The sequence below is a fragment of the Brachybacterium sp. sponge genome, assembly GCF_001613775.1.
Classification (GTDB): Bacteria; Actinomycetota; Actinomycetes; order Actinomycetales; family Dermabacteraceae; genus Brachybacterium; species Brachybacterium conglomeratum.
In genome coordinates this window covers 109043-224385 of the sequence record NZ_LRMP01000001.1, presented here as the reverse complement: position 1 = coordinate 224385, position 115343 = coordinate 109043, and the positions used below count along the sequence as shown (strand labels likewise).

General features: G+C 73.1%; 99 protein-coding genes (2 of these 99 running past the window's edge). 59 read left to right on the top strand and 40 right to left on the bottom strand.

Annotated elements, in window-relative coordinates:
• The 3 genes from A4A78_RS01025 to A4A78_RS01015 form a co-directional block, all read left to right on the top strand.
• On the top strand, positions 1-138 hold the 3' end of the coding sequence (locus tag A4A78_RS01025) for a hypothetical protein (protein WP_156488510.1). It extends 843 nt beyond the left edge of the window; 138 of the gene's 981 nt are visible here — the last part of the coding sequence; its start codon lies beyond the left edge, outside the window; the stop codon is at positions 136-138.
• 333 nt (positions 139-471) lie between these two features.
• Entirely contained in the window at positions 472-1851 is a 1380-nt protein-coding gene (locus A4A78_RS01020) for a sugar transferase (RefSeq protein WP_231880790.1), read from the top strand.
• Between the two features lie 2 nt (positions 1852-1853).
• Complete coding sequence (locus A4A78_RS01015; protein WP_062946585.1) at positions 1854-2429, top strand: VanZ family protein; 576 nt, start codon at positions 1854-1856, stop codon at positions 2427-2429.
• Here A4A78_RS01015 and A4A78_RS01010 read toward each other — a convergent pair.
• The gene (locus A4A78_RS01010; RefSeq protein WP_062946584.1) at positions 2329-3078 is read right to left on the bottom strand and encodes a nucleotidyltransferase family protein; all 750 of its coding nucleotides are present in this window, start codon (positions 3076-3078) and stop codon (positions 2329-2331) included. The genes A4A78_RS01015 and A4A78_RS01010 overlap by 101 nt on opposite strands.
• 205 nt (positions 3079-3283) lie before the next feature.
• On the opposite strand from A4A78_RS01010, the gene manA reads away from it, so the two are divergent.
• The 3 genes from manA to A4A78_RS00995 are packed head-to-tail and all read left to right on the top strand — an operon-like array spanning position 3284 to position 5924.
• A complete protein-coding gene (manA, locus tag A4A78_RS01005; protein ID WP_062946583.1) occupies positions 3284-4498 on the top strand; it encodes a mannose-6-phosphate isomerase, class I in 1215 nt (404 codons plus the stop codon).
• The gene (locus A4A78_RS01000; protein WP_062946582.1) at positions 4495-4782 is read left to right on the top strand and encodes a PqqD family peptide modification chaperone; all 288 of its coding nucleotides are present in this window, start codon (positions 4495-4497) and stop codon (positions 4780-4782) included. The genes manA and A4A78_RS01000 overlap by 4 nt, the downstream gene beginning before the upstream one ends.
• On the top strand, positions 4779-5924 hold the full coding sequence (locus tag A4A78_RS00995) for a hypothetical protein (RefSeq protein ID WP_062946581.1): 1146 nt from the start codon (positions 4779-4781) through the stop codon (positions 5922-5924). The genes A4A78_RS01000 and A4A78_RS00995 overlap by 4 nt, the downstream gene beginning before the upstream one ends.
• On the opposite strand, the gene A4A78_RS00990 is transcribed toward A4A78_RS00995, so the two are convergent.
• Complete coding sequence (locus tag A4A78_RS00990; protein WP_082835113.1) at positions 5925-6488, bottom strand: hypothetical protein; 564 nt, start codon at positions 6486-6488, stop codon at positions 5925-5927.
• 316 nt (positions 6489-6804) lie between these two features.
• Here A4A78_RS00990 and A4A78_RS00985 point away from each other — a divergent pair, with 316 nt between their 5' ends.
• Positions 6805-8490 carry a choice-of-anchor G family protein gene (locus A4A78_RS00985; protein WP_062946579.1) on the top strand — a complete coding sequence of 562 codons (1686 nt, stop codon included), beginning with the start codon at positions 6805-6807 and terminating at the stop codon, positions 8488-8490.
• A 229-nt stretch (positions 8491-8719) separates the two neighbouring features.
• On the opposite strand, the gene A4A78_RS17655 is transcribed toward A4A78_RS00985, so the two are convergent.
• The 3 genes from A4A78_RS17655 to A4A78_RS17650 all read right to left on the bottom strand — a co-directional run bounded on the left by A4A78_RS17655 (position 8720) and on the right by A4A78_RS17650 (position 11466).
• Positions 8720-9817 carry a hypothetical protein gene (locus A4A78_RS17655; RefSeq protein WP_156488509.1) on the bottom strand — a complete coding sequence of 366 codons (1098 nt, stop codon included), beginning with the start codon at positions 9815-9817 and terminating at the stop codon, positions 8720-8722.
• A 47-nt stretch (positions 9818-9864) separates the two neighbouring features.
• Entirely contained in the window at positions 9865-10902 is a 1038-nt protein-coding gene (locus A4A78_RS00975; protein WP_062946577.1) for a MauE/DoxX family redox-associated membrane protein, read from the bottom strand.
• Between the two features lie 87 nt (positions 10903-10989).
• Positions 10990-11466 carry a hypothetical protein gene (locus A4A78_RS17650; protein WP_156488508.1) on the bottom strand — a complete coding sequence of 159 codons (477 nt, stop codon included), beginning with the start codon at positions 11464-11466 and terminating at the stop codon, positions 10990-10992.
• 322 nt (positions 11467-11788) lie between these two features.
• Here A4A78_RS17650 and A4A78_RS00965 point away from each other — a divergent pair, with 322 nt between their 5' ends.
• The 7 genes from A4A78_RS00965 to A4A78_RS00930 all read left to right on the top strand — a co-directional run bounded on the left by A4A78_RS00965 (position 11789) and on the right by A4A78_RS00930 (position 20973).
• A complete protein-coding gene (locus tag A4A78_RS00965; protein WP_062946575.1) occupies positions 11789-13219 on the top strand; it encodes an aldehyde dehydrogenase family protein in 1431 nt (476 codons plus the stop codon).
• A 348-nt stretch (positions 13220-13567) separates the two neighbouring features.
• The gene (locus A4A78_RS00960) at positions 13568-14041 is read left to right on the top strand and encodes a hypothetical protein (protein WP_062946574.1); all 474 of its coding nucleotides are present in this window, start codon (positions 13568-13570) and stop codon (positions 14039-14041) included.
• A 580-nt stretch (positions 14042-14621) separates the two neighbouring features.
• The gene (locus tag A4A78_RS17645) at positions 14622-14963 is read left to right on the top strand and encodes a hypothetical protein (RefSeq protein ID WP_156488507.1); all 342 of its coding nucleotides are present in this window, start codon (positions 14622-14624) and stop codon (positions 14961-14963) included.
• Between the two features lie 413 nt (positions 14964-15376).
• A complete protein-coding gene (locus tag A4A78_RS00945) occupies positions 15377-16690 on the top strand; it encodes a M48 family metallopeptidase (protein ID WP_062946571.1) in 1314 nt (437 codons plus the stop codon).
• Positions 16691-16799: 109 nt separating this feature from the next.
• A complete protein-coding gene (locus A4A78_RS00940; protein ID WP_062946570.1) occupies positions 16800-18230 on the top strand; it encodes an MFS transporter in 1431 nt (476 codons plus the stop codon).
• Between the two features lie 191 nt (positions 18231-18421).
• Positions 18422-19585: a hypothetical protein gene (locus tag A4A78_RS00935; protein ID WP_062946569.1), complete on the top strand. Its 1164-nt coding sequence runs from the start codon at positions 18422-18424 to the stop codon at positions 19583-19585.
• A 434-nt stretch (positions 19586-20019) separates the two neighbouring features.
• The gene (locus A4A78_RS00930; RefSeq protein WP_062946568.1) at positions 20020-20973 is read left to right on the top strand and encodes a hypothetical protein; all 954 of its coding nucleotides are present in this window, start codon (positions 20020-20022) and stop codon (positions 20971-20973) included.
• A gap of 67 nt (positions 20974-21040) precedes the next feature.
• Here A4A78_RS00930 and A4A78_RS00925 read toward each other — a convergent pair whose 3' ends face one another.
• On the bottom strand, positions 21041-21739 hold the full coding sequence (locus A4A78_RS00925; RefSeq protein ID WP_156488506.1) for a hypothetical protein: 699 nt from the start codon (positions 21737-21739) through the stop codon (positions 21041-21043).
• Positions 21740-22016: 277 nt separating this feature from the next.
• Complete coding sequence (locus A4A78_RS00920) at positions 22017-23531, bottom strand: MDR family MFS transporter (RefSeq protein ID WP_062946566.1); 1515 nt, start codon at positions 23529-23531, stop codon at positions 22017-22019.
• 370 nt (positions 23532-23901) lie between these two features.
• Between A4A78_RS00920 and A4A78_RS18285 the strand changes: the two genes are divergently transcribed.
• The 10 genes from A4A78_RS18285 (at position 23902) to A4A78_RS00870 (ending at position 36969) form a co-directional block, all read left to right on the top strand.
• Positions 23902-24639, top strand: coding sequence for a transglycosylase family protein (locus A4A78_RS18285; protein WP_062946565.1), 738 nt, complete (start codon positions 23902-23904; stop codon positions 24637-24639).
• Between the two features lie 317 nt (positions 24640-24956).
• On the top strand, positions 24957-26054 hold the full coding sequence (locus A4A78_RS00910) for a GNAT family N-acetyltransferase (RefSeq protein ID WP_062946564.1): 1098 nt from the start codon (positions 24957-24959) through the stop codon (positions 26052-26054).
• Between the two features lie 246 nt (positions 26055-26300).
• Complete coding sequence (locus A4A78_RS00905) at positions 26301-28271, top strand: nucleoside-diphosphate sugar epimerase/dehydratase (protein WP_062946563.1); 1971 nt, start codon at positions 26301-26303, stop codon at positions 28269-28271.
• Positions 28272-28274: 3 nt separating this feature from the next.
• Positions 28275-29438 carry a DegT/DnrJ/EryC1/StrS aminotransferase family protein gene (locus A4A78_RS00900; RefSeq protein WP_062946562.1) on the top strand — a complete coding sequence of 388 codons (1164 nt, stop codon included), beginning with the start codon at positions 28275-28277 and terminating at the stop codon, positions 29436-29438.
• Positions 29435-30580, top strand: a complete 1146-nt coding sequence (locus A4A78_RS17880; RefSeq protein ID WP_197466603.1) for a sugar transferase — start codon at positions 29435-29437, stop codon at positions 30578-30580. The genes A4A78_RS00900 and A4A78_RS17880 overlap by 4 nt, the downstream gene beginning before the upstream one ends.
• Positions 30577-31806 (top strand): GNAT family N-acetyltransferase, encoded by a 1230-nt coding sequence (locus A4A78_RS00890; protein ID WP_062946561.1) that lies wholly within the window; start codon positions 30577-30579, stop codon positions 31804-31806. The genes A4A78_RS17880 and A4A78_RS00890 overlap by 4 nt, the downstream gene beginning before the upstream one ends.
• Complete coding sequence (locus tag A4A78_RS00885; RefSeq protein WP_062946560.1) at positions 31803-33014, top strand: peptidoglycan bridge formation glycyltransferase FemA/FemB family protein; 1212 nt, start codon at positions 31803-31805, stop codon at positions 33012-33014. Before A4A78_RS00890 ends, A4A78_RS00885 begins: the two co-directional genes overlap by 4 nt.
• Positions 33011-34276, top strand: a complete 1266-nt coding sequence (locus A4A78_RS00880) for a peptidoglycan bridge formation glycyltransferase FemA/FemB family protein (RefSeq protein ID WP_197466602.1) — start codon at positions 33011-33013, stop codon at positions 34274-34276. The genes A4A78_RS00885 and A4A78_RS00880 overlap by 4 nt, the downstream gene beginning before the upstream one ends.
• A 226-nt stretch (positions 34277-34502) precedes the next feature.
• On the top strand, positions 34503-35621 hold the full coding sequence (locus A4A78_RS00875) for a glycosyltransferase (RefSeq protein WP_010550847.1): 1119 nt from the start codon (positions 34503-34505) through the stop codon (positions 35619-35621).
• 55 nt (positions 35622-35676) lie between these two features.
• Positions 35677-36969: an EpsG family protein gene (locus tag A4A78_RS00870; RefSeq protein WP_062946558.1), complete on the top strand. Its 1293-nt coding sequence runs from the start codon at positions 35677-35679 to the stop codon at positions 36967-36969.
• 523 nt (positions 36970-37492) lie between these two features.
• On the opposite strand, the gene A4A78_RS00865 is transcribed toward A4A78_RS00870, so the two are convergent.
• The 6 genes from A4A78_RS00865 to A4A78_RS00840 form a co-directional block, all read right to left on the bottom strand.
• Positions 37493-38068 (bottom strand): hypothetical protein, encoded by a 576-nt coding sequence (locus A4A78_RS00865; RefSeq protein WP_082835111.1) that lies wholly within the window; start codon positions 38066-38068, stop codon positions 37493-37495.
• Positions 38065-39819, bottom strand: a complete 1755-nt coding sequence (locus A4A78_RS00860; protein WP_062946556.1) for a polysaccharide biosynthesis tyrosine autokinase — start codon at positions 39817-39819, stop codon at positions 38065-38067. Before A4A78_RS00860 ends, A4A78_RS00865 begins: the two co-directional genes overlap by 4 nt.
• 196 nt (positions 39820-40015) lie before the next feature.
• Positions 40016-40906 (bottom strand): glycosyltransferase family 2 protein, encoded by an 891-nt coding sequence (locus A4A78_RS00855; RefSeq protein WP_062946555.1) that lies wholly within the window; start codon positions 40904-40906, stop codon positions 40016-40018.
• On the bottom strand, positions 40893-42167 hold the full coding sequence (locus A4A78_RS00850) for a lipopolysaccharide biosynthesis protein (RefSeq protein ID WP_062946554.1): 1275 nt from the start codon (positions 42165-42167) through the stop codon (positions 40893-40895). Before A4A78_RS00850 ends, A4A78_RS00855 begins: the two co-directional genes overlap by 14 nt.
• Positions 42160-43227 (bottom strand): polysaccharide pyruvyl transferase family protein, encoded by a 1068-nt coding sequence (locus A4A78_RS00845; protein WP_062946553.1) that lies wholly within the window; start codon positions 43225-43227, stop codon positions 42160-42162. The genes A4A78_RS00850 and A4A78_RS00845 overlap by 8 nt, the downstream gene beginning before the upstream one ends.
• Positions 43224-44717 (bottom strand): polysaccharide biosynthesis tyrosine autokinase, encoded by a 1494-nt coding sequence (locus A4A78_RS00840; protein WP_062946552.1) that lies wholly within the window; start codon positions 44715-44717, stop codon positions 43224-43226. Before A4A78_RS00840 ends, A4A78_RS00845 begins: the two co-directional genes overlap by 4 nt.
• A 195-nt stretch (positions 44718-44912) precedes the next feature.
• Between A4A78_RS00840 and A4A78_RS00835 the strand changes: the two genes are divergently transcribed.
• Entirely contained in the window at positions 44913-46037 is a 1125-nt protein-coding gene (locus A4A78_RS00835; RefSeq protein ID WP_062946551.1) for an O-antigen ligase, read from the top strand.
• A gap of 31 nt (positions 46038-46068) precedes the next feature.
• Positions 46069-47040, top strand: coding sequence for a PHP domain-containing protein (locus A4A78_RS00830; protein WP_062946550.1), 972 nt, complete (start codon positions 46069-46071; stop codon positions 47038-47040).
• A 22-nt stretch (positions 47041-47062) separates the two neighbouring features.
• Here the strand turns inward: A4A78_RS00830 and A4A78_RS00825 are convergent, their stop codons facing one another.
• On the bottom strand, positions 47063-47674 hold the full coding sequence (locus A4A78_RS00825) for a short chain dehydrogenase (protein ID WP_062946549.1): 612 nt from the start codon (positions 47672-47674) through the stop codon (positions 47063-47065).
• Positions 47675-47998: 324 nt separating this feature from the next.
• Between A4A78_RS00825 and tdh the strand changes: the two genes are divergently transcribed.
• Both tdh and A4A78_RS00815 read left to right on the top strand, forming a co-directional pair.
• Complete coding sequence (gene tdh, locus A4A78_RS00820) at positions 47999-49066, top strand: L-threonine 3-dehydrogenase (RefSeq protein WP_062946548.1); 1068 nt, start codon at positions 47999-48001, stop codon at positions 49064-49066.
• 105 nt (positions 49067-49171) lie between these two features.
• Positions 49172-50389, top strand: coding sequence for a glycine C-acetyltransferase (locus tag A4A78_RS00815; RefSeq protein WP_062946547.1), 1218 nt, complete (start codon positions 49172-49174; stop codon positions 50387-50389).
• Between the two features lie 297 nt (positions 50390-50686).
• Here the strand turns inward: A4A78_RS00815 and A4A78_RS00810 are convergent, their stop codons facing one another.
• A complete protein-coding gene (locus A4A78_RS00810) occupies positions 50687-52138 on the bottom strand; it encodes an MATE family efflux transporter (RefSeq protein WP_231880775.1) in 1452 nt (483 codons plus the stop codon).
• 169 nt (positions 52139-52307) lie between these two features.
• Here A4A78_RS00810 and A4A78_RS00805 point away from each other — a divergent pair, with 169 nt between their 5' ends.
• The 4 genes from A4A78_RS00805 to A4A78_RS00790 all read left to right on the top strand — a co-directional run bounded on the left by A4A78_RS00805 (position 52308) and on the right by A4A78_RS00790 (position 59419).
• Positions 52308-55892, top strand: coding sequence for an efflux RND transporter permease subunit (locus tag A4A78_RS00805; protein ID WP_062946546.1), 3585 nt, complete (start codon positions 52308-52310; stop codon positions 55890-55892).
• A gap of 272 nt (positions 55893-56164) precedes the next feature.
• Positions 56165-57880: a cell wall metabolism sensor histidine kinase WalK gene (locus tag A4A78_RS00800; protein WP_231880773.1), complete on the top strand. Its 1716-nt coding sequence runs from the start codon at positions 56165-56167 to the stop codon at positions 57878-57880.
• Positions 57877-58566: a response regulator transcription factor gene (locus tag A4A78_RS00795; RefSeq protein ID WP_062946545.1), complete on the top strand. Its 690-nt coding sequence runs from the start codon at positions 57877-57879 to the stop codon at positions 58564-58566. Before A4A78_RS00800 ends, A4A78_RS00795 begins: the two co-directional genes overlap by 4 nt.
• A gap of 235 nt (positions 58567-58801) precedes the next feature.
• Entirely contained in the window at positions 58802-59419 is a 618-nt protein-coding gene (locus A4A78_RS00790) for a hypothetical protein (RefSeq protein ID WP_062946544.1), read from the top strand.
• Between the two features lie 151 nt (positions 59420-59570).
• On the opposite strand, the gene A4A78_RS00785 is transcribed toward A4A78_RS00790, so the two are convergent.
• The 4 genes from A4A78_RS00785 to A4A78_RS00770 form a co-directional block, all read right to left on the bottom strand.
• On the bottom strand, positions 59571-61298 hold the full coding sequence (locus A4A78_RS00785; RefSeq protein ID WP_062947900.1) for an ABC transporter ATP-binding protein: 1728 nt from the start codon (positions 61296-61298) through the stop codon (positions 59571-59573).
• A 31-nt stretch (positions 61299-61329) separates the two neighbouring features.
• Positions 61330-62487: a hypothetical protein gene (locus A4A78_RS00780; protein WP_062946543.1), complete on the bottom strand. Its 1158-nt coding sequence runs from the start codon at positions 62485-62487 to the stop codon at positions 61330-61332.
• A 199-nt stretch (positions 62488-62686) separates the two neighbouring features.
• Positions 62687-63475: a ferritin-like domain-containing protein gene (locus tag A4A78_RS00775; RefSeq protein ID WP_062946542.1), complete on the bottom strand. Its 789-nt coding sequence runs from the start codon at positions 63473-63475 to the stop codon at positions 62687-62689.
• Between the two features lies 1 nt (position 63476).
• A complete protein-coding gene (locus tag A4A78_RS00770; RefSeq protein ID WP_231880772.1) occupies positions 63477-64337 on the bottom strand; it encodes a hypothetical protein in 861 nt (286 codons plus the stop codon).
• A 296-nt stretch (positions 64338-64633) separates the two neighbouring features.
• Here A4A78_RS00770 and A4A78_RS00765 point away from each other — a divergent pair, with 296 nt between their 5' ends.
• A complete protein-coding gene (locus A4A78_RS00765) occupies positions 64634-66529 on the top strand; it encodes a hypothetical protein (RefSeq protein WP_062946540.1) in 1896 nt (631 codons plus the stop codon).
• 4 nt (positions 66530-66533) lie between these two features.
• Here the strand turns inward: A4A78_RS00765 and A4A78_RS00760 are convergent, their stop codons facing one another.
• The gene (locus A4A78_RS00760; protein ID WP_082835233.1) at positions 66534-68024 is read right to left on the bottom strand and encodes an aminotransferase class V-fold PLP-dependent enzyme; all 1491 of its coding nucleotides are present in this window, start codon (positions 68022-68024) and stop codon (positions 66534-66536) included.
• Positions 68025-68116: 92 nt separating this feature from the next.
• Between A4A78_RS00760 and A4A78_RS00755 the strand changes: the two genes are divergently transcribed.
• The 4 genes from A4A78_RS00755 to A4A78_RS00740 all read left to right on the top strand — a co-directional run bounded on the left by A4A78_RS00755 (position 68117) and on the right by A4A78_RS00740 (position 71246).
• Positions 68117-68728 carry a hypothetical protein gene (locus A4A78_RS00755; RefSeq protein ID WP_062946539.1) on the top strand — a complete coding sequence of 204 codons (612 nt, stop codon included), beginning with the start codon at positions 68117-68119 and terminating at the stop codon, positions 68726-68728.
• Between the two features lie 17 nt (positions 68729-68745).
• Positions 68746-69807 (top strand): hypothetical protein, encoded by a 1062-nt coding sequence (locus A4A78_RS00750; RefSeq protein WP_062946538.1) that lies wholly within the window; start codon positions 68746-68748, stop codon positions 69805-69807.
• Positions 69808-69984: 177 nt separating this feature from the next.
• Positions 69985-70323 (top strand): GNAT family N-acetyltransferase, encoded by a 339-nt coding sequence (locus A4A78_RS00745; protein WP_082835110.1) that lies wholly within the window; start codon positions 69985-69987, stop codon positions 70321-70323.
• Between the two features lie 413 nt (positions 70324-70736).
• Positions 70737-71246: a DinB family protein gene (locus tag A4A78_RS00740; protein WP_062946537.1), complete on the top strand. Its 510-nt coding sequence runs from the start codon at positions 70737-70739 to the stop codon at positions 71244-71246.
• A 99-nt stretch (positions 71247-71345) separates the two neighbouring features.
• On the opposite strand, the gene A4A78_RS00735 is transcribed toward A4A78_RS00740, so the two are convergent.
• Complete coding sequence (locus tag A4A78_RS00735; protein ID WP_062946536.1) at positions 71346-71807, bottom strand: DoxX family protein; 462 nt, start codon at positions 71805-71807, stop codon at positions 71346-71348.
• A gap of 305 nt (positions 71808-72112) precedes the next feature.
• Here A4A78_RS00735 and dnaB point away from each other — a divergent pair, with 305 nt between their 5' ends.
• The 5 genes from dnaB (at position 72113) to A4A78_RS00710 (ending at position 77949) form a co-directional block, all read left to right on the top strand.
• Positions 72113-73489: a replicative DNA helicase gene (gene dnaB / locus A4A78_RS00730; RefSeq protein ID WP_010550821.1), complete on the top strand. Its 1377-nt coding sequence runs from the start codon at positions 72113-72115 to the stop codon at positions 73487-73489.
• Between the two features lie 189 nt (positions 73490-73678).
• Positions 73679-74218, top strand: a complete 540-nt coding sequence (locus A4A78_RS00725; protein WP_062946535.1) for a (2Fe-2S)-binding protein — start codon at positions 73679-73681, stop codon at positions 74216-74218.
• Entirely contained in the window at positions 74215-75246 is a 1032-nt protein-coding gene (locus A4A78_RS00720) for a xanthine dehydrogenase family protein subunit M (protein ID WP_062946534.1), read from the top strand. The genes A4A78_RS00725 and A4A78_RS00720 overlap by 4 nt, the downstream gene beginning before the upstream one ends.
• Positions 75239-77311 (top strand): xanthine dehydrogenase family protein molybdopterin-binding subunit, encoded by a 2073-nt coding sequence (locus tag A4A78_RS00715; protein ID WP_062946533.1) that lies wholly within the window; start codon positions 75239-75241, stop codon positions 77309-77311. Before A4A78_RS00720 ends, A4A78_RS00715 begins: the two co-directional genes overlap by 8 nt.
• On the top strand, positions 77308-77949 hold the full coding sequence (locus A4A78_RS00710; protein ID WP_062946532.1) for an NTP transferase domain-containing protein: 642 nt from the start codon (positions 77308-77310) through the stop codon (positions 77947-77949). The genes A4A78_RS00715 and A4A78_RS00710 overlap by 4 nt, the downstream gene beginning before the upstream one ends.
• Positions 77950-77953: 4 nt before the next feature.
• On the opposite strand, the gene A4A78_RS00705 is transcribed toward A4A78_RS00710, so the two are convergent.
• Positions 77954-79159, bottom strand: a complete 1206-nt coding sequence (locus tag A4A78_RS00705; RefSeq protein ID WP_062946531.1) for an XdhC family protein — start codon at positions 79157-79159, stop codon at positions 77954-77956.
• A gap of 171 nt (positions 79160-79330) precedes the next feature.
• Between A4A78_RS00705 and A4A78_RS00700 the strand changes: the two genes are divergently transcribed.
• The gene (locus A4A78_RS00700) at positions 79331-79738 is read left to right on the top strand and encodes a DUF485 domain-containing protein (protein ID WP_062947893.1); all 408 of its coding nucleotides are present in this window, start codon (positions 79331-79333) and stop codon (positions 79736-79738) included.
• Complete coding sequence (locus A4A78_RS00695) at positions 79738-81324, top strand: cation acetate symporter (protein WP_062946530.1); 1587 nt, start codon at positions 79738-79740, stop codon at positions 81322-81324. The genes A4A78_RS00700 and A4A78_RS00695 overlap by 1 nt, the downstream gene beginning before the upstream one ends.
• Positions 81325-81459: 135 nt before the next feature.
• On the opposite strand, the gene A4A78_RS00690 is transcribed toward A4A78_RS00695, so the two are convergent.
• The 4 genes from A4A78_RS00690 to A4A78_RS00675 all read right to left on the bottom strand — a co-directional run bounded on the left by A4A78_RS00690 (position 81460) and on the right by A4A78_RS00675 (position 85492).
• The gene (locus A4A78_RS00690; RefSeq protein WP_062946529.1) at positions 81460-82428 is read right to left on the bottom strand and encodes a hypothetical protein; all 969 of its coding nucleotides are present in this window, start codon (positions 82426-82428) and stop codon (positions 81460-81462) included.
• A 43-nt stretch (positions 82429-82471) separates the two neighbouring features.
• Entirely contained in the window at positions 82472-82909 is a 438-nt protein-coding gene (locus A4A78_RS00685; protein ID WP_053918116.1) for an OsmC family peroxiredoxin, read from the bottom strand.
• Between the two features lie 151 nt (positions 82910-83060).
• A complete protein-coding gene (locus A4A78_RS00680; RefSeq protein ID WP_062946528.1) occupies positions 83061-83360 on the bottom strand; it encodes a hypothetical protein in 300 nt (99 codons plus the stop codon).
• A gap of 188 nt (positions 83361-83548) precedes the next feature.
• On the bottom strand, positions 83549-85492 hold the full coding sequence (locus A4A78_RS00675; protein ID WP_062946527.1) for a solute carrier family 23 protein: 1944 nt from the start codon (positions 85490-85492) through the stop codon (positions 83549-83551).
• 238 nt (positions 85493-85730) lie between these two features.
• Here A4A78_RS00675 and A4A78_RS00670 point away from each other — a divergent pair, with 238 nt between their 5' ends.
• The 3 genes from A4A78_RS00670 (at position 85731) to A4A78_RS00660 (ending at position 88746) form a co-directional block, all read left to right on the top strand.
• Positions 85731-87155 (top strand): MFS transporter, encoded by a 1425-nt coding sequence (locus A4A78_RS00670; protein ID WP_062946526.1) that lies wholly within the window; start codon positions 85731-85733, stop codon positions 87153-87155.
• Between the two features lie 91 nt (positions 87156-87246).
• Positions 87247-88065 (top strand): alpha/beta hydrolase, encoded by an 819-nt coding sequence (locus A4A78_RS00665; protein WP_062946525.1) that lies wholly within the window; start codon positions 87247-87249, stop codon positions 88063-88065.
• 111 nt (positions 88066-88176) lie between these two features.
• On the top strand, positions 88177-88746 hold the full coding sequence (locus A4A78_RS00660) for a hypothetical protein (protein ID WP_156488504.1): 570 nt from the start codon (positions 88177-88179) through the stop codon (positions 88744-88746).
• Positions 88747-88837: 91 nt separating this feature from the next.
• On the opposite strand, the gene A4A78_RS00655 is transcribed toward A4A78_RS00660, so the two are convergent.
• Together A4A78_RS00655 and A4A78_RS00650 are read right to left on the bottom strand one after the other, a co-directional pair.
• Positions 88838-90145 carry an alkaline phosphatase family protein gene (locus A4A78_RS00655; protein ID WP_231880768.1) on the bottom strand — a complete coding sequence of 436 codons (1308 nt, stop codon included), beginning with the start codon at positions 90143-90145 and terminating at the stop codon, positions 88838-88840.
• 184 nt (positions 90146-90329) lie between these two features.
• Positions 90330-90608 carry a hypothetical protein gene (locus tag A4A78_RS00650; protein WP_062946522.1) on the bottom strand — a complete coding sequence of 93 codons (279 nt, stop codon included), beginning with the start codon at positions 90606-90608 and terminating at the stop codon, positions 90330-90332.
• Positions 90609-90714: 106 nt separating this feature from the next.
• On the opposite strand from A4A78_RS00650, the gene A4A78_RS00645 reads away from it, so the two are divergent.
• Positions 90715-92127, top strand: coding sequence for a serine/threonine-protein kinase (locus tag A4A78_RS00645; RefSeq protein ID WP_062946521.1), 1413 nt, complete (start codon positions 90715-90717; stop codon positions 92125-92127).
• 96 nt (positions 92128-92223) lie between these two features.
• Here A4A78_RS00645 and A4A78_RS00640 read toward each other — a convergent pair whose 3' ends face one another.
• The 4 genes from A4A78_RS00640 to A4A78_RS00625 form a co-directional block, all read right to left on the bottom strand.
• Positions 92224-93873: a serine hydrolase gene (locus A4A78_RS00640; RefSeq protein ID WP_062946520.1), complete on the bottom strand. Its 1650-nt coding sequence runs from the start codon at positions 93871-93873 to the stop codon at positions 92224-92226.
• A gap of 88 nt (positions 93874-93961) precedes the next feature.
• Positions 93962-94741: a hypothetical protein gene (locus A4A78_RS00635; protein ID WP_062946519.1), complete on the bottom strand. Its 780-nt coding sequence runs from the start codon at positions 94739-94741 to the stop codon at positions 93962-93964.
• The gene (locus A4A78_RS00630; RefSeq protein ID WP_062946518.1) at positions 94738-97899 is read right to left on the bottom strand and encodes a DEAD/DEAH box helicase; all 3162 of its coding nucleotides are present in this window, start codon (positions 97897-97899) and stop codon (positions 94738-94740) included. Before A4A78_RS00630 ends, A4A78_RS00635 begins: the two co-directional genes overlap by 4 nt.
• Before the next feature lie 177 nt (positions 97900-98076).
• Positions 98077-99873: a hypothetical protein gene (locus tag A4A78_RS00625; protein ID WP_062946517.1), complete on the bottom strand. Its 1797-nt coding sequence runs from the start codon at positions 99871-99873 to the stop codon at positions 98077-98079.
• Between the two features lie 104 nt (positions 99874-99977).
• On the opposite strand from A4A78_RS00625, the gene A4A78_RS00620 reads away from it, so the two are divergent.
• Positions 99978-100769: a protein phosphatase 2C domain-containing protein gene (locus tag A4A78_RS00620; RefSeq protein WP_062946516.1), complete on the top strand. Its 792-nt coding sequence runs from the start codon at positions 99978-99980 to the stop codon at positions 100767-100769.
• Between the two features lie 755 nt (positions 100770-101524).
• Here A4A78_RS00620 and A4A78_RS00615 read toward each other — a convergent pair.
• The 3 genes from A4A78_RS00615 to upp form a co-directional block, all read right to left on the bottom strand.
• Positions 101525-102295: a winged helix-turn-helix domain-containing protein gene (locus A4A78_RS00615; protein WP_062946515.1), complete on the bottom strand. Its 771-nt coding sequence runs from the start codon at positions 102293-102295 to the stop codon at positions 101525-101527.
• A 514-nt stretch (positions 102296-102809) separates the two neighbouring features.
• Positions 102810-103097, bottom strand: a complete 288-nt coding sequence (locus A4A78_RS00610) for a hypothetical protein (protein WP_062946514.1) — start codon at positions 103095-103097, stop codon at positions 102810-102812.
• 140 nt (positions 103098-103237) lie between these two features.
• On the bottom strand, positions 103238-103876 hold the full coding sequence (gene upp / locus A4A78_RS00605; RefSeq protein WP_062946513.1) for a uracil phosphoribosyltransferase: 639 nt from the start codon (positions 103874-103876) through the stop codon (positions 103238-103240).
• Positions 103877-103989: 113 nt separating this feature from the next.
• On the opposite strand from upp, the gene A4A78_RS00600 reads away from it, so the two are divergent.
• Together A4A78_RS00600 and tadA are read left to right on the top strand one after the other, a co-directional pair.
• The gene (locus A4A78_RS00600) at positions 103990-104529 is read left to right on the top strand and encodes a dihydrofolate reductase family protein (protein ID WP_062946512.1); all 540 of its coding nucleotides are present in this window, start codon (positions 103990-103992) and stop codon (positions 104527-104529) included.
• A 25-nt stretch (positions 104530-104554) separates the two neighbouring features.
• On the top strand, positions 104555-105043 hold the full coding sequence (tadA, locus tag A4A78_RS00595) for a tRNA adenosine(34) deaminase TadA (RefSeq protein ID WP_062946511.1): 489 nt from the start codon (positions 104555-104557) through the stop codon (positions 105041-105043).
• Positions 105044-105082: 39 nt separating this feature from the next.
• Here tadA and A4A78_RS17875 read toward each other — a convergent pair whose 3' ends face one another.
• Positions 105083-106135 (bottom strand): SRPBCC domain-containing protein, encoded by a 1053-nt coding sequence (locus A4A78_RS17875; RefSeq protein ID WP_197466601.1) that lies wholly within the window; start codon positions 106133-106135, stop codon positions 105083-105085.
• Entirely contained in the window at positions 106132-106524 is a 393-nt protein-coding gene (locus A4A78_RS00585) for a helix-turn-helix transcriptional regulator (protein WP_062946510.1), read from the bottom strand. The genes A4A78_RS17875 and A4A78_RS00585 overlap by 4 nt, the downstream gene beginning before the upstream one ends.
• 233 nt (positions 106525-106757) lie before the next feature.
• Here A4A78_RS00585 and A4A78_RS00580 point away from each other — a divergent pair, with 233 nt between their 5' ends.
• The 5 genes from A4A78_RS00580 to A4A78_RS00560 all read left to right on the top strand — a co-directional run bounded on the left by A4A78_RS00580 (position 106758) and on the right by A4A78_RS00560 (position 110234).
• Positions 106758-107555: an ABC transporter ATP-binding protein gene (locus A4A78_RS00580; RefSeq protein WP_062946509.1), complete on the top strand. Its 798-nt coding sequence runs from the start codon at positions 106758-106760 to the stop codon at positions 107553-107555.
• A complete protein-coding gene (locus A4A78_RS00575) occupies positions 107552-108409 on the top strand; it encodes an ABC transporter permease (RefSeq protein ID WP_062946508.1) in 858 nt (285 codons plus the stop codon). The genes A4A78_RS00580 and A4A78_RS00575 overlap by 4 nt, the downstream gene beginning before the upstream one ends.
• Positions 108410-108449: 40 nt before the next feature.
• A complete protein-coding gene (locus A4A78_RS00570; RefSeq protein ID WP_062946507.1) occupies positions 108450-109484 on the top strand; it encodes an ABC transporter substrate-binding protein in 1035 nt (344 codons plus the stop codon).
• An 88-nt stretch (positions 109485-109572) separates the two neighbouring features.
• Complete coding sequence (locus A4A78_RS00565) at positions 109573-109845, top strand: type II toxin-antitoxin system Phd/YefM family antitoxin (RefSeq protein ID WP_062946506.1); 273 nt, start codon at positions 109573-109575, stop codon at positions 109843-109845.
• Entirely contained in the window at positions 109842-110234 is a 393-nt protein-coding gene (locus A4A78_RS00560) for a type II toxin-antitoxin system VapC family toxin (RefSeq protein WP_062946505.1), read from the top strand. Before A4A78_RS00565 ends, A4A78_RS00560 begins: the two co-directional genes overlap by 4 nt.
• A gap of 30 nt (positions 110235-110264) precedes the next feature.
• Here A4A78_RS00560 and A4A78_RS00555 read toward each other — a convergent pair whose 3' ends face one another.
• Genes A4A78_RS00555 through A4A78_RS00545 form a run of 3 tightly spaced genes read right to left on the bottom strand, consistent with a single transcriptional unit; the run spans position 110265 to position 112623 of the window.
• Entirely contained in the window at positions 110265-110891 is a 627-nt protein-coding gene (locus tag A4A78_RS00555; protein WP_062946504.1) for a response regulator transcription factor, read from the bottom strand.
• Complete coding sequence (locus A4A78_RS00550) at positions 110888-112057, bottom strand: sensor histidine kinase (RefSeq protein ID WP_062946503.1); 1170 nt, start codon at positions 112055-112057, stop codon at positions 110888-110890. Before A4A78_RS00550 ends, A4A78_RS00555 begins: the two co-directional genes overlap by 4 nt.
• A 56-nt stretch (positions 112058-112113) precedes the next feature.
• Complete coding sequence (locus A4A78_RS00545) at positions 112114-112623, bottom strand: hypothetical protein (RefSeq protein WP_062946502.1); 510 nt, start codon at positions 112621-112623, stop codon at positions 112114-112116.
• Positions 112624-112850: 227 nt separating this feature from the next.
• On the opposite strand from A4A78_RS00545, the gene A4A78_RS00540 reads away from it, so the two are divergent.
• The 3 genes in view from A4A78_RS00540 to A4A78_RS00530 are tightly spaced (at most 37 nt apart) and all read left to right on the top strand, a layout consistent with a single transcriptional unit that may run on beyond the window.
• Positions 112851-113867 carry a methionine ABC transporter ATP-binding protein gene (locus A4A78_RS00540; protein WP_062946501.1) on the top strand — a complete coding sequence of 339 codons (1017 nt, stop codon included), beginning with the start codon at positions 112851-112853 and terminating at the stop codon, positions 113865-113867.
• Positions 113864-114559, top strand: a complete 696-nt coding sequence (locus tag A4A78_RS00535; protein WP_062946500.1) for a methionine ABC transporter permease — start codon at positions 113864-113866, stop codon at positions 114557-114559. The genes A4A78_RS00540 and A4A78_RS00535 overlap by 4 nt, the downstream gene beginning before the upstream one ends.
• Before the next feature lie 37 nt (positions 114560-114596).
• Positions 114597-115343 carry the 5' portion of a MetQ/NlpA family ABC transporter substrate-binding protein gene (locus A4A78_RS00530; protein WP_062946499.1) on the top strand. 99 nt of this gene lie beyond the right edge of the window, so only the first 747 of its 846 coding nucleotides appear in the window; it begins with the start codon at positions 114597-114599; its stop codon lies beyond the right edge, outside the window.

Sequence of the window (115343 nt, the reverse complement as noted above, 5' to 3'; positions counted from 1 at the left end):
GGCCTGCTGGGCTTCCAGATCGCCGCCGACATCACCGGCACGCTCACGCGGAGCACCACGCAGCGGTCGGTCCAGCTCTCTCGTGCCCTCGCGCAGCGGACCTACCTCTCGCTCTCGGGTGCGTGGCCGCCCGGGTGAGCTCAGCGGCTCTGATCACAGTTTCTGCACAACTGTGCTCGACTGTCGCCACCGACCATTAAAGTCGCAATCAAACGTCGCTTCGCCCGTTATCTCCCTAGGGCGCTCGAGGGGGCGGGGCGTCGGGCCGAACGGTCCGGCGCAGGGGTGTGAGACGGTGGCCGTGGTCGCCGATGAGCCGTGGAGGGGCTGTTGAACGCTGTTCCCGGGGACCTGGGAGTGGGGACCTTGACCGATCTGGACGCCGAGCGGGCTGCGCCGGCACGCCGCCGATCCTCGACGCGGACCCGGCGCACGCCGGAGGCACGGCTGCGCCTGCTGACGCTGCCGGCCATGATCGTCGCGGACGTGCTCGCGCTCGCCCTCGCGGTGGGCATCGCGTTCGCCGTGCGCCAGCTCGTCCTGCCGCCGGCCGGCGATCTCCGCGAGAACGTCGCCAGCGCCTCCCTAGTCATGGCGCTGGGCTGGTTGGCCGCGATCGCGGTGCTCGGCGGGTACGACCGTCGCCAGCTCACCTCCGGCCCGCAGCTCTACCGCAACGTGCTCCACGCCTCCGGCGCCGCCTTCGGGGTGATCGGAGCGTTGGTCTACCTGCTGGATCTCGAGCTCTCCCGCGCCTTCTTCCTCGCGTTCTTCGTGGCGGGCCCGCCACTGTTGCTGCTGAACCGGCTGCTGCTGCGGCGCGGCCTCGCCACGGCCCGCGTGCGCGGGGTCTTCCGGCAATCGGTGATCGCCGTGGGCTCCCTCGGCCACGTCGACGGGATCGCCGCGACCCTGCACCGCGAGCGGTGGCTCGGCTACGACATCGTGGGCGCCGTGACCCCGGGCGGCCTCGCCGACTCCTCGCGGCTCGGCATCCCCGTGCTCGGCGCGGAGCGGGATCTGCTGGCCATCGCGGAGTCCGCCGCGCCGGACATGCTGCTGTTCACCGCCGGGTCCACCTCGAGCGCCGAGGAGTTCCGCCGCACCGCCTGGAAGCTCGAGCACGAGAAGATCGGCGTGATCGTGGTCCCCGCCCTCACCGAGATCTCCGCTGACCGCGTGACGATGCGCCCCGTTGCGGGCCTGCCGCTGGTGCACATGGACCTGCCGCGCGCCCGTCAGGCACTGCGCTGGACCAAGCGCCTGTTCGACGTGGTCGTCGCCGCGGCCCTGCTGGCGGTGATCTCCCCGCTGCTGGCCGTGATCGCGCTGCGGATCCGAGCCCACGACGGAGGACCGGTGATCTTCCGCCAGCAGCGTGTGGGCCGCGACGGGAAGCACTTCGAGTTCCTGAAGTTCCGCACGATGGTCACCGATGCGGAGGCCGTGAAGCTCGAGATGGTCGAGCGCACCGTCCAGGACCGCGGCAACACGGTCATGTTCAAGATGCAGAATGATCCCCGCATCACCGCCCCCGGACGCTTCCTGCGCCGCTTCTCCCTCGACGAGCTGCCGCAGCTGTGGAACGTGCTGCGCGGCGACATGAGCCTCGTCGGCCCCCGCCCCGCCCTCCCCCGCGAGGTCGACAGCTACGACGACGACGCCCGTCGGCGCCTGCACGTGCGCCCCGGCATCACCGGTCTGTGGCAGGTCTCCGGCCGCAGCGACCTCTCCTGGGAGGACACGGTGCGGCTGGACACCTACTACGTCGACAACTGGTCGTTCACCCAGGACCTCCAGATCCTCATCCGCACGGTCAAGGCCGTGCTCGCCTCCTCGGGCGCCTACTGACGATGGCCCGGCCCGCCCCGGGCGGAGCGCCCGCTGCGCGCCCCCACAGCGCACTGCCCCGCCCCTTCCGCCTCCTCGCCGCGCTCGTCCTGCTGCTCTACCCGCTCGCGGCCGGTGCCCTGCTGCTGACCTCGGACGGCTGGGCGGTGAACCGGCTGAACGTGCGGATCTGGTTCGCCGTCACCGGTGCCGTCGGTCTGCGTGAGCAGATCACGCCGGAGATGTTCGCGGCGCTGGCAAACGTGGCGCTGTTCGTGCCGTTCTTCGCGGCGCTCGCCGTGCTGGTGCCCACCTGGTGGTGGGTGGCGGCCGGCGCGGGGCTCTCGATCGCGGTCGAGCTCTACCAGGGCGAGATCGGCACGCGGGAGCAGGATGTGGTCGACATTCTCGCCAACACCGCCGGGGCCGCGCTCGGCGTCGGCCTGGGGCTCCTCGTGCGCAGGGTCGCCGTGCGCAGGTCGGCCCGTCGGCCGGGACTCAGCGGCGCAGGAAGCGCCCCCAACGCGCCCACCACTCCCGGCGCACCTCCTGCCGCGACGGGGCACGGCCCAGGCGGAGGCCCAGATGATCGCGATTGACCTGCAGCGCCTCGACCAGCAGACGCGCCTTCACGAGCGGTCCCTCGGCGTCCCGCAGCCGCGCCCGCCATACCTCGGAGGGGGCGGCGCCGTCGTGCACCGCCTGCCACACCCGCGCACCGGGCAGGCCCTCGACCGCCTCCGGGCGACCGGTCGCGAGCGCGAGCGGCACCTGGGCGCCGAGCTCGGCGGCGAGGTCCTCGATCCGCGCCCTCTCCGCCTTGTCCACCTCGGTCCAGGCCACGCGCACGTCGTGACGGGACCGGCCGCTCGCATCGCGGGCGGCGTGCACCAGCAGCACCAGACGCTGCGCGGTGAGATCCGGGACCGAGCACGGGGCGCCGCCCAGGTCCACGGTCTCGCGCTGCGCCCACAGGCGCTCGAAGGTCGCCGCCGCATCCCGGTCCAGGCCCGGGAAGGCGCGGTGCAGATCGGCCGTGCCCCACACGCGGTGGTGGAACGTCGCGGCATGCGCGAAGACGCTCCCGTGCTCGAAGGTGGTCACCTGCTCCCAGCCGTCGGCCTCGAGCGCGGCCACCAGCGGCGCGACCTGCGCCGGGTCCACCAGCACGTCGCAGTCCGAGGAGCCGGCGCGGCCCTCGGCCAGCAGCGGATGCAACGCCTCGCCCTTGAGATGCAGGATTCTCACACCCGCACCTCGGGCAATATGGTCGAGGCAGCCATGGGCCATGCGCAGACGCACGGGCACGGGCACCTGCACGGGGGATGTCATGGGGGGAAGTGTAGGAGCCGCAGGCCCCAGACCGCAGGATCGACAGCGGCGCCGACGGGCGAAAGAACGCTCGTCATGAGCGCAGCAGGACGCAGGGACGAGAAGGGAAGGGGGAGCGGACGTGTGGGAGCTCGATAGCCGCATCCAGCACTACGACTGGGGATCGACCACCGCGATCCCCGAGTTCCTGGGCCGTCCCGCCGACGGCGCTCCCTGGGCCGAGGCCTGGTACGGCGCGCACCCGCTGGCACCCTCCACCCTCGCCACCGGACCGGACGCCGGCGCCGGGCTCGACGCCGCGATCGCCGCGGACCCGCGCCGCATGCTCGGCGACGGCGTGGAGCGCGCCTTCGGCGCCCGCCTGCCCTATCTGCTGAAGGTCATCGCGCCGAAGAAACCGCTGTCCCTGCAGGTCCACCCCGATCGCGAGCACGCCCAGGAGTCCTTCGCCGCGGAGACCGCCGCCGGGCTCCCGCTCGAGTCGCCGCTGCGCAACTACCGCGACGACAACCACAAGCCCGAAATGCTCATCGCGCTGACCCGCTTCACCGCGCTGTGCGGATTCCGCACCCCGCGCCGCGCCGCCGCGCTCCTGGAGGGGCTCGGCACCGACCTCACCGACCGCCTCCACACCCTCCTCACCCGCAGCCCCACCGCCCACGGCATGCGCGCCGCGTTCCGCACCCTGGTCTCCTCGGCGATGCGCCCGGACCCCGAGGCGGTCCAGCAGGTCGTCGAGGCATGCCGGGCACGCGCCGAGTCCGGCCACTCGCCCTCCCCCCGCATCGACCAGACCGTCGCGCTGCTCGCGGAGCACCACCCGGGGGACCCCGGCGTGGTCGCCGCGCTGCTGCTGAACCCCGTCACCCTCCGCCCGGGCGAGGCGATGTTCGTGCCCGCCGGGACCCTGCACGCCTACCTGCACGGTGTGGGCCTGGAGATCATGGCCGCCAGCGACAACGTGCTGCGCGCGGGACTGACCCCCAAGAAGGTCGACGCCGACGAGATGCTGCAGTGCGTGAGCGTGCAGGCCGCACCGCCGCTGCGCGTCGCGCCGGAGCGGCAGAACGCGACGTCGGTCGCCTACTACGCGCCCGTCGACGACTTCGAGCTGTCGCTGACCACGCTCACCGACCCGCCCGGCACCTTCCGCACCCGCCACCGCGTCCCCGGCGGTGGACCCCGCACCCTCCTCGGCCTCGAGGGAGAGGTGCTGCTGCAGAGCGACCTGGGCCGCCACGTGCTCACGGCCGGCAAGGCCCTGTTCGTGCCCGCCGCCGCCGGGCAGCTCCACGCCGGCGGCTCCGGCCGCTTCGTCCAGGCGAGCGTCCCGTGACCCGCTACCGGCTGCGCCCCCTGGTCAGCGACTGGGACGGGGAGGACCTGTGGGTGGGGGCGCTGCCCCACGGCCCCATCACCCGCATCCAGGGCGTGGGCGCCCTCGTGCTCGAGCTGCTCGCCGAGACGCCGGACCGCGCGGCGAGTCCCGCCGAGCTCGCCGACCGTCTGAGGCAGGAGGTCGAGGACGTGCCCGGGAACGCCGAGCAGATCATCACCGGCTTCCTCGCCGAGCTCGACGCGGGCGGGATCCTCGAGACGATCGAGGAGGACGCCGCATGACCGCCGCACCCACCACCGTCGCCGCGACCCGGCTCGAGGTCGCCGGCCACAGCGTGCTGCTCACCTTCGGGCCCGGCCTCGAGACCGTGGCCGAGGAGATCGACGCCCTGTGGTCCCACCTGCGCGCGGCCGACGACGACGGCGCGACGCCGCAGATCCGCCTCGACTACGCGCTCGCCGGCGGCGACCTCCCCGCCGGGACCGTCCCGCTGCCCGCGCGGCCCGAGGCGAGCTACACCGTCTCCGGCCACCTCACCCGCGAGGTGATCCGCCGCCTGATCGGCACCCGACTCCTGCTCCACGCCGGCTCCGTCGCCCACCCCGAGCTCGGCACCCTCGTGCTGGTCGGCGCGTCCGGGGCGGGGAAGTCCACCGCCTCCTCCCTGCTGGGACGGGCCGGCGCCTATCTCACCGACGAGCTGACGATCATCACCCCCGGCAGCTTCGCGCTCACGCCGTATCCCAAGCCCGTCTCCAAGCACGACCCGGAGCTCGGCGCGAAGCGGGATCTCGCCTTGCCGGGCCTGGGCCTGCGCGCCGCCGATGAGGCGGCCGTCGCGGCGCCGGCGATGGTGCTGCTGCTCAAGCGGATCCAGGACGAGGACGAGCCGGGGGAGGGGCCCTCGGTGACGCGGGTGCCGCTATCCGAGGCGCTGACCCGGATCGTGCCGCAGACCTCCTCGCTGTGGGAGGTGCCCGGCGGCCTCGCCGCGCTCGCCGGCCTGCTGGACTCCGTGGGCGGGGCGCTCGAGGTGCGCTACCGGGAGGCCGCCGAGCTCGAGGAGCTGCTGCGCCACCTGCCGCCGCCCGAGCACGTCGAGACGGTCGAGATCGCGCCGCGGCCCAGCGATGCTGCCGCCGGCGAGGACACGGCGCCGGCGCCCGGCACGATCGCCGCCGCGCCGTTCCGCCAGGCGCTCGCCGTCGAGTCCGGGCTGTTCGTGCTCGGCCAGCACGGCGCGATCCACCTGCCGGGCCTCGCGGGTCTGGTCTGGGACCTGCTCGCCGACGCAGGCCCCCTGGCCTTCGACCAGCTCGAGCAGCTGGTGATCGAGGAGATCGGGGAGCACCCCGAGAGCGCGGCCCTCGTCCGCGGCACGGTCGCGGATCTCGTGCACCACGGCTGGGCCCGCCAGAGCTGATCAGGGAGCGACGACGCCCCGGCGCAGCACCGGCACCAGCTGCTCCACCCGCTCGGCCAGCAGCGCGGCCGTCCGCGCCGCCTGCGCCGCATCCTTGCCGTAGGGATCGGGGACGTCGAGGCCCGCGGGAATCGCGCGACGCGTCCACGCGGAGATGATTTCCTTCAGCGGAGCGGCCGGATTCTCCGACGCCATCCGAGCGAGTTCTGGAATATGCCCCATATGTCCGATGTGCCGGGCAGCGGCAGGGAATTCATCTAGGAGATAGGCGCGCTGCCGACGCGACATCGTCAGGATCAGATCCGCCCCGATATCTGCGGCGGATACCTGGCGGGCGCGGAAGCCCTGCGGGTCGACGCTGCGCGCGGCCAGCTCGGCCACCATCTGCGACTCCATCGCACTGCCCTCCAGGGCGAAGGTCCCCCTGCTCAGGGCATGGGTGCCGGGCAGTCGATCGCGCAGCAGATGCTCGGCGAAAGGAGAGCGGCAGACGTTGCCTGTGCACACGAACAGGACCGAGGGCAACCGTGGCTCCGGGCGGTGCACGGGGGCGGGAGGGCTCATGCGCACAGACTAGACGCCGCAGGAGACTTGTCGGAAATGTCCAGATAAAAGGGGCGATGTGGAAAACTTACTGGGCGGTAAGGTCACGGAAAGGTGTCGGAGGCGAAGAATCGTGACCGCACTCCTTTCTATTCGCCGAGGGCATGTCAATATCGGGGGCGTGACGGTCCGCCGTCGCACCTGTCCGCCTGAGAGCGCCTCCCTCGGAGGGCGCCAGATGGTGCGCCCGGAGCGAAGCGTCCCCGTCGTCCACTCGACGCGACCCGGCCACTCGTGAGGTGAGGCGCCGGGCCGCCTGCGCCCGAAAGAGGTTCCCGTGACCGCACCCTCCCGTGTCCGCCCTGCCGAGACCGGACACTCTGCCTTCACCCGCCGCACCCTCGTGAAGGGCGCGGCGTGGGCGACCCCCGTCGCCGCGTTCTCGCTCAGCGCGCCGGCGATGGCGGCGTCTCCGCTCTGTGCGGACCTGACGTACAACTCGACCTCGACGGGGCGTCTACTCAGCGGCAACCTCCTCGGCACTGATCTGGACAACGTCGTCGCCGTCCAGGGGGTGACCGCGTTGGCTACGGATCCGGCGGCGGAAGGATCGACGGGAGGGTCCGAATATGACCAGCGCGCGAACCCTCTGAATGCCGGTGTCCTGAACGCGATCGATCTGGAGCTCGGCGGAGTCGCAGGGCTCGTCTCGTTCCTGGCGGCCATCCTCACCGATCAGAATGTCGGGACGCTCAACCAGTTCGCCTTCGCGCACGAACTGGCAGGTGACGCCGAGGTCGCCGAGGTCGGGGCGTCCGGCGCCGTGGCCGACAACGGAGTCATCAACTTCGACCAGGGCGCCGGAGCGCCACCGGCTCTCGGGAGCCTCGATCTCAAGTCGGTGCTAGAGCAGCTCACAGGCAACGAAGGCGCTGCCACGCTCGTCGCGTCCGTCACGGATCTCCAGCTTGAGGTCGGAGCTGTCGCGGGCCGGGCATCTTCGGACAGGGTCTGCGAACCCGCGGAACTCACGACGCGAATGGCGGCACCGGAAGAAGTCATTACGCGTGAGCATCTGCTCGCCTCGCTGAGGCTCATCGTTGAATCCGACACGGTGGGAGGTGTGCTCACCGCCCTCGAGGAGACTGTCGAGGCTGTTCCGATCAGCACTGAAGCAATCATTAGTCTGCTCTCTGCACTTCTCGGCCCGCTCGGTCCGGTTGCCGACGCACTGCTCGGGTTGATCACCGGCGTCACCGGGCTGGATGTCGAGATCGGTCTCGATCTCTCGCAGGTGACGGATCCGCTGCCTGCTGACGCTGGATCTGCCATTCATGCCGAGCTTGGCGCCGGGCGGCTGACCGTGGACGTCGCGAGCCTTCTCGGTGGCGCATACCCCGGTGGCACCTCGGAATGGCTGAACTCTCTCACGGCAAACTCGAGGCTTTTCATCGACTACCCGGTTCCGGGTGATGCGGTGTCGAACTTCCTCCACGACCTGACTGCCGAGCTGATCGCGAAGGTCAAGGAGCTCGTCACCATTCGCATCTCGGCGGGCTCTGTCACCGGTATCGGCGCCACGGGATTGCTCATTGAAGGCTCCCTGGCCGACTTCCTGGAGGGCCGCGGGACCGTTCGACTGGTCGCTCTCGGCATTGACCTTGTGGGTCGGCTTGCCCAGGCGGCGGTCAGCGGACTCCTGGTCAGCATTGGCGAGCTGGTGGAAGGGGCGATCGACGGACTGCTGAACCAGGACGGCCTCGTTCCCGGCCTGCTCGATGGAGTCAACTCACTGCTGGCTTCGCTGTTCACGGTCCTCGAGGACGTCCTCCAGCTGACGGTCAACGCACAGAACGCGCCCGAGAACGGCAGCAACCCTCCCGCGTACTACCAGGATCCGGACAATGTGGAGGCGGGGCAGTACGACGTCGCGGCCCTTCACCTGCAGGCCGTCGGGGCGCTGAACGTGCTCGACCTCTCCATTGCACGAGGATCGGTCGGGCCGAACGCCCTCAGGGCTTGAGCGACACCGACCGGGCGGGGCTTCGGTGCTGGTGACGCCGGAGCTCCGTCGGTCGGAGCGTCTCGAATCGATGGCTCGAGACCGATCGCATGCTGTTTGCGTATTCGGAGAGGTCGCGGAGTCTGTCGTCTACACCAACCGTCGCCATCTCCTGGTCGCACGCTTGGTGCTCGCGGCTCGTCGTAGGTGAGGCGCGCGGGCCCCGGCTTCTCGATATCTCGACCCAGTGTCAACGGGTTCCAGAGCCTGCACGTCGCGCCGTCCTGTCGGATACAGCGTCCCTGAGACGCCGCGGAGCGAGCACGTCCTGCACCTCGCGAATCAGCCCCTCGAGCGGGCCGCGTATCCAGCGCCGGGCTCGTGGGGCGCGGCGTGCGAGCGCGATGAACACTGTCTGCCACACCATCGCGAAGCCCACGCCGAGCACGACGAGCAGAGCGAGCATCCACCAGCGGTCGTCACGGACCAGCGGATGGTTGACCTGGTAGACGTGGAGCACGAGGATCTGCAGGGCGTACAGCGTGAGCGCTGCCTGCCCTGGCGCGGCGAGCAGCTGCGCGACGCGTGCCGGCAGCGCGCGGCCGAGGGGGCTCCTCTCCAGGGCCCACATCATCAGCAAGACTCCGAGTGCCCCGCTCGCCACGCCGATCTGCTCTGAGGGGGTGCCGTCGTACGCGTGTACTTCGTATAGGCCCAGCAGGTTCGGGGCGACCAGTAGGGCCAGCATGACCGCGAACGCGCCGATGCTCGCGACGGTTCCCTGCCACCACGGTGCCTCGGCTGCCTTCTGCAGGGCCCGGACCGCAAGCATCCCGAGCACCGCGCACAGCAGCAACCCGGTCAGGCGGTAGGCGCCGGCGCCTCCGACCAGACCGAGCACTGTGGTGAGCGCGTGGTGAGCCGGGGGAGACCAGTCGAGGTCGAGCCCTGAAGGCAGCATGCGATAGATCCCTGGTACCGCGACGGCGAGCACGAGCGAGAATCCCCCAGCGACCATCAGTGCCCGTGTGCGCAGCCGCACCAGCGGCAGGCACAGCAGCATCAGCATTCCGAGATGCACGAGTACGATCAGAACGCTCGCCGCGGACTGTGCAAGCAGCAGTCCGAGCCCTATGACCAGCGCCGCTCGCACTGCCTCCCGCAGCACGTACCGCCACCCGTGTTGCCCTGAGGCGGACCAGCTCAGCTGCGCGCCCACTCCGATCAGCAGTGCGAACAGGGGAGCGGTGAGGAACTCGCTGACCAGCAGGATCCGAGCGGGGCCGTCGCCGGGTGCGACATGGGCAACCACCATCAGGACATAGGCGGCGCCGCGCGCCCAGTCCACGAAGAGCAGGCGAGAACCGCCGGACCGCTTGGCGGGAGTCCCGCCACTCACTCGGTCGAGTCCTGCTCGCCGCCGACGCCCGCCTCCGCCAGCTGCTCCCGGATCTCCTGCACGAACTCGATCACCGCGCTGCCGCCGTTGACGGGGCCGCCGGCGAGCTGACCGTCGGCCCCCAACAGCACTGCGCTCGGCGCGCTCGTGCCGCCGAGGGCGGTGCGGGCGGTGAACTGCAGGTCGTGGAGGGCGTGGCCCTCGACGCGGTCCGTCGTCCGTTCGCGCAGCTGGTCCAGCGGGCGGGAGAACACGAACCGCACCTGCAGCGTCTGCTCCAGCTCGCCGACCCACTCCTCGGCATGGTCCAGCACCCGCTCGCACGGCCCGCAGCCCTCGGTGACGAACACCAGCAGTGCCGCGCGCTGTGCGGTGAGCTGAGTGAGGGTGATCAGGCGGCCGTCGGGCTGCTGCAGCACCGCCGCCGGGATCGGGGAGCGCTCGTAGTCCAACAGCTCGTCCTCGTCCGCATCGGCCGCGGCAGTGGCGGGAGCGGTCGAGGCGTCGGCATCGGGCTCGGCGACGCTTCCGCCGATCGTCGCGGCGGTCAGCGCGATCGTGACCAGCAGCGCCATCCCGAGGCCGATCAGTCCCAGCGGCGCCTGCACCAGGAGGGTGGTCATCGCACCGCTCGCGGCGGCGACCACGGCCAGAACGCCCAGGACGCTGAGGATCACGTTCCGCACCAGCGTGGTGCGGGAGACCGTGGGGGAGGCGAGGGTGCCGAAGCAGGAGCAGTGCACCTGCTCCTCGAAGGTCAGCGCCCGCGCGATGATCACCAGATAGGTGAACATCAGAGCTGTCACCAGGCCTGTCAGCAGCACCTGCAGGGGAGGCACCGGGATCCACAGCGCGAGCGCCAGGAAGATCTCCATCGCCGGCAGCACCGAGGCGACCGAGGCGTGCATCGTCGGCAGCGGGAGGCGCAGCGAGCGCATCGCGTCCTGGGTCCCCTCGCGCGCGCCGAGCTTCGCGAGCCCGGAGATCAGCAGGGTGATCGACAGCAGGATCGGTGCCGACAGCAGCACAGCCATTCGGGGAGCCTCCTCGCATCGCCCCGGCCTTCGGGACGGCGTCACCGTCCATTGTCCGGTATCGGGGGCCCGTGGGGTCGGGACGGGTCAGGAGCGGGCAGAAGGGGTGAAGGTGACCGGAGAGACCCAGATCGTCGGGTAGGCCCCGAGGTGTGCCTGGACACCTTGGCGATACCCGATCCGAATCGACCTGACCGGGCCCTTCCAGGTCAAGGAGACTGCATAGTCGGGCCCGCTGAAGTCGCCGAGTACGTCGTCAGCGGCTCTGAAGGGGGCGCCGGGCGTGCCTGATCCGATCACTTTCCTGCCGGCGGAGAATGCAGAGAAGGCTGTGGCCCCTGAAGGTATGTACACCTCGTCCTGATGGTCGGGGCTGCGACCTCGATCGAGGTCTTCGATGGTCAGTGAGACGTTTGTGACTGGGTTGGCGAAGTCCAGGGCTACGATCTGTTCCGCAGTGCCTGTCGTGACCCTGTTGCTGGCCATCTCAAGGCGCCCGTCGCTGGTCGGCGTCCAGTTGTTGTTGGCATGGGCGAGAGCGGACCTCGTCAGACTGGCCCTCACGGCGACTCCGCCGACCGACTGAGTCGCTGGGGTCGCCAGTCTGCTGGAGAGGGATGCGCGGGGAAACCCGGACCAGAGCATCGTGACCGGCGTCGGACTCGCCGCGATGGCAGGCGCTGCCGAGCTCACGGCCATCACAGGCAAGGACCACATCGCGCCTTTCGCGAGCAATCGACGAGTGAATGCGGGGCTTGACACGTGACCTCCGGGCTCTGACCTTGATAAATAGGCGATTGCGTTGAATCTACCCCGTTGCTACCAGCTGGTCACCGATAGCCGAGCAAGGTGTTGAAGGTCATGGCCGCGGCCCTATCCTGGAGCCATGTCGACTGACGCTCAGCAGGCCTCCACCGTCCTCGACGCCGTCCGGCGAGGCGAGATCCTCGCCGACGTCGCCGCGCTGCGGGACTCCTTCGACGCCGGCACCACCCGGCCGCTCGCAGCGCGGATCGCCCAGCTCGACGCCCTCGCCCGCGGCCTCCGCGCCGAACGCCCCCGGCTGCTGAAGGCCCTCGAGCTGGACCTCGGCAAGTCCCGCACCGAATCCCTGATCACCGAGCTGGGCGTCGTCACCCAGGAGATCGCGCACCTGCGGAAGAACCTCCGCGCCTGGATGCGACCGGAGCGCTTCGGGCCCGGGCTGCTGCTCGCTCCCTCCAGCGGGCAGATCCGCCGTGAGCCTCTCGGGACCACGCTGATCATCTCCCCGTGGAACTACCCCGTGAACCTTGCGCTCGCTCCGCTGATCGGCGCGATCGCCGGCGGCAACACCACGATCCTCAAGCCCAGCGAGGTCGCCCCCGCCACCTCCGCCGCGCTCGCGCACCTCGTGCGCAACCACCTCGACCCTGCCTGGGTGAGAGTCGTCGAAGGCGCGGTCGATGAGACCACGCTCCTGCTCGAGCAGCGCTTCGACCTGATCTTCTACACCGGCAACGGAACTGTCGGCCGGATCGTCGCCCGCGCCGCCGCGGAGCACCTCACCCCCACCGTGCTCGAGCTCGGCGGGAAGTCCCCGGTCTTCGTCGATGCGGGCACCGACCTCGCCACCACCGCCCGCCGCATCGTGTGGGGGAAGTTCACCAATGCCGGGCAGACCTGCGTCGCCCCGGACTACCTCATGGCCGAACGCTCTACCCTCGACGCCCTCGTGCCCCATCTGAAGGACGCCGTCACCGCGATGTACGGGCGCACTCCCCAGCGCAGCCGCGACTACGGCCGCATGGTGAACCAGAAGCACTTCGACCGCGTGCTCGCCCTGATCGACGACGACAAGGCCGTGCTCGGCGGCACCTCCGCAGCCGATCGCGCCAACCGCTACCTCCCGCCGACGATCCTCGACGGCGTGGACTGGGACGATCCGGTGATGGGGGAGGAGATCTTCGGCCCCGTCCTCCCGCTGCTCGCCGTGGACGGGCCCGACGAGGCGATCGCCCGCATCAACCAGAGTGAGAAGCCGCTGACCGCCTACGTGTTCAGCCCCAGCCCCGAGATCGAGGAGCGGTTCATCGCCGAGACCTCCTCGGGATCCCTCGCGCTCGGCCACACCCTCGCCCACCTCGGCTCCCAGACCATGCCCTTCGGTGGCGTGGGGGAGTCCGGCATGGGCAAGTACCACGGCCGCGCGAGCCTGGAGGTGTTCACCCACGCCAAGCCCGTGGTGAAGAAGCCGCTGCGCCCCGACACGCTGCGACTGGTCACCCCGCCGTATCGCGGGGCGAAGCGGGCGCTGCTGGGGCGACTGTTTCGCTGACTGCCTGGGAAAACGCCCAAAACGACTGAACCCGGGCGTAGTGCGTCGTGCGGCGTGCCACATCGGTCGAACATAGCCGCGAGACCGTTGCGCCGGCGCGAGGTTGAACCGTAGCGTGGCTACCGTTCAGATTGTCCTAGGGTCCGACCGGGCATGGGACGTGCCCGCAAGCCGCGCCCTCGGGGTGCCGCCACCATCAGGAAGGCGCCAATGACCGGCCCCGATCCCATCCCCACCCGTCGGCACGTCCTGAGGGGTGCGGCCTGGGCTGCTCCTGCGGCCGCAGTGTCTGTTGCAGCGCCCGCAGTCGCTGCCTCGTCAGTGCCTCTCTTGGGAGGCATCCTCACCGTGTCGTCGAGCACGGGTGCTATCGGCACCCCGGGCCGTACGCAGACCATCACCATCAACGGCAGTGCCGTTTACCCGACGGCGGGCATCTGGATGGAGAACGTCCCGACCACCCCGAATCCCACCGCGGCGCGCTACACGCTCTACCTCCCCTCTGCGTCGTATTCGAGTCTCACATGGACTCGGATCGGCAACGACCAGACGTGGACGGTCCCCACGGCGGACAGCGGTGTGACCGCCATCAGCGGATACACCGCGTACACCACCACCTATTCGTCCCCGACCACGGCATCGCGGTGGGACCGTGACACCAGCCTGCGGCGCATCTACGCCACGGGTCGACCGCACTTCCAGGCCGTTCGATCGATCGCGTCCAACGTCACGGTGCCCGCCCCGACGGTCTACAGCCTCCGTCGCGTCACGTACAACTCCCTCCCGTACACCCTGCAGCGTGGCCCGTCCACGCTGGCGTAGATGCCCTGAGGCATGTGAACACGGACGCCTCGGGGCTCGCGTCTCCGGGCCCGCCCGGCGCCGTTCTCCGGAAAGCGTTGAACGTCCGAGGATCCGGAACGTAGGTTGGCGGATGTCCAGATCGCCCTGAGGCTCGCCCCACAGCGGACGACATCCCCACGGCGCCTCAGAGCATCGCCGCCCGGTGGAAGGCATCCATGACGACCCCCGGTTCGCCCCCAGAGCGAACCGTCACGGCGACCGTCCCTCGAGCACGAGCGCGAGCTCCGAGGAGACCCTGTGGACCGTGCCCGATGGCGTCACCCAGATCCACGTCGAGGTGGTCGGTGCCGGCGGCGGAGGCAGCGGATCGTCCGGGGGCGGGTCCGGCGCCCTGATCACCGGTCAGCTCGCCGTGACGCCGGGACAGAGCGTGCGCATGCTCGTCGGGGCCGGCGGATCGCGCCAGCCGAGCAGCGATGAGCGGGTCGCCGGAGGACAGGGGCACGGCGACGGCGGGAGCAGCCCCGCCTTCACAGGGAGCATCCTCGAGCTCGCGCGAGGACGCGGCGGAACCGGCGGCGGAGGATCCTCCCTCAGCGTGGACGGCACCGTGCTGGTCGTCACCGACGGGGGTGGAGGCGGCGGCGGACGCCGCGTCAGCGCCGAGTTCGCCGCGGTCGGGGCGCGCGGCGGGGATGCGGCGGCCGCCGGCGGGAACAACACGGCCAAGGTCATCCAGACGGGCACCGAGGTCCTGGCGCGCGGCGGACAGCCCGGTTCGAACAGCGGTCCGGGCCTCGGCGGGGCGCAAGGCAGCGTCGCCCTCGCGGACGGCACGGATTCCGAGACGACGCAGATCAGGCGGAGTCCAACGCCCACATCTCCGGCGCCGGCGGCGGTGGTGTCAGAGGCGGGGGCGGCGGCGGATGCTCCTCGCTGACTGCGTTCCGCGAGGGCGATGAGCGATGGGCTTCCGTCGGCGGGGGCGGCGGAGGCGGTGGCAGCTACATCAGCACCGCGGTCGCAGGGAGCACGACCGGGCTCGCCTGGAACGGCTCTGCTGTCGAGCGCCAGCGCAACGCCGGCTCGATCACGATCATGTACTGAGCACGCGGGCTCGGCTCGATGTCGCCCGTCCCTCCACGGGGATCGGGCGGACAGCCGGCCCCCGTCGGCCGTGCGGACGACCCCACCGCGACGAACGTCGACAGCACCTCCTCCCAGCGTCCATGATCGAGCCTGACCAGCGTGATCGGTGATGCGCGGCGGGGCTCGCGGGTCTACCGTCGGACCATGGCCCGCACGGGTCTGCTGTTCCGACCCCTATGAGCCGATGCGCTCGAGGAGCTCCTCATGACCTTCCCGCCCACCGCGTCGCCGGCGGCCCCCGCGCCGCCGCAGAAGCCGTCCCTGTTCAACGGCGCCACCACTCACGGCGTCCGCGGCCAGCGCCGGATCCGCCACCCCTGGGAGCTGCCGCTGCTGTGGGTGGGCGTGGCCGCGACCGTGCTCGGCTATCTCTCCTGGGGAGGGGCGCTCGGCGGCACGATCTGGCTGTATGCCGAGCAGGGCGAGGATGCGGTCTCCAAGGCGTGGGAGTACGCCTCGATGCTCCCGCTGGTGATCCAGCTGGTGTTCCTGCTGCCGCTGCTGCCCCTGATCATCTGGTGGGTGCGCGCGATCATGTACGCCCAGATGCGGGCCACCTCCGTGCGGATGAGCCCCACCCAGTTCCCCGAGGGCTACCGGATGGTGGCCGAGGCCGCCGCCCAGTTCGGGATGCGCAACGTCCCGGACGCCTACGTGACCATGGGCAACGGCGTGATCAACGCCTTCGCTTCCGGCCACGGATTCCGGCGCTTCGTGGTGGTGCACTCGGACCTGTTCGAGGTCGGCGGCCAGGGCCGTGACCGCGACGCGCTGAAGTTCGTGATCGGCCACGAGGTGGGCCACCTCGCCGCCGGCCACGTCTCCTACTTCCGTCTGCTGTTCACCAACCTGCTCTCCCTGATCCCGATCCTGGGCCCGGCCCTGTCCCGCTCCCAGGAATACACCGCCGACAACTTCGGCTTTAGCTTCGCGCCCGAGGGCTCCGCCGGCGTGATGGGGCTCCTCTCCGGCGGGAAGTACCTCAACACCGAGGTCAACGTCCACGAGCTCGCCGACCGCGCCGCAACTGACCCGAGCTTCTTCGTGCACTGGGTGAACTGGGGCTCCTCCCACCCGATCACCACCTGGCGCGCCCACGCCCTGCGCGACCGCTCCAAGCCTGGCGCGCTGTGGATCCGCCCCAAGGGGCACCTCTTCGACTCGCCGCTGCCGGCCGGGCACCGCTGGTCCTCCCAGTACCCGAGCCCCGGCGAGGCGATCGCGCTGCTGGACCAGGCCGGCCGGATCCGTCCCGACGGCTACGGCGAGCAGTTCGGCCGCTTCACGGGCGTGCCGACACCCCACCGCCCGACCGCGCGAGCCGTGCAGACCGCCGCGCCACTGCTCAGCGGACGCTCCGGCTACGTCATCCCGCCCGGCCCCTACAGCGACGACGCCCGCGGTCCGCGTGCAGGAGCGCAGGCGAACTCCTTCCCGCCGCCAGCTCCGAACGCGCAGCAGGGACCGCAGGGCCCCAACAGCTCCGGACCGGGTCAGGGCCCCTCGCAGTCGTCCTGATCTCGAGCGGCCGGGCGTCCTCCCCTCGGCGGGAGGCGCCCGGCCGCTGCGGTGTCCCTCCGGTCACCACACCCTCCACAAAAATGCACTCACTGCATAAGGTGGCCGGGTGATCCCCCACTACAGCGCGCCGACCCCTGCGGTGCGTCGCAAGCCCCTGCTCGCCGTCCTCCTCGCACCCCTGTTCATGGCCCTGATCGCCGTGAGCGTCATCAACGTCGCCCTCACCGCGATCGGCGAGGGCCTCGAGGCGGACACCGGCTCGCTGCAGTGGGTCATCTCCGGCTACGCCCTCTCCTTCGCGATCCTGCTGGTCCCCGCCGGGCGTGCGGGGGACGCGACCGGGCGTCGGCGCATGTTCGTGATCGGCGTCGGCATCTTCACGCTCGGCTCGCTGATGTCGGGCCTGGCCCCGAACGTCGAGATGCTGAACCTCGCCCGCATCCTGCAGGGCATCGGCTCGGGGCTGCTGAACCCGCAGACCGTCGCCCTGATCCAGCAGCACTTCCGCGGCCAGGACCGGGCGCGGGCCTTCGCGCTGCTGGCCACCACCGTCGCCGTCGCCACCGCCATCGGCCCCGTCATCGGCGGCCTGCTGATCCAGGCGCTCGGCCCGAACTGGGGCTGGCGCTGGATGTTCCTCATGAACGTCCCCATCGGCATCGGCGCGATGATCGGCACCTTCCGATTCATCCCCGACGACCGCGCACGCGGCAAGGCACGCCCCGACCTCGACCCCGTCGGCACCGTGCTGCTGTGCCTGGCGATCCTCGGGATCATGCTGCCCTTCCTCGAGCGGGGCGCCGGCGTCCTGGTGTGGCTGTCCTTCCCCGCGGGGCTGCTGGTGCTGGGGCTGTGGTGGACCTGGGAGCGGCGCTACAAGAGCCGCGGCAGCTCGCCCATGGTCGACACCGCGATCTTCGCCAACAAGGCATTCCGCAACGGCATCCTCATCGTCTCGGTGTACTTCCTCGGCGCGACCAGCGTGTGGATCATCGTGCCGCTGTTCCTGCAAATGCACCTCCACCACACCGCCTTCGAGGCGTCGCTGCTGGGCCTGCCCTCCTCGATCGCCGCCGCGATCAGCTCCCAGATCGCCGGCCGCTACGTGCTCACCCTGGGCAGGCGCATGGTGATCGCCGGATTCGGCGTGGCCTTCCTGGGCCTGTTGGGAACCACGCTGCTGGCCGGCTTCGTGGAGTCCGGCGCGGTCGCGTTCTGGTGGCTCGCCGCGCCGCTGATGCTGATGGGCCTGAGCCAGGGCATGACCATCTCCCCGAACCAGACCCTCACCCTGAACTCCGTGGACCCGCGCTTCGGCGGCGTCGCCGGCGGCATCCTCCAGCTCGGCCAGCGCCTCGGCGCCGCGATCGGCACCGCGATGATCCCCGGCATCATCTTCTCCCTCACCGTCGGCGGCACCGCCTGGCTCGAGGCGTTCACGATCGCGCTGGTGATCATCATGGCGCTCACCCTCGCCGCGATGGGCGTCAGCTTCGCCGACCGCGCCCGCGAGAAGGAGGCGCCCGGGGCGCTGTGAGCCCCGGCGTGGCCGCCCCGTCGGCCGACGGGCCGCGCCCGCCGACCCGGCCCCTGGCCGAATTCGCAACCGGGGCCCAGGTCGTGCTCACGGCCCCTGGCCGTCGCCGGCGGGCGGGCGTAGCCTGAGCCGCACCGCCGACGGCCGACGGACCCATCCGAGTCCGGGGCGCGCCGGGGACCGGAGCCACGGTGCACCGCTCGCAGCAGGCACGAGCAGGGCGCGCTCTCACGACCGGATGGGGAGAGGGCGCCCAGGACCCCGATGCGCCAGGACCCGCCTTCCAGCTGACAGCTACCGGCGGAAACCTTGCGTCGACCGCGGCGCCCGACGGGACGGGACCCGAGGACCTCCCACCCGGCCGACGGGACCCGCACCGCCCCGGCCGCGGCGTCGCCGCCGAGATCGCGCTGCTGCTGGTGCTGGTCCTCGCGCTGCCGCCGCTGCTCCTCGGCGGCACCCCCGCCGAGACCGTGGCTCGACGCTTCCTCCAGGCCCTCGTCGACGGGGACATGGCCACCGTCCAGGAGAACCTCACCCCGCCCGGCGCCGCCCTCGACTTGGCCCTCGCGCCCGCCGTGGTCGAGGCGACGGACGCCCGCATCGAGGGCTTCACCCTGCTGTCCACCCGCTACGAGGACGGCCGCGCCGAGGTCCGCACCCGCCTGCGAGTGGGCGCGCGCTCCCTGACCACCACCCTCCACCTCGAACGACGCCAGGACGGAGCCTGGCCGCGACCCGTCTGGACGCTCGTGCCCCTCACCCTGCCCACCGTGATGGTCGCGATCCCCGTCGGCACCGCCGAGCTCACCGTCAACGGGCAGAGAGTCACCGTCCCGGCGGAGAGCCGTCCCCGCGGCGCCGAAGGGCTCGGCATCATCACCCTCCGCATGCTGCCCGGGCTCTACGAGATCGAGGCGCCGCCCCGCGACGGACGCCTGGACCCGGTGCCCGCCCGGATCAACGTGCCGCCCATGCTGAGCCCCTGGACCTCCGTGCCGCTCCAGGCCGGCTACGCCCTCACCGACACCGGGGAGCAGCAGCTCGCCGGCGCACTGCACGACTCTCTGCTCGAGTGCCTGCGCAGCACTTCTCCGGCTCCGCCCGGCTGCCCGCTCGCGGCGCCCGGCGCCCGCGGCCTCTCGGGGAGCTGGCGGCTGATCTCGCCGCCGGAGATCAGCGTCTCCGCAGGCTGGATGGGAGTCTTCACCCTCTACGCCCGCGGCGGCCTCGCCGAGTTCACCGTCCCCGCCGCCGACGGGCAGACGCCGCGCACCCACCGCGTCCTCCTCGATGCCCGGGCCATGGGCGCCCTGGACCGCGAAGGCGAGTTCGTGACCTCGTGGAACGAGTGACGGGGCAGGGGCCGCGGCTCCCGACAGGCGGCGCCGGGATACCCTCTTCCGAGGCATCGACGCGAACAGGGGGCGCAGTGGGGCGCAGCAGTCGGCGGGGGAGCAGCCGGGATCAGCGTGCGACAGGCCGCGTCATCGTCCGGGGATGGGGCGGGACCGAGGCCGAGGAGGCACCGCACGGCACCTTCCATGGTTCCACGGCAGGCACGCCCTCGCCAGGAGAAGACCTGCCCGCCGGAGCCCGATCAGCCCGTGGCCGGACAACGGGCGACGGCTCGGCCGGGGCCGCACCGATCGGGGGATCGACTGCCAGGGACTCGTCGGCCGAAATCCCGTCGGCCCCTGCGGCAGTCGATGACCGCGTCTCCGCCACCGCGCCGCTCCGCCGCCGGGGCTGGTGGCTGCTCGGCGGGATCGCCGCGCTGCTCGCCCTCGTGCTGGTGCTGCCGCAGGTGCTGGTGGGGGAGCGCTCGCCGGAGACCGAGGCGCGCAGCTTCCTCCAGGCGATCGTCGACGCCGACACCGACGCCGTGCGCGAGCACATGGTCGAGCCCGAGGACGGGGTGCTCGACGTCGCCCTGACCGACCCGGTGACGCTGGCCGCCGAGGAGCGCGTGGACCGCTTCACGATCGAGGAGACGAGCGTCGACGGCGACACCGCTCAGGTCACGGCCACGCTCAGCCTCGGCCGACGCACCCAGGAGACCACCCTCCACCTCACCCGGCACCGCGAGGGGGTGCTGCGCCGCCCCGTATGGGAGCTGGAGCCCGTGGAGCTGCCGGTGATGCGGGTCGCCGTGCCCGTCAGCGCCCCCGCGGTGATGATCAACGGGGTCGAGGTCCCGCTGTCGGACGAGGCCAAGGCCCACCAGGCCTTCGGGCTCGTCGACGTGCACCTGGTGGTGCTGCCCGGCGTGTACCAGCTCAGCGCCCCCGAGGGCGGGGAGGTGGTCACCCCCACCACGGTCCGCTCGACCATCCCGCCCGTGCTCGGGCCGTGGCTGAACTCGCTCATCGAGATCGGCTACGAGCTCACCGACACCGGCGAGGAGCAGCTCAGCACCTATCTGATCGACACGGCGCTCGCCGAATGCGCGCGCAGCACCCAGCCGCGGCCCGAGAACTGCCCCCTCAGCGCCCCGGAGGAGGTCGCCGGCGAGGGCACCTGGCAGATCATCACCCCGCCGCAGATCCACGTCGCCGGCGGGGCGGCGGGCTACTACGACGCCTACGGCTACGGCGGCCTGGCCGAGTTCACCGTCACCGCCGAGGACGGGTCCACCACCGCGCACCGCGTCCCGATCGAGGAGACCGCGATCGGGATGATGAGCAGGGACGGAGACTTCTCCGGCACCTGGTTCGGGAACCAGGAGACCACCTACTACTGAGGTCCTGTGAGGCACGACAGCCGACCGGGTGGGGGTTCTCCCGGTCGGCCGCCGTGCGGCAGGACGGTCAGCAGACGGTCGGCTGCAGGGGGATCTCGTCCTCCTCCGTCGGCTCGCCGGACGGACTCGTGCTTCGCGCCTGGGCAGGCCGCGGTGCGGCACGCCGCGCCGAAGCGTTGTAGGCGCCGTCGGTGCCCTCGCGTCGCTGGAAGGTCTGGGTGTCGCCGTCGATGGTGATCGTCCGCTCCGTCCAGTAGTTCAGGGTGCTGCGATAGTCGCTGTCCTGAGTGAAGTAGTTGGTCCGGACGTGGAAGTCGTCCAGGAAGACGCGGTAGACGCCATCACGCCCCTGCGTCCGCTTCCCCAGCTGGATCTCGCCCCTGTAGGTCCACCGATATCCGGTGTAGACCATCCCGTCGGGCTTTACCTGCGTGCCGATCATCGACGGTCCGGACCAGTTCTGGGAGTGCCCCGGAGAAGAACTCCACGTGATCTGGTCGCTCTTCCGATGGTCTCCGAGAATCCACACGGTGATGCTGGCGTCGGTCGCGGCCTTCGCGTCCTCCGTGTCGTAGAGGTAGAGCCCGAACGGAGCGCCGTCAGGCGTGCTGCGCCCGCCGGTCCCTGTGGAGTCGATCTCAAGCCGATACGTCCACCGCCATCTGGATAGGTCGAACTGCGAGTCCGGCCTCACGAGCACCCACCCGTTGATGCCGGGATCCTTTCGGATGGAGGCGGCGATGGCCGGGGCGGCGGCCGCGACCATGGCGGTGGGGAGTGCCCACGCGGCACCGCGGACGAGCGAGCGGCGAGAGATATGATTGAAAGTCGAACTAGTCATGCGTCGCAAGTTACTGATGAGTCACCTTTTATGTCCGGTTCCGTGCGCATTCGTGGTCTATGTCATGAACTGCGTGTTTCGTCCGTCACGATCCGGAGCTGTGCAGTCGGTCGGGGCGCGCTCGGCGCGAGAGCGCGCAACGAGAAGCGACCGCACCCGGAGGGGTGCGGTCGCTTCTGAGCGGGGCGGGGCGGTCGGGCTCTCAGGCCGGGGCGACCGTCTCCTCGGGCTCCGTCGGCCCTGCGTCGACGGGGCGCTCGCCGGCGTCGGCCGGATTGCGGCGGATGAACAGCGCGATCGCCACGGTGACCAGGCCCAGCGCCGCCGAGATCGTGAACGCCGCCGAGGTGCCCGCGGAGATCCCCGCGAGCTCGGAGGCGCCGCCCGCGGTGGTGCCCGCCGCGACCCGCGCCATCACCGAGACCATCAGCGCGGCGCCGGCCGCGCCCGCGACCTGCTGCACCGTGCCCACGATCGCCGAGCCGTGCGGGTACAGCCGCCGCGGCAGCGAGCCCATCGCCGTGGTCATCAGCGGCGTGAACACGAACGCCAGGCCCAGTGACATCACCACATGGCCCACCACGATCAGCCACGCCTGCTCCGGCACGCGGGACATGATCCCGATGCCCACCACCACGGCGGCGAGGCCCGGCACCAGCAGCGGCCGCGGCCCGACCCGGTCGAACAGCCGCCCGACGAACGGGGCGAGCAGGCCCATCGCCAGACCGCCCGGCAGCATCATCAGCCCCACCGACAGCGTGGACAGCTCCAGCACCCGCTGCAGGAAGATCGGCAGCAGCACCACCACCCCGAACATCGAGCCCATCATCACCACCATCAGCCCAACGGCGACGGCGAAGTTGCGGCTGGCGAAGGTGCGCAGATCCAGCAGCGCCCGCTCGCGGCGCTGCAGCCGCAGCTGGCGCAGCACGAACAGCGCCAGCGCCACCACGCCCACCGCGAGCGCCACCAGTGCCGCCACGGGCGGGCCCGACGGAGCCTCCGCCGCGCCGCCGTGGCCGCCGCCGCTGATCCCGGTCAGCCCGTAGACCAGCGGCCCGAAGCCCACCGCGGAGAGCAGCACCGAGAGCGCATCGGCCGGTTTCGGATCCGCCTCCGAGACGTTCTCGATGCGGCGCAGCCCGATCGCCAGCGCCGCCACCGCGATCGGCAGCACCAGCACGAACAGGAACCGCCACGGAGCGAAGGAGAGGATCAGGCCCGACAGCGTCGGGCCGAGCGCCGGCGCGACCGAGATGACGATCGAGATGTTGCCCATCACCTGGCCGTGGCGCGAGGGCGGCACCAGGTTCATCACCGTGGTCATCAGCAGCGGCATCATGATCGCCGTGCCCGAGGCCTGCACGATCCGCCCCAGCAGCAGCGGCAGGAACGCGGGGGAGACCGCGCAGATCAGCGTGCCGGCCGTGAAGGTCGACATCGCGATCGCGAACACCTGCCGGGTGGAGAAGCGCCCCATGAGGAAGCCGGTGATCGGGATGACCACGGCCATGGTGAGCATGAACCCCGTCGTCAGCCACTGCGCGGTGGTCTCGAGCAGGTCCAGGTCGTCCATGATCGGCGGCAGTGCGACCGACAGGATCGTCTCGTTCAGGATCACCACGAAAGCACTGATCAGGAGCAGGACGATGACACTGCGATCGCGCGGGGAGAGCGCGGCGGAGGAGGGCGCGGCAGGGGCGGGGGAGCGGGTCACCGAGGGAGTGTAGGCACGGGGCCTCCGGGTGGGACAGAGATTTCCGGGTGCGTCACAGCGACGGGCGACGCCCGCGCGCTGTCGCCCGTCCGGAGGCCGACGGGCTCCGGAGCGAGAATGACAGCGCTGTATTTCCTCGATAAACACAGCGGCGTCATTCCCGGTCGGTAACGAGTACGCCCATGAAACGGCAAAGAATTTCACCGCGACGGGGAATCTTCGTGGGATCGCGCTGTCCGATCCGGGGAGCGGGCGGCACCGTGGAGGGGTGCCCGGCGCGGGCGCAGGTCAGCGGGCTCCCCGTCGGCCGCAGTGCCCGCCGCGCGGCCATCCCGTCCGATCCCCTTCCCCATCCCGCGAGGAGTCCCCGATGACCGCGAGCCGACCCAATACCCACCGCGCCCCCGGCCGGGCCGTCGCCTTCCGCGGCGTGCGCGTCGCCCCGAAGGTCGCCGCCGCCACCGGCGGCGCCGTGGTCGTCGCCGGGCTAGGTCTCGTCGGCACCCAGAGCGCCACCGCCGCCGGCACCGTCTGGGACGAGGTCGCCCAGTGCGAGTCCGGCGGCAACTGGTCCATCAACACCGGCAACGGCTACTACGGCGGCCTGCAGTTCTCCAGCTCCACCTGGAAGGCCTTCGGCGGCGGCGAGTACGCCTCGACCGCGAACCAGGCCAGCAAGGCCGAGCAGATCGCCATCGCCCAGCGCACCCTCCACGCCCAGGGCCCCGGCGCCTGGCCCACCTGCGGCAAGAAGGCCGGCCTCACCCGTGCCAACGGCGGCGCCGACGCGAACGCGCAGCCCGGCGGCGGCTCCACCCCCGCCCCCGAGCAGCCCGGCACCGGCGCCGGCCTCGTGGTCGACGGCAAGTTCGGCCCCGCCACCACCCGCGCCCTCGAGGGCTGGGTGGGCGTGACCCAGGACGGCTCCCTCTCCACCGGCGACATCAAGGCGCTGCAGACCAAGATCGGCGCGGTCCCCGACGGCAAGATCGGCGCCGAGACCACCCGCAAGCTCCGCGCCGCCATCGGCCACGGCGACAACGGCGTGTGGGACTTCCGCACCAACTACGCCACCGTCAAGGCGCTCCAGCAGTTCCTCAACGGCTGATCCCGCACCGGCCTCGCGGCCTCCCCGTCCCCGGCGGCCCCCGGGGAGGGGCGGCCGCGCGCGGTGCGCCCGGGCTCGAAGGGGGGTCCGCCCTCCGCCCGTCATTGAGAACCCGGGCGACGCCGCGCTATGGTGTGTCCGAAATGGGCGAAATGCCCGGAGGGTAGTGACTGCGGGGCGCGCGCGAGACGGCGCCTCGGGATGGGGGCCTCGGCCGTGTCTTCCGCCAGCGACACCAGGAACGACGAGGGGATGGCCGTGCTGCCGCGCCCGGGCATCGCCGCCCGCGCAGCCGCCCGCCGCGAGGGGGAGGCGCGATGAACGGCGAGGGGAAGGTCCTCGACCCGGCCGACCGGGACGACCTGGCGACCTGGCGCCGGCTGTGGGAGGAGAGCACGCACCAGCTCCCCTTCGCGCACCCCGGCGTCGCCGGCCCCCTGGGAGAGGGGGCGGGGCGGCTGCTGGCGGTGACGATGCAGTGGCAGGACTCCTCGGTCCTCTACCCGCTGATCCTGCGCGATGCGCCGGGCGGCCTCCGTGACGTCATCTCCCCCTACGGATACGGCGGCCCGCTCGTCAGCGGCGACGCTCCGGTCGACGAGCTCGCCGCGCAGTTCTGGGCCTTCTTCGAGGAGTGGGCGCGCGAGCAGCGGGTGGTCAGCGAGTTCGCACGGCTGTCCCTCTTCGACGACGTCCTGCCGCACCCCGGGCGCCTCCGGGAGCGGAACCCGAACCTGGTTCGCGAGGTCGAGCCCGACCGCGAGGCGCTGTGGGCCGCGAGCTCCTCGAAGGTCCGCCAGAACGCCCGCCGGGCGCTCCGGGCCGATCTCACGGTGCGCTTCGTGGAGGATGCCTCGATGATCGAGGACTTCCACTCCGTCTACACCGGGACGATGGAGCGCCTGGACAGCGCCTCCTGGTATCGCTTCGACGTTCCCTTCTTCTCCGCGCTCCACGACGGGGTGCCGGATCGGCTGCTCTACGTCGCCGCCGAGCGTGATGGACGCCCGATCTCCATCGACCTCATGCTGCTGGGCAGGGACACCGCCTACTACTTCCTCGGAGGCACCGAGATGGAGGCCTCCCGGGACCGCCCCAACGACCTGGTCAAGATGAGCGTCATGGAATGGCTCGCCGACCACGGCTACCGCTGGTACGTCCTCGGCGGCGGGCTGACCTCCGGCGACGGGCTCGAGCGGTACAAGCGCGGCTTCGCCCCGAAGGGCGAGCGGATGTTCCGCACCGCGGAGCGGGTCCTGGATACCCACCTCTACGAGAGGCTCGTCGCCGAGCGCCGCGGTGAGGCGGCCGACGCCCGGCGCGCCTTCGACGAGGAGTCCGCGTTCTTCCCCCTCTATCGGGCACCGCTGGGCGAGCCGCTCGACCTCCTCGAGGCCGCCGGCGCGACCTCCTGATCCCTCGCCCGCCGGGACCGCTGCGGCGTCCCGGTCGGCGAGCCGTCCCCGAAGGCCTCGGGCGCAGCGTCGCGCCCGGGGCCTTCGTCATGCCCTGCTCGGCGGGCTCGACCGGGCTCCGTCGCGGATGCGGCTTCACAACCTCTCAAAAGTGACGTAAGGTGCGAATCGTCTCAAGGCGGGCAAAACGGACATTCGCGACTCTGTCGCGGGGTCGCGGTCCGCAACGCCGATCGAGGGGGACCCGTGTCCATCATCTCTCTGCACTCCGTCCTGCGTGCTTCGTCGACCCGCCGACGTGGCGCGGTCGGCGAGGGCGAGCTCTCCGCCGACGCGGCGCAGAACTCGCTCTACGGCCGCGACCTCCTCCCCGCTCCGGCGCTGTTCATCGGCGTCGACGCGGTGATGTGGTTCGTCGGCCTGTGGGCCGCCTCCGCGCTGCGGCTGGAGACCCTCTCCCTCTCCTTCGGCCTCTCCCTCGACGGGACCGGCACGCCGGTGCTCGGGCTGCTCGTGCTCACCGCGATCGCCGTGACCGTCTACACCCTCCTCGCCCGCGCCGTGCGCCTGCACCAGGGCCGCCACCTCGTGGCCAGCTTCGACGAGATGGCACCGCTGGCCGGGGTCGTGCTCGCCACCGCGTTCGTGATCACCGCCGCCAACGCGCTGTGGCCCGCACAGCTCCTGCCGAGGACCGCGACGGTCATCGCCGCGCCGCTGGTGATCCTCGCCGTCGCGGCCGCGCGCTACCTGGTGCGCCTGCTCGGGCTGCGCGCCCTGCGCACCCGGCGCGAGACCGAGCCCTCCCGTGCGCTGATCGTCGGCGCCGGCGACGTCGGCCGCGCCCTGGCCGACTCGATGATGCGCGACCCCTCCTCCACCTGGGAGCCCGTCGGCTTCCTCGACGACGACCCGCGCAAGCGCCACCTGCGCCACGGCGGCGTGAGCGTCGCAGGCACCACCGACCAGCTCCGCCCCGCCCTCGAGCGCACCGGCGCGGACGTCCTGGTCATCGCGACCACCCACATCTCCGCCGACACGATCGGCACCCTCACCGCCGCTGCCAAGGAGCTCGAGCTGCCGGTGAAGATCGTCCCGCCGCTCGGCGAGATGATCGACGGGGTCCACCACACCGACCTGCGCGAGATCCAGCCCGCCGACCTCCTCGGCCGCCGCCCCGTCACCACCGACCTCTCCACCATCTCCGAGATGCTGCACGGGAAGACCGTGCTGGTCACCGGCGCCGGCGGGTCCATCGGCTCCGAGCTGTGCCGTCAGATCGCCGACTTCGAGCCGGCCGAGCTGGTGATGCTCGACCGCGACGAGTCGGCCCTGCACGCCCTGCTGCTGAGCATGAGCGGCACCGCCGACCTCGGCAACGACAACATGGAGCTCGCCGACATCCGCGACGCCGAGCGCCTCGACGCCGTGTTCGGCCGCCACAAGCCCGACGTGGTCTTCCACGCCGCCGCGCTCAAGCACGTCAACATGCTCGAGAAGTCGCCCGACGAGGCCTTCAAGACCAACGTGCTGGGCACCCACAACGTGCTCGAGGCCGCACACCGCCACGGCGTGGAGCACTTCGTGAACATCTCCACCGACAAGGCCGCGGACCCCCACAACGTGCTCGGCTACTCGAAGCGCATCGCCGAGGGGCTCACCGCCCACAAGGGCCGCACCGCCGGCCACGGCACCTGGCTCAGCGTCCGCTTCGGCAACGTGCTCGCCACCCGCGGCTCCGTGATCCACACCTTCATCGCCCAGATCGAGCGGGGCGGCCCCGTCACCGTCACCGACCCCGAGGTCACCCGCTACTTCATGACCGTCTCCGAGGCCGTGCAGCTGGTGCTCCAGGCCGCAGTGGTGGGGGAGAGCGGCAAGGCGCTCGTGCTCGACATGGGAGAGCCCGTCCCGATCGTGCAGCTCGCCCAGCAGCTGATCGACGCCTCCCGCAAGGACGTCGAGATCGCCTTCACGGGCCTGCGCCCCGGCGAGAAGCTCCACGAGGACCTCTTCGCCCCCGGCGAGGACTCCGTGGTCACCTCGCACTCGCTGATCCGCGGGGTGCCGGTCGTCCCGGTCTCCTCCGACGAGCTGCCCGAGCTCCGCTCGCTGCACAGCGACGCGCAGGTCCTCGACGTCCTGACCACCGTGTGCGAGGCGATGGAGGCCACCCGGCCCGCCGCCGCCCGCGCCCCGATCGCAGTGGGGTTCTGAACCATGGCACGCATCCTCATGTCCGGTCCCGACGTCACCGTGCTCGAGCGCGCGGCCGTCGCCGACGCCTTCGACTCCGGCTGGATCGCACCGCTCGGCCCCGCCGTCGACGCCTTCGAGACCTCGATGGCGCAGCGGATCGGCCGACGCCACGCCGTCGCCCTCGCCTCCGGCACCAGCGCCCTCCACCTGGGACTGCTGGCCTGGGGCGTCGGCCCCGGCGACGTGGTCCCCACCTCGACGATGACCTTCGCCGCGACCGCCAACGCGATCAGCTACACGGGTGCGACACCGTACTTCGTCGACTCCGACCCGGCGACCGGGCAGATGGACCCGGGCCTGCTCGCCCGCGTCCTCGAGGAGCTGGCCGAGGAGGGCGTCTCCGTCCCCGCCGTCGTGCCCGTGGACCTCCTGGGCCGCAGCGCGGACCACACCCGCATCGTCGAGATCGCCCACCGCGCCGGCGCGAAGGTGCTGGTCGACTCCGCCGAATCGCTCGGCGCCCACCATGCCGGGCTGCCCGCCGGCAAGCACGGCGACGCCGCGATCTTCTCCTTCAACGGCAACAAGATCATGACCACCTCCGGCGGCGGCATGTACCTCACCGACGACGAGGACGCCGCCTGCCGCGTGCGCCACCTCGCCACCCAGGCGCGGGAGCCCGCGATCCACTACGAGCACCGCGACATCGGCTACAACTACCGCCTCTCGAACCTGCTGGCCGCGATGGGCAACGCCCAGCTGCGCCGACTCGACGAGATGATCGCCCGCCGCCGCGCCCGCCGCGAGGCCTACGCCCGGATCGTCGCCGACGTGCCCGGCGTGGAGGTCTTCCAGCGCGACGGCGACGAGCAGGACAACTGCTGGCTCACCGCGCTCGTCGTCGACCCGGAGCTCGCCGGCTTCGACGCCGCCTCCCTCAGCGCCGCCCTCACCGCGGCCGGGATCGAGAGCCGCCCGCTGTGGAAGCCGATGCACCTCCAGCCCGTCTTCGCGGGGATCCCCGCCGCGGTCAACGGTGCCTCCGAGCGGCTGTTCCGCACGGGCCTGACCCTGCCCAGCGGCTCCGCGCTCACCGAGGCGGAGTGCGAGACCATCGACGCGACGCTCCGCGCCGCCCTCGGCCGACGCGCGGTGGCCACGCCGCTGACGGAGGCCGCGACATGACGCTTCCCGGCGCACCGGGGCGAGGGCGTCGGGCCCGCGCGATCGTGGGCCCGATCCAGCACCTCGACCCGATCCGTCTCTCCCCGGGCCAGCAGAGCTATCTGCGCCGGCGCCGACGGGCCGATGCGGTCCTCGCCGGGATCGGGCTCGCGGTGACCGCCCTGCCCATGCTGGCGATCTCCGCCGGCGTGATGGCGTCGATGGGCAGGCCGGTCCTGTTCACCCAGGAGCGCGTCACCCAGGACGGGCGCATCTTCCGGCTGCGGAAGTTCCGCTCGATGCGCGCCGTCGCCCCCGACGGCTCCGACGACGACGCCGCCCGCCTCGTCCCCTTCGGGAGGCTGCTGCGGGAGACCAGCCTGGACGAGCTGCCGAGCCTGTGGAACGTGCTGCGCGGCGACATGAGCCTGGTCGGTCCGCGTCCGCTGACCACCGACTACATCGGCCGCTTCAGCGCCGAGCAGTTCGCCCGGCACACCGTCCCCGCGGGCCTCACCGGGTACTCGCAGGTGCACGGCCGCAACTCCCTGGCCTGGGACGACCGGCTCACCATGGACCAGGAGTACGTGCGTCGCCTCGGTCTCGACCTCGACCTGCGGATCCTGATCGACACCGTCACCGCGGTGCTGCGCCGCGACGGCGTGACCGACGAGGGCGGGGTGTCCATGTCGGACTTCCCCGGCCCCCAGTCCACCACCGACCTCGAGCTGCACGGCCCCGAGGACGACGGCACCTGGGTCTGCCGCGACCGCGAGGAGCGCATCGTCCTCGAGGGCACCGCCGCGCTCCTGGAGCCGGGGCTCGTCGAGCTGACGATCCGACTCGGCCCGGGCGCGGGCGGGGCCGCGGACACCCTCCTCGACGAGGCGCTGCTGCTGCTGGCCAGCCGGCTGCGCGTCGTCCACGAGGCCGAATGGGCCTGCCTCGCCCCCGGCGAGGAGCCTGGCCCCGAGCTCGCCGCCTCCCTCGCCCGCAGCGGCTACGCCGCCCCCGGCGCCGCCGTCCGCCACCCCACCGCCGATCTGCCGCCCACGACCGTCCCCGGCGGCACGCCCGCCCTGATCGCCTTCCTCGGCCTGCCCGAGGAGGGATTCGCACGCCCCCTTCAGCTGGTGAGAGATTCTGAGGAGAGGACTTCATGAGCATCCTGTCGATCAGCCCGGCCGGTGCGCACCGCGCCCACGGCGCCGATGCCGCATCCCGGGAGCAGGGGGCCCTCCCGACCCCGCAGGACGTCTGCTTCGCCGTGCTCGACGGCGCCGATCCCGAGGAGCGGCGCCGCTGGACCGAGGCCTGGCAGCGCGCCGGCCAGCGGGACGTGTTCACCCATCCCGACTTCGTCGAGGCCGAGGCGCGGGACGGCGAGCAGCCGATGTGCGCCGTGATGGCCTTCCCGGACGGCACCGAGATTTACTACGCCTTCATCGTCCGCCCCATCACCCACGACGCGGCCGGGACCGTGCTGGACGAGGAGCTGCGCGACCTCTACACCCCGCTCGTCTACGGCGGGCCGCTCTCCGCCGACGCCACCCCGGCGCAGGTCGACGAGTTCTGGGCCGCGCTGCGCGAATGGGCGCACGAGCAGGGGATCGTCAGCGAGATCATCCGCTTCACCCCCGTCGAGCGCCACCGCCTGCCCTATTCCGGCACGCTGCGCGAGCAGGCCCCGCACGTCGTCGTGGATCTCGACGGGTTCAGCGAGGAGGACGTCATCGCGGCGCTCCACAAGAGCGTCCGACGCCGCTACCGCAAGGCGCTCGAGGGCGGGCTGACCCTGCGCGTGGTGCGGGACGAGTCCGGCATCGAGGACTTCCTGCCGATCCACGCCGAGACCATGCAACGCCGTGAGGCCCAGCAGAGGTTCCACGTCGGCGAGGACTTCCTGCGCACGATCCATCGCGCCGTCCCCGGCCAGGTCGCGTACGTGTTCGCCGACGAGGACGGCGTCCCGCTGTCGGCCGAGATGCTGATCCTGCGCGACGACTCCAGCGTCGCCTACATCGCCGGGACTCTCACCGAGGCGCTCCGCGGGAACGCGACCACCCTCGCCGCCGTCGGCGCGCTGCTCGTGGCGCGCGAGGCTGGCAGTCGCGAGCACGTCCTGACCGGCGGGATCACCAACACGGCCGACGACAGCCTCCTGCAGTTCAAGCGCGGCTTCACCCGCGACGGCGACCGCGCCTACTTCACCGGCGAGCAGGTCTTCCTGCCCGAGGCCTACGAACGTCTCAGCGCCCCGGCCCAGGAGCGCCGCGCCGAGAGCACCTTCTTCCCCTTCTACCGTTCCGCCCCGCCCCGGACCGACGGACCTGCGGGCCCCGGGCCGAGCGGGGAATCACCTGGAGATCGAGAGGACGATCGACGATGAGCAGCGCAGTGCAGGCCGACACCGGACGGCGCGAGGACACGCATACGGGCTATGACGTCCGCACCGAGTACACCGTCAGGAGGATCGACGAGCGCACCTTCTCCGCGCACCTGCATCGTTCCTCCGCCGGCTGCTTCCAGCAGACCCCGCACTGGGTCCGCGCGCGGGGGACCGACTGGGACTCGGAGCTGCTGGGCGTCTTCGACCGCGAGGGGGAGCTCGTCGGGATCGCCGCCGTGCGCCTGCGGGGGCTGCCCGTGGGGCCGTGGAAGCTCGCCTACATCAACCAGGGCCCCGTCATGGACTGGGAGGACGGCGACGTCCCCGGGGTCCTCGGGGCGCTGAGCGCGCACCTGCGCGACGCCAAGGCGTTCGCCATCCGGATCGTGCCCCCGCTGACCGTCCACCGCTGGGACTCCGAGCCGATCCGGGCCGCGATCCAGGACGAGGCCTACCAGGCGCTGTCCCAGCTGCCGCCGGACGAGATCGACGAGACGGGCCGGCGCACCATGGTCACCCTCGACCAGCTCGGCTGGATCCGCCAGGACCAGGAGAAGGTCGAGGACGCCCAGTCGGTCTACAACGTCTGGGTGCCCCTCGACGGAGTGGAGGAGTCGGAGATCCGGGGCCTGGCCAGCGGTTCGTTCCGCCGCAACGTCCGCGGCGCCGAGCGCAAGGGCGTCGAGATCGTCGAGGCCACCCGGGCGGACCTGCCCGAGGTGAAGCGTCTCTACGACGAGACCTCCGCCAAGCACGGGTTCGCGACGTTCTCCCTCGAGTTCCTCGAGTCGATGTGGGACTCCTTCACGGACGGCTTCCCCGGGAAGTTCCACGTCCTGCTCGCCGTCCACGAGGGGGACGTCCTCTCCGTGATGGGCACCGTGCAGACGGGCCGACGGGCGCAGGCGGTGCTGATCGCCAACAGCGACGAGAAGCGCCAGCTCAAGGCCTCCAACCTGGCCTACGACGCCGCGCTGCACCGCACGCACGCCGACGGGGCCGTGCTCTACGACTTCGGCGGCGTGGGAGGCTCGCTCGACGCGGAGACCGCCGATGCCGGGCTGCTGCGTTACAAGGCCTCGGCCGGCGGCGTGACCTACGAGTACCTCGGCACCTGGGACCTGCCGCTGAACCCCGTGCTGTACCGGGCCTTCGCGACCCTGCTGCCCGTGTACGGACGGCTGCGCGCATGGAGGTCGGAGCGGTGACGCTGAGCGATGCACGGGACCGGACCAGGCGCCCGCGCGGCTCGGCCGGACGGAGGCGCGACCTCCCGGCGCATCCCCGCACCACGGTGCGCGGCATCGACGAGGACGCCTACTGGGAGTACCTGGGCTCGTCCGCCCATGCCGGCTACCAGCAGAGCCCGCAGTGGGGGAGGGCCCGCAGCGGGGACTGGGACCCGGAGCTCGTGGGCTGGTACGACCTCGACGACCGCCTGGTCGGGGTGGCGCTGCTGCGCAGCCGCTCCCTGCCCGTGGTCCATCGCCGCTTCGCGATGATGGCGCAGGGACCGGTGATCGACTGGGAGCACGGCGACCTGCCCGATCTCCTCGCCGCCCTCGAGGCGTACGCGAGAGGGCGCGGGATCTTCGCGCTCGTCGTCGTGCCCTCCCTGGCCCTGCGGGCCTGGGGGCCGACCGCGGTCAAGGCCGCCCTCGCCGACCCCGAGGTGACCAAGTGGTCCCAGGTGACCTCCGATCGCGAGGATCCCGTCGGGCACCGGGCCGTCCAGGCCCTCGCCGCCGCGGGATGGCACCGCCTGCCGCAGGACGGGATGCTCGACGCCAGCCAGCCGCTGTTCACCTTCTGGATCCCGCTGGGCGGGCGCACGGAGGAGGAGGTGCTGGCCGGGATGACCCGCGCCTGGCGGAAGAACATCCGCAAGGCCGAGCGGGAGGGCGTGGTGGTCATCGACGGGACGCGCGAGGACCTCCCCACGGTCCAGCGCCTCTATGCGGAGACCGCTGCACGGCAGGGGTTCTCGGCGCAGCCGCTGGAGTACTTCGAGTCGATGTGGGACGCGCTCGCCGGCGACCAGCCCGGCACCTTCCACCTCCACCTCGCCCTCCACGAGGGGGACGTCCTGGCCGCCAACGGCACCGCCCGCGCGGGAGGCCACGCCCAGGGCGTCTTCGCCGCGCGCGGCGACCTGCGGAGACAGCTCAAGGCGGCGAACGCGCTCTACGCCGAGATCATCCACGGCGCGATCGCGGAGGGCGCCGACCAGCTCGACATCGGCGGCGTCGCGGAGACGCTCGAGGCCGACGGCCCCGAGGCCGGGCTGCTCGTCTTCAAGGCGGACATGGGCGGAGAGGTGCGCGAGGGCATCGGCGGGTGGGAGCTGGTCCTCTCGCCGTTGCTCCATGCCGGCTTCACGCGGCTGCTCCCGCTCTACGGACGCATCCGGCACCTCGCCGACGCCGGGCTGCGACGCCGCGGCGCGCACACGACACCGGCCGCGGGATGAGCTGCCCCGGCCGCAGGGCGGGAGACCCCGCTCGTGCGGGCGCCTCCGGGGCCCCGTGGCACGGCACCCGATGTGCGGCCCAGGAGGTCTCACGACGCTTCCGCCCGTCGGCGCCATCGCCTAGAGTAGGATCCACCCCAATGGGACAAAACGGACATCGCGGCACGCGGTGCCGAGGCGGTCGCCCTGCGCCCCGCCGGCGTCCCTCGTGACAAGGAGGCCCGTCGTGACGGGAAGTGCAGATCTCGGAACCGCCCCGGCTCCCGAGCGGCGTGCGGACGCCGCAGCGCCCGTCGTCGGGCTGCTGACGTCCATCGGAGGGACGCTCGACGCCTTCTTCCTCGAGATCACCGAGCGGTGGCGCGAGCAGGGAGCCGTGGTCGAGAGCGCCGCCGGGTCCCTCGCCGAGACCTTCGCGGAGGCGACGGTCCTGCCCTCGATCACCCGAAGGCCCTCCCCGCGCAACTGGCGCGCCCGGGCGGAGCTGCGCGAGTGGGTGCGCGGCAGGGGCATCGACGTGGTCATCACCAACACCGCGACCGCCTCCATGCTCGTGCGCGCCGCCGGGGTGGGCGTGCCGGTCGTCTACTTCTGCCACGGCCTGCACTGGAACGGCGACCGCCTCGCCGACCTCCCCTTCCGCGCGATCGAGCGCGCGCTCGTGCACCGCACCGACGGGATCGTCTGCATCAACTCCGCCGACCAGGACTGGTTCGATCGGCACGCGACCCGCATCCCGCGCCTGCGCCTCCTGGGCGGCGTCGGCCTGGACACCGAGCGCTTCGTGCGCCGTGCCCCGATGCCCTGGCGCGAGGGGGAGGAGCCGCTGCGCCTGGTGTGGTGCGGGGAGTTCTCGGAGCGGAAGAACCCCGCCGCCGCCGTCCGGCTCGCGCACGTGCTCCGCGACCGCGGCGTGGACGTCGTCCTGGACATGCTCGGCGAGGGAGAGCTCTTCGACGACCCGAGCTCCCGCAGCGACGTCGAGGGGCTCGTGATCCGCCACGGCGTCGCCGACCCGGTCCCGCACTTCGAGCGCTCCCACGTGCTCGTGCAGACCTCCCGCTGGGAGGGCCTGCCGCGCGTGGGCCTCGAGGCGATCGCGATCGGCCTGCCCGTCGTCGGCTTCGACGTCAAGGGCGTGCGCGACCTGCCCGCCGTGCAGCTCGCCCCCGAGGACGACGTCGAGGCGCTCGCCGACCGCGTGCTCGGCGCCGCCCGCGGCGAGGGCCCCGCCCTGCCCGAGGCGTCCACCCTCTCCTACGTCCATGCCGCGGACACCCTGCTGGAGTTCGCGCGCTCGACGATCAGCGGCGAGTACCCGCACGGGACGAGGTACGCGCTGTGAGCCATCCGCCCGCCGCACGGGGAGCCGCGGGCCTCGGGAACGGGGGAGGGACCCGATGACGCCGTACTTCATCCTGCTCGTGGTCGTGACGGCGCTCGCCGCGCTCAGCTTCCGGGTGGCCCTGAAGAATCCGCGCGAGACGCCCGCGACCGAGGCGGCCGACGCCTCGGCCCGGACGGTCGGCATGAGGACCGCCGGCGCTAGGACGACGGGGACGAGGACGGCGGCGACGAGGACCCTCTCCGCGTCCCGCCACCGTCCCCGCTCCGGCGGCCTCGGCCTCGCGACGAGGACGGCGAGCTCGACCAGGTACCGCGCCCGGTCCGCCGGCGCGGTCGTCACCGAAGAGGAGACCGCCCGGGCCGCACGGCGATGGACGGTCTTCGACGTCGCGGCCGTCACGGTGCTCATCGCGTTCTCCGGGCTCCGCTACGACGTGGGCACGGACTATCCGACCTACGAGCTGGTCTTCAACAGCATGAACCCCGACGACTGGGCGGGCGACTTCGCCGAGTCCACGCAGGAGGTCGGGTACACGCTCCTGATGCTGGTGATCAAGACGTTCACGGAGGACCCGAAGGCGCTGTTCTGGGTCGCCGCGGTCCTGACCGTGCTGCCCGTCTACCTCGGGATCAAGCGGCTGTCCATGGACCCGGGCTTCGCCGTCGCGCTCTTCGTCGCCTTCGAGTACACCTCGTCCTTCAACGCGCTGCGCCAGTACATCGCTGTCGCGCTCCTCTTCCTCGCCTGGACCTATCTGGGCAGGAAGAACGTCGTGTTCTGGGTGCTCGCGATCATCGCCCTCAGCTTCCACATGACGGCGATCCTCGCGATCGTCGTGATGCTGGTGGTGCGCCGCTGGCGGCCCACCGTCCAGACCACGCTGTTCTTCCTCGGAGGCGCGCTGGTGGCCGCGGCGGGCGTGCGGGCCGCGCCCTTCCTCGTCTCCTTCCTCGAGGTGCTCAACCCGCGCTACGGGGACTACCTCGACTCGGGGCAGACGGGCATCGGCTCGTACCTGTCGATCTTCGCGTACCTTGCGCTGATGATCCTGGTGGTGTTCGTCGGCAGCCGGAAGGCGCCGCTGACCCGCCTGGAGTCGCAGCTCGCCGTGCTGGTCCTCGCCGGCGTGGCCCTGATGATCGTCGGGACCCAGGCGATCGTCCTCAGCCGGCTGTCGGGCTACTTCGGGATCTTCGCGATCCTGCTCGTGCCCAACCGCATCGCGAAGATGCAGGACCGCACGCTGATCACCCTGCTGGTCCTCCTGGCCGCCGTCGCCTACTACGCCCTGGGCGTCCAGAACTACGGCGAGGTCATCCCGTACCGCACCTATCTCGGGCAGTGACGCAGCGCCGCCCACGGGCGACGCCAGGGTGCTGCTGCCGGGGCGCTGCTGCCGACGGTGATGCGAGACCGTGCCTGGCGGCGACGGGATCATGACCCCGGGGTGGTGACAGGGTCCGGCCCGCAGCGGCGACGCGGCCCCGGCCCAGGCGCGGACGGGGCCCGGCCGACGGGCGCAGTCCCGTCCGGTCCACGGTCGGACCGCCGCCGAGCGGAGCGGAGAGCGGCGATGCGGAGCTCGGCGCCGTGGAGGTCCGCGGTGCCCATCGCGGATGCGGAGCGTCCTTCCCGACCTCACTGACGAACCGTCGTATGCGCTGACAGTCCGTCGCACGCGCCGGCAGCCCGTCGTACTCACCGACGGGCCCGCTTCGCCCGCAGGGCCCTCTCGCCGACCGTGCCTTCGTGCCTTCGTGCCTTCGTGCCTTCGTGCCTTCGTGCCGCCGGACCGACGAGGGGGCGTGCGCCTGAACGGCGCACGCCCCCTCGTCCCCTCGCCCACCGGGCGGAGAGCGACGCTGCTCTCAGCTCGGCAGGGGCTCCTCGAGGCTTCGACCGATCGCACGGGCCGAGGTGTCCACCGCAGCGGCGATCATGCCGAAGCTCTTCACGTATCCCGCCGGCGGGCCGCCGTAGGGATCGGCGATGTCCATCCCCGCCCGGGACGCGTTCGCGAGCCGTCGCAGAGGGGCGCTGGCGCGCACCAGATCGGCGAGCGAGTCGTGGACCTCGTCGTCGCCGAGCAGCTCGCTGATCCGCGCGAACTCGAGCAGGGTGAAGGTGCGACGCACGGCGCGCGGCGAGAGCGCGGTGACGGAAGCACGCTGCCTCGTGCTCATCGTGAGGATGAGATCGGCGGCCTCGATCGCCTCGAGGGTGAGCTGCGTGCCGCGGCCGCGCAGCTCCTCGCCGGTCGACTCCAGCACCGTGCTGATCGCCTCCGGGACCGGACGGCGCCCCACCACGGCGTGCGTCCCCGCGCTGCTGACGGCGATGCGCCGAGGAGCCAGGCGATGGCGCAGCAGTCCCTCTCCCACGGGGGAGCGGCAGATGTTCCCCGTGCAGACGACGAGGATCGAATCCATCGGATCAGTCGTCATGCGGACCTGGCCCCCTGTCGACCTGCACCGCCGGAGACAGTCAGGGTGGGGCCGCCGGCCGGGACGTCGGCCTCGTGGGCGCCCCCGGAGGAGCGTTCGGCACCGGCCTGTCGGGTGCCGTCGGGACGCGTGGCCTCGGGACGGCGCATCGCACGGCGCCGCGGCGCGGCGGGGCGGCCGCCGTGGACGGCGGTCGGGCGTGCGGCCCGGGCTGCCGGCACGGCCTCCGGACGGTCGCCGGTGGCCTCCTCGGCCCCCAGAGCCTCCTCGCTCCGGTGCTCGGACGACTCCGAGGGGCGGGCCTCCTCGGGCCACGCCTCCGCGGGACGGTCCTCGGTGGGCACCACGCTCACCGCGAGCTCGGAGGACTCCTCGTCGGGCAGGTAGGTGTAGACGTCGCGGACGTCCCGCGGCGCGTTGTTCACGACCACGCCCAGCACGCGGGCGTCGACCGAGTCCATCTTGGCGAGGGCCTCGCCGAGCTGCTGCTTCTTGACCCGGTCGCTCTGCGCGATGACGAGCGAGCCGTCGACGAAGCGGGAGAGCGCCACGGCATCGGTCACGGCGAGCAGGGGAGCGGTGTCGACCACCACGTAGTCGTACGCCTCGGACGCCGCCTCCAGCAGCGAGCGCATCGCCTCGCTGCCCAGCAGCTCGCTGGGGTTCGGGGGGATGGGGCCCGAGGTGAGGACGTCCAGTCCTGCCGTCTCCAGAGGCTGGGTGACGTCGTCGAGCTCGACATCGCCGATCAGCACGGTGGTGAGGCCGACGGTCCGCTCGAGGCCGAGCTCCGTGGCGAGGGAGGGGCGGCGCAGGTCGGCGTCCACCAGGAGCACGCGGTCCCCGGCCTGGGCGAGCACCTGGGCGAGGTTGATCGCGGTGCTCGACTTGCCCTCGCCGGAGAGCGAGGAGGTCACCAGGAGGGTGTTCATCCTGTCGGCGGTGAGCATGAAGTGGAGGTTGGTGCGCAGCTCGCGATAGGCCTCCGCCTGCACGCTGCTGGGCTTCTGCGCGGCGATCAGCGCGACGTTCTGCGAGGAGTGCACCGAAGGGATCGATCCGATCACCGGCAGGTCGTACAGGGCCTCGATGTCGGCGGGGCGACGCACCCGGTTGTCCAGGAAGTCCCGCACCACGGCCGCCGCCAGACCGGCGAGCAGCGCGAGCAGGACGCCGAGCGCGAGGTCGCGGGGGACGTTCGGCGACGCGGGGGAGCTCGGCGTCGCGGCGGAGGAGATCACGGTGAGCTCGACGGTCGAGGGGACGGCCTCGAAGCCGTCCTCGGTGGTCCCCGTCGCGGCCGCCTCCTGCGTCGGTGCCTCGAGGGTCGAGACCTGTGCGCGCAGGCTCTCCGAGGTGGCGTTCGCGATGGCCGAGGCGACCTGCGGGTCCACCGACGAGGCCGTGATGTCGATGATCAGCGTGTCCTCGGGGATCCGGGTGCTGATGCGATCGGCGAGCTGGTCGGCGGTGAGGTCCAGCCCGAGCTCCTCGATCACCGGGTCGAGCACGATCGGCGTCTTCGCGAGATCGGCGTAGGTGATGATCTGCTGGCTGGCGAAGTTCACGCCGCTGCTGCGCTCGGAGACCGAGCCGCCCGCCTCCGTCTGCACGAACACCCGGTTCGTGGCGGTGTAGGTCGGGGTGCGCGTGAGCGTCAGCGTGCTGACGACCGCCAGCACGATCACGGCCGCGATGGCGGCTGTGCTCCACCGCTCCTTCAGGATCGTCAGGTACTGCTGCAGCTCCACGGGAGTCCCCTCGTCCGAATCGTTGTGCTCGGGTGGCTCGGGGTGCGCACCGGCGCGGCCGTCTCGGCTCGCCAGTCGGTGGAGCCCCTCGCCCCGAGACCGAATCTACCCCAGATTGCCCCGGTATGGGTAGGTTCGTCCTAAATGTCCGATTTGGGACGAGTGGAAGCGGCGAGGGTCGGGGAGAATGTCCGACTCAGGACGCCCGGGGACGGCGCGGACCGGCGACGCGGCCGGGGAGATCCCGTGCGGCGCGGAGCACCAGGCGCCGAGCGATCCGGGCGACCATGATCACCTCCGCGGCGAGGAACTGCGGCAGCGAGAGCACGCCGTCGCGCCGCAGCAGCACGAAGGTGCGCTGCTCGCCGGCGATCATCTTCCAGATCCGGCTGGACAGGCCGCTGGTGCCGAAGGGGTCCTTGTGGAAGTACGCCAGCGGGACGGGCACCGAGAGGACGTCGCCGAGGGCGGCGACCCGGATCCACAGCTCGTAGTCCTCGGCGTAGAACCGCCCGGGCGTGAAGCGCACCGGGAGGTCACGGCGCAGGAGCACGGAGGAGGTGGTGTGCGGATTGCTGACGATGTGATGCCCCATGCCCAGCCGCACCGGCGCCGGCACGGGCGTCGGCAGCGGGGCGGGAGAGGCATCGTCCTCGGAGAGCACCAGGGAGTGCGTGCTGGCCATCAGGGTGGCGGGCGTGAGCGCGCGCGCCTGCAGCTCGAGGCGTTGCGGATGCCAGGAGTCGTCGCTGTCCAGAAAGGCGATCCACTCACCCTCCGCCGCCTCCCAGCCGCGGTTCCTCGCCGCTGCGGGGCCCTGGTTCCGCTCCTGCTCCAGCACCCGCACTCGGAACGGGAACGACTCCTCCTCCAGGCCGCGCAGCGTCTCGCGCTCCTCGGGTGCCGAGCAGTCGTCGACGACGACCACCTCGAGCGGGAGCAGCGTCTGCACCGCGATCGACTCCAGGGCGCGCCCGATCGTGTCGGTGCTGTTGAAGTGCGGGATCACCACGCTCACGGAGAGCTCGGGGGCGGGCGGCTCCTCGCCCTGTCGCCGGGTCTCGGGGTGCGGATCAGTGAGGGACATCGGAGACCACCCTTCGCGGGGTCAGCAGGAGTCGTGCCGTGACGAAACGGACGAGATAGGCGCCGGTCATGGAGAGGATCCCCACCAGGACCCACTGCGTGGTGCCGATCATCGTGGCGAGCGCGAGCGGGAGGACCGCGCCGACCAGGGTCGCGATCGTGGTGAGGAGCTGGCTGCGGTACCAGTTCAGGACCAGCAGCACGGTGGAGTTGAGATAGCCGAGGATGCACAGCGCCGCGGTCACCCCGAAGGCGAGCAGCTCCAGCGGGGTCGCCCCGAAGGCATCGCCGTAGACCAGGCGCAGGAACGGGTCGCCGAGGAGCACGACGGCCACGACCGCGGGGACGGCGACCGCCCCCAGCAGCAGGGTGTGGCGCCCCATCGAGCGCAGCAGCGAGGCGGCCCCCTCGTCGGCGAGATGGCGGCGGTAGGTGGTGATCAGGATCGTCTGCGCGCTGGCGCCGAGCAGGTTCGCGGCGACGATCAGGTAGGCGGCGGCCGTGAAGCGGCCGACCTCCGGTGCGCTCGTGTGCGCCCCGAGGAACCACACCGGGATCGAGGCGACCAGGCTCATCAGCCCGGTCGAGGCCGTGATGGGCAGGGCGGCGGCCAGCAGCCGGCGCACCCCGATCTCCTCCTCGGCCTCGAGCGCGGCCCGGCTCGGGCGCGAGAGGGCGAGGGCGACCAGGCCCATCGTCAGCGAGACGCCGCCCACGCACGCCAGCAGCACCCCGGTGGGCGCCGACAGCCAGGCGGCGACGGAGATCGCAGCGACCGTGGCGACCGCGCCGACGCTGGTGAGCGCGCCGAGCGCCGTGAAGCGCCCCTGGCGCTGGAGGCGGGCGAGGGCCAGCTCGGACAGGCCGTCCGCCACCTTCATCACCGCCATGCCGAGGAAGATCCCCCAGTAGGGCGCCGCGATCAGGCAGTACACCGCCAGGAGCGCGAAGGCGAGGGCCAGCCCGCCCACCCGCCAGCGCAGGAACGTCCCCCAGCGCGGGGAGCCGGCCTGGGAGACGTAGACGTTGCGCAGCCCCAGCCCCAGGAAGATGAACAGCGGGGTGGCGCCGGCCAGGACCACGGAGTACTCGCCGAGGCCCGCGGCGCCGTAGGTCGCCGCGATCAGCCAGACGATGAACCAGTGGGAGACGCCGCTGCCGATCGTCCCGCCCAGGATCAGCAGGAAGCTGCCGGCGCGGGCGAGCAGGCCGGGCGAGCCGGCGGGCGGGGCCTCGGCGGGGGCGGTGCGCGTCTCAGGCATGGGCCATCTGCCCCAGGTAGATGCGCTCCGCGTGGCGGATGTACTCCTCCGGCTCCCGCACCGGGGACCTCTCGAGGGAGAGCGCCGCCTCGAGCGCCTCGGAGAGGTCCGGCGCGTCCACCGGCACGCAGACGGCCGCGTCGCCGGAGACGTCCTCGACGAACGCGCGGCACTTGGCATGGTGGTCGAGCATCAGGAACCTCCCGCCGGAGAGATACGCGACGATCGCCCCGTGCAGGCGCTGGCTCAGCACCAGGGAGGCCGAGCCGAGCGCCGCCAGGGTGCCCTCGAGGCCGATCTCGAGGAAGCTGCTCGTCGTGCACTCGACGCCCTGATCGCGCAGCGCCGCGGCGAGCGCGCGGACCAGCTGCTCGTCCCCGTTGCGGGGGTGGCCGTTCAGCGCCAGGATCCGCACCGGGGCGGGCAGCCCGCGCAGACGCATGGCGCGGCGCGCCTGGAGCACCTGCTCGGCGAGCAGGTCCACGTCGGCGTCGGCGGCCGCGGAGGGGCACACCACCAGCCCGGAGCGCTCGTCGTCGGCCGCCTGGGTGATCAGCGGGCTGAGCGCGGCGAGGTCCCCGCCCTGCTCGATGCCCGCCGGCGGGCCGGCGACCGGCTCGGGCAGCAGGGGGAGGTCCTCCTGGAGGAGGGTCCAGGAATCGTCCCGGACCACGATCCGCTCGAACTCGCCGAGGTACTGCTTCACGTCCTGCCGCGCCTGCTCGTCGGCGAACGGGCCCACCGAGACGCCGAGCGCCTGCACGCGGGCGGGACGGAGGCGTCGGCGCAGGGCGTCGACCCCGGACACGTCGGTGAACACGGAGCCGCCGCAGTACGCGAGCACGTCGGCGCGGCGCAGGATCCGCAGGGAGTGCGCGGCGCGGACGAGCGCGCCCAGGGGGCCCGCGGTCGCATGGCGGCCGAGGTCCCTGCTGGTCAGGGCCAGGATCTCGGAGGAGCCCGGCCACAGCTCCTCCCGGCGCCGACGGACGGTGTCGAGGAACAGCTGGTCACCGAAGTTCCCCCAGCCGAAATAGCCGACGACGGCGATGGTCTTCACGCTTCACTCCTTGTGATGGACGCATTCCGGGTGCTCCCGGAGCTCGTGCCCTGCAGGTCGGTCCCCGGCGGGACGGTGCGTCGGCGCCGCCCTGTGCGGGGGCCCGCACCGGCCGCCACGGCCGAGCCGGGGACGGCGCCGGCGGTCGTCGCCTCCGGGGGCAGCTCGTAGTAGGTCTCCAGGTCGCCGCGCGGGACGCGGTTCAGGACGATCCCCAGTGCGTCCGCGTCGACGAGCTGAAGCTTCCGCAGGGCCAGGGAGAGCTGGACGCTGCGGACCCTGCCGCTGCCGGCGACCAGGAGCGTCCCGGACACCTGCTGGGCGAGGGTCGTGCTGTCGCTGAGCGCGAGGACGGGCGGGGCGTCGATCAGCACGATGTCGTAGCGGTCCGCGGCATCGCGCAGCAGCGTCGTCATCCGGAAGCTGTCCAGGAGCGCGCCGGGGTTCTGCGGGCGGGGACCGCCGGCGAGGACGGAGAGGCCCTCGAGCGCCGTGGGCTGGACGAGCGTCGTCCAGGCCGCGCCGCCCCGCAGCGCGGTGCTGAGCCCGTCGCGATGACCGAGCCCGAGGCCGTGGTCCGTCCACGTGCCGCGCAGGTCCGCATCGATCAGCAGGGTCCGGTGCCCCTCGCGGGCGAGGGTGGAGGCGAGGTCGAGCGCGGTGCTGGTCGCGCCCTCGCCGTGCACGGCGGAGGTCACCAGCAGGGTGCGCAGCTCGGTGCCGAGTCCGAGGTGGCGCAGCGTCGTGCGCAGGCCGCGGAGCGCCTCCGCACGCCGGCCCTGCGGGGCGACGTCCTCCAGCGGCAGGAACGGCGGCTCCCCTGAGCGGGCCTCGGGGATCGAGGCGAGCAGCGGGCGCTCGGTGAGCGCGGTGAGGTCCTGGGCGTCCCGCACCCGATCGTCGAACGTGCCGCGCACGAGCGCGACAGCGATCCCGGCCGCGACCGCGGCGAGCAGGGCGAGGCCGAGCAGGAGCGGCAGGTCGGGGCGTGCGGGATGCTCCGGAGGGAGCGCCGGCGCGACGGTCGTCAGGTGGATCGGGGAGGGGCCCGAGGCGGACTCGAGCCCGGACACCTCGGTCCTCAGGCTCGCCGCGACGAGGTTCGCGATGCGCGCGGCCTGCTCCGGGTCCGTGTCCTCCGCCGAGATGGTGAGCAGGAGGGAGTCCTCGGGGATCTGGACCGTGAGCACGGAGGCGAGCGAGTCCGCGTCCGTGTGCAGGTCGAGGGCCTCGATGACGGGATCGAGGACGAGCGGGGAGGTGGCGAGATCGGCGTAGGTGGTGATCCGCTGCACCGCGTAGTCGGAGGCCTCCGTGCGGTCGAACACGTCGCCGGACGCGCCGGTGCGCACGAACACGCTCGCGGAGGCCTGGTAGACAGGGGTCTGCACCCAGATGGCCGCGGCGGCGGCTGCGAGCACGAGCAGCGAGGTCAGCAGCGCGGTGCGCCATCTCTCCTGCACGAGCGCGAAGCAGCGCTGAATCGTCATGGGTCTCCCCGCTCCCGGTGCGCGGTCGGGCGGGGATCCCCCTGGCCCAAACTGCTCAAATCGGACATACTGGTCACGTTCAATCTAGCCCATCCCACCGTGGATGAGTAGATCGGGCGGACCACTGATGCAGGAGCGGCTCCTCGAGCTCCGGCGTCGCCGAGCCCGAGAGAGGTCACAGTGCAGAGAACCGTGATGAAGGAGCATGCCGAGAAGAGCTCCCGGCTCCCCCCGGCGGAGACGTTCGTCCTCATCGCGGCCGCGGCATGGACGGTGTACGTCGCTCTGACATGCCTCCGGCTCGAGGGCGGTGCCGCCGAGGTGCTCGCGACGTCCTGGCCGTATCTCGCCTTCGCCCCGATGCTCGTGGCAGGGGCGGTGCTGGGTCATGTCGCGAAGCGGGGCGTGCTGCCCCTGGTGGTGTCGCTCCTCGTGGTCGCTCCTGCGCTGGCGCTGCTGCTGGGCGTGCCCTCCTACGCGAACGCCCTCGCCGCGGCGGGGGTCCAGCTCGTGGCGCTCGGCGCGCTGATCCTCGAGGGCAGCGCGGGCGCCGGGGTGCGGGGCCTGCGCGGGGCGCCGATGGTGCGGACCCGGGACCCCGGCGACGTCGCCCTCGGGGGATGGGACCGCGCGCAGAACGCCTGGCGCCGACAGGTCGTCCAGGTGATCGGGGCCTGCATCGCCGTGCTCGGCGCCGTCCTCGCGACCAACGCCAAGGCGGGCCTCGCCACCCTCGCGGTGGTCCTGCTGGCCGCCGCGCTCGCCGCCTGGGGACGCCTGCACCTCTCCCGCCGCACGATCGTCGGCCTGGGCCTCGGCGTCGTCGGGCTCGCAGCCCTGCTCGTAGTGGTGCTCGGAGTCGTCGGCCGCTGGCCCTCCTGGATGACCGGACCCCAGTCGCTGAGCAGCGCGCGGCACGCGCTGTGGCGGGACGCGCTGACGCTGTTCGCGCAGCACCCGGTCCTCGGGGGTGGGCCCGGCGCGTTCTCGGAATGGTCGGGCATCGCGGAGTACAACCCGCTGCTGTACGCCGCGCACTCCTCGGTCCTCCAGGTCGCCTCGGAGCTCGGCGCGGTGGGCGTGATCCTGTTCGCGGCGATGCTGGCCGCCGGGACGGTCCTGGCCGCCCAGCGGGGGCGGGGTCGTGCCCTGATCGGCGTCGCCGCATGGAGCGCCCTGGCCGTCCACTCGATGATCGACCACCTCTACGAGTTCCCGATGGTGGTGCTGCTGGCCGGGATCGTGATCGGCTGGGCGGGGGCGCGCCCGGTCCGCCGCGCCGCGTCGCCGCCCGGTCCCGAACCTCGGCCCGGCCGCTGACGAGCCCTGCGGCCTCTGGCACCCTGGCCCCATGACCTCCCTTCCCGTCGGCCTGCCCGCCGACAGCCACGTCCACAGCGAGTTCTCCTGGGACACCGGCGGTCCGGACTCCGCCGCGCGCGGCACCATGCGCGCGACCTGCGCGCGGGCCGTGGAGATCGGGCTGCCCGCGCTGTTCTTCACCGAGCACCTCGACCTCGAGGACGCCTGGTTCACGGATCTGGAGGACTTCGCCGACCACGAGCGGCACCTGGTGGGGGCCGATGGCGTGGTCGCGGTGCCGCGCTTCGACGTCGACGGCTATCTCGAGGAGATCGACCGCTGCCGCGCCGACTTCCCGCAGCTGCGGATCGGCACCGGCCTCGAGTTCGGCCAGCCGGGCCTGCGGCTCGACGCCGCCCGCGCCCAGCTCGACCTCTCCGCCTTCGACCGCATCATCGGCTCGCTCCACACGGTCCCGCTCGAGCGCCCGTCGGCCGACGGGGAGCCCGCCGGCGAGGAGCAGTCCGCCGGCGGGGCGCGGTCCGCCGACGGGGCGCGGTCCGCCGACGGGGCGCTTCCCCCGCGCTCGGAGCACCGCGCCGAGCCGAACACACTGTTCCGTCGGCGTCCCGCCCTCGAGGTGATCCGCGACTACCTCGCCGAGGTGCCCGCGCAGGTCGCCGGCGAGGGCCCGCACGAGGTCGTCACCCATCTCGACTACGCGGTGCGCTACTGGCCCGAGGAGGTCGAGGGACCCTTCGATCCGCGCCCGCTCGAGGAGGAGCTCCGCGGGGCGATGCGCGCGATCGCCGCGAGCGGACGCGCGCTCGAGATCAATACCCGCCGCCTGCGCCCCTGGATCCCGCAGTGGTGGGCGGAGGAGGGCGGGGAGGCGATCAGCTTCGGCAGCGACTCCCACACCCCGCTCGCCCTGGCCGCGAACTTCCCCGAGGCGATGGCGCTGGCGGACTGGGCCGGCTTCCGCCCCGGCCGCGACCCGCGCGAGCTCTGGCGGCGCTGACCCCGGAGGCCGCCGCCGGGCCTCAGATCGAGAGCACCCGCCCGGTCTCGACGCCCTCGACGCTGCGCACGTAGGTCGAGGCGACATCGGCCGCGGGCACCGGCAGGAAGCCGGGGAAGCTGGGGTGATAGCCCTCCGCCTCGGCGAGCACGTTGGGGCTGACCGCGTTGATCCGCGCCCCGCCGGGCAAGGTCGCCGCATGTGCGCGGACGAAGCCGTCGATCGCGCCGTTCGCCGCGGAGGCGGCCGCGCCCGTGGGGACGGGGGAGTGGGAGAGGATCCCGCTGGTCAGGGTGAAGGAGCCGCGGCCGGTGAGCAGCGGCGCGCCGTGGACCACGAGCGCGATCTGCCCGAGGGCTTTGTCCAGCAGCCCCGCCCGGTAGTCCTCGACCGTGAGCTCCGAGGCCGCGGCGAAGGGGACCTTCCCGGTCGCGGCGACCACCGCGTGCAGCGGGGCGTCGGCCGTGATCCGCTCGTAGAGCGCGGCGATCGAGGACTCGTCGGTGAGGTCCACCCGCTCGCCGGAGGAGCGGGAGGCGCGCACCACCTCGTGGCCGCGCTGCTCGAGGAGGTCGGCGACGGCGCCGCCGATCAGTCCGCTGGCTCCGACGACGAGGATTCGCTGGCTGGTCATGCTCGGGCTCCGTTCGCTGGGGGACAGGCGGCCGCGCCCGCGACCGCCTCCCCAGCATGCACCCGCCGACGCCGGGGTCGCGACGTGCTCGGCGGGACCTCCGGGCGAGGGCGGCGGTGCGGGGCCGCGGCACCTGCCGTGGCCCGTCGCGGTCCCCGTCACGGCGGACCGTCGCCGGCTTCGCCCTCTACCGGCTCGCCCCGTATCCTCGTCGCGTCGGTCCACATCCCGGACCGGCGGTCCGTCCCGGCGCGGGGCCCATCCCGTCCCGCCCGTCCGACGCGACCGAGCACGCTCCCGCGCGGAGCGGGACGAGGAGGTCTGATGCGCGCACTGCGCAAGGTCACGCCCGGCGCGGGCCTGGAATGGACGACGGTCGACGAGCCCGGCTGCGGGCCCTGGGACGTGAAGGTGCGTGTGCTGCGCACCGGGATCTGCGGCACCGACCTGCACATCCTCGCCTGGGACTCCTCCGCGGAGGCGATGTGCGACTCGGTCCCCTTCACCCCCGGCCACGAGTTCTACGGCGAGATCGCCGAGGTCGGCTCCGAGGTCGACGACGTGCGCGTGGGCGACCGGGTCTCCGGCGAGGGGCACGTGGTGTGCGGGACCTGCCGCAACTGCCGTGCCGGACGGCGCCAGATGTGCAACCGCGTCCGCTCCGTCGGCGTGCAGCGCGACGGCGCCTTCGCCGAGTACGTCACCGTCCCGCACGAGAACGTGTGGGTCCACGAGCACGACGGCGGGCAGGAGCTGATCAGCCCCGAGCTCGGCGCCGCCTTCGACCCGCTGGGCAACGCCGTCCACACCGCGCTGAAGTTCCCCCTGGTGGGCGAGGACGTGCTGATCACCGGCGCCGGCCCGATCGGCCAGATGGCCGCGGCCGTGGCCCGCCACGCCGGCGCCCGCTACATCACCATCACCGACATCTCCCCGGAGCGCCTCGCCATGGCGGAGGACTGCGGCGCCGACGTGGTCCTCGACGTCTCCACCACCCGCGTGCTCGACGCGCAGCGGCAGCTCGGCATGCGCGAGGGCTTCGACGTGGGCCTGGAGATCACCGGCCAGGCCCGCGCCCTGCAGGAGATGATCGAGAACATGAACCACGGCGGGAAGATCGCGCTGCTGGGCCTGCCCTCGCGGCAGTTCGAGATCGACTGGACCGCGGTCGTCACCCGCATGCTCACCCTCCAGGGCATCTACGGTCGCGAGATGTACGAGACCTGGAACGCGATGTCCGCGATGCTCTCCACCTCCCGCACCCTGCGCACCGCCATCGAGCGCACCATCACCCACGTCCTGCCCGCTGCGGAGTGGGAGGACGGCTTCGCCCTCGCCCGCGAGGGGAAGGCCGGCAAGGTGCTCCTGGACTGGAGCGACGTCGGCGACTGACCCGTCGGCCCCCGCCGCCCTTTCCGCGCGCTCCCGCCGCCCGCGGCCGCGCCGCCGCCCGCACGACCTCCCGCGACCTCACCCCGACCCCAAGGACCCCACTCCATGTACACCGACCTCAAGGACCAGCTGACCGCCGAGCTCGACGAGATCGAGCAGGCCGGCACCTTCAAGCACGAGCGCGTCATCTCCACCGCGCAGTCCGGCCGCATCACCGCCGGCCCCGTCGGCCGCGACGGCGCCGAGGTGCTGAACTTCTGCGCGAACAACTACCTGGGCCTGGCCGACGACGAGCGGCTCGTCGCCTCCGCCAAGCGCGCCCTGGACGAGCGCGGCTTCGGCATGGCCTCGGTGCGCTTCATCTGCGGCACCCAGGACCTCCACCTCGAGCTCGAGCAGGCGCTGTCCGCCTTCCTCGGTACCGAGGACACGATCCTGTTCTCCTCCTGCTTCGACGCGAACGGAGCCGTCTTCGAGCCGCTGTTCGGCAAGGAGGACGCGATCATCTCCGACGCCCTGAACCACGCCTCCCTCATCGACGGGATCCGCCTGTCCAAGGCCGCCCGCTTCCGCTACGCCAACGCCGACCTCGACGACCTGCGCACCCAGCTCGAGGCCGCCGCCGCGCTGCACGACGGCAAGGGCGCACGCCGCACCGTCATCGTCACCGACGGCGTGTTCTCGATGGACGGCTACCTCGCCCCGCTGCCCGGCATCTGCGACCTCGCCGACGAGTTCGGTGCGCTGGTCATGGTCGACGACTCCCACGCCGTCGGCTTCATGGGCGCCACCGGCGCCGGCACCCCCGAGCACTTCGGCGTCTCCGACCGCGTCGACATCTACACGGGCACCTTCGGCAAGGCGCTCGGCGGCGCGAGCGGCGGCTACGTCTCCGGCCGACGCGAGATCGTCGCGATGCTGCGCCAGAAGGGCCGCCCGTACCTGTTCTCCAACTCGCTGGCCCCCTCGATCACCGCTGCGACGCTCACCGCGCTGCACCTCGTCGAGGGCAGCGCCGAGCTGCGCGCGACCCTGTTCCGCAACGCCGAGCTGTTCCGCGCCCGGATGGGCGAGGAGGGCTTCGAGCTGCTCGACGGCGAGCACGCGATCGTGCCGGTCATGTTCGGCGACGCGGCGCTCGCCGCCCGGATCGCCGACGCGATGCTCGACCAGGGCGTGTACGTCACCGCGTTCTCCTACCCGGTGGTGCCGAAGGGGCAGGCGCGCATCCGCGTGCAGCTCTCCGCCGCGCACACCGAGGAGGACATCGAGGCGGCCGTGCGCGCCTTCGTCGCCGCGCGCGACGCCGTGCAGACCGGCTGACGGCGGCGGGCCAGGCAGGGGTGCCGCACGCTTCCGCGTCGCGCGCGTGACCTCAGCGTCCCCTGGGCGCTGAGGTCACGCAGGGAGCGCAGTAATGTGCACCGCCCGGCTGACCAGCCATGCGTTCACTGGCGGAATAGGCGAAGGCAGGGCCGTATGCAGCCTCCCTCCCCGTATACCGCCAGTGAACGCAGCCGACCGCGGTTGCCGACCGCCCCCGGCGGCGATCACCCGTGCCCCGTCAGCCCTTCCTGACCTGCTGGTCTCCTCCCTGCTCGTTCCTCGCCAGTTCGGCGATCACCCCAGCCGCATCCACTCGTCCGTCCGCACCCGCAGGCCGAGGCTGATCGCGCGCAGCACCATGAAGAAGAAGTTGCAGGCCAGCCACAGCAGCGCGAGGCCCAGCGGGCCGCCCGGCGACCACAGCGCCACCGCGATCGCGCCGGGCAGCACCAGCACCGCGATGAGCGAGCCGACCTTCGCCAGGTACGGCGCGTCGCCGGCGCCCATCAGCACCCCGTCGAGCACGAACACGTACCCGGCGATCGGCTGGGTGATCACCAGCACCCACAGCGCCGCGCGCAGGCTCTCCTGCACGGCGACGTCGGGGGTGAACAGCTCGGGCACCACGTAGCTGGCCGCGAGCAGCAGCACCGCGACGACCGCGCCGCCGCCCACGCCCCACACCATCAGCCGCCGCGTCACGGCGTGGACGGTGCGCGGGTCGGAGGCGCCGAGATACCGACCGGTCAGGGCCTGGCCGGCGATCGCGAGGGAGTCCAGCGCGAGCGACAGCACCGTGAACACGGTGGTGGTGAGCTGGTGCGCGGCCAGCTGCACGTCCCCGAGCCCGGTGGCGACCACGGTCGAGGCGATCAGCACGACCCGCAGCGACAGGGTGCGCACGAACATCGGCACGGCGTCCCGGCCGACGGCCACCAGGTTCGCCGGCTGCAGACCGAGCCCGATCCCCTCGCTCCGGGCGCGGCGGACGATCACCGCCAGCAGCACCAGCGCCATGCCCCACTGGGCGATGACGGTGCCGATCGCGGAGCCGGCGATCCCGAGGCCGGCGCCGAAGATCAGCAGCGCGTTGAGCGGGATGTTCACGATCGCACCGCCGACGGCGACCACCAGCGGCAGCGTCGCATCCTGCAGTCCGCGCACCAGACCCGTCGCGGCCTGCACGGCGAGCATGGAGGGCAGGCCGAGCGCGCTGATGCGCAGGTAGATCGTCGCCTCAGCGAGCACCTCGGGGGAGGGGCCGAACAGGGCCAGCAGCGGCTCCCCGGCCACCACCAGCACGAGCGCCGCGGCGGCGCCGACGAGCAGCGCGAGCCAGCAGGCGTCGATCCCGCGGGAGATCGCCTCGCGGCGTCGGCCGGCGCCGAAGGAGCGGGCCACCGCGGCGGTGGTGGAGTAGGCGAGGAACACGGCCAGGCCCACGACGGTGGTGAGCACCGTCGAGGCGAGGCCCAGGCCCGCGAGCGAGGTCGTCGAGACCCGGGCGATGAACGCGGAGTCGGCGAGGACGAACAGCGGCTCGGCCACGAACGCGCCGAGGCTCGGAATCGCCAGGCGCAGGATGTCGCGGTCGACGGTGCGTCGCGCCCGCTCCTCGCGCGGCTCGGCGATCGGCGCGTCCCGCGGCTCGGCCGTCGGCTCCCCGCGGTCTCCGCCCGTCGGCCCCGAGGGTCCGTCGTCCCTCAGCTCGTCGGGCTCGTCGGGAGAAGTAGCAGGGGTGGGCACCCCACCATTGTGCGACGAGCACCCGACCATCGTCGGTGCCGGGGTCCCAGGTGCGCGTGAGAGAGTTCCCGCGGAGCACTCCGCCCTGCGCCCCCGGCGCGGCGACGGGGCCCACGCCCCGCCGGTCGGCGGGACCCACCCCCGTCGGACCGCCTTCCCGAGGAGCAGGATGAACCGCCTCGCCCGCCTGAGTCTGAACAACAGGTCCTTCATCGCCCTGGTGTGCATCGCCGTGTCGATCATCGGCGCGTTCATCATGACCACGATGCGCCAGGAGCTGATCCCCTCGGTCTCCCTGCCGCAGATCCAGGTGATGACCACCGCTCCCGGATCCTCGTCCGAGCAGGTCAGGGACCGGATCACGAGCCCCGTCGAGCAGTCGCTGCAGGGGCTGGAGAACGTCGAGGCCACCTCCTCGACCTCCCAGGCGGGGCTGTCGATGGTCACCGTCGAGCTCACCTACGGCACCGACGTGGCCCGCTCCTCGAACCAGGTCGACGCGGCGCTCTCCCGCATCGAGGAGCAGCTCCCCTCGGACGCGGACCCGCAGGTCATCTCCGGCGGCACCAGCGACCTCCCGGCCGTGGTGCTGTCGGTCTCCTCGGACCTGGACCCCTCCGACCTCGCCTCGCGCCTGGATGCCTCGGTGACCCCGGAGCTCGAGCGCATCGGCGGCGTCTCCTCTGTCGCGGTGATCGGCGCGCCCGAGCAGATCGTGCGCATCACCCCGGACGAGGCCGCGCTCGCCGAGAACGGCCTGACCGAGGACGACATCTCCACCGCCCTGGACGCCAACGGACTGTCCCTGCCCGGCGGCTCCGTCACCGACGGGGATCGCACGATGGACGTCGTGCTCGGGCAGAGCATCGACAGCCTCGAGAGCCTCGAGGGGATCGTGCTGATGCCGTCCGACGGCGCCTCCGGGTCCGGCGGCGACGACGCGCAGGGCGCCGGCCAGCAGGGCGCCGACGGACAGGCCGCAGGCGGTCAGCAGGGCGCCGACCAGCAGGGCGCGCAGGGCGCCGACGGGCAGCAGACCCAGCCCGGCACCGCCCCGGGCGAGCCCGCGGAGCCCGTCACCCTCGGCGAGGTCGCCACCGTCGAGCAGACCACCGAGGACCCCACCTCCGTCTCCCGCACCAACGGCCGCGAGTCGCTCGTGGTGATGGTGACCGCGACCGTCGACGGCAACGTCGTGGACATCTCCGGGGACGTCGAGAGCGTCCTGGACGACACCCTCGCGGGCGTCGGCGGCGACGCCCAGGCGGACGTCGTCTTCGACCAGGCCCCCTTCATCCAGGAGTCGATCCTGGCGCTGGCCGAGGAGGGCCTGCTGGGCCTGCTCTTCGCCGTCGGAGTGATCCTGCTGTTCCTGCGCCGGGTGCGGCCCACCGTGGTCACCGCGATCTCGATCCCGACCTCTCTGCTGATCGCGTTCATCGGCATGTACGTCACCGGGTACACGCTGAACATGCTGACCCTGGCGGCGCTGACGATCTCCATCGGCCGCGTGGTGGACGACTCGATCGTGGTGATCGAGAACATCATGCGCCACCTCGCCTACGGCAAGACCAAGCGCCGCGCGATCCTCGACGCGGTCGGCGAGGTCGCCGGCGCGATCACCGCCTCCACCCTCGCCACCGTCGTGGTGTTCCTGCCGATCGCGGTGGTCGCGGGCATGGCCGGGGAGCTGTTCCGGCCCTTCGCCCTCACCGTCGGTATCGCGATGCTGTCCTCGCTGCTGGTGGCGCTGACCATCGTGCCGGTGCTCGCGTACTGGTTCCTGAAGCCCCCGAAGGGCCACGAGGACATCGACCCCGACGACGCGGCGCAGGTCGCCGCGATCCGCGAGGACGCCGAGGCGAAGGAGGAGCACACCTGGCTGCACCGCCTCTACGCCCCCGTGCTGCGGGCGACGTTGGACACGCTGCCGCGCCGTCTGCTCACCCTCGGCGGCGCGGTGGTCGTGCTGATCGGCACCGTGCTGCTGATCCCGCTGGTCAACGTCAGCTTCCTGGGCGACACGGGGCAGAACATCGCCTCGATCACCCAGACCCTCCCCGCCGGCACCAACCTCCAGCAGGCCTCCGACAAGGCGGCCGAGTCCGAGGACGCGCTGCTGGAGATCGACGGGGTCGAGACCGTGCAGACCACCATCGGCGGCGGCCAGTTCGGCATGGGCGGCGGCGGCGAGAACGAGGTCAGCTTCTCGATCACCACTGATGCCGACGCGGATCAGGAGGCGCTGAGCGAGGAGATGGTCGCGGCGCTGGAGGCCCTGCGCGAGCCGGGCGAGGTCGAGGCGGCCGACGTCGCCTCGCCCACCGGCTCGAACTCGGTGGACATCATGATCACCGGCCCCACCGCGGAGGATCGTCAGGCCGCGAACGACGCGATCGTGGCCGAGCTCGACCCGCTGCCGGACGGCGTCTCCGAGGTCGCCACCGACCTCGAGGGCGACCAGCCGACGGCCGTGGTGACCGTGGACCGTGAGGCCGCGGCCCGGATGGGGCTGACCGAGGAGGCCGTGGTCGGCCTGGTCGCCCAGCAGATGTTCCCCGGGGCGATCGGCACGATCACCCTCGAGGACGACGAGCTGGACATCTACGTCGAGGGCGGCGAGAGCGTGGACACCTTCGCGCAGCTGCAGGACCTCGAGCTGATGGGCTCGATCCCGCTGACGGACGTCGCCTCGGTCGACGAGGAGCTCTCCCGCCCCTCCATCTCGACCCAGGACGGGCTCGAGACGGTGACCGTCTCGGTGACGCCGGCCGGTGAGGACGTGGGCATCGCGACCCGCGCCGCGAACGACGCGATCGCCGCGGCGGACCTGCCCGAGGGCGTCGAGGCGACTGTGGGCGGCACGGCCGCGGACATCGACGAGACCTTCGGCCAGCTCGGCATCGCCATGGTCGCCGCGATCCTGCTGGTGTACGTGCTGCTGGTGTGGATCTTCAAGTCCCTGATCCAGCCGCTGATCCTGCTGGTCTCGATCCCCTTCGCGGCGATCGGCTCGCTGGGCCTGCTGGTCATCACCCGGGTGCCGCTGGGACTGCCCTCGATGATCGGCCTGCTGATGCTGGTGGGCATCGTGGTCACCAACGCGATCGTGCTGATCGACCTGGTCAACCAGTACCGACGCCACGGGATGGCCCTGGACGAGGCGCTGCATCTCGGCGCCTCCAAGCGTCTGCGCCCGATCCTGATGACCGCGGCGGCGACGATCTTCGCGCTCGTCCCGATGGCGCTGGGGATCACCGGCAACGGCGGGTTCATCGCCCAGCCGCTGGCCGTGGTGGTCATCGGCGGTCTGATCTCCTCGACCCTGCTGACCCTCGTGATCGTGCCGGTGCTGTACCGGATGGCGGAGGGCCCGGGGGAGCGGCGCCGACTGCGCGAGGAGGCCCGCACCGCGGAGCGCCGCAACGGCCGCTCGAGCCGCGCGGAGGCCGAGCGGCGCGAGGCCGAGGGCGACGCCCCGGTGGATCACCTCGCCGAGAGCGAGGCCGGCGGCCGGGCCGGCGTGGACAGCGGCGCCGGCGCGACCGAGGCCGGCGCGACCGGGGCCGGCGGCACCGGTGCGACCGGCCGTCGTGCGACGCCCACCGACCAGCAGCGGGACCTCGCCCAGCGGCGTCCCGACCTGCGCGGCAGCTCCGGCTCCGGGGCCGCCGGCCAGGGCCGGAAGGGCCGGTCGATCAAGGAGCGCGGCGGGATCGTCGGGATCGTGAAGCGGCGCCTCGGCCGCGACTGATCCACGGGGCGGACCCGGGAGGGGCCGGGCGACCACGCGTCGCCCGGCCCCTCCCGGGTCCCGGCGTCTCACGGCCTACCCGTCCCGGCCTGCCCGCCCCGTCCCGCCCCGTCCCGTCCCGTCCCGTCCCGGCCCGCCCCAGCCTGCTCCGTGCCTCTCCCTCCCCGCCCTCCCCGCCGTCCCCGTCGGACGGGGGATGGTCAGGTGATGGCGCATGGCGTACCTCTATGCCGTTATTGGCATAGTGGTGCCGTATACGCCATCAGCCGACCATGGCCCCCGCACCGTCCCGCTCCGGGACCGGGTGGGATCCGGAGCACGAGCGGGAGGAGCACGTGGTGGCCGACGAGACCCGCCCGATCGGCACCTGCACCTCGCGCCGCCCGTCCCGCACCCGCACCCCGCGCGGGCCGAGCCGTTGGACGGTCCGCACCCGCGTGCTCTCGACCCTGCTCGTCTTCATCGCCGGCGGCCTCGCCGTCACGGGCGTGCTCACCTTCGCCGCGCAGTTCCGGGCCCTGGACCAGCGGATCGACGCCGAGCTGTGGCAGGAGCACAGCGAGCTGTCCCTGATCGCGAACTCCACCGACGCGGAGGGCGAGACGATCCACACCACGGTCGACAGCGTGCTGCTCAACGCCACCGACTCCGCCGCCCCCTCCGACCACGAGTCGGTGATCGCCCTGATCGACGGGGAGCCGCGCTACCAGCCCCGCCAGCAGGACTTCGCGCTGCTGCCCGAACCGCCCGAGGACGCCTCGCACGCGGAGGCCGCCGCGGTCACGGCCGAGTCCGAGATGGTCCTCGCCGAGATCCTCGACGCGCAGGTGCCGGACAGGACGGTGATCGTGCCGATGGAGGCCCACGGCCGGGACCTGCGCGTGCTGATCGCGTCGGTCTCCGTGGCCGGCGACGAGCAGCAGGGCGTGTTCGTGGTCGCCAACGACATCGGCGCGCAGCGACGCGAGCTGTGGCAGAGCGTGGCGCTGTTCTCGGGGATGTCCGTGCTGGTGCTGCTGCTGGCCGGCTGGGTGGGCTATGTCGTCACCGGGCGTCTGCTGCGGCCGCTGGGGGAACTGCGCGGCGCGACCGAGCAGGTCACCGTCACGGACCTCGAGCACCGGGTGCAGGTCCCGGACGGCGGGGACGACATCTCCGCGCTCGCCCAGAACTTCAATCGCATGCTCGAGCGGATCCAGGAGGGCTTCGCCGAGCAGCGCCGGTTCATGAGCGACGTCGGCCACGAGCTGCGCACCCCGCTGACCATCGTGCGCGGCACGTTGGAGACCACCGATGTGCAGGATCCCGACGACGTCGTCGAGTCCCACCAGATCGCGATGGAGGAGCTGGACCGGATGGGCCGCGTGGTCGGGGACCTCTCCGAGCTCGCCGCCTCCAGCCGCCCCGACTACGTCAAGCCCCGCCCGGTGGACCTCGCCTCCTTCACCCGCTCCGCCTTCGCCCGCATCGAGCACATCGGGGAGCGGGAGTGGATCCTCGAGCGCACGGCCGACGTGGTCGCCGAGGTCGACGAGCAGCGCCTCACCCAGGCGGTCGTGCAGCTCGCCGCGAACGCGGTGCGCTACAGCGACGAGGGGACCCGGATCTGGTTCGGCGTGGACCAGGTGCTCGGGCCCGAGGGGCCGGAGATCCACGTCAGCGTGCGCGACGAGGGCGTGGGCATCGCCGAGGAGGACCAGCAGCGCGTCTTCGAGCGCTTCACCCGGGCCGAGGGCGCGCGCGGCGCCGGCTCCGGTCTGGGCCTGCCGATCGTGCAGGCGATCGCGGAGGGCCACGCCGGGGCGGTGCGCCTGTTCTCCCGGCTCGGCAGGGGATCGACCTTCACGATCGTGTTCCCGCAGTTCAGCCCCGAGGCCGCCAGGACCGTCGGCGAGGGTGCGGAGCCCGGGAGCGGTCATACTGGGACGCGGGCGACGCACCGCCCCGACGACGAGACCGACGAGCCACCCCGGAGGGAGCAGGGATGAGGATCCTCATCGCCGAGGACGAGGCGCGGATCGCGCGCTTCATGGAGCGGGGTCTGAAGGCCAACGGCTACGCGACCACCGTGGTGGAGGACGGCATCGCCGCGCTGGACCTCGCCTCCGGAGGGGAGTTCGACCTGCTGATCCTCGACGTGGGCCTGCCGCGCATGGACGGCTTCCAGGTGCTGAAGGCGCTGCGCGACATGGACGTGCAGATCCCGATCCTCATGGTCACCGCCCGCACCGGCGTGGAGGACACGGTGCAGGGGCTCGAGAGCGGCGCGAACGACTACATCGCCAAGCCCTTCCGCTTCGAGGAGCTGCTGGCGCGGGTGAAGCTGCGCGCCCGGGAGGCGACCGCCGGCGCCGCCGCCGTCAGCGCCGACGTGCTCACCCTCGGAGACCTCTCCCTGGACCTGCGCAGCCGCATCGCCAGCTGCACCGTCGACGGCGCCCCGCGCGAGGTGGAGCTGTCCTCGCGCGAGTTCACGATGGCGCGCGTGTTCCTGGAGAACCCGAACCAGGTCCTCACCCGCGACCTGCTGCTGTCGAAGGTGTGGGGCTACGACTACGACGGCGCCTCGAACGTGGTGGACGTGTACGTCGGCTACCTGCGTGGCAAGCTCGGCGCGCCCCGCCTGGTGACCGTGCGCGGGGCGGGCTACAAGATGGTCGACCCCGCCGCCTGAGCGCCGCCGGCGGCCGAGCCCCCGCGGGTCGAGGCCCCGTCGGCCGCGCCCCCGCAGACCGCACCCGTTCTCCGGCCGCGCCTCTCCGGCCGCGTCCGCGGTCCGGCCGCGCCTCTCGCCGGCCGCCCCCCTCGACGGCGCGTCGCCGCAGGCCACGGCCCACGAAGCGGGTTCATGAGAGTCCTCTCATCGACCCTTCACAGGGGTCTCATCGCCTGCTGGGAGCCTCGCCGACATGAAGGCTCTTCGCACTACCGGGATCATCGTGTCCGTCGCGCTCGCCGCGGCCGCGCTCGCCGTGCTGCCCTCGGTCGAGGAGGAGGGCCCGCAGGAGAGGGCCGGGATCACGATCGGCGACGCCTCCGATGCCGGCGGTGACGCTCGCGCCGGTGGTGGCGGCGGGGAGGGCTCCCGCTCCGCCGACGGGACCGATCCGGCCGCCGCGGGCGCGGATCCGTCGGCCGACGGCGCCGCCGTGGCGCTGCCGCGCCCGGCCGCGACCGAGCAGCCCGTGCGCGGGATCCACTCCGGCACCGGCATCGGCGCGATCGAGGCAGAGCCCTCGCCCGAGCCCGCTCCGGAGCCTGCTCCGGCCCCCTCGCCCGCCGCGCCGGCCGAGCAGCAGCCCTCGACCGGCGGCTCGTCCCCCGGCGGCTCCTCGTCAGGCGGCTCCTCGTCGGGCGGGTCCTCCTCGGAGGGCTCGAGGCCCGCGCCCGCGAAGCCCGCACCGGCACCCCCGCAGCGTCCCTCCGGCGTCTGCGAGTGGGACGACGGCGAGCTCGAGTGCGACGACGACGACGACGGCGATGACGACGATGACGATGACGATGATGACGACGATGATGACGACTGAGCCGGGCCGGCGCCGCCCCTCGTCGAGCGGCTGAGCCCGCTCCGCAGACGGAGTCCCCTCCCACAGATCGAGCCCGGACGGCAATGGCGCCGTCCGGGCTCTCTCCTGCGGTGGCCTCGGGGTTCTCGTCATCCCCGCAGCCGCCGTCCTCTCAGTCGTCGTCCTCGCCGTCGGCGCGGCCGCCCACCGTCTCGCGCTGCGGCATCGTCCCGGCCTGCAGGGCGTGGAGGCGGTGCTCCCGCGCGCCCAGCAGCTGCGCGAGCTGCCCGGAACCGGCCATCACCACCACCCCCGGATAGGAGCTCAGCACCCGGTCCAGCATGCGCCGGCCGTCGTCGTCGAGGTCACCCTCGAGGCCGTCGATCAGCAGCAGCGGCGGGGTGCCGTACATCGCGCGGGCGAGCGCGAGGCGGGCCCGGTCCGAGCGGTCCAGCGGCTCGCCGCCGCGGCGCAGCGGGGTGCGCCCGCCGCGGGGGAGGGAGTCGACGTCCAGCCCCACCAGGTCCAGCATCTCCTGGTCGTGGGCGGCGTCGAGGTCGGGGCGGCGGTAGTGCAGCGCCCGGCCCACGGTGCCGCGCTCGAAGACGGTGCCGGCGGCGGCATGGCCCACCAGGCGCCGCACCCGCTTCGGGCCGAGCGTGCGCAGGTTCTGTCCGTCGACCCACACGGAGTCGGGGGCGGCGAGCTCGGGGCCGGGGGAGAGCTCCAGCACCCGGCGCAGCATCTCCTGTGGGGCGCGCGGGTCCTCGGAGACCAGGCGCACCCGGTCGCGGGGCCCGGCCACGAGCGGGGCATCGCCCGCGGTGAGACCGGGCAGGTGCAGGTGCACCAGCGCGTCGCCGGACCCGACCGTTCGCGGTGCCTCGACCTCGGCGGAGAGCCGGCGGCGCTCCTCGGCGCGGCGGCGGCGCTGCTCGGCCCCGGCCAGCGCCGGGCCCAGCACCATGCGGGCCGCGAGGTGGGTCTGGCGGTACTCGACGATCCTCCCGATCTCCAGCACCGGCGACGAGGCGATCCCGGCGACGGCCATCGCCGCCATGGTCACGCCCGGGGACTGGCCCAGGTAGATCCCGGCCGCGGCCACCAGCAGGGTGGTCAGCGTCGAGGCGACCACGCCGCCGGCGCGGAGGGTGCCGACGGTCTCGGCCCGGTCCACCGCGATCTCCACCAGATTCCCGGAGGTCTCGCGCAGGTTGCGCAGCTCCCGCTTCGACCCGCCCGCGGCGAGGATCCCCTCGGAGGCGGTGACGGTGTCGGCGATGCGAGAGGCGAGGCGGCCGCGGGTTCGGCGCATGCGGCGGGTCTTGATCAGCGCGGTCCGCGCCCACACCAGCAGGCACAGCCCGAGCACCACCAGCGGCACCGCCATCGCGAGAGCGAGCAGCGGATGCAGCACGACGAGGGTGCCCAGGCTGCCCAGGATCAGCGGCACCCCGACGGTCAGCGGGGCGATGCCCTGGGAGACCCAGCTGCGCACCCCGGAGAGGTCGTTGGTGGTGCGGGCGACGGTCACGCCGAGAGAGGTCGAGTGCCCGGGGGTGAGCGCATCGCCCAGCAGGGTCAGGCGCAGCTGGTGGACGTAGTCCTGGCCGAGCTTCTCGGCCAGCACGCGCTGGTGCACGGTCAGCGCACCGATCGCCAGCGCGGTCAGCACCAGCAGCAGCAGGGCCCGCAGCAGGATCGGGGACATGCCCGCCGGGGCGCCCTGCATGGTCACCAGCGCCCAGGCGGACAGCGCGCCGAGCGCCGCCTGCCCCAGCCCCAGCAGCACCAGCCCCGTCAGCCACAGTCGGCGCTTCCCCCGCATCAGCGGGGGCAGCGGGGGAGGGTTCTTCAGCAGGCCGTTCGCCTGCAGCTCCGGTTCGCGCTCACGTCGCATCGAACCGCGCTCCGGCCGGCTCGCCCCGCGGTCACGACGCATCGGCGAGGCGCTCCTTCAGCAGGTCCTCGACCAGACCGCGCGCCACCTCCGCCTCGGTGAGGTCGAAGGTGCCGGCCACGGGCACGTCTAGGGCGCGGCGCGCCTCCGCGGTCGCCAGCGGCGAGCTGGTCACCACGCCGGAGACGACCGACGGTGTCCGGCCGAGCTCCGTGAGCGCCGCAACGCCCCCGACGGCGCCGAGCGCGTCGCCGGCCGCGAACACGACCCGGTCCACGACCCCTCCGACCTCGGGATCGGCGAGCAGGCGCGCGGTCTCGCCCTGGTAGACGCCGTCGGCGATCTCCAGCAGCACCACGTCGGGACGGGCGGCGCCGCCGGCGAGCTCGTCGGCCATCGACAGGAACAGGTCGCGCACCTCCTCGACGTCGACCTGGAAGGTGGAGGAGTAGCCGAAGTCGGTGAAGTCCAGGACGCGGTGCGCGCCCGCGTCGAGGAAGAGGTTGTAGTCGTTGCCCGCGCCGGTGCCGGTCGCCTTCCCGGCGGCCACGCGCAGCCCGGCCGCGGCGAGGCCGTGCGCGAGATGGGCCAGCACCGTCGACTTCCCGGAGTTCATCGAGGTGCCGAGCACGGCGATGACAGGGACGTGATGGGCGGGGCGGTCGGTGCGCGCGGTGATCGAGCGCAGCACCTGGTGGGAGGCGGTGCGGGCGAGGGCGAGCGGGCCGTGCTCGTCGCGGATCACGCCGATCGGCTCGATCTCGGTGGGGGAGCCGACGCCGGAGTGCTGCTCGAGCACCCGGGAGGCCAGACCGCCCGCGGCCGCGAGATGGGCGGGGCCGAGGTCGCCGGGGATCATCGCGAGGAACTGGTCGGCGGCGTAGCGGCTGCCGTAGGCGACGACGATCTCGTCGCCGGGGAAGAGGATCTGGCGGCGGGAGACGGGGCTCTCCAGGCGCTTGTGGTGGCCGACCTTCGTCACCTCGGCGAGGAGCACCTCGCCGGGCTGCGGGACGTGCTCGCCGGTGATCAGCTCGACCTTCCGGGCGCGGCGCAGGTGCGCGCCGACGGTGCGGGTGGAGAAGGCGTGCTTGGCGAGCTCGATGCGGGAGCGCACGTCCTGCGGCGCCCTCGCGGGGCTCGTGGCGGTGAGCGTCGCGGCGGTGGTCTCGGGGTGCAGGATCGTCATCTCGGGGCTCCTCGGTGGGTGGGTCCGTGGCCGGCCCCGGGGCGGGCCTGCCGTACGAGGAGCAGTGAACCGACGGCGGATGAAGCGCCGATGAAGCGATGATGAGACGGATCTCAGAGAAGAACCTGCAGGTCAGGAGGGGGTTGGAGGGGTGCGTTCCGGGCAGGTCGGACGGAGCGGACCGCTCAGCCGCCGCGGCTCAGGCGGGCACGCCGAGGCGCGCGAAGGCGTTGCGGAAGATCGTCAGCCCGTCCAGGCCGTGCATCTTCTGGACCCGCTTGTCGAGCTTGTCCAGCTCGTCGCCCTGATGGGCGAAGAGGTGGTTCATCACGTGGCGCACCTCGGACTCGTCCATCATCCCGCTGCCCACCGGCTTCCACACCTTCGACATCACCAGGCGCACCAGCCTCGGGGCCCGCTCGGAGGCCTCGAGGTACCGCCGCGCCGAGGTCGTGTAGTAGGCGACGTGCCGCGTCTCCTGCTGCGCGATCCGCTTGAGCAGCGGGGTCATCACCGGGTGGTCGACCATGGCGGAGAGCCGACGGTAGGCGGCCACGGCGGAGAGCTCGTTGGCCGCGCCCCAGGTCATGTGCACCGCGAGGAAGTCCTTGCCCACCAGGTTCGACAGCGAGGACTGCTTCATCGGGCCGAGCGCGGCCCGCCAGCCGAGCTTGACGCGCTTGGCCTTGACCTCGTCGTAGTCCACGACGATGCCGTGCCGGCCGAGCACCCGGGCGAGGGCCTCGCCGTGCCAGTACTCCTCGCGGTTCCACACGGTCATGAAGCCGCCGGCCTCCTCCTCGCGGTGCGAGGGGGTCACCAGCAGATCGCGCATGAAGCAGGAGGTGTGGTACTCGACGTCGCACATGTAGCGCAGGGAGCGCAGGGTCTGCGCGTCCAGCGGCTGCTCGTCGAAGAGGTCGAAGTCGAGATCCGCGTACTTGACGGGCAGGGAGGTCTCGGCGAAATGATCGATGTCGAAGGCCATGTCACACTCCGGAACGGGGCAGGGAGAGCAGGTGGGGGTCGGGCAGGTCCGGACCGGGCAGCAGTCGGGTGATCTCCCGTCGGGCGCGGTGGAGGCCGGCGCGGTCGCGGGGATCCGCGCCCAGCACCTGCAGCGCCGCGTCGAGGTCCGGATCGGGCACCCCGCCGCCGTGCAGCGGGGAGCCCAGGCTCAGCACGAGCCGTGCGACGACGGCCTCCTTGCGTGAGCGGGTGACGCGGCCGATGGCCTCCTGGGTGAAGAAGTCGACCGCCGCCTCCTGGCGGGCGCGCACGGTGCGGACCACGCGCTCGGCCTCGCCGCCCAGGCGTCGCGCGATCGCGTCGAGGCCCGCCACGAGCGAGGCCTCCTGAATCGCCATGCGGGCCATGTGGCCGGCGGCGACGGGCTCCCCGGCCGCGGCGTTCCACAGCGGGGTCAGCAGCGGCTGGACGCGGTCCACGTGGATCCGGCGCAGCCTGGCGAGGCGGCGCGGCCGACGGGACGGGGCGGGGCGCTCGACGGGGTGGTCGCCGGTGAGCAGATCGCGCAGCGCGCGGGCCTGCCAGTGGCGGTCCACCAGCCAGGTCGCGAGGAAGGCGGTGATCCGGGCCTCGTTCGCAGTGACGGTCGAGAGCATCGTCCGCGCCTCGGCGAGCGCGGAGGACTCCAGGCGCTGCAGCACGCCGAGGGCGAGGCGCTCCTGCTCGCGCAGAGGCTCCTGGGAGGCGTGGAGCTCGGTGTCGACGGCGATCCGGCTGGTGCCGCGCCGGGTGTACGCCTCGACGTCGAAATCGGTGCGCAGCACGGGGGTGATCGTCTCGTCGAAGTGGAGGTGGCCGGCGTAGCGGCCGGTGGTGGGCATCGACGCGTGCGGATCCGGGGTCCCGGCGGGGCCCGGGGAGGCGGCGGCCGCGGCGGAGGGAGCCTCTGCGCTCCGTGCCCTCGTGGTCCGGTCCCTGTCGTCGTCGGCATCAGCCGACGGGTCCGCGGTGAGGTCGACGGTCACCTTCCACCTCTCTCTCAGGATCGGGTCGGCGGGCGGTGCGGGTCCCCGCACCGCGGCGGCGCGACCGGGAACAGTGTACGGAGAAGCCCTGCAGGATGCCCGAGCAGGAGGTCAGGCGGGGCGATGCCCGGCTTGGTAGGTTTCGTCGTGTGATGACCTCAGGTGCCGCCTCGCTGCCGGTGCCGGGCGACGACCGCGCCGGGCGGGACCTGCCCGGACCCGAGGCGCTGCGCATCGCGCTGCACCCCGCCGAGCTCCCGCTCGCCCGTCCCCGGGACGTGGCGCAGGCGGCCGCCCGGGTGAGCGATCTCATATCGGCGGGACGCCTCCCGGAGGCGCGCCGCCTCGCCGCGGAGTTCCGACGCCGCACCGCCCGCCCCGCGGACCGCGCCGCGCTGCTGCGGGCGGCGCTGCGCGGCGCGCTGCGGAGCGGGGACGCCGCGCAGGCCGAGAGCGACTCCGCGGACCTCGTCTCCCTCCTGCACCGCAGCGGCCGCACCGAGCAGGCCGCGGCCGTGGTGCAGGTCCTGCTCGAGCGCGGCCCCCTCGCCGAGGCGCCCGACCGGAAGGGCACCGCGGCCCGGGGTCGACGCCGCGGCGAGGCCCTCCGCGCCTCCGCCCCGATGCTCGCCGTCGTGCGCGCCCTCGAGGCGAGCTCCGTGCCCGGCCCCGACGGGGGACGGGGCGGCACCGTCGACCCGCGCCGCGCCGTGGCCCGGCTCCGGGCCGCGCTCGCCGCCCTTCCCGAGGTGCGAGACGCGCTGCTCGAGGACCCCGAGCGCGAGCTGCGGCTCCGGCTCGCGCAGGCCCTCGAGGCCGTCGGCGACGTCGACGGGGCCGTGAGCCTCGCCCTCGACGTGCTCGAGCTGACCGCGCAGCAGACGACGGAGCGCGGCGAGGCCCCCGCGGACCCCTGGCGCCTGGAGACCGGCGCCCACGCACTCCTCGCCCGGACGCTCGGGCAGCAGCGGCCCGTCGTCGCCGCGGATCATGCCCTCGAGGCGCTCGGCGGGCTCGCCGACGTGGACGACCCCCCGCTGCGGATCGGGCTGATCACCTCCCTGCTGCAGGCGCTGATGGCGGCCGGCGCGACGGACCTCGCCGGCTTCACCGCAGGGCGGCTGCTCTCCCTCCAGCGCACCCTGGAGCAGGGCCGGCTGCGGATCGCCCCGCTCCTGGCCGTCACCGCCCAGCGCCTCCAGGCCGAGCGGCTGGACGCGGCGTGGGTGCCGCTCGAGCAGGCCCGCGCCCTCGCCCGCGAGCACCGCGACCACCGCTCCCTGCTCGAGGCGGCGCGGCTGGCCGCGAGCCTCCACGAGCGCGCCGGCGACCACGCCGCCTCCCTCGGGGAGCTGCAGCGCCTGGCCGCGGCGGCGCGCTGGCTCGTCGACGACCTCGACACCCCGCGCGAGGAGCGCTCCGAGAGGCTGCGCACCGAGCTCAGCGCGAACGCCCTGGCGATGCGGCGGGCGCTGGACCTGGGGCGCCCCGGGGCGGTGCACGTCGCCGCCCGCGAGATCGAGCGCCGCACCCGCCCCGACTCCGGCTGGGACCTGCCGCCCGAGCTGCTGTGGGACCACCTGGTCGACGCCCGGATGGGGGTGCTGATCGTCGCCGGCGATTCGCTCGCCCGCGGCGAGCAGGGGACCGACCAGGCCGGTTACGAGGCCCGCCGCCGCGAGGTGCTCGAGGCGATCGGGCGGATGCCCGAGGGGCACGACGCGCGCGCCCGCTACTGGGCGGCCTATCTCGACGACCGCCACGCTGACCTGCTCGCCCGACGCGGCGAGACCGCGGCCGCGCGCCGCGCCGCCCGCCGGGCCCGCTCCGCCTACGAGGCGCTGGGCCGGGACGAGGACGCGGACCGCGTCGCAGGGCTCGTGACGGAGCTGGAGGCGGCGCGCGAGGCCGAGGGCGGCTCCGAGCGGGCCGGGCACGGAGCCCAGGGCGACGCCGAGCGGGCAGGGCGCGGGGCAGGGCGCGGGGCCGACGATCGGGCCGGGCGCGGCTCCGAGGGCGACGGCGACGAGCGGGCGGCGAGAGCCTGAGCGCTCAGCTCCCGTCGGCCTCCCGCATCGTCTCCTCGAGCACCGCGATCACGGCCCGCGGATCCGTCGCCGGGTTCACGAAGGCGAGCCGCAGCGCGATCTCGCCCCGGAACGCGGTGGGCACGCACAGCATCGTTCCGTCCTTCGCCAGCCGCTGCGACCAGCGGCGATAGGCGGCAGGCGTCCAGCCCGGCCGACGGAACACCACCACCGACAGCTCCGGCTCCATCAGCAGCTCGAGGTGCTCGCTCGCACGGATCGCCTCCGCGACGGTGCGGGCCGAGTCCAGGCAGCGGTCCACCGCCGCGGCATAGGCGGCGGTGCCGTGGGTGGCCAACGAGTACCACAGCGGCAGGCCGCGGGCGCGGCGGGAGAGATGCGCGGCGAGGTCCGAGGGGTTGGACTCGCCGCGGTCGATCGAGTCGAGATAGGCGGCGTGCTGGGAATGCGCGGCCGCCGCCGGGCGCGCATCCCGGTACAGCAGCGCGCAGCAGTCGTAGGGCGCGAACAGCCACTTGTGCGGGTCCACGATGAAGGAGTCGGCCTGCTCGATGCCCGCGAAGCGCGCCCGGGCGCTCGGCGAGACCAGCGCCGCGCCGCCGTAGGCGCCGTCCACGTGCACCCAGGCGCCGTGGCGGTGCGCGGTCTCGACCACCGAGGCGAGGTCGTCGACGATCCCGGCGTTCGTGGTGCCGCCCGAGGCGACCACCGCGCAGATCCGCGGATCCTCTGCCAGCAGCGGCTCGAGCGCGGCGCCGGTGAGATGTCCGCGGTCGTCCACCGGGACGCTCACCACGTCCATGTCCAGCAGGCGCGCGGCCGAGGCGACCGACGAGTGGGCGGTCGAGGCGCAGGCCAGCGCCCAGCCGCCGTCCGGGCGTCGGCCCCGCTCGCGCAGCGCGTGGTCGCGCGCGGTGGCCAGCGCCGAGAGGTTCCCCTGGGTGCCGCCGGAGACGAACACCCCGGCGGCGTCCGCCGGCCAGCCCAGCAGGTCCGCGAGCCAGCGCAGCACCTGGTTCTCGGCGAAGATCGCGCCGGCCCCGTTCTCCCAGATCCCGCCGAACACGTTCGCGGCGGAGACGACGGTGTCGAAGGCGACCGCGGCCCGCGTCGGCGCGGCCGGGATGTAGGCGAGGTTCATCGGGTCCTCGCTCGAGCGGGTCGCCGGCAGCAGCACCTCCTCGAACAGCTCCATCGCGCGGGCGGCGCCGATGCCGTCCTCGGTGATGGTCGCGCCCACCTCGGCCTGCAGCTCCTCGGCGCTGCGGGCGGTGGTCTTGGGGTCGGTGGCGACGGTGGTGTGCGAGGCGGCCCAGCGCAGGGCGAGGCTCACGGCCTCCCGCTCGTCGCCCCAGACCTCCGAGGGGTCGCGGTGGCGCTGCAGCGCGTCCGCGGCGCGGGAGAAGGCGGAGTCCTCCGCGGACTCGGCGAGGTGCCCGGCGCCGGGCGCGGGGGAGGAGGGTGCGGGGGCGGTCTGTGCGGGGTCCGGAGTCACGACCAGCATGGTCGCACGCCCCACGCCCGCCGGGGCGCGGAATGGCGTCACACACCCTTGACGTGACGCCATAATGGCGTCACCATGAAGCCATGGACCTCCGCCTGCTCACCCGTTCCGTCCAGGAGCAGCTCGCCGCCCACGCCGCCGTGGGGGACGAGCCCACCCGGCAGGCCGCCGGGATGCTCTACCTCGCCCTCGAGCCCGCCCTCCGCCTCGCCCTCCAGGAGGCGGTCGGGCAGGTCGCCGCGGAGGTCTCCGCCGAGATCGCCCCCGGTCGCGTCGAGCTCGGCCTGATCGGGCAGGAGCTGACCGTCCGCGTCGTGCCCCCGGCCGGCGCCGATCCGTCGGCCGTCCCCTTCGTCGCGCCGTCCGCCCCGCCGGCGGCCTCTCCCGCCCCGCCGCACCCCGCCGTGCCGCCCCGGTCCGCCGCGCCGGGCGCCCCGCCCGCACCGTCGGCCCCGCCCGTGCCCCCGCTGCCGGGGGAGCCGGCGGAGCCCGAGGAGCCCGCGGAAGCGGGCACCGCCCGCGTCACCTTCCGCCCGCCCCAGCCGCTCAAGACCCGCCTCGAGCGCGCCGCGGCCGAGGAGCAGCTGAGCGTGAACACCTATCTGGTGCGCGCCCTCACCGCGCACCTCGACCAGCCCCAGACCACCGCAGCGCCCGCCCACGGCGCCGGCCGCACCAGCGGCTGGTTCCTCTGACCCCTCCGGGAGAGACCATGTCCGAGCAGACCGCCCCCGAGCAGGACCCCTCCGTCCGGTACACCGCCGACCGGACCGCTCACGACCAGGGCTCCGCGCCCCTCACGCCGATCGTCCACGAGTTCGTCGCCGCCGGCCCCGTCGACGCGAACATCCAGAACCTGCGCGGCGACGTCGTGCTGCGCACCCGCCCCGGCACCGCCGTCCGCGTCGAGCTGCGCCCCGCCGACGAGGCCGGACGCGATCTCGCCCGGCGCATGCGCGTCCGCTTCGACCAGGAGCGCCTCACCGTCGACGCCCCCGCCGACGAGGCTCAGCGCTTCGGCGACCTGGTCATGGGCCTCGGACGCGGCACGGGCACCTGGGGCGAGAAGATCTCCCGCGGCCTGCGCTCCGCCGCCCGCGGCGTGACGGGCCTGGCCGGACAGCTCGACCTCGTCATCGAGGTCCCCGCCCGCTCCCGCGTCACCGCCCACGCCGGCGCCGGCGACCTCTCCGTGACCGGGGACCTGGGCCGACTCGAGGCCCGCACCGGCGCCGGGGAGATCGCGGTCGAGCGCGGCGCGGAGGAGGCGACGCACCTGACCACCGGCACCGGCGACATCGCCGTCGGCCCCGCGCCCGGCGACGTCCACGCCACCACGGGCCTCGGCGACATCGTGCTGGCCCCCGTCACCGGCGCGGTGCGCGCCACGACCGGCACGGGAGAGGTGGTGCTCGCCCCCGTCGGCGGCCGCATCGCCGTGACCACCGGCACCGGGGGCGTCGACCTCGCCGAGCTCGACGGCGAGGCCGTGATCACCACCGGCGTGGGCGGCATCTCGATCCGCCGCGCACTCTCCGGCACCCTCCAGGCACGCAGCGGCCTGGGCGACGTGACCGTGCGCGTCGCGCCCGGCACCGCCGCCCGGGTCGACCTCGCCACCGGGCTCGGCCGGCGCGACGTGCGCCTCACCCCGGCCGACGGTGCCGGCGACGCCGAGCGCACCCTGGTCATCGAGGGGCGCACGGCCAAGGGCGATCTGCGCGTGCTGCGCGCCGAGCCGGAGGACGCGGAGCCGGAGGCCGCCGGCGCCTGACCCGGAGGCCGCGGACGCCTAACCCGGAGACCATCGACTCCAGACCCGGAGGCCGCCGCCCGACCCGGTCTCGCCACCCCGGCGCCCTCCGGACGCGGGCGCCGGGGGCCGCCGCGACCCTGCCGCGGCCGCCCCGACTGCCGTACCGTGGAGGCATCCCACGGAAGGGGCGCGCCCATGTCCATCGGAGTCGACGGCCTCCCCGAACGGCACGCCCACGATCCCGAGGAGCGCATCGCCGTGCGGGACAACGCCGGGGCCCGCCGCTACGAGGCGGTGCGCGGCGGAGAGGTCGTCGGGATCATGATCTACGAGCGCACCCGGCGCCGGATCGAGCTGATCCACACCGTCACCGACCCGGAGCACCGCGGCGAGGGCGTCGCCTCCGTGCTCGTGCGCACCGTGCTCGCCGAGGCGCGGGCCGCCGCCCTCCCCGTCCTGGTGATCTGCCCCTTCCTCGAGAGCTGGCTGCAGCGCCACCCCGATCAGGCCGACGGCGTCATCGCCGAGGACTGACGACCCGGAGCGGGCCGCTTCCCACCTGAGCCGCGCCTCCCCGGGCCGGCTCCTGTGCCCATTCGGCTCCCGTTCGGACCTGCCCCGCTCTCCTCCGCACGGACCTGTTCCGCCGGTTCTCGCCTGGCCGCGCCCTTTCGGCCTCATTCTTGCCCTGCCGCGGGGGATCCTGGTCGAGTAGTGGCGTGTGGCGTACCTCTATACTAATAAGGCGTAGTGGCACGTCATACGCCATGGCCTGACCACGCTGCCGACCCGCCGACCCGCCGACCCGCAGGCCCGCCGGCCCTCCGGCCCGCAGGCGTGCTGAGGGGCCGGACCCGGGTCCTGGTTCTGGCGCGGAGCCCGCACCTGCTGAGGCCATCCTCGGCGACCGACGGACCGAGGGGCGTGCCGACGGGTACCGTCGGACCATGGACGCCATCGACCTGCTCCGCGACCTCGCCTCCCGCCCCCGTCACGTGGCCGACTCTCTGCGCGGCCGATTGGGCCCCCTGGAGCTCGCTGCCCACCCCGGCGGGCACCCCAACTCGATCGCCTGGCTGCTGTGGCACACCGGGCGCGAGATCGACGTCCAGCTCGCCGCGCTCACCGGCCAGGACGAGGTGTGGGCCAGGGGAGGCTTCGGCGAGCGCCTCGGGCTCGGCGCGGAAGGGGCTGCCGTCGGCTACGGCCACAGCCCCGAGCAGGCCCGCGCGATCGAGGTCCAGGACGGCGAGGCGCTGCTGGACTACGTCCTCGCCTCCCTCGACGCGCTGGAGTACTACCTCGACGAGCTCGCCGCCTTCGACCTCGGCGACATCGTCGACGAGGCCTGGGACCCGCCCGTCACCCGCGGCGCCCGCCTGGTGAGCATCGTCGACGACGCGATCCAGCACCTCGCCCAGGCCTCCTACGTGCTCGGGATGCCCCAGCGCGGCTGAGCCCGAGCCGAATGCACTGCGCCCGGCGCCGCCCCCGTCAGGGGCCGTGCCGGGCACGGGTGATGGCGGCCGGAGACGCCGGAGCGGGACCCTGTCGGGTCAGGCCGCCGTCGCGGCGGAGGAGGCGCGGCTGCGGGAGCCGCGTCGGCCGCGCAGCAGGGCGTCGAGCGAGAAGCGCCCCGCCCCGACCGCGGCGATCGCGAGCGCACCGGCGCCGAGCGCGCCGACCAGCTCCCAGCCGCCGGCGTCGATGAAGACGCCCTGGGGGAGGTGCACGAGGAGCGCGGCGACGAGCATGTCGATCGCGAGCAGCAGCCCGACGATCCCGGTGAAGGCGCCGGCGATCAGCGCGATGCCGCCGACGAGCTCGACGATCGCGACGACGGGAGCGGCGATCTCGGGAGCCGGCACCCCCATGCCGCGGAAGCTCTCGGTCGCTCCGGCGAGGCCGAAGGTGACGAGCTTCTGGTAGCCGTGCGCGGCGAAGATCGCGCCGAGCAGGAGGCGGGCCACGAGCAGGCCCAGGTCAGAGGCCATTCCGGTGCGGGACGATGCGGCCATGAGGGTCCTTCCGTCGGGGGAGAGTGCCCGGCGAACGTAGAGGAGGAGCAGTCCTGACTTCAAGGTTTGAGTGACGCGGCGAGGGATGCGCCTCATTCCCTCTCGGGATTCGGGGCCGCAGTGGCGAGGGCTGATCTGAAAAGCGACCGGAACCCACCGGCGCCGACGGGGACCGACCGGGAGCGGCCAGCGCGCCCAGAGCCCGTCGGCCGATCCGCCGTCCGACCTCTCCTCCCCATCGGGGCGTCCTCCACCGACGGAAGGATCACGTCCCGTCCGTCCGCCGGACTTCCTACACTGGATCGGTGACATCCACCGAAGCCTTCGAAGCCGGATCCGACCGCGCGCTGGAGCGCACCCCGCCCCAGGACCTCGCCGCCGAGCGCGGCGTGCTGGGCGGCATGATGCTGTCCAAGGATGCGATCGCCGACGTCGTCGAGACCGTGCGCGGCAACGACTTCTACCGCCCCGCGCACGAGATGATCTACGAGGCGATCATCGACCTGTACGGCCGCGGCGAGCCCGCCGACCTGGTCACCGTCTCCGACGAGCTCTCCAAGCGCGGCGAGCTGCAGCGCGTGGGCGGTGGCGCCTATCTCGCGGACCTCATCGACATGGTTCCCACCGCCGCGAACGCCGGCTACTACGCCGAGATCGTGGTCGAGCGCGCCCAGCTGCGACGCCTCGTCGAGGCCGGCACCCGCATCGTCCAGCTCGGCTACGCGGCCGACGGCGGCGAGGTCGACGAGGTCATCAACGAGGCGCAGGCCCAGATCTACGCGGTCACCGAGCGCGGCCAGAGCGACGACTTCCTGCCGCTGGGCGAAGTGATCGACGAGACCCTCAACGCGATCGAGGCGACCCAGAACCGCGGCGGCCAGGTCACCGGCGTGCCCACCGGCTTCGCCGAGCTCGACGAGCTCACCCAGGGCCTCCACGGCGGGCAGATGATCATCTTCGCGGGCCGCCCCGCCATGGGCAAGACGACCCTCGGCATGGACGTGCTGCGCTCCGCCTCGATCCACAACGGCCAGACCTCGGTCATCTTCTCCCTGGAGATGGACAAGACCGAGATCACGATGCGTCTGCTCTCGGCCGAGTCGCAGGTGCCGATGAACCGCATGCGCGACGGCTCGATGGACGACCGCGACTGGCAGTCCATGGCCCGCGCGATGAGCCGGATCGCCGATGCGCCGCTGTTCATGGACGACTCCGCGAACATGTCGCTGATGGAGATCCGCGCCAAGTGCCGCCGCCTGAAGCAGAAGCACGACCTGCGGCTCGTGGTCATCGACTACCTGCAGCTGATGAGCTCGGGCAAGAAGGTCGAGTCCCGTCAGCAGGAGGTCTCGGAGTTCTCCCGAGCCCTGAAGCTGCTGGCCAAGGAGATCGACTGCCCGGTCATCGCGATCTCGCAGCTGAACCGAGGCAGCGAGCAGCGAACCGACAAGACCCCGATGATGTCGGACCTGCGAGAGTCCGGCTCGATCGAGCAGGACGCCGACGTCATCCTCCTGATCCACCGCGAGGACTACTACGAGAAGGAGTCCGCGCGCGCCGGCGAGGCGGACCTGATCGTGGCCAAGCACCGAAACGGCGCGACCAAGACGATCCCCGTCGCCTTCGAGGGGCACTACTCCCGCTTCAAGGACATGGCGCACTCCGGCGGCTTCAGCGGCTGACCCGCGGCGCCGACGGTGTCGCAGCGGCGACCGGACCGCGGCGCTGCGAACGCGGCCGCGCGGGTCCTGCCACTGCGGAGACCGTGCCCCTCGGTGCAGGCGAACGAACGGTCGGTGCCCGGCGGAACCGATTGCCGAGCCCTCGGTCGGCCGGTACGGTCGAATCCCGACCTGATCCGGAGGCGCCCGATGGGCCATCCAGTGCACCTCGTCATCGACGGTCAGCCGCACGACCTGACCGTCGACCCGCGCACCACCCTGCTCGACGCGCTGCGGGACCACCTGGGGAACATGTCCCCGAAGAAGGGCTGTGACCACGGCCAGTGCGGTGCCTGCACCGTGCTGGTCGACGGACGGCGGCTGAACTCCTGCCTGCTGCTGGCCGTGTCCCTCGACGGCGCGGAGGTGCTCACCTCGGACGGCCTCGCCCCCGACGGCGAGCTCTCCGCCCTGCACGCCGCCTTCCTCGAGCAGGACGCCTTCCAGTGCGGCTACTGCACCCCCGGGCAGATCTGCTCCGCGACCGGCGTGCTCCGCGAGGCGGCCGACGGGCACCCCAGCGTGGTCACCGACGACCACGGCCACGACCACCCGATCGAGCTCACCGAGGACGAGATCCGCGAGCGGATGAGCGGGAACCTGTGCCGCTGCGGCGCCTACGTCAACATCGTCGCTGCCGTCCAGCAGGCGGCCGGGGCGAGCACCGCGAGCGAGGGGACGGACCGATGAGACCCTTCGACTACCTACGTGCGGACGACCCCGCCGGCGCCGTCGCCGCGGTCGCCGAACGGCCCGGCGCGACCTACCTCGCCGGCGGCACCAACCTCGTCGACCACCTCAAGCTCGGCATCACCGCCCCCGATCTGCTGGTCGACATCGGCCGTCTCGACCTCGCGGACATCGAGGAGCTGCCGGACGGCGGCCTGCGCGTCGGCGCCATGGTCCGCAACAGCGATCTCGCCGCCGATCCACGCGTGCGCCGCGACCACCCGTTGCTCTCCCGCGCCCTCCTCTCCGGCGCCTCGGGCCAGCTGCGCAACGCCGCCACCACCGGCGGGAACCTGCTGCAGCGCACTCGCTGCGTCTACTTCCAGGACCCCACCACCCCCTGCAACAAGCGCGCCCCGGGCAGCGGCTGCTCGGCGCTCGGGGGCTACACCCGCTACCACGCGATCCTCGGCGCCTCCGATGCGTGCATCGCCACCCACCCTTCCGACATGGCCGTGGCGCTGGCCGCCCTGGACGCGACCGTGGTGGTGCTGGGCAGCGACGGCGAGAAGCGCCTGCCCCTCACCGCGCTGCACCGCCTGCCGGGGGACGAGCCCGAGCGCGACACGGTCCTCGAGCACGGCGACCTGATCACCGCCGTCGAGCTGCCCCCGCCCGGCCGCGCAGCCCGCACCCGTTCCACGTATCGCAAGATCCGCGACCGCGCCTCCTACGCCTTCGCCCTGGTCTCGGTCGCCGCGGTGCTCGAGCTCGATCCGGACGCCGCGCGGCCCACGATCCTCTCCGCGAGGATCGCCCTCGGAGGCGTCGCCCACGCCCCCTGGCGCGCCCGCCGCGCCGAGCAGCTCCTCGCCGGCGCCCCCGCCACCCGCGAGAGCTTCCGCCGGGCCGCGGCGGCCGAGCTCGAGCAGGCCCGTCCTGTGGAGGGCAACGAGTTCAAGGTGGCGATGGCCCAGGGCGTGATGGTGAGCGTGCTCGCCGAGCTCGCCGGCCTGGGCGAGGAGAACGAGGAGCCCCGTGATGAGTGACCTCCTGCGCGCCTCCGCGATCGGCACCCCGCGGGTGCGTCTGGACGGGCCCGACAAGGTGCGCGGCCTCGCCCCCTACGCCTACGAGCACCCGGTCGAGGATCCGCTCCATCTCTTCCCTCTGTGCTCGACGATCGCGCTCGGCCGCGTCACCGCCATCGACGCCACGGCCGCGCTCGCGCTCGGCGGGGTGGTGCGCGTGATCACCCACGAGAACGCCCTCCGGCTCGCCGACACCGAGGACGGCGAGCTCGCGATCCTCCAGGACGACCGGATCGGCTTCCGCGGCCAGTACCTCGGCGCCGTCCTCGCCGAGACCCCGGAGGCGGCCCGCCAGGCCGCCGACCTCGTCGTGGTCACCACCGAGGCCGCACCGCACGACGCTTTCTTCCGCCCCGACCACCCCGCAGTGCGCGAACCCGAGGGCGGCGCCGACGACATCGACACCGGTGACCTCGAGGCCGCGCTCGCCGCCGCGGAGATCGTGGTGGACCAGCGCTATTCCACCCCGCTCGAGCACAACAACCCGATGGAGCCGCACACCACCATCGCCCGCTGGGACGGCGAGCAGCTCACGCTGTGGACCTCGACCCAGGGCGTGCACCCCGCGAGGCAGACCCTCGCCCCGATGCTGGGCATCGACCCCGAGCAGCTGCGGATCATCAGCCCGCACGTCGGCGGCGGCTTCGGCTCCAAGGGCCTGCCCCATGCGGACATGATGCTCACGGCGCTGGCCGCGCACGCCGTGCCCGGCCGCGCGGTGAAGCATGCCGTCACCCGCCAGCACATGTTCGCGCTGACCGGGTACCGGCCCGCCACCTCCCAGCGCTTCCGGATCGGCGCTCGGCCCGACGGCACGATCACCGCCTTCGGGCTCGAGGCGGTCTCCAGCTCCTCGCGCACCAAGGAATTCCCCGAGGTGGCGATCAAACCCTCCAGGCAGATGTATGCCGGCGAGCACCGTCGCATCACCCAGCGCGTGCTCCCGCTGGATTTCGCCGTCCCCTCCTGGATGCGCGCTCCCGGTGAGGCACCGGGGATGGTGGGCCTGGAGATCATGATGGACGAGCTCGCCGAGGCCTGCGGGCTGGACCCGATCGAGCTGCGGGTGCGCAACGAGCCGGAGCACGACCCCGACACAGGGATGCCCTTCAACCGACGCCGGCTGATCGACTGCCTGCACGAGGGCGCCGCCCGCTTCGGCTGGGCCGACCGCGACCCGCGGCCCCGCGCACGCCGGGAGGGCGAGTGGCTGATCGGCACCGGCGTCGCCTCGGCGACCTACCCCGCATCCCGGCAGCCCGGCTCGAAGGCCCGGATCCGTCACGAGGCGGGGGTCTACGAGGTGGGCATCGGCGCCGCCGATCTCGGCACCGGCACCTGGACCGCTCTCACCCAGGTCGCCGCCGACGCCCTCGAGGTCGACCCGGACCGCATCGCGCTGCGGATCGGCGACACCGCGCTGCCGAACGCGACCGTGGCCGGCAGCTCCACCGGGCTCGCCAGCTGGAGCGCGGCCGTGCTGGCCGCCGCGGACGCTTTCCGGCGCGAGCACGGCACCGACCCGGCCGACGGCGTCGAGGCGATCGGGGAGGCTGCGGAGAACCCGGCCGAGAAGCAGTTCGCCATGCACTCCTACGGCGCCCAGTTCGCCCAGGTCCGCGTCCAGGAGGAGACCGGCGAGATCCGTCTGGACCGCATGCTCGGGGTGTTCTCCGTCGGGCGGATCATCAACCCCCGCACCGCCCGCTCCCAGCTCCTCGGCGGGATGACCATGGGGGTGGGGATGGCGCTGCACGAGAAGGGCGAGCTCGACCCCCGCTTCGGACACGTCGTCAACCACGACCTCGCCGAGTACCACGTGCCCGTCAACGCGGACATCCGCTCCCTCGAGGTGCATTGGCTGGACGAGGAGGACCCCCACGCCGGGCCGCTGGGCGCGCGCGGCATCGGCGAGATCGGCACCGTCGGCGCCGCCGCGGCGATCGCCAACGCCGCCCACCACGCCACCGGGGTGAGGGTGCGGGACCTGCCCGTGTTCGGCAGCGACCTCCTGGCACGGTGAGCGCCGCGTCATTCGACGGCCCCCGGCCGGCGGCCGCGCCTCCCGTCGGCCTGATCCTCGCCGCGGGCGCCGGAAGGCGCCTGGGCCGCGGCCCCAAGGCGCTGCTGCTCCTGCGCGGCGCCCCCCTGGTCGAGCACGTCGCCCGCGCCCTGCGCGAGGGCGGGTGCGCCGAGGTCGTGGTCGTCACCGGCGCGGACGCCGAGCGGGTGGGCGCCGTCATGGACGGGTTGCCGTGGGCGCGCACGGAGCAGAACCCGCGCTGGCGCGAGGGGATGGGGACCTCCCTGCGCACCGGCCTGGCCGCGATCGGACCGGGCCGCGACGTGCTGGTCACGCCGGTGGACCGCCCCGGGACGTGCGCGGCGGAGGTGGCCCGGGTGCTGGCCGCCCACCGCCGCGGCGGGATCACCGCCGCCGCCCACCGCGAGGCCTCCGGCGGGCTCCGACGGGGCCATCCGGTGCTGCTCGACGCCGCCTGGACCACCGCCGCCGCGAAGGCCGCGCACGCGGACGTGGGCGCCCGCGGCCTGCTCCGCGCCCGACGGGATCAGGTGCAGCTCGTGGACTGCACGGATCTCGACGACGGTGCGGACCTCGACCTTCCCGAGGACCTGTGGCGGCTGGACGTGCGGGGCTGACCTCTCAGCCGCTCGCAGCGGTGCGCGCATGCAGCGGACCGCTGCCGTCGCGCAGCGGCTCGACGGTGCGGCGCTCGGCCCGCACGGCCAGGATCTCCGCGAGGATCGCGACCGCCACCTCCGCCGGGCTCCCCGCCCCCACGTCGAGGCCGATCGGGGAGCGCAGCCGCGACAGCGCCTCCTCGCCCACCCCGGCCTCCCGCAGCGCCGTGCGCCGATCGCGATCGCTGCGCCGGGACCCCATCGCACCGACGTAGGCGATGTCCAGCCGCAGAGCGGTGGCGAGCACCGGCACGTCGACCTTCGGATCGTGCGTGAGCACGCAGACCATGCTGCGGGCATCGAGGTCACCGCGCTCCGCGGCCGCGGCGAGGAACCGGTGCGGCCAGGCACGCACCACCTCCGCCCCCGGGAACGCCGTGGGATCGGTGAACGCCGGCCGATGGTCGCACAGCGTGATCCGCAGCCCGAGCGGCCGCGCCGCCTCCACCAGCGCCTGCCCGAAGGCGTTCGCCCCGCACACCACCAGGTGCGCGGGCCGGATGCGGGACTCGACGAAGAGATCGATCGTCGAGGCGCCTGCGGGGAGGCGGAGGGTGCCGGTGCGCGCCTCGCGGAGCATGGCGGCTACCCGGGCGCTCCCCGCCTCGAGCATCTCCGGGGGGAGCAGGGCCGTGAGCGCGCCGCGGATCTCCTCGGCCCTGTCGCCCGCGAGCAGGACAGCGCGCGGACTGTCGGCGTCCTCGCCCTCGGACCGGGCCGGGCGCCGTGCGTCGTCGCCCTCGGGTGCGACCGTCCGTGGTGCGTCGGCGTGCGGCAGCTGGGTCACGTAGGCGGCGGGGGCGGGGTCGTCGACCGTGCCGAGGGGGCTCTGGGTCCCCGGGGGCGGGGGAGCGAACGGCTGGATCAGCACCTCGAGCGAGCCCCCGCACATCAGCCCGACGGCGAAGGCGTCCTCCTCGCTGAACCCGAAGCTCCGGACGCTGCTCCTCCCGGTCTCGAGCGCTTCGCGGCAGGCCTCGTGCACCGCCCCTTCGACGCAGCCGCCGGAGAGCGAGCCGTGCAGTGCGCCATCGGCGCCCACCAGCATCGAGGTGCCCACGGGCCGCGGCACGGAGCCCCGGGCGGAGACGATGGTCGCGACGGCGCAGGGGACCGGATCGGAGGGCCGGGCGAGGCTCTCCCGGGCGCGGTCCAGGATGTCGAGCACCTCCTCACCCTACGCGGTGGCCCGGGCCAGCACGAGGGTCCCGACCTCTCGGCCGGGCGGCGGGGCGACGCGCGCTCTGCCTATGACTGGGATCACACCTGCTACGGTTTCCGGGAGCGCCGGTCCTGCTCCCCGGGCCGGGGCGACGAACAGAACGAAGGAGTTGTGTCCGTGACCACCCCGTCTCCTGCGGCCTCCGGCCCCCCGCCCCAGCCGGGCTCCTCGCCGGACCGCGGCCCGGCGTCGCATCCCGGCGCCGCGCCCTCCCCCACCCCTGAGCAGTTCCAGGCCGTCCAGAAATCCGAGGAGTTCGGCAGGCTGCGCTCGAGCTTCCGCAGCTTCGCGATCCCGATGACCGTCGCGTTCCTGGTCTGGTACTTCGCCTACGTGCTGCTGTCCACCTACGCCGAGGGCCTGATGTCGACCCCGGTGCTGGGCAATCTCAACCTCGGCCTGCTGATGGGCATCAGCCAGTTCCTGATGACCTTCCTGATCACCTGGCTGTACATCCGCCACGCGAACCGTAATCTCGACCCGATCGCGGAGAAGCTGCGCGATGAGCTGGAGGGGGAGCACTGATGGAGTTCGGCAACCCGCTCTTCAACATCGCGATCTTCCTCGCCTTCGTGGTGATCACCCTGGTCGTGGTCATCCGCGTCTCCAAGCAGAACGTCACCGCCGGGGACTTCTACCACGGCGGCCGCGCGTTCTCCGGCCGGCAGAACGGCATCGCCATCGCCGGCGACTACCTCTCGGCCGCCTCGTTCCTCGGCATCGTCGGCGCCGTCGCGCTCTACGGCTACGACGGGCTGCTGTACTCCGTCGGCTTCCTCGTCGCCTGGCTGGTGGCGCTGCTGCTGGTCGCCGAGCCGCTGCGCAACACCGCGAAGTACACGATGGCCGACGTGCTGAGCTTCCGCATGCGCCAGCGCCCCGTGCGCACCGCCGCTGCGACCTCCACCCTCGCCGTCACCTTCTTCTACCTGCTCGCGCAGATGGCGGGCGCCGGCGCGCTCGTCTCGCTGCTGATCGGCATCGAGGGCCGAGTGGGCCAGTCGATCGTGATCGCCGTGGTGGGCGTCGTGATGATCGCCTACGTGCTCATCGGCGGGATGAAGGGCACCACCTGGGTGCAGATCATCAAGGCGGTGCTGCTGGTGACCGCCGTCGGCGTCTCGACGGTGTGGATCCTGGCGCTCAACGGCTTCAACCTCTCCGAGGTGCTCGGCAAGGCCGTCGCCGAGCATCCCGACGGCGCCACCATCCTCGAGCCGATGCACCAGTACGGCACCTCCGGCGCGACCAAGCTCGGCTTCGTCTCCCTGGCGATCGCGCTGGTGTTCGGCGCAGCCGGGCTGCCGCACGTGCTGATGCGCTTCTACACCGTGCCGACGGCGAAGGAGGCCCGTCGCAGCGTCGTCTGGGCGATCGGGCTGATCGGCTTCTTCTACCTGTGCACCATGGTGCTCGGCTTCGCCGCCGCGTACATGGTGGGCGTGGACGTGATCGGCACCCTGCCCGGCGGCTCGAACTCCGCCGCACCGGCGCTCGCCTACGCCCTCGGCGGCACCGTGCTGATGGGCATCATCTCCGCGGTCGCCTTCGCGACGATCCTCGCGGTCGTGGCAGGCCTGACGATCACCGCCTCCGCCTCCTTCGCGCACGACATCTACAACGGCGTGATCAAGGAGGGCAGCGCCACCTCGGCGCAGGAGGTGAAGGTCGCTCGGCGCACCGCCGTGGTGATCGGCGGCGTCTCGATCATCGGCGGCATCCTCGCCGCCGAGCAGAACGTCGCCTTCCTGGTCTCGCTCGCCTTCGCGATCGCAGCCAGCGCGAACCTGCCCTCGATCCTGTACTCCCTGTACTGGAAGCGGTTCAACACCCGCGGCTCGCTGTGGAGCATCTACGGCGGACTCGGCAGCGCGCTGATCCTGATCACCTTCTCCCCGGTGGTCTCCGGCGCCGAGACGGCGATGATCCCCGGCGCCGACTTCGCCTGGTTCCCGCTGACGAACCCGGCGATCATCTCCGTGCCGCTGGGCTTCTTCCTCGGCTGGCTCGGCTCGGTCACCTCCTCGGAGCACGACGAGCTCAAGCAGGCCGAGATGGAGGTCCGCTCCATGACCGGCGCCGGCGCAGAGAAGGCCACCCAGGCGCATTGAGCCGGGGAGCCGGACCGGAGGAGCAGCGACCCGGACCCGGCTCCTCGCGACCGGCGCCGCCATGTCATGTGACGCCCTGTTCCACCCATGGAACAGGGCGTCACATGACATGGTGCGGGCGCCTGCCGTCCGCGCTCAGGCGAGCGGCAGCCCGGACTCCGGGCGGGTCGCCCGGTCGTGCAGCTCGATGATCCGCCGCTCCTCGGCCGACGGGGCAGGGCCGGCCACCTCGAGCAGGCGGCACACCGCGACCTGCGCGGAGGCGTCGCGGTAGCGCCGCACCCAGTCCTGATGCTCGGGGGCCGAGGCGGTGCGAGTTCCGAGCGACTCGAAGCGGTCCACCTCCACCCGCCACGGCTTCGGGGTGAGGCGGGCGCGGTAGGTGTCGTGGACCCGGCACAGCAGCATGTACAGCGGATCGCTGCGCACCTCCGCCATCAGCGTCCGGGCCCGTTCGCTCGCAGGGCGGGCATCCGCGCCGGAGACCAGCAGCCGGAAGCCGTGGCGGGTGCGATAGGCGCGCACGCCCAGCTCGGGATGCCGCGCCCCGAAGTCGCGGATGCTGGTCAGGAGCTCGGCGTGGACGCGGCCTCGCTCGCCGGAGCCCGGCCCGCCGAGCTCGTCGGGCAGGCCTGCCGCGTCGCGGATCCCGTCGGTCGCGCCGTCGGCTCTGCCGGTCGCGCCGCCGCCGAAGAGCCGCGAGAGCAGGCCGGGCCGCTTCCCGGCCCGGCCACCACTCGACCGCGACCGGCCGACATCCTCCTGGGGGAGGTCGACGTCGCAGATCAGCAGCGCATCGGTGTTCAGCACGGCCGCGCCGTAGCGGTTGCGGGTGATCGCGGCGATCAGCGTGCCGTCCTCGCTGTGGACGTCCTCGAGCAGCTCCTCCGGCAGGCGCCGGCTCGGGTAGTACTCCAGGCCGGAATCGTGCTCCTGCTCGGGGCCGCCCGCGGCGACGAGCGCGTCCATGCGCTCGCGGGCATCGCGTCGGGCGTCCTCGACCGAGATGTCGGAGGAGCCGTGGATCGTCAGCGCGAAGGGGCCGTGGCCCGGGAAGGTGTGCGTCTCGCGGACGGCGGCCCAGTGACGGGGGATCGGCTGCATGGAGCCGACCGTACCCGCCACGGGCCGCCCGCCGGGAGGGGCTTCAGCCGAGCGAGGCCTCGAGGGTGATGTCCACGCCCGCGAGCGCCTTGGAGACGGGGCAGGTCTGCTTGGCCTCCTCGGCCAGGCGCTGGAAGTCGGCGTCCTCGATGCCGGGCACCTGCGCGGTGACGGTCAGGGCGATCCCGGTGATGCCGCCCTCGCCCGCGTTGAAGGACACCTTCGCGGCGGTCTTCATCGAGGTGGGCGGGGTGTCGTTCTCGGCGAGCATGTTGGAGAACTGCATCGAGTAGCAGGCGCTGTGCGCGGCGCCGATCAGCTCCTCGGGGGAGGTGGTGCCCTGCTCGGCATCCTCCGAGCGGGCCTTCCAGGAGAGGTCCATGGTGCCGAGCTGCGAGGTCTCCAGGGTGGTGCTGCCGGAGCCGGAGAGCAGGTCGCCGTTCCAGGCGGTCGAGGCGGTGCTGACGACGGTGCGGGGCATGGTGACTCCTTCGGTCGAGGGTCGCGCCCGCGCTCCTGCGGGGGCGCTCCTGCCACGCTAGCCCGGACCCGCGCCCACGTCGATGGCTTGTCGAGCCGTGGCTGCCGGACGCCGCGGGCCGGTGGCGGAGAGCTGACAGCAGGTGCTCGTCTCAGCCCGCGTCGTCGAGGGTGACCCGACCCGCGCAGATCCCCGTGACCTCCAGGCGCACGCCGTCGATCTCGAGGACCTCGCCCACCTGCTGGCCCATGAAGACCCGGTCCCCGCCCGGCAGATCGCTGGGCGGCGAGGTCTGCCACGCGATGTTGGCGACCGGAGGCTGGGCCGAGTGGTCGACGACATTCGCGGTGAGCGAGATCCGCCCGCCGGAGTCGGTCCTCGGCACGGGCTTCCCGTCCGGTCCATCGACGCCCTCGCGGAGCTGGTAGTCGTACGTGTCGGGGCAGGCCATCGAATGTTCCTCCGGATCCTCCACGGGCTCATCTGTTCCGGGTGCGACAAGCCCAACCGGGGCGCACGCGGCGAGTCCGAGGAGCACCGGGGCGAGCACCAGGTCACGTCGTCGCATGAGCGCCCTCTCCGCACAGACACGTCTACGGCCCACGGTAGCGCGCCGTCGGCAGGCCGCAGCCCGTCACCTCACTGCAGCGACTCGAACTTCCGCGCCCAGGCGGAGCCGATGGGGTTCGCGTCGGCGACCATGATCCCGAAGCGGTCCCCGGCGATCTCGGCGACCTCGGTCAGGGCCACGCGCCGCTCGTGCTCGGGGGAGTGGGCGAGGCGCCGCACCCCGTCCTCGAGGATCTTGCGGAAGGAGTCGGTGCGGCCCAGGAACGCCACGAACGGCAGTCCGAACCTCTCCTCGTAGCGGGCGGAGAGGTCGCGCAGCGCCTCCACGTCCTCCTCGGCGAGGCTGTCCAGGGCGAGGGAGCCGACATCCTGGCTGATCGTGCCGGCCTGCACCTCGTCGGCCGTGACCAGGGTGGCCATGTCCGGATAGGCGCGCACCAGGGCGTCCTGCTCGGAGCGGTCGGCGGTCAGCACCGCGTCCTCGATCGCCGCGCGCAGCGCGGGCGCGTCGGTGAAGGGGCGTGCCTCCCAGGCGCGCTCGAGCGGCCAGGTCGCGCCGTTGAACAGGGTGCCGAAGGTGCTCACGAACGCGTCGCGGTCCATGGCGTTCACGTCCTCGATACCGATCCGTCGGCCGGCGGCGTCGGTGGCGACGTTCGCGCCGCGCTGGCGGCCGAGGTGGAAGAACAGGATGTTCAGCACGATCGCGGTGAGCGCGCCGACGGTCACGCCGGAGGAGACGAACACCTGTGCCCAGGAGGGGAACACTCCCGCGATGTCGGGCTTGAAGCTCACCAGCATCGCCAGGCCCAGCGAGGTGCCGACGATGACGGAGTTGCGGTTGTCGGTGAGATCGACCTTCGACAGCGTCTGGATGCCCACCAGCGCGACCGAGGCGAACAGGGCCAGCGAGGCGCCACCGAGCACAGGGGAGGGGATCGCGGCGACGACCGCGCCGGCCTTCGGCAGCACGCCGAGCACGATCATGATCACGCCCGCGCCCGCGACGACCCAGCGGGATTTCACACGGGTCAGGCGCACCAGGCCGATGTTCTGCGCGAAGCAGGTGTAGGGGAAGGAGTTCAGCACGCCGCCCAGCAGCGTCGAGAGGCCGTCGGCGCGGATCGCCTCGGAGATGTTCCTCGGCCGGATCCGCTTGCCGACGATCTCGCCGGCGGCGAAGACGTCGCCGGTGGTCTCCACCATCGTGATCAGCATGACGATGATCATCGAGATGATCGCGGTGAGCGAGAAGGTGGGGATGCCGAAGTAGAACGGGGTGGTGACCCCGAAGGCGGAGGCCTCGGTGACGCCGCTGAAGGAGGTGTCCCCGAGCAGCACGGCCACGGCGGTGCCGATCACCAGGCCCAGCAGCACCGCGATGGTGCCGAGGAAGCCGCGGAAGAACCGCTGGACCAGCACGATCACGGCGAGGGTGCCGAGCGCGTAGAGGATGTCGCGGGTGGCGGGGACGCCCTCGGCGTAGTTGGTGATGTCCCCGGCGGAGACGCCCAGCAGCGTGATGCCCATGGTGGTCAGCACGGTGCCGATGACGACCGGCGGGAAGAACCGCAGGATCTTCGCGAAGTACGGCGCGACCAGGAAGGTGAACAGTCCCGCGACGATGATCGAGCCGTAGATCATCGGCAGGCCCTCGGCGCCGCCCTCGCCGCCGGTCGCCGCCAGGCCGATCGCGATGATCGGGGAGACGGCGGTGGTGGTCACGCCCTGGATGATCGGCAGGCGCACGCCCACCTTCCAGAAGCCGACGGACTGGATCAGGGTGGCGATGCCGCAGGTGAACAGGTCCGCGTTGATCAGGTGGATCGTCTGCTCGGGGGTGAGGCCGAGGCCCGAGGCGATCAGCAGCGGCACGATCACGGCGCCCGCGTAGAAGGCGAGCACGTGCTGGATCGAGAGCACGGTGAGCCGGCCGGGCGGCGGCACCTGGTCGACGGGGTGCACGGCGCGCGGGGCGGTCGCGTCCGGGGCGGGGGCGGCGGCGGAGGTCATGGGCGTCCTAGGGATCCGTCGGGCGAGGGGCCGACGCAGGGGTGGGGGCGGGCCCGGCGCACCGGGCCGCGCACCAGCGTAGGCCGGGGCGGGCGGCCGCGGCCTCCCCGTTCGGCCCGCGGCCCGCCGTCCTGCGGGTCGACGGGCCCCTGACCGGCCCGGCGAGGGCCGACGTGAGATCGGTGGCACCAGAGGGAACACCCTGGCCGATCACGGCGGGGAGGGGTACAAGGGAGGGGTGAGCACCCCTGAGCAGTCCGACGACCCGACCTCGACGACCTCCGTGGCCTGTGCGCCCGCGGACCCCGTCGACCGCGTCGACGCCCCTGCTCCCCGGAGCGCCGCGCCCGAGACCGCCCAGCCCGGCACCGCCGTGCCCGACGAGTCCGTGCCCGGCGCCGCCGCGTCCGCCGCCGTGGTCACCGAAGCCCCTGCCGCGACTGCCGCCCACGTCGGCCGGGGCGGCCGGGTCGTCGGCGCGGTGCTCGCCGTGCTCGCGGTCGCGACGATCGCGGTGAACCTGCGCCCCGGCGCGACCGGCGTCGGCCCGCTGATGGAGCCGATCGTCGCGGCCTACGGGCAGGGACCGGCCGCCTCCGGCCTGCTCACCGCCCTGCCCTGCCTCGCCTTCGGCGCCCTGGGCCTGCTCGCCGTGCCGATCTCGCGCCGCCTGGGCCTGACCGGCTCGCTCGTCGCCGCCTTCGTGTTCTCCGGGGTCGCGCTGCTGCTGCGGCCGGGCACCGAGGTGTTCTGGCTGTTCGTGGCGCTGTCCGTGCTGGCCCTGATGGGGCCCGCGCTCGGGAACGTGCTGGTGCCGGCGTGGATCAAGCTGCACGGCGGACGCCGCACCGTGGGGCTGATGACCCTGTACAGCGTGGTCCTCGCGATCGGCGGCTCCGCCGGGGCGTCCCTCGCCGTGCCCCTCGCGGGCGGCGCCGCCGACGGCTGGCGCGGCTCCCTGCTGTTCTGGGGCGCGGTGATGGCGCTGCCGATCGTGGTGTGGGCCGTGGCCCTCACCCGCACCGGGCACGACTTCCCGCCCGCCCCGCCGAGCACCGAACGGGCCGGCGCGCCCCGCGTCTCCCTGCTGCGCTCGCCCACCGCGATCGCGCTGACCTTCATGTTCGCGCTCCAGTCGCTGAACGCCTACACCCAGTTCGGCATGCTCCCGCAGATCCTCTCCGACGCCGGGATCAGCCCCGCGAGGGCCGGGTTGCTGGTCGGGGTGATCTCCGGCTGGGGCCTCGTGGGCGGACTCGTGATGCCGACGGTCATCGCCCGCGCCCCCGGCCTGCGCTTCGTCGTGGCGAGCTTCGGCGCGCTGACCACGATCGGCTATCTCGGCCTGCTGCTCGCCCCGACCGCGAACCCCCTGCTGTGGGCGTGCGTGCTCGGGATCGGCGGCTTCGCCTTCCCCACCGCGATCGCGCTGCTGCCCGCCCGCACCCGCTCCCCGCAGGTCACCGCCCGCCTCTCCGGCGCGACCCAGCCCGTCGGCTATCTCCTCGCCGCGATCGGCCCGATCCTCGCGGGCGTGCTCCTGGACGCGACCGGCTCCGCGGCCGTGGTGCTGTGGTTCCTCGCCGGCACCGGCGTGCTGCTCGCGATCGCGGGCTTCCGCGCGGGGCTGCCCAGGATCGTCGACGACGAGCTGGCCGGCTGAGCGAGGGCCGACGGGCCGCCCGCGCGCCGGTGCGCCCGGCAACTCGCGACGCTCCGACGCGCCGCCGCGGATCCCGTGGGAAGATGCCCCCATGAGCCTCGTCCGCACCCTGCGCATCCTGGCCTCGCAGCGGCCGTCCCTGCCCCCTCGCTCCGTCGCCGACCCCTCGCGGGTGCGTCGTGTGCGCCACGACCACGTGCCCGTGACCTGGATCGATCCCGAGCTCGCGAGCACCGCGACGATCGTGCACCTGCACGGCGGCGCCTACGTGCAGGGCGAGTCCCGGCAGACCTGGGAGTGGCTCGAGGAGGTTGCCCGCCGCGCGGGCACCGCCGCGGCGATGATCCACTACCGCCTCGCGCCCCGCCACCGCTATCCCGCTGCGGTCGACGACGTGCTGCGGGCGCTGGCCGACATGCAGCGCGAGACCGTGCTGCGCCCGGGCCGCTGGGTGCTCTCCGGGGACAGCGCCGGGGCGGGCCTCGCGCTCGCCGTCGCGCAGACCCTCGCCGCCACCGGGGGTGACGCCCCCGCCGCGCTGCTGCTCGAGTCGCCCTGGTCGGATCTCTCGCGCGAGGACCACGGGGAGGAGAGCCTGAAGGTCGCCACCCGACTCTACGCCGGCGCCGTGCCCCGCACCGAGTCGCGGCTCAGCCCCGCGCTCGGCGACCTCACCGGTCTGCCGCCCGTGCACCTCGTCGGCGGGGACCGCGACCCGCTGGTCCACGACGGCCGCCGCCTGATCGCCGCGCTCTCCGAGGCCGGCGCCGAGCACGAGGTCCTCGAGCTGCCCGGCGGCGGCCACCAGGTCGCTGTCGCGGCCGACGGTCCTGCGGCGCAGGAGGCGCGGCGCTTCCAGATCGCCGCCGTCCGCACGGCCCTCGGCATCGACGAGCGCGCCGCCCGCTGACCTGCCGCGACAGCATCCGCCGGCCCGGGGACGCACCCCGTTCTCCACAGCATCGACTCAAAACATGACGCTGTTCAGAATTGCGGGCGGGAGAGGGGTTATCCTCTCGCCATGAGCGGAGCAGACCGAGGGGTCGGCGGGTACGTGATCTGGGACAGCAGTCCGCGGGCGGTCGCGCGGGTGCGCGATGCGGTGGTCGAGCATGCCGCGACCGGGACGCTGCGCCTGGTCGTCCAGCAGCTCGCCCTCCACGAGGAGGGGCGCGAGGTCGGCGTCCACGAGGTCATCGACGCGATCGTCGACGTCCACGGGAACCTCGTCGCCTACCCGGTGCGGGAGGCCGTGCGGGCCGATGCCGCCGCGTCCGCCGCGCTGGACGGCGCCCTGGCCCAGCTGCGCGCCGACATCGCCGAGGAGCTCACCGCTGCGGTCGACTCGCTCGAGGTGGTGCTGGACCGCGACGGCCGCCGCGAGGTGAGGCTGCGGCTGGAGGTCGAGGTGTCCCCGGGCGAGCTGGAGGACGGTCCCGACCCCGAGGCCCTGCACGACGGCGACTTCCACATCCACCACCACGCGCCCGCGCTCGACGACCTGCGCGACCGGGTCGCGGAGCCGTCGCCGAGCCCGCTGCGGCGCGTGCTGGGCCGGATGCGCGCGAGCCTCGCGCACCGCCGTGCCTGACGCGCCGAGGCTCTGAGTCCCGTAGGCCTCCGACGGCCCGAGGCGCCTGATGCCCCGGGGCACCGGGTGCTCCGGGGCCTGACGCTCCCCGTCAGCTGCTCTCGACGACCGGTGCGGAGGCGCCCGTGCCGGTCCCGGCCGTCCCGACGCCCGGGCACATCCCCGCCGCGGTCGCACCGGGCAGCGTGAGCCCCATCGCCGCGGCGAGGGTCACGCCGAGATCCGCCCAGGAGCCCTCGACCCCTGCCGGAGGCAGTCCGGGTCCGTGCGCCAGGGCGATCGTCGGGGCGGAGGGGTCGCTGACCGCGCGCGGCCCCGCGTAGTAGGGGTCATCGCCCTCGACCAGCGGACGATGGGTGGCGGAGAGGCCGAAGACCGTGCCCGAGGTGCCCTCGAGCACCGCGACCACGTCGGTCTCCGCGGTCGCGCCGACCCCGTCGTCCACCGTGCGCAGCTGCAGCCGCGAGTGCGCGGCGAGACCCGTGAGCGCCTCGAGGGCGAGGTCCCGCACCGCCGTCCCCTGGCCGTGGCGCACGTGCACCACGCCGCGCGGTCCGTCGGGCCAGACCAGGACGCGGAAGTCCTTCAGGCGAGTGCCCTCGGTGCGGACGAGCCCCTCCTCGGCGAGCACAGCATTGGGGTGCACGAGCAGCGCGGCGGGGACCAGCCGGCGCCCCGGGACCAGCAGCACGCGGTCCTCGGGGCCGGGGGAGAAGGCGCTGAGGATCGCCTCGATCTCCTCGGCCGCCTCGCGCAGCGCCCGCGCCGCGGCGGGGCCGTCGAGCCCGGCGGCGCGGCGTGCGATCCCCAGACCGCTCAGCCGCACGGCGAGCAGGTCGATGCGGTCGCGAGTGAGGGCCTCGACGGCGATCTCGGAGACGAGCTCGTCGGGGACGGCCTGGGAGAGCTGCACGCCCAGCTCGCGGCGCGGTGCGAGATGGTCGGCGACCATTCGCGGCGAGCTCGTGCGCTCGGCCATGTCCCAGCGGTTGCGGTAGCGGCGCAGGTCCTCGACCAGCGGCAGGCACAGGTCGATGTCGCCGCCCGCCGTCGCGGGCCACTGCAGCGCGGCGGTGCGCAGCCCGGCCTGCCGCGCGGCGGCGAAGAGGCCCGGCGTCGCCATCGCCTCGACGTACCAGGTGGAGCGGCTCTCGGGCCGCTCGGGGTCGAAGGGCTGCTCGGTCGCGACGCCGGTGCGCGCGACGGTGGTGCCGGTGACCAGGGTCGTCAGCGCCGGGGCGGGCTCCGAGGGGCCGCCGGGCCGGATCCGCAGCGGCGAGGGGGCGGCCGCGAGCGCCGCCAGGGGACTGCGCGTGTCCTCGCCGGAGCGTGCGCAGTCGGTGAGGTCCTGCTCGTCGAGCCCGTCGACCGCGATCATCAGGGTCCGCCCCGAATCCATGTGCACCCCCGAGTGTCGTCCGTCGCCGTGCCGGGAACCCTAGGGGTGCAGTCTGGCCGCGGTGCGGGGCGTGGATGAGCAGGCGGTCACCGCGAGGTGAACAGGAGGCGACCTGCGCGGCAGGTCGTGCCGGGGATCGAGGTCCGGGTCGCGCGGGGACGCGCGGCGGACCGCCCGGGCGGGGTCAGCGGAGCTCGGGGTCCGAGACGTCCGCGCGGCCGGAGTCCGCGTCCAGGCGGCGCCGGATCAGCGCGGCACGGCCGCGGTCGCGGTCGACGGCCTTGTCCACGAGAGGCGTGGTGTCCTGCTCGGGCTCGTCCGGCTGCAGCACCAGCCACACCACGAAGACGATGGTCAGCAGCAGGCAGCCCGCGCCGAGCAGCGCCATCAGCGGCCAGGTCGCCGTGACGGGGTCCCAGAACGAGTCGCCCTGGGATGGGGCGGCGAGCAGCAGCACGTCCACGGGCACCCCCTCAGGTCGGGACGGCCTCACCGGGCACGCGCCCGGGCGGCAGGGATCCACGCCAGCATAACCTCGGCCCGAGCGCTGAGGTTATGCTGGGAAAATCATGGCTGACGTTATTGTCGGGCGCTTCGCGCTCATCGACCTGATCGCCAAGGGCGGGTCCGGGTCCGTGTGGCGCGCCTGGGACTCCAAGACCCAGGAGCTGTGCGCCGCGAAGGTCCTGCGCCAGCGCGATTCCGCCGACCTCATGCGCTTCGTGCGCGAGAAGGGCGTCAGCTTCGACCATCCGCACCTGCTGACCCCCTACGGCTGGGGCGCCGAGGACGAGCACGTCGTCATCGCGATGCCGCTGGTCTCCGGCGGGACGCTCGAGTCGGTGGTCAAGACCCGTGGCAAGCTCGCCGAGCCCGCCGTCGTGGTGATCCTCGACCAGCTTCTGGACGGCCTCTCCCATGTGCACGCCGAGGGCTGGATCCACCGCGACGTGAAGCCCGCGAACATCATGTTCGAGCCCCGCGGGCGCCAGTTCCCCGTCTCCCGCCTGGCAGACTTCGGGATCGCCGTCCACGAGACCGACGTTCGCTTCACGCATGTCGGCATGGTCAACGGCACCCCCGGCTACATGGCGCCGGAGCTGTTCGCGATGGCGGAGCCGGCCCCCTCCCACGACCTCTACGCCGCGGGCGTGGTCGCGCTGGTCGCGCTGAACGGGCCGATCAAGCTGCACGACGGCGCCTTCCGCCCCGACGAGCTCACCCAGCTGCTGCGCGGCGTCACCCCGAAGCTCTCCGCCGTGATCCGCCGCCTGGTCGCCGCCCAGCCCGAGGACCGCTACCAGGACGCCGACGCGGTGCGCCGCGATCTGCCGCGCGTGCCGCCCGGCTACCCGCTCACCCATGCCGACGGCGCCCCGCTGACCTTCCAGGACACCCTGGACCCGCTGCCGCCGAACGCCCCGGGCGCGGCCCGTCCCGAGCGGCCCGCCGCCCAGGTCGCGCCCTCCTCGATGGAGGCGATCCGCGCCGGCCAGGTCCAGCAGGGCTTCTCCGTCGGCTCGGCCTCGCCGCAGACGGGCCCGCAGTGGGCGCAGGGACCCGGTGGTGCGACCGCTGCCGGTCCGGGGCCGGGAGGACAGGGACCGGGTGGACAGGGCCCGGGTGGACAGGGACCGGGCGGTCCCGGCACCCGGTCCGGCCAGCCCGGCCCGGGCACCTCGCCCCATACTTTCGCCGGCACCACCACGACCACCGGCGGCCAGACGGGCGGGCGCCCGGCGCGCGACCGCAGCACCATGATCGCGATCGGGCTCGGCGCGGGCTCCGCGCTGGTGCTCGGTGTGATCGTCGCGATCGTGCTGCTGGTGATCTTCGACGGGAACGCGACCGCCCTGCCGGAGGGACCGGCGACCGACGGGACCGTCATCGCCCAGGTCGAGTCCCCGGCTGAGTCGCCGGCCGAAGGGTCGGTCGAGACGGCAGCGGATCTCGCCGCCGCCGACGAGCATCCCGCGGACTGACCCCCCGGGCTCACACCCGGCGCGCCCGCAGAGCGTCGCGGCCGACGCGGAGCGCAGGAGCCCGCCCTGAGGCCGGCCACCGGCCCCGCGCCCCGGTCAGCGCGCGATGGTGTCCAGGGACTGCACGAGCCCCTCGCGCCGCGGGTCCATGAGCAGCTCCACCTGCAGCGCCGACGGCACCGTCGCGGTGCTGCCGGCGGGCGCGGCACCTCCGGCGGACCGGGCAGCACCGGCAGCCGCCCCGCCGCCGCTCGCGCTCCCCGTCGAGCCCGCGCCGCCCGCCGAGACTGCGCCGCTCCGGGCGGGCACCGTCCAGCGCAGCCGCGCCCGGCTCAGCACCTGGGCGTCCCGGACCCGCAGCCCCTCGAGCGCCGAGGCGTCGAGCCCGGTCACGGCCAGCGCCTTCTCCAACCGGCGGCGTCGCTCCGCCCGCGGCACGTCCAGGTCCATGTTGTCCGCGAACCAGGCGTCGGCCAGGGCGTCCTCGTCCGTGCGCAGCCAGTCCAGCGCCGCGCGGGCCGCCTCGAGGGTGCGCGGCGCCGCCTCCGGCGTGCGACGGGCCAGCAGCTCCGGCGCCTCGCGCTGCAGGATCCGCAGCGCCTGCATCGACAGGGGAGTGGCCGGGGCGTACTTCGAGTTCGCCAGCGCCACCACGCCCACGCCGGAGTCGCGGTGCCACACCATGAACGAGCCGTAGCCCGGGTAGCCGCCGGAATGGGAGATCACCTCGCCCAGGTCCGGGAAGTGCTCGATGACCAGGCCGAAGCCGTAGCCGCGCACCCGGTCGAAGCCGGGGGAGACCCCGTCCTGTCCGGCGGGAAGGGGTGCGAGCACCTGATGGCGGTGCAGCTGCTGCATCTCCCGGCGGGAGGCGGTCGCGAGCGGTCCCGCCCCACGCGAGGCGCTGTCGGGGGCGTCGGCGGCGGCGAGGAAGCGCACCCAGATCGCCACGTCGTCGACGCTCGAGAACAGCCCCGCCATCGCCCCGTACACGCCGGGGGAGTCCAGCGGCACGGCCTCGAAGCGGGTCGCGTCGGTGCGGTCGGCGAGCCGGTGCCCGGTCGCGAGACGGCCGGTGTCGATCTCGCCGGCGGACCAGCCCGTCGCCGTGAGGCCGAGCGGGTCCAGGAAGCGGCGACGGATCTCGGTCGCGTAGTCCGAGCCGGTGACCTCGTCGATCACCCGGCCCAGCAGCGCGTAGCCGGTGTTGGAGTACTCGAAGCCGCCGCCGGGGCGGTGCACGTGGCCGAGCCCGCCGCGGAGCACGGCGGCGAACTCCTCGCGGGTCATCGCCTCCTGGCGGTCGCCCCAGGGGTTGTCGGTGATCAGACCGGCGTCCATCGTCAGCAGGCGGCGCAGGGTCGGCTCGCGGTCGTCGTCCGCGAGCTCGAAGGCGCCCGCCGCCTCGGGAACGTGCGCGGAGATCGGGTCGTCCAGGGACAGACGGCCCTCGTCGCGCAGGGCGAGAACCGTCGCGGAGGTGAAGGACTTCGTCATCGAGGCGATGCGGGAGACGGTCGCGCGGTCCATCGGGGAGGAGCCGGGGGCCGGGCGGCCGTCCGCGAGCTCGCAGTGCCCGGCCGCGCCGTGGGCGAGGATCGCCTGATCGTGGGCGTGACCGCCGATGATCGCCCAGGTCACGCCCGAGGTGCGGTGCTCGGCGACGGCGTTCTCGGCGAGGGCGGCGATGGCGGTGACCGCCTCCGCGGGGACGTGGGGACGGGGGCTCTCGGCGCTGGACGGCATGGATTCCACTGTAGTGCGGAGCGGCGACCGCGCCGACCGGATGCGCTGCCGCTGTGGACGGCCGGATCGTGGGCCGCGCTGCGAGCGCTCAGCCCCGCTCGGGGTGCTCGACCGGACCTCCGCTCGCCTCCTCCGCGGTCCCCGCGTGGTAGAACGCGGCGATGATCGCGGCCACCTCCTCGCCGACCACCTCGGCCAGGCGCGCGGGATCGGTGTGCCGCGGGTCGTAGGGCGCAGGCTCCGGCGCCGCCTCCGCCTCGTCCGACGCATCCGGCGCCCCGTCCCCGGAGGAGTCCGCCTCCGCGTCGCGGGTCGGGCCCGCGGCGCCCGCCGCCGGGGTCACCGGCGTGACGAGCTCCTCGAGCCGGATCCCGCGCAGGGTCAGCAGGTGCACGGGATGCTCGTCCACCGCCTCCACCAGCACGTACACCAGCGCGGAGACGTGACGGCAGGGGCCGGGCCAGTCCAGGCAGTCGCAGTCGTGGGAGAGCTCGGCGGCGTCCCGCGGCAGCAGCGAGAGCATCGAGGGGGCGAGCTCGGCCTCGATCTGCTCGGGATAGGTACCGGCCGCCAGGCGTGCGGGCAGCTCGGGGTGGGCGCGGGCGACCTGCAGGAACACCTCCCGGTCCCCGTCGCGATAGGCGGGCACGTCCAGACGGGCCTGGTGCAGGCCGCCGTCGGTGTCCTCGACCGCGGCGCGGGCGGCGCCCGGCTCGACCTCGAGCCACTGCACGCGGCCGGCGCGCGCATCGGTGCGGCCGCGGCTCGCGCGGCCCGGCCCGAGCAGCCGCTCGGCGGCCTCGCGCAGGGCGACCGCCTGCCAGGCGGTGCCGATCGGTCCCCGGCGGGAGCGCAGCTGGATGCTCATCGGGTCCCGTCCCCTCGGTCCTCGTCCGTCTCGTCCAGGGAGAGCAGGTCCAGCAGGCGGTCGTCGTCGAGCTGGGCGAGCCAGTCCTCCCCGTGACCCACCGTGAGGTCGGCCAGGGCCTGTTTGTCCTCGAGCACGGTGTCGATCTTCTCCTCGACCGTCCCGGCGCTGACCAGCGTGTTCACGGTGACGTCGCGGCGCTGGCCGATCCGGAAGGCGCGGTCGGTGGCCTGGTTCTCCACCGCCGGGTTCCACCAGCGGTCCAGGTGCACCACATGGTTCGCGGCGGTGAGGGTCAGGCCTGTGCCGCCGGCGCGCAGGCTCAGCAGCATCAGCCCCGGCCGGTCCCGCTGCTCCTGGAACTCGGCGACCATCTGGTCCCGGTCGCGCTTGGCGACCCCGCCGTGGAGGAAGGGCACCGAGCCGATGCCGAGCTCGGCGAAGCGCTCGGTCCAGTAGGGGACCAGCAGGTGCCCGAAGGTGGTGAACTGCGTGAACAGCAGCGCCTTCTCGCCCTTCTCGAAGGCGGAGGTGAGCAGGTCGTCCACCAGCTCCAGCTTGCCCGAGCGGTGCTCGCCGCCGCGCACCAGCGGCGAGCCGTCCCCGAGATAGTGGGCGGGGTGGTTGCACACCTGCTTCAGCCGGGTGATCGCGGAGACGACGAGGGTGCGGCGCTTGTTCTGCTCGGCCCCGTCGAGCTGGACCATCAGCTCGTTCACGATCGCCTCGTAGAGCCCGGCCTGCTCGGGGGTCAGGTTCACCACCCGCTGCAGTTCGATCTTCTCGGGCAGGTCCTGGATGATCGAGCGGTCCGTCTTCACCCGTCGCAGGATGAACGGCGAGGTCACGAAGCGCAGACGGCTGATCGCGCTCGCGTCGCCGTCCTCCTCGATCGGGGTGGCGATCCGCTCCTGGAAGCTCGCCGCGCTGCCCAGCAGGCCCGGGTTCACCGCCTCCATCAGGGAGTGCAGGTCGCCGAGGCGGTTCTCGACCGGGGTGCCGGTCATCGCCAGGCGGTGCGGGGCCTGCAGGGCGCGGGCGGCCTGGGTGACCTGGGTGCCGGGGGTCTTCACGTGCTGGGCCTCGTCGAACACGATCCGGTGCCAGGGCACGGCCTGCAGCAGCGGCAGGTCCCGGGCCAGCAGCGAATAGGTGGTGATCACGAGGTCGAGGTCGGAGGCGCCGTCGACGAAGGACTCGTCCCGCAGCCGGTCCCCGCCGTGGTGGACGTGCACCGAGAGATAGGGCGCGAACTTCTCCGCCTCGCGCTGCCACGCCCCGACCACGGACATCGGGCACACCAGCAGGGTGGGGCCGACGGGCATGGGCGGGATCTCGCGACGGTCCGTGAGCGGGCCGTCCATCAGGCGCTCCATGCGCACGCCCTCCCGCTCCCGGCACAGCAGGGCGAGGACCTGCATCGTCTTGCCGAGCCCCATGTCGTCGGCGAGGATCCCGCCGAGGGACTGCTCGTCCAGCGCCCACAGCCAGTTCAGCCCGTCGAGCTGATAGGGCCGCAGCGTGGCCTGGAGCGTCTCGGGCTGCGGATAGGGGTAGGGGCCCTCCGCGCCGGGCAGGAGTCGGGCCAGGCCCCGGCTGCCGCCGGAGACCAGGGCGGACATGCCGAAGTCGACGTCGGCGACCTCGGGGGAGAGGATCATCGAGAACATCTCGATCCACGGTGCGCGCCCCTCCATCTCGGCGGGGACCGGTGCGGGCGGCGGCAGCGCCGGCGCGGCGGGGCGGTCCGGCCTGCGCGGCGCCTCCGCCCGCCCGCCCGTCGGCCCCTCCTGCACCTGGCCCTCCTGCACCTGGCCCTCCTGCACCCGGCCGTCCTCGCCGGCGGCGAGCCGGCTGCTTCGGGTGCGGCGGCTGAACGCGTCGAGGAACCGCTCGGCGGCGCGGAGGGTGGTGGGGTCCAGCCGCACCCACTGGCCGCGCAGCTGCACGATCTCGGCCTGCGCCTCGCGGATCTGCGCGATCTCCTCCTCGGTGAGCTCGGTGTCGCCGACGGCGACCCGCCAGCGGAAGGATGCCATCGCCCCGAGCCCCACCCCGGAGCCCTTGCGCTCGCCGGGCTCCTCCTCGGCCTCCTGGGGGCGCAGGGTGGTGCGCTGGGCTGTCCAGTCGCGCGGCAGCAGCACCGTCACCCCGGCCTGCTCGAGCGCGGGGGTGTCCAGGGCGAGGAAGGCGGAGGCCTCCTCGGTGGTCAGCAGCCAGTCCACGCCGGTGTCGTCCACGGCGGCGGTGCGCACGGTGGGGGCCAGGCGCAGCACGGCGGCGGAGGCCTCGGCGGCGCCGGCCGCGGTGAGGTCGCCGACGGCGCGGAGGTCCGCGACGGGGTGCACGGTCCCGTCGTCCTCGCGCAGGCAGGTCTGCAGCGGCCAGGCCGTGCCGACCGGCGGCTGGAACAGCCGCACCACCAGCTCGCTGTCCCCGGGGCCGAGCCGCACGCCGGGACGGCCGGAGTCGACGAAGGCGTCGAAGGCGGTGGTGAGGCGGCGCTGGGCGGGCAGGTCGGCGCGCAGCTCGCCGTCGTCGGCCAGCGCCCACAGCACCCCGGTCGGATCGGCGGACGGCGGCGGGGCGCTGCGCAGGTGCTCGGCGAAGGCGGTGCGGGCGTGCCCGTCGACCAGGGCGTGCAGCAGCGGCGGCGCCTCGGGATCGGGGGCGCGCCACTGCATGACGGGCCGGCCGTAGCGCTCGGTCGCGCGGGCGCGCAGGTGCCGCGCGGCCAGCAGCTCCTGGGCGCGGAGGTCGAGCACGCTGGCGGCCAGCAGGTTCGGCATCGCGATCAGGGAGTCGGCGAGGCGGGCGGCGGTCCCGTCGGCCAGCAGCTGGGCCAGCCGCTCCGTCAGCTCGTCCCCGAAGCGTGCCTCGAGCAGAGCGGTCGCAGCGCCGATCAGGCCCGTCAGGCCCGTGCCGGACAGCGGCAGGGCGGGCAGGCGACGGTCCCCGTCCCGGCCGGGGACCCGCACGCGGTGGCGCAGCTGGTCGGGAGCGTCCTCGAGCGCTGCGGCGATCGCGGCGGGGGCGTCGGCGCGCAGGCCGGCGAGGTCCTCCAGGGCGCGGGACCGGCGCGGGCCGGTCTGCTCGGCCACCCACAGCGCGGGCCCGAGGTCCTCGTCGACGACGAGGTGGAGGCGGCGATCGGGCATGGCGCCCACCCTAGGCGTCGGCGCCGACGGACGGACCGGCCGGCGCCGCGCTGTGGACGGCCGCGCGGGGCGGGACGCTGGGGAGGAGAGGTCCGGACGGCCGCGGGGACGTCCCCGGCACGGCCCGTCCGCGCTCGGCCGACCTGCTCGCGGCCCGCCCGTTCACCGCCCGACGGCTCACAGCCCGTCGACGATGAGCGCGGTCGCGTCCAGCCAGGCCTTCTTGGTGGCCTTGGAGACCCGGCTCCAGTCCAGGTGGGTGCCGTCGACGAACTGCTGCTCGTAGGGCACCTCGGCGACCGCGCGGGTGTGCGCACCGAAGTGCGCGAGCAGGCGCGAGCGCAGCGTCGGGTCGAACTTCCCCTTGGACGAGTGGGACAGGATCGTCACCGCGTGGTCGACCTGCTCGCCCAGTCCCGTCGCCCGCAGCTCGTCGATCATCCAGGCCGCGGCGTTGAAGGTGTCCTCGCGGACGGTCGAGATGATCACCAGCTGGTCGGCGCTCTTCACGGCGGCCAGCCAGTTCGAGGCGCGTACGTTGTTGCCGGTGTCGATCACCTTGATGCGGTAGAAGCGCGAGAGCGCCTCGTCGAGCTCGCCGAAGGCGCGGTCGTCGATCAGCGCGGCCGAGCCCGGGTCCTCGTCGGAGGCGAGGATGTCGAAGCGCATCTCGCCCTGGGGCCGCACGTACGGGTCGAGGTCCGCGTTGCTCGCCGAGGGGGAGCGGAGCGTCTCGATGTCGTGCAGCAGGTCCACGGCCGTGCGGTGGTGCTCGGTGGGCACGCCGCGCCAGCCGAGGGTGCCGCGGGTCTCGTTGTTGTCCCAGGCCAGGACGTTGCCGCCGCGGGTCACGCCGAGGGTCGCGGCGATCATGAGGGAGGCGGTGGTCTTGTGGGCGCCGCCCTTGAGGTTCACCACCGCGATGTTCCGCGGGCCGTCCAGGGGACGACGGATCCGCTCCAGGCGCTCGATCTCCAGGCGCTCCTTCTTCCCGGGCCCGGGCGAGATCGCCCCGCCGGTGGCGCGCGTGATGAAGCCGCGGAACCCGCGGGTGGCCTTCACCTTCCGGTGCTTCGCGGTCGAGGACTGCAGGTCCTGCAGGGTGGGGCGTCCGTCGGCGGGCACCGTCGCGCGCGAGGGCAGCGGCCGCTTCGCCGCGGGGGCCGACGCCGCGGCGCCGGACGACGCCGGGGTCGGGACCTCGGGGGAGGACGGTGCGGGGGCGGCCGACGGCGCCGACGGCGCGTAGACGGCCGAGGGCGCAGAGGCGGCCGACGGCGCGGACGGGGCGGAGGCGGCCGAGGGTGCGGACGGGGCGGAGACGGCCGAGGGCGCGGAGCGGGCCGAGCGGGGCGACGGCGCGGAGGCCGCCGAGGAGGCGGAGGCGGCCGAGGCCGCGGAGCTCGAGGCGGGCGCGGCTGCCGACGGTGCGGACGTCGTCGACGCGGCCGCCGACGGTGCGACACCGGCCACCGTCACGTCGCCGGCCTCGGGAGCGAACGGAGAGATGCGGGCGTGCTCGCCCGTCGTCACCGCCGCATGCTCCCCGGTCGACTCGGCGGCGCCGCTCGCGGAGCCCGGCACGGTGCTCGGCGGCTTCGCGGCGGCCCTGCGCCGGCGCGCACGGTGCGGACGCGCGGCCGGAGCGCCCTCGGCGTCGACCGCGGGATGCTCCCCGGTGACCATGAGCGGCGGCGCGATCAGCGGCTCGTCGGCCCCCGGGCCGAAGAGCGGGCGGTCGTCGGCCTCGCGCGGGGAGATCCGGCCGCTCGGCTCCACACGCAGGTGGTGACGCACGTCGGGCTCGACGATGACCACGTCGAGCTCCTCGTCGGCGCTCTTGGCGGAGGTGATGAAGACCTGCTTGACCCGGTCCCGGATCTCGGGGAGGTCGGCCCCGGAGACCTCGACGGACTCGTCCGCGAGATGCACCGTGGCGGTCGTCTCGGAGGTGATGCGCGCCTGCGCGATCATCTGGTCATCCCTTCCATGCTGAGCGCCGCCGGACGGGGTCCGCGGCAGAGGTCCGGGACCACTCTACGGGCGCGGCGGCCCCCTCCCGCGCCTACAGTGGCGGCGTGCACATCACGTCCCTCAGCGACCCGGCCGTGCCCGGCGCGGACGAGGACGCGGCGGGGGTGCTGGGCGAGGTCGCCGTGGTCCTGGACGGGGCCGGGGTGCCCGCCCGCTTCCGCTCCGGCTGCCGTCACGGCGTCGCCTGGTTCTCCCACACCCTCGCCGCCCGCCTCCTCGCCCGCGCCCAGGACCCCTCCCTCCCGCTCGCCGGCGCCCTCGCCGCCGCGATCGGCGAGGTCCGCTCCCTGCACGAGCACGAGTGCGACCTCGAGGCGGGCGGCCCCTCGGCCACCGTCGCCGCCGTGCGCCGCACCGGGACGCACCTCGAGCACCTCGTGCTCTGCGACGCCTCCCTGCTCCTGGAGCACCGCGACGGCTCCGTCGCGCGCCTGACCGACCGGCGCATCGAAGAGGTGGTGCGCCGCGAGCGCGGCCCGGAGGCGATCGAGGCGTGCCGCAACGCCCCCGGCGGCTTCTGGGTCGCCCGTCACGAGCCGGCGGCCGCGGACGAGGCGCTGACGGGCCGGGTCCCGCTCGCGGACCTCGCGGCCGTCCATCTGCTCAGCGACGGCGTGACCCGGGCGGTGGAGCTGCTGGGGCTGCACGACGACGTCTCGCTCGCTCGCGCCCTCTCCGCGGATCCGCGGGCGGTGATCTGCTCGATCCGGCGAGCGGAGGACGCGCTGGACCCGGAGCGGGCGCCGCGCAAGCGCCACGACGACGCGACCTCGCTCACCCTCCATCTCCGGCCGCCCATCACGGGGGATCGGGCATCTCGGACGAATCGCCCCTGAGGTTGAGCTGGGAGAACCGTGCATGCACGGTGGGAGCGCAGGGTCGTCTCCGAGGGCGACCGGAGCGCCGACCATCCGGCCGGGCGGCGGTGGCGCGTCCGCGAAGTGCCCTCCGACCGCGTCTCTTGACGCTTTCATGGGGATCGCTCGACCTTTTCCCGGCGTGTCGCCCGAGCTATGTTTCCTGCACGTCACCTGCAAGAACAGGGCATCCCCGTGCGTTTACAGACGGCGATCCAGGGCCTAGACTCGGTGTCACGACGTCGTTCGGGAAGGCGTCGCGAGCCCCAGCGGGGAGCGTGACGTGAAGAACGGACGGAGTCGGTCTTCGGGGGATGAAACCCCTGCGTTCGGCTGGTAGTGTTCCGAGCGTCGGAAGACATTGAAAATTTGAGAGATGTGCCGTTCCTCAAGACCCCCCTCATGGGGAGCGGCCGGACGGGCGACAATGCCAGGTTCCCCCACCTGTGGCAGCCCGTCCAGCCTGTTCGCCCGCACCCACCCCTGACGGACGACAGGCCTGACGAGCGGTCCGTGAGCCCCCGACACTGTCGGCTGAGAGCTCCGGGCCGCTCGTCGCATTCCAAGGCCGTTCCGCGCCGATCCCGCACGGCCGACGGCGCGGCCGGCGCACGGCACGCGCGACCGGCGACCCGGCCGGAGCACGGCAGACCCGGTCGGCGCGCAGCAGACGCGGCCAGAGCACGCCGGGGCCGGAGCGGGGACGACCCCGCCCGGCCCGGCGCCTCCGCGCCTCAGGACCCCAGGACCGCGACGTCGCTACCCGGGTCCAGGCGGTAACCGGCGCCGCGCACCGTCGAGATCAGGCGGCGGTAGCGGCCGAGCTTGGTGCGCACACGCCGCACGTGCACGTCGACCGTGCGCTCACCGGTGTCCTCGGGCGCATCGGCCCAGACCGACTCCATGAGCTCGGTGCGGGAGATGGTGCGGCGCGAGTCGCGGGCCAGCTTGGCCAGCAGCTCGAACTCCTTGTGGGTGAAGTCCACGTCCTGTCCGTCGATCCGCACCCGGCGACCGAACAGGTCGATGACCAGCGAGTCCTCAGGAGCCAGCGAGGGGCTCGCGGGGCTGACGGCCGTGGCCTGCAGCTGGCGGCGGCGGGCCGCCTCCGCGTCACGGCGCGCCGGCGAGTTCGGGGAGACGATCCCCTTGCGACGCGGCCGCAGCGGGCTCACCGCGGCGGCGCCCTGGGCGCGGGGCGGCAGGGGACGGGTCGTGCCGCGGCCGGTCGCGGCGAAGGGGCGGGGGCTGTCCACCGAGACCGTGGTGCGGCCGTCACGGGCGTCGACCAGGCGCTGCGCCCGGGTGCGCAGCTCGTCGGCGATCAGTGCGGCCTCGACGTCGCCGGTCCCGGCGGGCAGGGAGACCGACACGGTGATGGTGACGGCGTCCTCGGTGGCGACGGGGCGCGAGGCGGTCCCGCCCACCCGCTGCAGGCGGGGAGCGGCGGAGCGGGTGTGGGCGGCGACAGTGCTGGTGGTGGGACGATCCAGGGCGATGGTCATGATGCGAGTTCTCCGAGATGCGGCGCGTCCTGCGCGGCGGGCGGTGGGCCCGGGATCCCTGGGTGATCGACGCCCGCGGCGGATCGGTGAGGGGTGTGCTCCCGGTGGCACCTGGAGCCCGCGCCCTCCGGCCGGCTCCTGTCAGCCGATCTCGGAGAGGTCGTGAGCGCTCAGAGGCTCGGCTGACGATGCATCATCGGCATCATCATCATGAACATCATCGCGCGCATGGCGGAGCGGACCACCCGGGGGGCGGTCTCGCGGTGCGCGGCGATCGAGGTCATGGCAAGAAGGATGCCCCGTCCCGTCCCGAGGGGCAAGCATCTGTTCACATTCCGGGACGGGGGCGGAGAAGCGGGGGGCGGGGGAGGTCGGTGGGTGTGGCCGGTGCCCGCCTCGTCGGCCGCGAGCCACGTGTGGGGGACTCGCCCGAGAGCGCCGGGCACGACGCGCCGCCCTCCGAGGGGGCGGCGCGTCGGCTGAGGAGGCGGGGCGGTGTGTGCGGGGCGCCCGCTCAGCGCTTCTGGTAGGTCAGGCAGTCGGCCGCATCGGCGCTGGCGCCCATGCGCACGGAGCCGGCCGCGCACTCGAGGTCCTGGATGAAGGCGCAGTCCGCGCGCTGGCACGCGCCGACCTGGGAGACGACCTTGCTCAGCCCACCCTTGCTGTCCAGTGGAATGAAGGTCGCGCAGCTCGAATCGGTCGTGGCCGTGACGGCGAAGGCGCCGCAGGCCTCGTCAGGGTTGTAGGAGCAGCCCGTGACGGTGCACTCGGCGAGACGGGGCATCGCGAAGGCGGTCATGGGGCCCTCCTCGGTGACGGCCCGGCAGGGCTCGACGTGCGCCGAGAGTACGAGCGATATCGAGAACGTTCCAGTAAGGAAAGGATTGCCTGAGGGCATTTCAGGAACGCATTGTTTTCCAGAACCCAGGCGTCACGAAATCAGTCGACGACCCCGAAGAGGCGGTCGCCGGCATCGCCCAGGCCGGGCACGATGTAGCCCTTCTCGTCGAGCTTCTCGTCGATCGCGGCGGTGACGACGGTGAGGTCGATCGCGGGGTCCAGCTGCTCCTCGAGCGCCTTCAGCCCCTCCGGTGCGCACAGCAGGGTCACGCAGGTGATGTCCTTCGCGCCGCGCTCGTGGAGGTATTCGCACGAGGCGATGAGGGTGTGGCCGGTGGCGAGCATCGGGTCCAGCACGAAGCACTGACGGCCGGAGAGGTCGTCGGGCAGACGGTTCGCGTAGGTGGTGACCTCGAGGGTCTCGTCGTTGCGGACCATGCCCAGGAAGCCCACCTCGGCGGTGGGCAGCAGGCGCGTGAGACCGTCCAGCATGCCCAGGCCCGCGCGGAGGATCGGCACGACCATCGGCTTGGGGTTGGTCAGGCGGGTGCCGGTCATCGTGGTCACCGGGGTCTCGATCTCCACCGGCGCGACGGCGACGTTGCGGGTCGCCTCGTAGGCCAGCAGGGTCACCAGCTCGTCGGCGAGCTGGCGGAACACCGAGGAATGGGTGGCGCGATTGCGCAGCACCGACAGCTTGTGGGCGACGAGGGGGTGGTCGATCTCCAGAACGCGCATGGGAGGGAATCTACCGGAGCGCATCCCGGGGCGTCGCCCGTCGGACCGAGGGGAGAGGATGGTCTCCCGGACCGCGACCGCCGCGGAACCATCCTGCGTGCAGGAGACCAGCCATGACCCGCTACCGCTTCTACACCGCGACCTCGCTCGACGGCTTCCTCGCCGACGAGCACGACAGCCTCGACTGGCTCCTCTCCCAGCCCACCGGGGAGGAGAGCATCCTGCCCTACGACGCCTTCATCGCCCAGGTCGGCGCGATCGTCACCGGCCGCACCACCTACGACTGGGTGCTCGAGCACGACGGCGACGTGGAGGGCGCCTGGGTCTTCACCCAGCCCACCTTCCTGTTCACCCACCGCGCCATGGAGCAGCGGGAGGGCGTCACCGCGGTCTCCGGACCGCCCGCGCAGCACCGCGCCGCGATCGAGGCGGCCGCGGACGGGAAGGACGTGTGGATCGTCGGCGGCGGCGACCTCGCGGCGGAGTTCGCGCGCGCCGGGATGCTCGACGAGGTCTACGTCTCGATCGCCCCGGTGACCCTCGGCGCGGGCAGGCCCCTGATGGGAGGCCGCTTCGACCTCGAGCTGCGCGAGCTCGGCCGCAGCGGCGCCTTCCTCGAGGCGCGCTACGAGGTGGTGGGGGAGCGGCGCTGACGGGGCAGGCGCGACAATGACCCCCATGACCGCCTCTCTGGACGACAGCGCGCTGACCGACGACGAGCTGATGGGGCTCGCGCTCGCCGAGGCCCGCGCCGCCGCCGAGCGCGAGCCCGCCGACGTGCCCATCGGCGCCGTCGTCCTCGGGGCCGACGGCGAGGTGCTCGCCACCGCCGGGAACCGCCGCGAGGCCGACGAGGACCCGACCGCCCACGCCGAGATCCTCGCCCTGCGCGCCGCGGCCCGCGCGACGGGGCGCTGGAACCTCACCGGCGCCACCCTCGTCGTCACCCTCGAGCCGTGCACCATGTGCGCGGGCGCGATCGTGCTCTCCCGCGTGCAGCGGGTGGTCGTCGGGGCGATGGATCCCAAGGCGGGCGCGGCCGGCTCCCTCTACGACCTGGTGCGCGAGCCGCGGCTGAACCACCGCGTCGAGCTCACCACCGGGGTGCGCGGGCAGGAGTGCGGCGACCTGCTGCGCGACTTCTTCCGCGCCCGCCGGAAGCGCTGACGCCCCCGCGCTCCGTACCGCAGCCGCCCCCGCTGCTGCTCAGTCCCGCAGGTGGTACTCGGTGGTGACGTGCCCCGTGGAGTAGCGCCACTGCTCGCCGAGCCGCGCCACGAGCGGCTCCCTGGTGGGCGGGGTGAAGGTGAGCCCCTCGCCGACGAAGGTCGGCACCGTGCGCAGCCGGATCAGATCCACCAGCTCCGCGGCCAGCAGCGCCCTCGACAGCGTGAGGCTGCCCCACACGACGACCCTGCCGTACGGCGCGATCGCCTCCCGCAGGGCGTCCACCCCGCCGCGCACGATCTGCGCCTCGCCCTCGCCCCACGGCGCGGTCGCGAGGGTCTCGCTGAGGACGAGCTTGGGCAGGGCGTTGATCGGCCCGGCGAGCCGGTCGTGCTCCGGATCCGCCGTCGGCCAGTACGAGGAGAACATCTCGTAGGTGACGCGGCCCAGCACGATCGCATCGACCGTCGCGACGAACTCCATCTGGTGCTCGTCGGTGCGGTCGAGGTCCTCGAAGCTCACCGCCTCCACGAAGCGCATCCCGCCGTCGGGCTCGGCCGCGAAGCCGTCGGCCGAGACGAGCTGCTCGAGCACGATCCGCGGACGGCCCGCACCGGAGCCGCCGGTGAGCTCGCCGAGCAGCGGCACCAGCACCTCGTCGAGCGCGGAGCGCCAGCCGTCGCGTACGTCCTCGTCCTCGCCGGCCTCGGCGGGCACGCGCCGCTCGAGCGTGAACTCCATCCGGGTGCGCTCGGCGCCGAGCTCCTCGAGCGCGACCGTGACCAGCGGCGAGACCTCGTCGGCGTTCTCCGGGCCGCGCCAGGTGAAGCGGAGCAGCTCCGGCTCGCGGATCTCGAGATAGGTGCCGGCCGTCGGCCAGCGCCGCCCGTCCACGGTCATCGTGTAGGCGTACTGCCCGCCCTCCCGCAGGTCGATCGCGACCGAGCCGGTCTCGACCTCGACGCCGGCGGGATGCCACCAGCGGGCCGTCAGCGCGGGATCGGTCCAGGCGCGCCAGACCAGCGCTCGCGGCGCCTCGAGGGTGCGGGTGAGGGTGAAGGAGGCGGGGGTGGTCATGTCGTCGTCGGTCATGAGGGGTCTCCGTCCTGGGGAGCCGGGTCCTGGGGATCCAGCGCGCCCTCGGCGCTGTGCACGCTGGGCATGCTGCGCAGCACGTCCTCGAGGGCGTCGAAGCGGCCGGACCAGATCCGTCGGTGCTCCTCGACCCAGTCGGTCGCCGCCTTGAGCGGCTCCGGGGTGAGGGTGCACAGGCGCCACTGCGCCTGCGGGGTCCGGGTGATCAGCCCTGCCTCCTCCAGCACCCGCAGGTGCTGGCTGATCGCGGGGCGGGAGACGGCGAAGGGCTCGGCGAGCTCGCCCACGCGCAGCGGTCCCCGGGCGAGGCGCTCGATCATGGCGCGCCGGGTGGGGTCCGCCAGGGCGTGGAAGACCCGCGAGAGCGGATCCGCCGCAGACTGCATGTCACCAACTCCTTAAGTAAGGAACTGTTTACACAGTCCTCCTCCCCGTCCCGGGTGTCAAGGGGGCGGGGGCGACTCCCCGAGAGGTCCATCGTGCGAGATCGAGGGCCCGCACTCCGAGACGCCGGTCTACAGTGGCCTTGCGGGCCCGCCCGCACCGTCCCGCACCGATCGACCCCGCACGTCCCCGCCGGTCGCCGACGCCGCCGCCCGACCCGGGACCAGGAGCACGCATGCACACCGCCTCTTCCGCCGCCCCGCCCGGCGCCGTCGTCGCCGAGGACGTCTCGAAGGTCTTCTTCTCCGGCACCGACCCCGTCTGGGCGCTCGAGGACTTCTCCCTGACCCTCGAGCCCGGCTCCTTCACCTGCATCGTCGGCCCCTCCGGCTGCGGGAAGTCGACCTTCCTGCGCATCCTCGGCGGGCTCGAGGAACGCACGGTCGGCTCCGTGTCGATGCCGGACGAGGGCCATCAGATCCCCGCCGCCTTCGTGTTCCAGGAGCACGGCGTCTTCCCCTGGATGACCGTGCGGGAGAACGTCGCCTTCGGCCTGCGGATGACCGGCACCGGCACGGCCGAGCGCCGACGCATCGCCGACGACTGGCTCGCCCGGGTGCGCCTGACCGACTTCGCCGACTCCTACCCCCACCAGCTCTCCGGCGGCATGCGCCAGCGCGTCGCGATCGCCCGCGCCTTCGCGACCGGCTCCCCGGTGCTGCTGATGGACGAGCCGCTCGGCGCGCTCGACGCCCAGACCCGCATGCTCATGCAGGAGGAGCTCATCGCCCTGTGGGAGACCGAGCGCAAGACCGTCCTCATGGTCACCCACGACATCGACGAGGCGATCGTCCTCTCCGACCGCGTGATCGTGATGTCCGGCCGTCCCGGCACCCTCCGCGAGGACATCACCGTCCCCTTCGACCGTCCGCGCTCCTTCGAGATCGAGCGCGACCCCGAGTACGCGGCGCTGCGCTCGCGCATCTGGAACCTGCTGCGCGAGGACGCGCGCACCGCCGAGGAGACCGCGTGAGCACCGCACCCGCCGCCCGCACCACGACGACGGCCGACGACCGCGAGCACCGCACCCTCGTCGCCGCCCGAGAGCAGCGCGCCCGCGACCGGCGCCTGGCCACCCGCGACCTGGTCCTCTCGATCGCGACGCCGATCCTGCTGCTGGTGCTGTGGGAGCTGTGCGCCCGCGTGGAGATCATCGACCCGCGCTTCTTCCCGCCACCCACCCGCATCGTCGCCGCCGGCGGGGAGATGCTGATGAGCGGCGAGCTGTGGCAGCACACCGCCCCGACCCTCATGCGCCTCGCCGTCGGCGGCGGCCTCGGCGCGCTGTGCGGGATCGTCGTCGGCCTGCTGATGGGCTCCTCCCGGGCGCTGAACGCCGCGCTCGGCCCGCTGTTCTCCGCGCTCTACCCGCTGCCGAAGATCGCGATCTTCCCGATCCTGCTGATGATCTTCGGGCCCACCGAGCTGCCGAAGATCATCGCCGTGTTCATCACGACCTTCTTCATCATGCAGATCAGCACCGTCTCCGGCGTGTGGGCGATCGACCGGAAGCTGCTCGAGGCGGGCGCCGCCTACGGCGCCACGGGCCTCGCCCGCTTCCGCCACGTGATCCTGCCCGGGGCGATGCCCTTCGTGTTCTCCGGTCTGAAGACCGCCACCGGCACCGCCGTCGTGGTGGTCACCGCCGTCGAGTTCACCGGCGCGACCACCACCGGGCTCGGCTACCTGATCTGGAACTCCTGGCAGCTGTTCATCCCGGAGAAGCTCTACGTGGGCCTGGTCGTCATCGGACTGATCGGCGCTCTGGTCACCACGATCCTCAGCCGCTCCGAGAAGCTGCTGCTGCCCTGGCGCCGCGAGCGCTGACCCCACCTCCCATCCACCACCTGCACCCCTAGGAGCACCGATGCGACGACGCACCCTTCTCTCCCTCACCGCCGCCACCGCCCTCGGCGGCGCCCTGACCGCCTGCGGCTCCGCCATCACCGGCGAGGACTCCTCCGGCGGCGGCGCCAACGGCGGCTCCGCCTCCGGCGCCGTGCGCGTGGGCCACCTGCCCTCGGCGCTGTTCGCGCCGCTGTACGTCGCCGACGCGATGGGTTACTTCGAGGAGGAGGGCATCACCCTCGAGCTCACCCCGCTGAAGTCCGGCCAGGACGGCGTGCCGATGCTGTCCAACGACCAGCTCGACGTGATGGTCGCCGGGTTCAGCGCCGGCATGTTCAACGCCCTCGAGCAGGGCGTGGCCTTCAAGATCGTCGGCTCCATGGGCATCTCCCCGGGCGACCCGGAGAACTCGCCCACCGCGCTCGAGGTGCGCCAGGACCTCCTGGACGACGGCACGATCAGCGAGGTCGCCGATCTCAAGGGCCGCACCATCGGGGTGGCCGGCGGGCCCGGCGCGACCGGCGGCTACCTGCTCGCGGCGATGCTCGAGGAGGGCGGTCTGACCCTGAACGACGTGGAGATCTCCAACCTCGCCACCCCCGACCAGGAGCCGGCGCTCACCAACGGCTCCGTCGACGCGGCGACCCCGTCGGCCCCCTTCTCCTCCTCGATCGAGGAGGCCGGGATCGCCTCCCCGCTCGCGGTCCCCGCGAAGGGCACCACCGGCACGGGCGTGATGTACTCCGAGACCTTCGTCGGCGCCGAGCTCGCGCAGGGCTTCTTCATCGCGCTCGCCAAGGGCGCCCAGGAGCTCTCGGCCGACGGGAAGCAGACCGAGGAGGTCTACCAGATCCTCGCCGACACCCTCGGCCAGGACATCGAGGTGCTGAAGGCCTCCCCGATGTACACCTACCTCCCCGACCTCGCCCCGCAGCCCGATCAGCTCGAGGCCATGCAGTCCGTGTGGATCGATGCCGAGCAGATCACCTACTCCGAGCCGCTGGACATCGCCGGCATCGTCGACGCGAGCTTCGCGGAGGCCGCGGCGGGCTGAGGCGGCCCTCGCACGAGCTGACCAGCTCTGGCGAGCCAGGTTGACCAGATCCCTTCCGCGTTGGTCGGCCTGGCTCTACGCTGGAACCATGAGCGCAGCAGGGACAGCAGGCCCCGACCACAGGACGGTCAAGGTGCAGGATGCCAAGACCCGGCTGTCCGAGCTCCTGCGCGAGGTCGAGGAGGGCGCCGAGATCACGATCTCGCGTGGGCCGACACCCGTGGCACGCCTGGTGCCGCTCGAGCGTCCGGCGCAGGAGTCGCGGCGCAGGCCGCTCGGCTACCTCCGCTACGAGCTCCCCGACTCCTTCTTCGACGCGCTCCCTCCCGAGGAGCTGGACGCCTGGGAGGGCGGAGAGTGAACACCCTTCTCGCCGACACGCATGTCCTGCTGTGGGCGATGACGGATCCGTCGAAGCTGACGAGCCCGGCGGAGGCCGTGATCTCCGATCTCGACACGGAGGTCCTGGTCTCCGCCGCCACTGCCTGGGAGATCGCCACGAAGGTGCGGATCGGCAAGCTCCCGGAGGCCGAGTTCCTGGTGCTGGACTTCGGCGAGCATCTCCGACGAGGGTATTTCGAAGCCCTGCCGATCGAGAGTGCTGATGCGCTGGTCAGCGGCACACTCGCGTGGGGGCACCGGGACCCGTTCGACCGCATGCTCGCGGCGCAGGCGCTCCGCCGGGGGATCCCGCTGATCAGTGCGGATCGGGTGTTCGACGGCCTCGGCTCGCTCGAGCGGATCTGGTGAGCGAGCGGCGGTCAGGGTTCTTCGCCAGTCTCAGATCCAGCCCTGGCGGCGGGCGATCGCGGCGGCCTCGTGCCGGTTCGCGGCCTGCAGCTTCGCCTGGGCGCTCGAGAGGTAGTTGCGCACGGTCCCCGGGGCCAGATGGGCGCGGCGAGCGATCTGCTCGACCGGGGCGCCGTCGGCCGCGAACTCGAGCACGTCCGCCTCGCGCGGCGTGAGCGGGGAATCGCCCGAGGAGATCGTCTCCGCGGCCAGCTCCGGGTCGATCGCGCGGCGCCCGCCCGCGACCGAGCGCACGGCGCGCGCGAGTTGCTCGGCCGAGGTGGTCTTCGGCAGGAAGCCCAGCACCCCCTGTGCGAGGGCGCGCTTGAGATAGCCGGGCCGCGCATGCGAGGTGAGGATCAGGCAGCGGGTCGCGGGGGAGGTCCCCGCGATCTGCTCGCACAGGTCGAGCCCGTCGCCGTCGGGCAGCTGCAGGTCCACCACGGCGACGTCCGGCGTGGTCTCGGCGATCAGCCGTGCGCCCTCGGCGACGGTCCCGGCCTCGCCGAGCACCTCGAGGTCCTCCTCGAGGGACAGCATCGTCGCGAGCGCCGAGCGGATCAGGTGCTCGTCGTCGACGAGCACCACGCGCAGCGGGCGAGCAGGGGCGTCGGTCATCGGGATCCTCCGGTCGGGGTGAAGCGGACGTCGAGGGTGAAGGTGCCGTCCTCGCGGCGCACCTCCAGGGTCGCCTCGTCCTCGAGGCGCTCCCTCATCCCGGTCAACCCGCTGCCCTCCCGGATCTCGGCCTCCTCGGGCGCGCCGTCGTTGACCATCGTGACGCCGTCCGCGCGGAGGGTGATCTCCACGGCCGACGGGTCGGCATGGCGCAGGATGTTCGTCCCGCCCTCTCGCAGCACCCAGGCGGCGGTGCCGGCCCGGGCCGCGGGAACGTCCTCGGCCGCGCCGTGGACCGTGACCTCCACGTGCGCGGACCGCAGAAGGGATGCAGTGCCCTGCAGCTCGGTCGCGAGATCCGCCTCGCGGTAGCCGCGCACGAGCGAGCGGATCTCGGCGAGCGAGGTGCGGGCGATCTGCGCCGCCTCCCGGCCGTGCTCCGCGGCGCGGGGGTCGCCGCGCTCGGCCAGCTGCGCCACCAGCTCGGTCTTCACGGCGATCACGGAGAGGTCGCGACCGGTGACGTCGTGCAGGTCGCGGGCGAAGCGCAGCCGCTCCTCGGCGACGGCGAGCTGGGCCTGCGCCTCGCGGGCGTCGTCGAGCTCGCGCACCATCGCCGCCAGCCACAGGGAGATCCGCACCGTGAGCACCACGGCGAGCAGCAGCGCGCCGGTGGGGAAGGCGACGGGGGCGGAGAGCCCGAACGCCATCGCGATCACCGTCGTCGCGACCGCCACCGCCGCCCCGATCTGCCAGCGCCATCGCAGGAGCGCCGCGGCGGCGAGCAGCGTGAGCGAGGCGACGAGCACGGGGGCCACGGAGAGGCCGAGCAGCTGCAGCAGCACGATGACGGCTGACGGCACTGCGGTGGCGAGCAGCGAGCGGTCCGCCGGGATGCTGCCCACCTGCGGGAGGTCCCAGCGGTCCCGCGCCTCGGGCAGTGCGGCCGCCGACCACAGTGCAAGTGCCCGGTGCCCGGACCAGGCGCCGACCACCATCTGCACGATCAGCACCGCGGTCGCCGCCGGGGCCTCGGCCAGCAGCGCGGGCACCGGGGTGCCGAACGCGAGCAGGACGCCCAGCGGGAAGATCGCTTGGATGAGCACGACCGACCACGCCGTGTAGGCGTAGAACACGCTCCACTGGCGTGCGGTGCGGGTCTCCACAGCGGTTCTCCCTTCGGCGTAGGAATGGTCGACGAGCTGGGGCGAAGCGTATCCGCTCAGCCGATCGCGGCGAGGAACAGGCCGCCGAAGGCGCCGAAGGCGATACCCCACAGGACGATCGAGACGCCCATCCAGAGGTAGACCCGGCCACGCTCGGCACCGAGCGCGATCAGCGCGGGGCCGGAGATCTGCGAGGCGACCACGAACGGCCCCAGCAGGCACACCCCGGGCACTCCGTACTTCTCCATCGCCGCGGCGACCTTGGCTCGGAAGCGGGAGGGGCTGGGCTCCTCGACGGAGCGGCCCCCGTGCTTCCGACGACCCTGGGCGATCGCGTCCCGGGTGCGGCCGGCCAGCGCGATCACCACGAAGGTCGCCACCAGATTTCCCAGCACCGCTGCGGGGATCGCGAGGGCCGGGTGGATGCCGAGGGCGGCGCCCAGGAAGGAGCCGAGATAGCTCTCGATGAAGGGGACCGCACCGGCGGGGACGAGCGCGAGCACCTGCTGCCACGGCTCGAGGTCGGAGACGAGGTCGTGGAGCTGGACGAGGAGGTCCTGGAACATGGGTGGGGTCCTTCCGGGTGGATGATGGTTCCAGCCTCCCCGTGCACGGCGCTGTGCGGCAGGGCGCGCTGTCATCGACCGGGATGCGTCTCTCACGGCCCGCCCATGACAGATGTCAGACCGCACGGCGTGACCCCGTCCACATGGGGACCTGCAGGTCTGTGACGTTTGTTGCGGCAGATGAACGCGTGCTCGGCGTGCGGGGCGCTCGATGCTTGAATTCCGGGGTGATCACTCTCGACGCTCTGCGCAAGGTCTTCCCCGCACCCGGCGGCGGAGACCCCGTCGTCGCGCTCGACGGGATCGACCTCCACCTCGGGCCGGGCCGCATCCACGGGATCGTCGGTCGCTCCGGGGCGGGCAAGTCCACGCTCATCCGCTGCCTGACCGGGCTGGAGAAGCCCACCTCGGGCCGGGTCGAGATCGACGGCACCGACATCGCCGCGCTCGAGGGCGCCCAGCTGCGCGCCGCCCGGCGGAACATCGGGATGGTCTTCCAGCACGCGAACCTGCTGGACTCCCGCACCGCCGCCCAGAACATCGCCCACCCGCTCGAGATCGCCGGGGTGCCCCGCGCCGAGCGCGAGCGCCGCGTCGCCGAGCTGGTCGAGCTCGTGGGGCTCACCGGCCGCGAGCACAACCACCCCGCGCAGCTCTCGGGCGGGCAGATCCAGCGCGTCGGCATCGCCCGCGGCCTCGCCGCCGAGCCGAAGGTGCTGCTGTGCGACGAGCCGACCAGCGCCCTGGACGGCACCACCACCCGGCAGATCCTGCGCCTGCTCGCGGATCTCCGCGAGCGCCTCGGCATCACGGTGGTGATCATCACCCACGAGATGGGCGTGGTGCGCGAGGTGTGCGACACCGTCACCCTGCTCCAGGACGGGCGGATCACCCAGAGCGGCGACCTGCTCGAGGTCGCCGCCGATCCGCACGGCCCCCTCAGCGCCGAGCTGATCCCGCTGCCGCCGGCTCCTACCGGCATCGAGGCGCTGGTCGTGAACTGCGACTACGGCGACTCCGAGCGCTTCCGCACCACAGATGACCTGATCCGTCTGGCCGAGACGTACGAGGCCGAGGCGACCCTCGTCGCCGGCACCATCGAGACCATCGGCGGCCGCCAGGTGGGTCGGGTCCAGCTCGCCCTGCGCAACCGTTCCGGACAGCCGATCTCCCGCCAGGGGCTCGATGACTTCCTCGCCGAGCTCGAGAGCGCCGGCGTCGTCGCCAAGGAGGTGACCGCATGATGGAGTGGCTCGACAACCCCGTCTTCACCACCTGGGACACGAACACGTCCCTGTGGTCCAACACCCTGATCACCCTGTACATGACCGTGGGGACCATGCTGTTCTCCACCCTGATCGGGGTGCCGCTGGGCCTGCTGCTCTTCGAGACCTCCGGCGCCCGCGGCGGCCTCGCCCGCTGGGTGAACCGGATCGTCGGCTTCGTCGTGAACGTCGGGCGGTCCTTCCCGTTCATCATCCTGATCATCGCGCTGATCCCCGTCACCCGCTTCATCGTGGGCCGCGTGACCGGACCGAACGCCGCGATGTTCGCGCTCGCGATCTCCGCGATCCCGTTCCTCGCCCGCCTCATCGAGATCAACCTGCGCGAGATCTCCGCCGGGAAGGTCGAGGCGGTGCAGATGATGGGCGCCACCCGATGGCAGATCATCCGCCAGGTCCTCCTGCCGGAGGCGCTGCCCGGCATCATCGGCTCCCTCACCACCACCACGATCGCCGTCATCGGCTACACCGCCATGGCCGGCACCGTGGGCGGCAAGGGCCTGGGCGACCTCGCGATCCGCAACGGCTACCAGAGCTACGACAACGTGGTCATGGTCGCGACCGTGGTCGTGCTGGTGGTCATCGTGATCGCCGTCCAGGCGCTCGGCTCCGCCCTCTCCCGCGCCGTCGACCACCGCGCCGCGGCCCGCTGACCTGCTTCATCCCACCCTCGTCGAGAAGGACATGCCCATGACCCACATCTCCCGCCGCACCACTCTGCTCGCCTCCGGCGCGGGCCTCGCCGCGCTCGCCCTCGCCGCCTGCGGCGCCGGCGGCAACGAGGGGCCGACGGAGGAGAACGGCGTGACCACGATCCGCATCGGCGCCTCCCCGGCCCCGCACGCCCAGATCCTCCAGTTCGTCCAGGACAACCTCGCCGAGGGCGCGGGCCTCGCGCTCGAGATCGAGCCGTACACCGACTACCAGCTCCCCAACCAGGCGCTGAACGACGGCGACCTCGACGCGAACTTCTACCAGACCCCCGCCTTCCTCGAGGGTCAGATGTCGGAGAAGGGCTACGACTTCCACGCCTTCGAGGGCGTCCACGTCGAGCCGCTCGGCGTCTACTCCGAGACCCTCTCCTCGCTCGACGAGCTGCAGGACGGGGACGAGGTCGCGATCGCGAACGACCCCACCAACCGCGGCCGCGGCCTGGACCTGCTCGCCGCGAACGGCGTGATCACCCTCGCCGACGGCGTCGCCCCCACCTCGGCGACCACCGGCGACATCGCCGAGAACCCGAAGAACCTGAAGTTCACCGAGCTCGAGGCCGCGCAGATCCCGCGCTCCCTGGCAGACTTCGCGGTCGCCGTCGTGAACGGCAACTACGCCCTCGAGGCGGGCCTGAACCCCTCCGAGGAGGCCATCGTCATCGAGGAGGGCGAGGGCAACCCGAACGCGAACATGATGGTGGTGCGCACCGCCGACGCGGAGAAC

Coding starts and splice junctions, on each gene's coding strand:
- A4A78_RS01020 (WP_231880790.1), top strand. CDS start 472: ATGATCGTCGCGGACGTGCTCGCGCTCGCCCTCGCGGTGGGCATCGCG.
- A4A78_RS01015 (WP_062946585.1), top strand. CDS start 1,854: ATGGCCCGGCCCGCCCCGGGCGGAGCGCCCGCTGCGCGCCCCCACAGC.
- A4A78_RS00995 (WP_062946581.1), top strand. CDS start 4,779: ATGACCGCCGCACCCACCACCGTCGCCGCGACCCGGCTCGAGGTCGCC.
- A4A78_RS00990 (WP_082835113.1), bottom strand. CDS start 6,488: ATGAGCCCTCCCGCCCCCGTGCACCGCCCGGAGCCACGGTTGCCCTCG.
- A4A78_RS00975 (WP_062946577.1), bottom strand. CDS start 10,902: ATGGCTGTGCTGCTGTCGGCACCGATCCTGCTGTCGATCACCCTGCTG.
- A4A78_RS00965 (WP_062946575.1), top strand. CDS start 11,789: ATGTCGACTGACGCTCAGCAGGCCTCCACCGTCCTCGACGCCGTCCGG.
- A4A78_RS00945 (WP_062946571.1), top strand. CDS start 15,377: ATGACCTTCCCGCCCACCGCGTCGCCGGCGGCCCCCGCGCCGCCGCAG.
- A4A78_RS00925 (WP_156488506.1), bottom strand. CDS start 21,739: ATGGTCGCGGCCGCCGCCCCGGCCATCGCCGCCTCCATCCGAAAGGAT.
- A4A78_RS18285 (WP_062946565.1), top strand. CDS start 23,902: ATGACCGCGAGCCGACCCAATACCCACCGCGCCCCCGGCCGGGCCGTC.
- A4A78_RS00910 (WP_062946564.1), top strand. CDS start 24,957: ATGAACGGCGAGGGGAAGGTCCTCGACCCGGCCGACCGGGACGACCTG.
- A4A78_RS00900 (WP_062946562.1), top strand. CDS start 28,275: ATGGCACGCATCCTCATGTCCGGTCCCGACGTCACCGTGCTCGAGCGC.
- A4A78_RS17880 (WP_197466603.1), top strand. CDS start 29,435: ATGACGCTTCCCGGCGCACCGGGGCGAGGGCGTCGGGCCCGCGCGATC.
- A4A78_RS00890 (WP_062946561.1), top strand. CDS start 30,577: ATGAGCATCCTGTCGATCAGCCCGGCCGGTGCGCACCGCGCCCACGGC.
- A4A78_RS00885 (WP_062946560.1), top strand. CDS start 31,803: ATGAGCAGCGCAGTGCAGGCCGACACCGGACGGCGCGAGGACACGCAT.
- A4A78_RS00870 (WP_062946558.1), top strand. CDS start 35,677: ATGACGCCGTACTTCATCCTGCTCGTGGTCGTGACGGCGCTCGCCGCG.
- A4A78_RS00865 (WP_082835111.1), bottom strand. CDS start 38,068: ATGACGACTGATCCGATGGATTCGATCCTCGTCGTCTGCACGGGGAAC.
- A4A78_RS00855 (WP_062946555.1), bottom strand. CDS start 40,906: ATGTCCCTCACTGATCCGCACCCCGAGACCCGGCGACAGGGCGAGGAG.
- A4A78_RS00850 (WP_062946554.1), bottom strand. CDS start 42,167: ATGCCTGAGACGCGCACCGCCCCCGCCGAGGCCCCGCCCGCCGGCTCG.
- A4A78_RS00840 (WP_062946552.1), bottom strand. CDS start 44,717: ATGACGATTCAGCGCTGCTTCGCGCTCGTGCAGGAGAGATGGCGCACC.
- A4A78_RS00835 (WP_062946551.1), top strand. CDS start 44,913: ATGAAGGAGCATGCCGAGAAGAGCTCCCGGCTCCCCCCGGCGGAGACG.
- A4A78_RS00830 (WP_062946550.1), top strand. CDS start 46,069: ATGACCTCCCTTCCCGTCGGCCTGCCCGCCGACAGCCACGTCCACAGC.
- A4A78_RS00825 (WP_062946549.1), bottom strand. CDS start 47,674: ATGACCAGCCAGCGAATCCTCGTCGTCGGAGCCAGCGGACTGATCGGC.
- tdh (WP_062946548.1), top strand. CDS start 47,999: ATGCGCGCACTGCGCAAGGTCACGCCCGGCGCGGGCCTGGAATGGACG.
- A4A78_RS00815 (WP_062946547.1), top strand. CDS start 49,172: ATGTACACCGACCTCAAGGACCAGCTGACCGCCGAGCTCGACGAGATC.
- A4A78_RS00805 (WP_062946546.1), top strand. CDS start 52,308: ATGAACCGCCTCGCCCGCCTGAGTCTGAACAACAGGTCCTTCATCGCC.
- A4A78_RS00800 (WP_231880773.1), top strand. CDS start 56,165: ATGGCCCCCGCACCGTCCCGCTCCGGGACCGGGTGGGATCCGGAGCAC.
- A4A78_RS00795 (WP_062946545.1), top strand. CDS start 57,877: ATGAGGATCCTCATCGCCGAGGACGAGGCGCGGATCGCGCGCTTCATG.
- A4A78_RS00790 (WP_062946544.1), top strand. CDS start 58,802: ATGAAGGCTCTTCGCACTACCGGGATCATCGTGTCCGTCGCGCTCGCC.
- A4A78_RS00785 (WP_062947900.1), bottom strand. CDS start 61,298: ATGCGACGTGAGCGCGAACCGGAGCTGCAGGCGAACGGCCTGCTGAAG.
- A4A78_RS00780 (WP_062946543.1), bottom strand. CDS start 62,487: ATGACGATCCTGCACCCCGAGACCACCGCCGCGACGCTCACCGCCACG.
- A4A78_RS00775 (WP_062946542.1), bottom strand. CDS start 63,475: ATGGCCTTCGACATCGATCATTTCGCCGAGACCTCCCTGCCCGTCAAG.
- A4A78_RS00770 (WP_231880772.1), bottom strand. CDS start 64,337: ATGCCCACCACCGGCCGCTACGCCGGCCACCTCCACTTCGACGAGACG.
- A4A78_RS00765 (WP_062946540.1), top strand. CDS start 64,634: ATGACCTCAGGTGCCGCCTCGCTGCCGGTGCCGGGCGACGACCGCGCC.
- A4A78_RS00755 (WP_062946539.1), top strand. CDS start 68,117: ATGGACCTCCGCCTGCTCACCCGTTCCGTCCAGGAGCAGCTCGCCGCC.
- A4A78_RS00750 (WP_062946538.1), top strand. CDS start 68,746: ATGTCCGAGCAGACCGCCCCCGAGCAGGACCCCTCCGTCCGGTACACC.
- A4A78_RS00745 (WP_082835110.1), top strand. CDS start 69,985: ATGTCCATCGGAGTCGACGGCCTCCCCGAACGGCACGCCCACGATCCC.
- A4A78_RS00740 (WP_062946537.1), top strand. CDS start 70,737: ATGGACGCCATCGACCTGCTCCGCGACCTCGCCTCCCGCCCCCGTCAC.
- A4A78_RS00735 (WP_062946536.1), bottom strand. CDS start 71,807: ATGGCCGCATCGTCCCGCACCGGAATGGCCTCTGACCTGGGCCTGCTC.
- A4A78_RS00725 (WP_062946535.1), top strand. CDS start 73,679: ATGGGCCATCCAGTGCACCTCGTCATCGACGGTCAGCCGCACGACCTG.
- A4A78_RS00720 (WP_062946534.1), top strand. CDS start 74,215: ATGAGACCCTTCGACTACCTACGTGCGGACGACCCCGCCGGCGCCGTC.
- A4A78_RS00715 (WP_062946533.1), top strand. CDS start 75,239: ATGAGTGACCTCCTGCGCGCCTCCGCGATCGGCACCCCGCGGGTGCGT.
- A4A78_RS00695 (WP_062946530.1), top strand. CDS start 79,738: ATGGAGTTCGGCAACCCGCTCTTCAACATCGCGATCTTCCTCGCCTTC.
- A4A78_RS00690 (WP_062946529.1), bottom strand. CDS start 82,428: ATGCAGCCGATCCCCCGTCACTGGGCCGCCGTCCGCGAGACGCACACC.
- A4A78_RS00685 (WP_053918116.1), bottom strand. CDS start 82,909: ATGCCCCGCACCGTCGTCAGCACCGCCTCGACCGCCTGGAACGGCGAC.
- A4A78_RS00680 (WP_062946528.1), bottom strand. CDS start 83,360: ATGGCCTGCCCCGACACGTACGACTACCAGCTCCGCGAGGGCGTCGAT.
- A4A78_RS00675 (WP_062946527.1), bottom strand. CDS start 85,492: ATGACCTCCGCCGCCGCCCCCGCCCCGGACGCGACCGCCCCGCGCGCC.
- A4A78_RS00665 (WP_062946525.1), top strand. CDS start 87,247: ATGAGCCTCGTCCGCACCCTGCGCATCCTGGCCTCGCAGCGGCCGTCC.
- A4A78_RS00660 (WP_156488504.1), top strand. CDS start 88,177: ATGAGCGGAGCAGACCGAGGGGTCGGCGGGTACGTGATCTGGGACAGC.
- A4A78_RS00655 (WP_231880768.1), bottom strand. CDS start 90,145: ATGGATTCGGGGCGGACCCTGATGATCGCGGTCGACGGGCTCGACGAG.
- A4A78_RS00645 (WP_062946521.1), top strand. CDS start 90,715: ATGGCTGACGTTATTGTCGGGCGCTTCGCGCTCATCGACCTGATCGCC.
- A4A78_RS00640 (WP_062946520.1), bottom strand. CDS start 93,873: ATGCCGTCCAGCGCCGAGAGCCCCCGTCCCCACGTCCCCGCGGAGGCG.
- A4A78_RS00635 (WP_062946519.1), bottom strand. CDS start 94,741: ATGAGCATCCAGCTGCGCTCCCGCCGGGGACCGATCGGCACCGCCTGG.
- A4A78_RS00630 (WP_062946518.1), bottom strand. CDS start 97,899: ATGCCCGATCGCCGCCTCCACCTCGTCGTCGACGAGGACCTCGGGCCC.
- A4A78_RS00625 (WP_062946517.1), bottom strand. CDS start 99,873: ATGATCGCGCAGGCGCGCATCACCTCCGAGACGACCGCCACGGTGCAT.
- A4A78_RS00615 (WP_062946515.1), bottom strand. CDS start 102,295: ATGACCATCGCCCTGGATCGTCCCACCACCAGCACTGTCGCCGCCCAC.
- A4A78_RS00610 (WP_062946514.1), bottom strand. CDS start 103,097: ATGACCGCCTTCGCGATGCCCCGTCTCGCCGAGTGCACCGTCACGGGC.
- upp (WP_062946513.1), bottom strand. CDS start 103,876: ATGCGCGTTCTGGAGATCGACCACCCCCTCGTCGCCCACAAGCTGTCG.
- A4A78_RS00600 (WP_062946512.1), top strand. CDS start 103,990: ATGACCCGCTACCGCTTCTACACCGCGACCTCGCTCGACGGCTTCCTC.
- tadA (WP_062946511.1), top strand. CDS start 104,555: ATGACCGCCTCTCTGGACGACAGCGCGCTGACCGACGACGAGCTGATG.
- A4A78_RS17875 (WP_197466601.1), bottom strand. CDS start 106,135: ATGACCGACGACGACATGACCACCCCCGCCTCCTTCACCCTCACCCGC.
- A4A78_RS00585 (WP_062946510.1), bottom strand. CDS start 106,524: ATGCAGTCTGCGGCGGATCCGCTCTCGCGGGTCTTCCACGCCCTGGCG.
- A4A78_RS00580 (WP_062946509.1), top strand. CDS start 106,758: ATGCACACCGCCTCTTCCGCCGCCCCGCCCGGCGCCGTCGTCGCCGAG.
- A4A78_RS00570 (WP_062946507.1), top strand. CDS start 108,450: ATGCGACGACGCACCCTTCTCTCCCTCACCGCCGCCACCGCCCTCGGC.
- A4A78_RS00565 (WP_062946506.1), top strand. CDS start 109,573: ATGAGCGCAGCAGGGACAGCAGGCCCCGACCACAGGACGGTCAAGGTG.
- A4A78_RS00555 (WP_062946504.1), bottom strand. CDS start 110,891: ATGACCGACGCCCCTGCTCGCCCGCTGCGCGTGGTGCTCGTCGACGAC.
- A4A78_RS00545 (WP_062946502.1), bottom strand. CDS start 112,623: ATGTTCCAGGACCTCCTCGTCCAGCTCCACGACCTCGTCTCCGACCTC.
- A4A78_RS00535 (WP_062946500.1), top strand. CDS start 113,864: ATGATGGAGTGGCTCGACAACCCCGTCTTCACCACCTGGGACACGAAC.